This window comes from Modestobacter sp. VKM Ac-2983 (assembly GCF_026967885.1).
Taxonomy (GTDB): Bacteria; Actinomycetota; Actinomycetes; order Mycobacteriales; family Geodermatophilaceae; genus Modestobacter.
In genome coordinates, this window is sequence record NZ_JAPVBK010000001.1 from 1,140,085 (window position 1) to 1,254,199 (window position 114,115).

General features: G+C 74.0%; 107 protein-coding genes, 3 tRNA genes and 1 pseudogene (2 of these 111 running past the window's edge). 57 read left to right on the forward strand and 54 right to left on the reverse strand.

Going from position 1 to position 114,115, the window contains the following annotated elements; translation table 11 throughout:
- The 6 genes from O2W18_RS05505 to O2W18_RS05530 form a co-directional block, all read left to right on the forward strand.
- Positions 1 to 253 carry the 3' portion of a methylenetetrahydrofolate reductase C-terminal domain-containing protein gene (locus O2W18_RS05505; RefSeq protein ID WP_269186544.1) on the forward strand. It extends 785 nt beyond the left edge of the window, so only the last 253 of its 1,038 coding nucleotides appear in the window; its start codon lies beyond the left edge, outside the window; its stop codon occupies positions 251 to 253.
- Positions 250 to 1,014 (forward strand): class I SAM-dependent methyltransferase, encoded by a 765-nt coding sequence (locus O2W18_RS05510; RefSeq protein ID WP_269186545.1) that lies wholly within the window; start codon positions 250 to 252, stop codon positions 1,012 to 1,014. Before O2W18_RS05505 ends, O2W18_RS05510 begins: the two co-directional genes overlap by 4 nt.
- 44 nt (positions 1,015 to 1,058) lie before the next feature.
- Positions 1,059 to 2,108, forward strand: coding sequence for an FAD-dependent oxidoreductase (locus O2W18_RS05515; protein WP_269186546.1), 1,050 nt, complete (start codon positions 1,059 to 1,061; stop codon positions 2,106 to 2,108).
- 177 nt (positions 2,109 to 2,285) lie between these two features.
- Positions 2,286 to 3,257 carry an ice-binding family protein gene (locus O2W18_RS05520; protein ID WP_269186547.1) on the forward strand — a complete coding sequence of 324 codons (972 nt, stop codon included), beginning with the start codon at positions 2,286 to 2,288 and terminating at the stop codon, positions 3,255 to 3,257.
- Positions 3,254 to 3,886, forward strand: a complete 633-nt coding sequence (locus tag O2W18_RS05525) for a class F sortase (protein ID WP_269186548.1) — start codon at positions 3,254 to 3,256, stop codon at positions 3,884 to 3,886. The genes O2W18_RS05520 and O2W18_RS05525 overlap by 4 nt, the downstream gene beginning before the upstream one ends.
- 47 nt (positions 3,887 to 3,933) lie before the next feature.
- Positions 3,934 to 4,197 carry a hypothetical protein gene (locus O2W18_RS05530; RefSeq protein ID WP_269186549.1) on the forward strand — a complete coding sequence of 88 codons (264 nt, stop codon included), beginning with the start codon at positions 3,934 to 3,936 and terminating at the stop codon, positions 4,195 to 4,197.
- Between the two features lie 10 nt (positions 4,198 to 4,207).
- Here O2W18_RS05530 and O2W18_RS05535 read toward each other — a convergent pair whose 3' ends face one another.
- Positions 4,208 to 6,595: a SpoIIE family protein phosphatase gene (locus O2W18_RS05535; RefSeq protein WP_269186550.1), complete on the reverse strand. Its 2,388-nt coding sequence runs from the start codon at positions 6,593 to 6,595 to the stop codon at positions 4,208 to 4,210.
- Between the two features lie 166 nt (positions 6,596 to 6,761).
- Entirely contained in the window at positions 6,762 to 7,958 is a 1,197-nt protein-coding gene (locus tag O2W18_RS05540) for a PucR family transcriptional regulator (protein ID WP_269186551.1), read from the reverse strand.
- Between the two features lie 146 nt (positions 7,959 to 8,104).
- Here O2W18_RS05540 and O2W18_RS05545 point away from each other — a divergent pair, with 146 nt between their 5' ends.
- Complete coding sequence (locus O2W18_RS05545; RefSeq protein ID WP_269186552.1) at positions 8,105 to 9,037, forward strand: proline dehydrogenase family protein; 933 nt, start codon at positions 8,105 to 8,107, stop codon at positions 9,035 to 9,037.
- Positions 9,038 to 9,092: 55 nt separating this feature from the next.
- Complete coding sequence (gene pruA, locus O2W18_RS05550) at positions 9,093 to 10,718, forward strand: L-glutamate gamma-semialdehyde dehydrogenase (RefSeq protein ID WP_269186553.1); 1,626 nt, start codon at positions 9,093 to 9,095, stop codon at positions 10,716 to 10,718.
- Positions 10,719 to 10,827: 109 nt separating this feature from the next.
- On the opposite strand, the gene O2W18_RS05555 is transcribed toward pruA, so the two are convergent.
- Positions 10,828 to 11,376: a gluconokinase gene (locus O2W18_RS05555; RefSeq protein ID WP_269186554.1), complete on the reverse strand. Its 549-nt coding sequence runs from the start codon at positions 11,374 to 11,376 to the stop codon at positions 10,828 to 10,830.
- A gap of 58 nt (positions 11,377 to 11,434) precedes the next feature.
- On the opposite strand from O2W18_RS05555, the gene O2W18_RS05560 reads away from it, so the two are divergent.
- Complete coding sequence (locus O2W18_RS05560; RefSeq protein WP_269186555.1) at positions 11,435 to 12,610, forward strand: MFS transporter; 1,176 nt, start codon at positions 11,435 to 11,437, stop codon at positions 12,608 to 12,610.
- Between the two features lie 3 nt (positions 12,611 to 12,613).
- On the opposite strand, the gene O2W18_RS05565 is transcribed toward O2W18_RS05560, so the two are convergent.
- Genes O2W18_RS05565 through O2W18_RS05575 form a run of 3 tightly spaced genes read right to left on the reverse strand, consistent with a single transcriptional unit; the run spans position 12,614 to position 14,558 of the window.
- Entirely contained in the window at positions 12,614 to 12,985 is a 372-nt protein-coding gene (locus O2W18_RS05565) for a hypothetical protein (RefSeq protein ID WP_269186556.1), read from the reverse strand.
- Between the two features lie 20 nt (positions 12,986 to 13,005).
- On the reverse strand, positions 13,006 to 13,800 hold the full coding sequence (locus O2W18_RS05570; RefSeq protein WP_269186557.1) for an enoyl-CoA hydratase/isomerase family protein: 795 nt from the start codon (positions 13,798 to 13,800) through the stop codon (positions 13,006 to 13,008).
- Between the two features lie 32 nt (positions 13,801 to 13,832).
- Complete coding sequence (locus tag O2W18_RS05575; RefSeq protein ID WP_269186558.1) at positions 13,833 to 14,558, reverse strand: GAF and ANTAR domain-containing protein; 726 nt, start codon at positions 14,556 to 14,558, stop codon at positions 13,833 to 13,835.
- A 327-nt stretch (positions 14,559 to 14,885) separates the two neighbouring features.
- On the opposite strand from O2W18_RS05575, the gene O2W18_RS05580 reads away from it, so the two are divergent.
- The gene (locus O2W18_RS05580) at positions 14,886 to 15,623 is read left to right on the forward strand and encodes a GAF and ANTAR domain-containing protein (RefSeq protein WP_331254055.1); all 738 of its coding nucleotides are present in this window, start codon (positions 14,886 to 14,888) and stop codon (positions 15,621 to 15,623) included.
- A 298-nt stretch (positions 15,624 to 15,921) separates the two neighbouring features.
- On the opposite strand, the gene O2W18_RS05585 is transcribed toward O2W18_RS05580, so the two are convergent.
- Positions 15,922 to 15,997: transfer RNA gene (locus O2W18_RS05585), tRNA-Lys, on the reverse strand.
- 200 nt (positions 15,998 to 16,197) lie between these two features.
- Between O2W18_RS05585 and O2W18_RS05590 the strand changes: the two genes are divergently transcribed.
- Positions 16,198 to 17,400 carry a L,D-transpeptidase gene (locus O2W18_RS05590; RefSeq protein ID WP_269186559.1) on the forward strand — a complete coding sequence of 401 codons (1,203 nt, stop codon included), beginning with the start codon at positions 16,198 to 16,200 and terminating at the stop codon, positions 17,398 to 17,400.
- A gap of 10 nt (positions 17,401 to 17,410) precedes the next feature.
- Here O2W18_RS05590 and O2W18_RS05595 read toward each other — a convergent pair whose 3' ends face one another.
- On the reverse strand, positions 17,411 to 17,953 hold the full coding sequence (locus O2W18_RS05595) for a DUF1353 domain-containing protein (protein WP_269186560.1): 543 nt from the start codon (positions 17,951 to 17,953) through the stop codon (positions 17,411 to 17,413).
- Between the two features lie 137 nt (positions 17,954 to 18,090).
- Here O2W18_RS05595 and O2W18_RS05600 point away from each other — a divergent pair, with 137 nt between their 5' ends.
- Genes O2W18_RS05600 through O2W18_RS05615 form a run of 4 tightly spaced genes read left to right on the forward strand, consistent with a single transcriptional unit; the run spans position 18,091 to position 19,856 of the window.
- Positions 18,091 to 18,447, forward strand: coding sequence for a DMT family transporter (locus O2W18_RS05600; RefSeq protein ID WP_269186561.1), 357 nt, complete (start codon positions 18,091 to 18,093; stop codon positions 18,445 to 18,447).
- Complete coding sequence (locus tag O2W18_RS05605; protein ID WP_269186562.1) at positions 18,444 to 18,764, forward strand: DMT family transporter; 321 nt, start codon at positions 18,444 to 18,446, stop codon at positions 18,762 to 18,764. The genes O2W18_RS05600 and O2W18_RS05605 overlap by 4 nt, the downstream gene beginning before the upstream one ends.
- 43 nt (positions 18,765 to 18,807) lie before the next feature.
- Positions 18,808 to 19,206, forward strand: a complete 399-nt coding sequence (locus tag O2W18_RS05610; RefSeq protein WP_269186563.1) for an ArsR/SmtB family transcription factor — start codon at positions 18,808 to 18,810, stop codon at positions 19,204 to 19,206.
- The gene (locus O2W18_RS05615) at positions 19,203 to 19,856 is read left to right on the forward strand and encodes a cation diffusion facilitator family transporter (RefSeq protein ID WP_269186564.1); all 654 of its coding nucleotides are present in this window, start codon (positions 19,203 to 19,205) and stop codon (positions 19,854 to 19,856) included. The genes O2W18_RS05610 and O2W18_RS05615 overlap by 4 nt, the downstream gene beginning before the upstream one ends.
- 81 nt (positions 19,857 to 19,937) lie before the next feature.
- Here O2W18_RS05615 and O2W18_RS05620 read toward each other — a convergent pair whose 3' ends face one another.
- The 3 genes from O2W18_RS05620 to O2W18_RS05630 are packed head-to-tail and all read right to left on the reverse strand — an operon-like array spanning position 19,938 to position 23,199.
- Positions 19,938 to 20,699, reverse strand: a complete 762-nt coding sequence (locus O2W18_RS05620) for an energy-coupling factor transporter transmembrane component T (protein WP_269186565.1) — start codon at positions 20,697 to 20,699, stop codon at positions 19,938 to 19,940.
- Positions 20,699 to 22,453, reverse strand: coding sequence for an ABC transporter ATP-binding protein (locus O2W18_RS05625; protein WP_269186566.1), 1,755 nt, complete (start codon positions 22,451 to 22,453; stop codon positions 20,699 to 20,701). Before O2W18_RS05625 ends, O2W18_RS05620 begins: the two co-directional genes overlap by 1 nt.
- Positions 22,450 to 23,199 carry a hypothetical protein gene (locus O2W18_RS05630; RefSeq protein WP_269186567.1) on the reverse strand — a complete coding sequence of 250 codons (750 nt, stop codon included), beginning with the start codon at positions 23,197 to 23,199 and terminating at the stop codon, positions 22,450 to 22,452. Before O2W18_RS05630 ends, O2W18_RS05625 begins: the two co-directional genes overlap by 4 nt.
- 212 nt (positions 23,200 to 23,411) lie before the next feature.
- Here O2W18_RS05630 and O2W18_RS05635 point away from each other — a divergent pair, with 212 nt between their 5' ends.
- The 3 genes and pseudogenes from O2W18_RS05635 to O2W18_RS05645 all read left to right on the forward strand — a co-directional run.
- Positions 23,412 to 24,182: a TVP38/TMEM64 family protein gene (locus O2W18_RS05635; protein WP_269186568.1), complete on the forward strand. Its 771-nt coding sequence runs from the start codon at positions 23,412 to 23,414 to the stop codon at positions 24,180 to 24,182.
- A gap of 111 nt (positions 24,183 to 24,293) precedes the next feature.
- Entirely contained in the window at positions 24,294 to 24,494 is a 201-nt protein-coding gene (locus O2W18_RS05640; RefSeq protein ID WP_269157332.1) for a hypothetical protein, read from the forward strand.
- Between the two features lie 21 nt (positions 24,495 to 24,515).
- Positions 24,516 to 24,749 (forward strand): annotated as a pseudogene (locus tag O2W18_RS05645) (OsmC family protein); the annotation flags it as partial.
- A 6-nt stretch (positions 24,750 to 24,755) separates the two neighbouring features.
- Here the strand turns inward: O2W18_RS05645 and O2W18_RS05650 are convergent.
- From O2W18_RS05650 to orn, 6 genes are all read right to left on the reverse strand, one after another.
- On the reverse strand, positions 24,756 to 25,427 hold the full coding sequence (locus tag O2W18_RS05650) for a haloacid dehalogenase type II (protein ID WP_269186569.1): 672 nt from the start codon (positions 25,425 to 25,427) through the stop codon (positions 24,756 to 24,758).
- Positions 25,428 to 25,491: 64 nt separating this feature from the next.
- On the reverse strand, positions 25,492 to 26,265 hold the full coding sequence (locus tag O2W18_RS05655; RefSeq protein ID WP_269186570.1) for a hypothetical protein: 774 nt from the start codon (positions 26,263 to 26,265) through the stop codon (positions 25,492 to 25,494).
- The gene (locus tag O2W18_RS05660) at positions 26,255 to 27,100 is read right to left on the reverse strand and encodes an alpha/beta fold hydrolase (RefSeq protein ID WP_269186571.1); all 846 of its coding nucleotides are present in this window, start codon (positions 27,098 to 27,100) and stop codon (positions 26,255 to 26,257) included. The genes O2W18_RS05655 and O2W18_RS05660 overlap by 11 nt, the downstream gene beginning before the upstream one ends.
- Entirely contained in the window at positions 27,097 to 27,585 is a 489-nt protein-coding gene (locus O2W18_RS05665) for a vitamin K epoxide reductase family protein (protein ID WP_269186572.1), read from the reverse strand. Before O2W18_RS05665 ends, O2W18_RS05660 begins: the two co-directional genes overlap by 4 nt.
- 243 nt (positions 27,586 to 27,828) lie before the next feature.
- A tRNA-His gene (locus O2W18_RS05670) sits at positions 27,829 to 27,904 on the reverse strand.
- Positions 27,905 to 27,966: 62 nt separating this feature from the next.
- Positions 27,967 to 28,647, reverse strand: a complete 681-nt coding sequence (gene orn, locus O2W18_RS05675; protein ID WP_269186573.1) for an oligoribonuclease — start codon at positions 28,645 to 28,647, stop codon at positions 27,967 to 27,969.
- A gap of 139 nt (positions 28,648 to 28,786) precedes the next feature.
- On the opposite strand from orn, the gene O2W18_RS05680 reads away from it, so the two are divergent.
- The gene (locus O2W18_RS05680) at positions 28,787 to 30,010 is read left to right on the forward strand and encodes a hypothetical protein (protein WP_269186574.1); all 1,224 of its coding nucleotides are present in this window, start codon (positions 28,787 to 28,789) and stop codon (positions 30,008 to 30,010) included.
- Positions 30,011 to 30,127: 117 nt separating this feature from the next.
- Complete coding sequence (locus O2W18_RS05685) at positions 30,128 to 31,888, forward strand: hypothetical protein (RefSeq protein WP_269186575.1); 1,761 nt, start codon at positions 30,128 to 30,130, stop codon at positions 31,886 to 31,888.
- 72 nt (positions 31,889 to 31,960) lie between these two features.
- Here O2W18_RS05685 and O2W18_RS05690 read toward each other — a convergent pair whose 3' ends face one another.
- A complete protein-coding gene (locus O2W18_RS05690; RefSeq protein WP_269186576.1) occupies positions 31,961 to 32,557 on the reverse strand; it encodes an SACE_7040 family transcriptional regulator in 597 nt (198 codons plus the stop codon).
- 63 nt (positions 32,558 to 32,620) lie between these two features.
- Between O2W18_RS05690 and O2W18_RS05695 the strand changes: the two genes are divergently transcribed.
- Complete coding sequence (locus O2W18_RS05695) at positions 32,621 to 34,222, forward strand: carboxyl transferase domain-containing protein (RefSeq protein WP_269186577.1); 1,602 nt, start codon at positions 32,621 to 32,623, stop codon at positions 34,220 to 34,222.
- 43 nt (positions 34,223 to 34,265) lie between these two features.
- Here O2W18_RS05695 and O2W18_RS05700 read toward each other — a convergent pair whose 3' ends face one another.
- A complete protein-coding gene (locus tag O2W18_RS05700) occupies positions 34,266 to 34,796 on the reverse strand; it encodes a ferritin (RefSeq protein WP_269186578.1) in 531 nt (176 codons plus the stop codon).
- Between the two features lie 98 nt (positions 34,797 to 34,894).
- Between O2W18_RS05700 and O2W18_RS05705 the strand changes: the two genes are divergently transcribed.
- From O2W18_RS05705 to O2W18_RS05730, 6 genes are all read left to right on the forward strand, one after another.
- Positions 34,895 to 35,080, forward strand: a complete 186-nt coding sequence (locus O2W18_RS05705; RefSeq protein ID WP_269186579.1) for a hypothetical protein — start codon at positions 34,895 to 34,897, stop codon at positions 35,078 to 35,080.
- A 34-nt stretch (positions 35,081 to 35,114) separates the two neighbouring features.
- Complete coding sequence (locus O2W18_RS05710) at positions 35,115 to 37,109, forward strand: ATP-binding protein (protein WP_269186580.1); 1,995 nt, start codon at positions 35,115 to 35,117, stop codon at positions 37,107 to 37,109.
- The gene (locus O2W18_RS05715) at positions 37,106 to 38,266 is read left to right on the forward strand and encodes an acyl-CoA dehydrogenase family protein (protein ID WP_269186581.1); all 1,161 of its coding nucleotides are present in this window, start codon (positions 37,106 to 37,108) and stop codon (positions 38,264 to 38,266) included. Before O2W18_RS05710 ends, O2W18_RS05715 begins: the two co-directional genes overlap by 4 nt.
- Before the next feature lie 39 nt (positions 38,267 to 38,305).
- The gene (locus tag O2W18_RS05720) at positions 38,306 to 38,551 is read left to right on the forward strand and encodes a type II toxin-antitoxin system Phd/YefM family antitoxin (protein WP_269171313.1); all 246 of its coding nucleotides are present in this window, start codon (positions 38,306 to 38,308) and stop codon (positions 38,549 to 38,551) included.
- The gene (locus O2W18_RS05725; RefSeq protein ID WP_269186582.1) at positions 38,548 to 38,799 is read left to right on the forward strand and encodes a Txe/YoeB family addiction module toxin; all 252 of its coding nucleotides are present in this window, start codon (positions 38,548 to 38,550) and stop codon (positions 38,797 to 38,799) included. The genes O2W18_RS05720 and O2W18_RS05725 overlap by 4 nt, the downstream gene beginning before the upstream one ends.
- 186 nt (positions 38,800 to 38,985) lie before the next feature.
- On the forward strand, positions 38,986 to 41,316 hold the full coding sequence (locus O2W18_RS05730) for a LamG-like jellyroll fold domain-containing protein (protein WP_269186583.1): 2,331 nt from the start codon (positions 38,986 to 38,988) through the stop codon (positions 41,314 to 41,316).
- 95 nt (positions 41,317 to 41,411) lie between these two features.
- On the opposite strand, the gene codB is transcribed toward O2W18_RS05730, so the two are convergent.
- Positions 41,412 to 42,707, reverse strand: a complete 1,296-nt coding sequence (gene codB / locus O2W18_RS05735) for a cytosine permease (RefSeq protein WP_269186584.1) — start codon at positions 42,705 to 42,707, stop codon at positions 41,412 to 41,414.
- The gene (locus tag O2W18_RS05740) at positions 42,704 to 43,192 is read right to left on the reverse strand and encodes a nucleoside deaminase (protein ID WP_269186585.1); all 489 of its coding nucleotides are present in this window, start codon (positions 43,190 to 43,192) and stop codon (positions 42,704 to 42,706) included. Before O2W18_RS05740 ends, codB begins: the two co-directional genes overlap by 4 nt.
- Before the next feature lie 144 nt (positions 43,193 to 43,336).
- Here O2W18_RS05740 and O2W18_RS05745 point away from each other — a divergent pair, with 144 nt between their 5' ends.
- The gene (locus O2W18_RS05745; protein WP_269186586.1) at positions 43,337 to 44,872 is read left to right on the forward strand and encodes a helix-turn-helix domain-containing protein; all 1,536 of its coding nucleotides are present in this window, start codon (positions 43,337 to 43,339) and stop codon (positions 44,870 to 44,872) included.
- Here O2W18_RS05745 and O2W18_RS05750 read toward each other — a convergent pair.
- The 4 genes from O2W18_RS05750 to O2W18_RS05765 all read right to left on the reverse strand — a co-directional run bounded on the left by O2W18_RS05750 (position 44,869) and on the right by O2W18_RS05765 (position 48,749).
- On the reverse strand, positions 44,869 to 45,882 hold the full coding sequence (locus O2W18_RS05750; protein WP_269186587.1) for an NADPH:quinone reductase: 1,014 nt from the start codon (positions 45,880 to 45,882) through the stop codon (positions 44,869 to 44,871). The two genes, O2W18_RS05745 and O2W18_RS05750, sit on opposite strands and share 4 nt — an antisense overlap.
- A gap of 39 nt (positions 45,883 to 45,921) precedes the next feature.
- A complete protein-coding gene (locus O2W18_RS05755; RefSeq protein WP_269171920.1) occupies positions 45,922 to 46,185 on the reverse strand; it encodes a WhiB family transcriptional regulator in 264 nt (87 codons plus the stop codon).
- 392 nt (positions 46,186 to 46,577) lie between these two features.
- The gene (locus O2W18_RS05760) at positions 46,578 to 48,257 is read right to left on the reverse strand and encodes a DUF885 domain-containing protein (RefSeq protein WP_269186588.1); all 1,680 of its coding nucleotides are present in this window, start codon (positions 48,255 to 48,257) and stop codon (positions 46,578 to 46,580) included.
- Between the two features lie 42 nt (positions 48,258 to 48,299).
- Positions 48,300 to 48,749 (reverse strand): cupin domain-containing protein, encoded by a 450-nt coding sequence (locus O2W18_RS05765; protein ID WP_269186589.1) that lies wholly within the window; start codon positions 48,747 to 48,749, stop codon positions 48,300 to 48,302.
- Between the two features lie 134 nt (positions 48,750 to 48,883).
- Here O2W18_RS05765 and O2W18_RS05770 point away from each other — a divergent pair, with 134 nt between their 5' ends.
- Together O2W18_RS05770 and O2W18_RS05775 are read left to right on the forward strand one after the other, a co-directional pair.
- Positions 48,884 to 49,729 carry an SRPBCC family protein gene (locus O2W18_RS05770; RefSeq protein WP_269186590.1) on the forward strand — a complete coding sequence of 282 codons (846 nt, stop codon included), beginning with the start codon at positions 48,884 to 48,886 and terminating at the stop codon, positions 49,727 to 49,729.
- A gap of 156 nt (positions 49,730 to 49,885) precedes the next feature.
- The gene (locus O2W18_RS05775; RefSeq protein ID WP_269186591.1) at positions 49,886 to 51,814 is read left to right on the forward strand and encodes a glycosyl hydrolase family 28-related protein; all 1,929 of its coding nucleotides are present in this window, start codon (positions 49,886 to 49,888) and stop codon (positions 51,812 to 51,814) included.
- Positions 51,815 to 51,856: 42 nt separating this feature from the next.
- On the opposite strand, the gene O2W18_RS05780 is transcribed toward O2W18_RS05775, so the two are convergent.
- From O2W18_RS05780 to yczE, 3 genes are all read right to left on the reverse strand, one after another.
- Positions 51,857 to 52,828 (reverse strand): LacI family DNA-binding transcriptional regulator, encoded by a 972-nt coding sequence (locus O2W18_RS05780; protein ID WP_269186592.1) that lies wholly within the window; start codon positions 52,826 to 52,828, stop codon positions 51,857 to 51,859.
- 274 nt (positions 52,829 to 53,102) lie between these two features.
- Entirely contained in the window at positions 53,103 to 54,290 is a 1,188-nt protein-coding gene (locus O2W18_RS05785) for a hypothetical protein (RefSeq protein WP_269186593.1), read from the reverse strand.
- Between the two features lie 211 nt (positions 54,291 to 54,501).
- Complete coding sequence (gene yczE / locus O2W18_RS05790; RefSeq protein WP_269186594.1) at positions 54,502 to 55,155, reverse strand: membrane protein YczE; 654 nt, start codon at positions 55,153 to 55,155, stop codon at positions 54,502 to 54,504.
- Positions 55,156 to 55,215: 60 nt separating this feature from the next.
- On the opposite strand from yczE, the gene yczR reads away from it, so the two are divergent.
- Positions 55,216 to 56,598, forward strand: a complete 1,383-nt coding sequence (yczR, locus tag O2W18_RS05795) for an aminotransferase-like domain-containing protein (RefSeq protein ID WP_269186595.1) — start codon at positions 55,216 to 55,218, stop codon at positions 56,596 to 56,598.
- 47 nt (positions 56,599 to 56,645) lie between these two features.
- On the opposite strand, the gene O2W18_RS05800 is transcribed toward yczR, so the two are convergent.
- From O2W18_RS05800 to O2W18_RS05810, 3 genes are all read right to left on the reverse strand, one after another.
- Positions 56,646 to 57,266 carry a hypothetical protein gene (locus tag O2W18_RS05800; RefSeq protein WP_269186596.1) on the reverse strand — a complete coding sequence of 207 codons (621 nt, stop codon included), beginning with the start codon at positions 57,264 to 57,266 and terminating at the stop codon, positions 56,646 to 56,648.
- A gap of 49 nt (positions 57,267 to 57,315) precedes the next feature.
- Entirely contained in the window at positions 57,316 to 59,916 is a 2,601-nt protein-coding gene (locus O2W18_RS05805) for a bifunctional FO biosynthesis protein CofGH (RefSeq protein ID WP_269186597.1), read from the reverse strand.
- Between the two features lie 229 nt (positions 59,917 to 60,145).
- Positions 60,146 to 60,655: a flavin reductase family protein gene (locus tag O2W18_RS05810; RefSeq protein ID WP_269186598.1), complete on the reverse strand. Its 510-nt coding sequence runs from the start codon at positions 60,653 to 60,655 to the stop codon at positions 60,146 to 60,148.
- Positions 60,656 to 60,681: 26 nt separating this feature from the next.
- On the opposite strand from O2W18_RS05810, the gene O2W18_RS05815 reads away from it, so the two are divergent.
- Positions 60,682 to 62,106, forward strand: coding sequence for a dihydrolipoyl dehydrogenase family protein (locus O2W18_RS05815; protein WP_269186599.1), 1,425 nt, complete (start codon positions 60,682 to 60,684; stop codon positions 62,104 to 62,106).
- 3 nt (positions 62,107 to 62,109) lie between these two features.
- Positions 62,110 to 63,096, forward strand: a complete 987-nt coding sequence (locus O2W18_RS05820; RefSeq protein WP_269186600.1) for an NAD(+)/NADH kinase — start codon at positions 62,110 to 62,112, stop codon at positions 63,094 to 63,096.
- A 12-nt stretch (positions 63,097 to 63,108) separates the two neighbouring features.
- Here O2W18_RS05820 and O2W18_RS05825 read toward each other — a convergent pair whose 3' ends face one another.
- Positions 63,109 to 63,894: a transglutaminase-like domain-containing protein gene (locus O2W18_RS05825; protein WP_269186601.1), complete on the reverse strand. Its 786-nt coding sequence runs from the start codon at positions 63,892 to 63,894 to the stop codon at positions 63,109 to 63,111.
- Between the two features lie 108 nt (positions 63,895 to 64,002).
- Here O2W18_RS05825 and O2W18_RS05830 point away from each other — a divergent pair, with 108 nt between their 5' ends.
- Positions 64,003 to 64,833, forward strand: coding sequence for an SGNH/GDSL hydrolase family protein (locus O2W18_RS05830; protein WP_269186602.1), 831 nt, complete (start codon positions 64,003 to 64,005; stop codon positions 64,831 to 64,833).
- Between the two features lie 55 nt (positions 64,834 to 64,888).
- On the opposite strand, the gene O2W18_RS05835 is transcribed toward O2W18_RS05830, so the two are convergent.
- Both O2W18_RS05835 and O2W18_RS05840 read right to left on the reverse strand, forming a co-directional pair.
- Complete coding sequence (locus tag O2W18_RS05835) at positions 64,889 to 67,246, reverse strand: EAL domain-containing protein (protein WP_269186603.1); 2,358 nt, start codon at positions 67,244 to 67,246, stop codon at positions 64,889 to 64,891.
- A 96-nt stretch (positions 67,247 to 67,342) separates the two neighbouring features.
- The gene (locus O2W18_RS05840) at positions 67,343 to 67,744 is read right to left on the reverse strand and encodes an STAS domain-containing protein (RefSeq protein WP_269186604.1); all 402 of its coding nucleotides are present in this window, start codon (positions 67,742 to 67,744) and stop codon (positions 67,343 to 67,345) included.
- Positions 67,745 to 68,004: 260 nt separating this feature from the next.
- On the opposite strand from O2W18_RS05840, the gene O2W18_RS05845 reads away from it, so the two are divergent.
- The gene (locus O2W18_RS05845; protein WP_269186605.1) at positions 68,005 to 69,048 is read left to right on the forward strand and encodes an LLM class flavin-dependent oxidoreductase; all 1,044 of its coding nucleotides are present in this window, start codon (positions 68,005 to 68,007) and stop codon (positions 69,046 to 69,048) included.
- A 7-nt stretch (positions 69,049 to 69,055) separates the two neighbouring features.
- On the opposite strand, the gene O2W18_RS05850 is transcribed toward O2W18_RS05845, so the two are convergent.
- A complete protein-coding gene (locus tag O2W18_RS05850) occupies positions 69,056 to 69,739 on the reverse strand; it encodes a GAF and ANTAR domain-containing protein (protein WP_269186606.1) in 684 nt (227 codons plus the stop codon).
- Between the two features lie 518 nt (positions 69,740 to 70,257).
- On the opposite strand from O2W18_RS05850, the gene O2W18_RS05855 reads away from it, so the two are divergent.
- Positions 70,258 to 71,376: a hypothetical protein gene (locus O2W18_RS05855; RefSeq protein ID WP_269186607.1), complete on the forward strand. Its 1,119-nt coding sequence runs from the start codon at positions 70,258 to 70,260 to the stop codon at positions 71,374 to 71,376.
- Between the two features lie 147 nt (positions 71,377 to 71,523).
- Here O2W18_RS05855 and O2W18_RS05860 read toward each other — a convergent pair whose 3' ends face one another.
- Positions 71,524 to 71,757: a winged helix-turn-helix domain-containing protein gene (locus tag O2W18_RS05860; protein WP_269186608.1), complete on the reverse strand. Its 234-nt coding sequence runs from the start codon at positions 71,755 to 71,757 to the stop codon at positions 71,524 to 71,526.
- A 21-nt stretch (positions 71,758 to 71,778) separates the two neighbouring features.
- Here O2W18_RS05860 and O2W18_RS05865 point away from each other — a divergent pair, with 21 nt between their 5' ends.
- A complete protein-coding gene (locus O2W18_RS05865; RefSeq protein ID WP_269186609.1) occupies positions 71,779 to 71,925 on the forward strand; it encodes a hypothetical protein in 147 nt (48 codons plus the stop codon).
- A 50-nt stretch (positions 71,926 to 71,975) separates the two neighbouring features.
- Here the strand turns inward: O2W18_RS05865 and O2W18_RS05870 are convergent, their stop codons facing one another.
- Positions 71,976 to 72,755: a formate/nitrite transporter family protein gene (locus O2W18_RS05870; protein ID WP_269186610.1), complete on the reverse strand. Its 780-nt coding sequence runs from the start codon at positions 72,753 to 72,755 to the stop codon at positions 71,976 to 71,978.
- Between the two features lie 389 nt (positions 72,756 to 73,144).
- Here O2W18_RS05870 and O2W18_RS05875 point away from each other — a divergent pair, with 389 nt between their 5' ends.
- The gene (locus tag O2W18_RS05875; RefSeq protein ID WP_269186611.1) at positions 73,145 to 73,318 is read left to right on the forward strand and encodes a hypothetical protein; all 174 of its coding nucleotides are present in this window, start codon (positions 73,145 to 73,147) and stop codon (positions 73,316 to 73,318) included.
- Between the two features lie 150 nt (positions 73,319 to 73,468).
- On the opposite strand, the gene O2W18_RS05880 is transcribed toward O2W18_RS05875, so the two are convergent.
- Positions 73,469 to 73,544 (reverse strand) — tRNA-Arg (locus O2W18_RS05880).
- Between the two features lie 200 nt (positions 73,545 to 73,744).
- Between O2W18_RS05880 and O2W18_RS05885 the strand changes: the two genes are divergently transcribed.
- Positions 73,745 to 74,272 (forward strand): single-stranded DNA-binding protein, encoded by a 528-nt coding sequence (locus O2W18_RS05885; protein WP_269186612.1) that lies wholly within the window; start codon positions 73,745 to 73,747, stop codon positions 74,270 to 74,272.
- A gap of 114 nt (positions 74,273 to 74,386) precedes the next feature.
- A complete protein-coding gene (gene ettA, locus O2W18_RS05890) occupies positions 74,387 to 76,057 on the forward strand; it encodes an energy-dependent translational throttle protein EttA (protein ID WP_269186613.1) in 1,671 nt (556 codons plus the stop codon).
- Positions 76,058 to 76,102: 45 nt separating this feature from the next.
- Here the strand turns inward: ettA and O2W18_RS05895 are convergent, their stop codons facing one another.
- The gene (locus O2W18_RS05895; protein WP_269186614.1) at positions 76,103 to 76,534 is read right to left on the reverse strand and encodes a protein-tyrosine phosphatase family protein; all 432 of its coding nucleotides are present in this window, start codon (positions 76,532 to 76,534) and stop codon (positions 76,103 to 76,105) included.
- Positions 76,535 to 76,615: 81 nt separating this feature from the next.
- Here O2W18_RS05895 and O2W18_RS05900 point away from each other — a divergent pair, with 81 nt between their 5' ends.
- Complete coding sequence (locus O2W18_RS05900) at positions 76,616 to 77,029, forward strand: acyl-CoA thioesterase (protein WP_269186615.1); 414 nt, start codon at positions 76,616 to 76,618, stop codon at positions 77,027 to 77,029.
- 101 nt (positions 77,030 to 77,130) lie between these two features.
- Here the strand turns inward: O2W18_RS05900 and O2W18_RS05905 are convergent, their stop codons facing one another.
- From O2W18_RS05905 to O2W18_RS05920, 4 genes are all read right to left on the reverse strand, one after another.
- Positions 77,131 to 77,730, reverse strand: a complete 600-nt coding sequence (locus O2W18_RS05905; protein ID WP_269186616.1) for a biotin transporter BioY — start codon at positions 77,728 to 77,730, stop codon at positions 77,131 to 77,133.
- A gap of 95 nt (positions 77,731 to 77,825) precedes the next feature.
- The gene (locus O2W18_RS05910; protein ID WP_269186617.1) at positions 77,826 to 79,508 is read right to left on the reverse strand and encodes a glycoside hydrolase family 13 protein; all 1,683 of its coding nucleotides are present in this window, start codon (positions 79,506 to 79,508) and stop codon (positions 77,826 to 77,828) included.
- The gene (locus O2W18_RS05915; RefSeq protein ID WP_269171352.1) at positions 79,463 to 79,861 is read right to left on the reverse strand and encodes a globin; all 399 of its coding nucleotides are present in this window, start codon (positions 79,859 to 79,861) and stop codon (positions 79,463 to 79,465) included. Before O2W18_RS05915 ends, O2W18_RS05910 begins: the two co-directional genes overlap by 46 nt.
- The gene (locus tag O2W18_RS05920; RefSeq protein ID WP_331254062.1) at positions 79,858 to 81,183 is read right to left on the reverse strand and encodes an MFS transporter; all 1,326 of its coding nucleotides are present in this window, start codon (positions 81,181 to 81,183) and stop codon (positions 79,858 to 79,860) included. Before O2W18_RS05920 ends, O2W18_RS05915 begins: the two co-directional genes overlap by 4 nt.
- 285 nt (positions 81,184 to 81,468) lie before the next feature.
- Between O2W18_RS05920 and O2W18_RS05925 the strand changes: the two genes are divergently transcribed.
- Complete coding sequence (locus tag O2W18_RS05925) at positions 81,469 to 82,464, forward strand: ABC transporter substrate-binding protein (protein WP_269186618.1); 996 nt, start codon at positions 81,469 to 81,471, stop codon at positions 82,462 to 82,464.
- A 22-nt stretch (positions 82,465 to 82,486) separates the two neighbouring features.
- Here the strand turns inward: O2W18_RS05925 and O2W18_RS05930 are convergent, their stop codons facing one another.
- The gene (locus O2W18_RS05930; RefSeq protein WP_269186619.1) at positions 82,487 to 84,565 is read right to left on the reverse strand and encodes a prolyl oligopeptidase family serine peptidase; all 2,079 of its coding nucleotides are present in this window, start codon (positions 84,563 to 84,565) and stop codon (positions 82,487 to 82,489) included.
- Between the two features lie 132 nt (positions 84,566 to 84,697).
- Between O2W18_RS05930 and O2W18_RS05935 the strand changes: the two genes are divergently transcribed.
- Together O2W18_RS05935 and O2W18_RS05940 are read left to right on the forward strand one after the other, a co-directional pair.
- Positions 84,698 to 85,309 carry an HNH endonuclease gene (locus O2W18_RS05935; RefSeq protein WP_331254056.1) on the forward strand — a complete coding sequence of 204 codons (612 nt, stop codon included), beginning with the start codon at positions 84,698 to 84,700 and terminating at the stop codon, positions 85,307 to 85,309.
- A 23-nt stretch (positions 85,310 to 85,332) separates the two neighbouring features.
- Positions 85,333 to 86,187: an SCO6745 family protein gene (locus O2W18_RS05940; protein ID WP_269186620.1), complete on the forward strand. Its 855-nt coding sequence runs from the start codon at positions 85,333 to 85,335 to the stop codon at positions 86,185 to 86,187.
- A gap of 10 nt (positions 86,188 to 86,197) precedes the next feature.
- Here O2W18_RS05940 and kynU read toward each other — a convergent pair whose 3' ends face one another.
- The gene (gene kynU, locus O2W18_RS05945) at positions 86,198 to 87,463 is read right to left on the reverse strand and encodes a kynureninase (RefSeq protein ID WP_269186621.1); all 1,266 of its coding nucleotides are present in this window, start codon (positions 87,461 to 87,463) and stop codon (positions 86,198 to 86,200) included.
- 37 nt (positions 87,464 to 87,500) lie between these two features.
- Between kynU and O2W18_RS05950 the strand changes: the two genes are divergently transcribed.
- From O2W18_RS05950 to O2W18_RS05960, 3 genes are read left to right on the forward strand one after another with little or no spacing between them, the layout of a single operon-like run.
- Positions 87,501 to 88,937: an amidase gene (locus O2W18_RS05950; RefSeq protein ID WP_269186622.1), complete on the forward strand. Its 1,437-nt coding sequence runs from the start codon at positions 87,501 to 87,503 to the stop codon at positions 88,935 to 88,937.
- 46 nt (positions 88,938 to 88,983) lie between these two features.
- A complete protein-coding gene (gene ctaJ / locus O2W18_RS05955) occupies positions 88,984 to 89,316 on the forward strand; it encodes an aa3-type cytochrome oxidase subunit CtaJ (protein ID WP_269186623.1) in 333 nt (110 codons plus the stop codon).
- A gap of 58 nt (positions 89,317 to 89,374) precedes the next feature.
- Entirely contained in the window at positions 89,375 to 89,845 is a 471-nt protein-coding gene (locus tag O2W18_RS05960) for a DUF5130 family protein (RefSeq protein WP_269186624.1), read from the forward strand.
- A 119-nt stretch (positions 89,846 to 89,964) separates the two neighbouring features.
- On the opposite strand, the gene pepN is transcribed toward O2W18_RS05960, so the two are convergent.
- Entirely contained in the window at positions 89,965 to 92,514 is a 2,550-nt protein-coding gene (pepN, locus tag O2W18_RS05965; protein WP_269186625.1) for an aminopeptidase N, read from the reverse strand.
- A 157-nt stretch (positions 92,515 to 92,671) separates the two neighbouring features.
- On the opposite strand from pepN, the gene O2W18_RS05970 reads away from it, so the two are divergent.
- A complete protein-coding gene (locus tag O2W18_RS05970; RefSeq protein ID WP_269182397.1) occupies positions 92,672 to 93,337 on the forward strand; it encodes a DsbA family oxidoreductase in 666 nt (221 codons plus the stop codon).
- A gap of 83 nt (positions 93,338 to 93,420) precedes the next feature.
- Positions 93,421 to 94,188, forward strand: coding sequence for an SDR family oxidoreductase (locus O2W18_RS05975; RefSeq protein WP_269186626.1), 768 nt, complete (start codon positions 93,421 to 93,423; stop codon positions 94,186 to 94,188).
- A 6-nt stretch (positions 94,189 to 94,194) separates the two neighbouring features.
- Here O2W18_RS05975 and O2W18_RS05980 read toward each other — a convergent pair whose 3' ends face one another.
- The 3 genes from O2W18_RS05980 to O2W18_RS05990 all read right to left on the reverse strand — a co-directional run bounded on the left by O2W18_RS05980 (position 94,195) and on the right by O2W18_RS05990 (position 97,514).
- A complete protein-coding gene (locus O2W18_RS05980) occupies positions 94,195 to 95,973 on the reverse strand; it encodes a SpoIIE family protein phosphatase (protein WP_269186627.1) in 1,779 nt (592 codons plus the stop codon).
- Between the two features lie 117 nt (positions 95,974 to 96,090).
- On the reverse strand, positions 96,091 to 96,846 hold the full coding sequence (locus O2W18_RS05985; protein WP_269186628.1) for an MBL fold metallo-hydrolase: 756 nt from the start codon (positions 96,844 to 96,846) through the stop codon (positions 96,091 to 96,093).
- Positions 96,843 to 97,514: a DUF429 domain-containing protein gene (locus O2W18_RS05990; protein ID WP_269186629.1), complete on the reverse strand. Its 672-nt coding sequence runs from the start codon at positions 97,512 to 97,514 to the stop codon at positions 96,843 to 96,845. Before O2W18_RS05990 ends, O2W18_RS05985 begins: the two co-directional genes overlap by 4 nt.
- Before the next feature lie 37 nt (positions 97,515 to 97,551).
- Here O2W18_RS05990 and O2W18_RS05995 point away from each other — a divergent pair, with 37 nt between their 5' ends.
- Entirely contained in the window at positions 97,552 to 98,037 is a 486-nt protein-coding gene (locus O2W18_RS05995) for a ribose-5-phosphate isomerase (protein ID WP_269157265.1), read from the forward strand.
- Positions 98,038 to 98,047: 10 nt separating this feature from the next.
- Positions 98,048 to 98,638, forward strand: a complete 591-nt coding sequence (locus tag O2W18_RS06000) for a hypothetical protein (protein WP_269186630.1) — start codon at positions 98,048 to 98,050, stop codon at positions 98,636 to 98,638.
- Between the two features lie 63 nt (positions 98,639 to 98,701).
- Here O2W18_RS06000 and O2W18_RS06005 read toward each other — a convergent pair whose 3' ends face one another.
- Both O2W18_RS06005 and O2W18_RS06010 read right to left on the reverse strand, forming a co-directional pair.
- A complete protein-coding gene (locus tag O2W18_RS06005; protein WP_269186631.1) occupies positions 98,702 to 99,943 on the reverse strand; it encodes a GNAT family N-acetyltransferase in 1,242 nt (413 codons plus the stop codon).
- A 71-nt stretch (positions 99,944 to 100,014) separates the two neighbouring features.
- On the reverse strand, positions 100,015 to 102,228 hold the full coding sequence (locus O2W18_RS06010) for an MMPL family transporter (protein WP_269186632.1): 2,214 nt from the start codon (positions 102,226 to 102,228) through the stop codon (positions 100,015 to 100,017).
- Between the two features lie 179 nt (positions 102,229 to 102,407).
- Between O2W18_RS06010 and O2W18_RS06015 the strand changes: the two genes are divergently transcribed.
- Entirely contained in the window at positions 102,408 to 102,758 is a 351-nt protein-coding gene (locus O2W18_RS06015) for an MmcQ/YjbR family DNA-binding protein (protein WP_269186633.1), read from the forward strand.
- Between the two features lie 21 nt (positions 102,759 to 102,779).
- Here O2W18_RS06015 and O2W18_RS06020 read toward each other — a convergent pair whose 3' ends face one another.
- Both O2W18_RS06020 and O2W18_RS06025 read right to left on the reverse strand, forming a co-directional pair.
- Positions 102,780 to 103,424: a response regulator gene (locus O2W18_RS06020; RefSeq protein WP_269157259.1), complete on the reverse strand. Its 645-nt coding sequence runs from the start codon at positions 103,422 to 103,424 to the stop codon at positions 102,780 to 102,782.
- Between the two features lie 17 nt (positions 103,425 to 103,441).
- Complete coding sequence (locus tag O2W18_RS06025; RefSeq protein WP_269186634.1) at positions 103,442 to 104,764, reverse strand: sensor histidine kinase; 1,323 nt, start codon at positions 104,762 to 104,764, stop codon at positions 103,442 to 103,444.
- Between the two features lie 262 nt (positions 104,765 to 105,026).
- On the opposite strand from O2W18_RS06025, the gene O2W18_RS06030 reads away from it, so the two are divergent.
- The 5 genes from O2W18_RS06030 to O2W18_RS06050 all read left to right on the forward strand — a co-directional run bounded on the left by O2W18_RS06030 (position 105,027) and on the right by O2W18_RS06050 (position 113,431).
- Positions 105,027 to 106,823 (forward strand): hypothetical protein, encoded by a 1,797-nt coding sequence (locus O2W18_RS06030; RefSeq protein ID WP_269186635.1) that lies wholly within the window; start codon positions 105,027 to 105,029, stop codon positions 106,821 to 106,823.
- A 229-nt stretch (positions 106,824 to 107,052) separates the two neighbouring features.
- Positions 107,053 to 108,558, forward strand: a complete 1,506-nt coding sequence (locus O2W18_RS06035; protein WP_269186636.1) for an aldehyde dehydrogenase family protein — start codon at positions 107,053 to 107,055, stop codon at positions 108,556 to 108,558.
- On the forward strand, positions 108,555 to 110,261 hold the full coding sequence (gene betA, locus O2W18_RS06040) for a choline dehydrogenase (protein WP_269186637.1): 1,707 nt from the start codon (positions 108,555 to 108,557) through the stop codon (positions 110,259 to 110,261). Before O2W18_RS06035 ends, betA begins: the two co-directional genes overlap by 4 nt.
- Entirely contained in the window at positions 110,258 to 112,306 is a 2,049-nt protein-coding gene (betT, locus tag O2W18_RS06045; protein WP_269186638.1) for a choline BCCT transporter BetT, read from the forward strand. The genes betA and betT overlap by 4 nt, the downstream gene beginning before the upstream one ends.
- 114 nt (positions 112,307 to 112,420) lie before the next feature.
- Positions 112,421 to 113,431 carry a sigma-70 family RNA polymerase sigma factor gene (locus O2W18_RS06050; RefSeq protein WP_269186639.1) on the forward strand — a complete coding sequence of 337 codons (1,011 nt, stop codon included), beginning with the start codon at positions 112,421 to 112,423 and terminating at the stop codon, positions 113,429 to 113,431.
- Positions 113,432 to 113,578: 147 nt separating this feature from the next.
- On the opposite strand, the gene O2W18_RS06055 is transcribed toward O2W18_RS06050, so the two are convergent.
- Positions 113,579 to 114,115, reverse strand: the 3' portion of a protein-coding gene (locus O2W18_RS06055) for a response regulator (RefSeq protein ID WP_269186640.1). 141 nt of this gene lie beyond the right edge of the window; only the last 537 of its 678 coding nucleotides appear in the window; its start codon lies beyond the right edge, outside the window; it ends in the stop codon at positions 113,579 to 113,581.

The following is a 114,115-nucleotide window of genomic DNA, read 5'->3' on the forward strand; positions in this document are numbered from 1 at the left end:
CGACGAGCGGTCGGCGCGCGTGCTGCAGGCCTTCCCCGGCCTGCACCTCGACGACGCGGCGGTCGAGCGGGTGCTCGCCGCGCCCGACCCGGTGGCCGCCGGCATCGAGACCGCGGTCCGGGAGGCCCGCACCCTGCTCGCCGTGCCGGGGGTGGTGGGGGTGAACCTGTCCGGGCTGGCATCGGCCGGTGGGCCGGCCGCTGCCGCCGCAGTCAAGGCCGAGGTGGCCACCAGGATCCGGGAGGGCACGTGAGCGAGATCGCCAGCGAGGCGATGGAGTCGGAGTTCGGCACGGTGGCCGGCTGGACCGAGGAGGCCGTGCGGGCCTTCGGCCCGGAGCACGCCGTGCCGGCCGGTTGCCGGGGCAGCGGCAGCGCGGGAGCGCTGCGCTGGCTGGCCGACTCGCTGGCCCTCCGCCCCGAGGACCGGGTGCTGGACGCCGGTGCCGGGGTCGGCGGCCCGGCCGGCTGGCTGGCCGCCGACCGGGCGGTGCGGGCGGTCTGCGCCGAGCCGATGGCCGAGGCGGTGCACGCCAGCCGCACGCTGTTCGGACTGCCCTCGGTGGTGGCCCTGTCGCAGGGGCTGCCGTTCGCCGATGACTCCTTCGACGCCGCCTGGACCCTCGGCGTGCTGTGCACCACGGAGGAGAAGCCGGCGATGCTCGCCGAGTTGGCCCGGGTGCTGGCGCCCGGCGGCCGGCTCGGGTTGCTGGTGTTCGTGGCCGAGGCGCCGCTGCCGCCGCCCCTGCCCGAGGGCAACAGCTTTCCGAGCCCGGCAGAGGTGGACGCGCTCCTGAGCCAGGCCGGCTTCTCGGTCACCGGCCGCGCCGACGCCGACCTCGCCGACAGCCCACCGGAGTGGCAGCAGCGGGCCGATGCGGTCGACGCCGAGGTCCAGCGCCGGCACGGGGAGGACCCGGCGTGGGCGCAGGCGCAGGAGCAGTCCCGCCGGGTGGGCCGGCTGCTGGGTTCGGGGGCACTGCGCCCCCGGCTGCTCACCGCCGTCCGCGCCTGATCGCCGCCGGGCACAGCCGCGGGGATCGTGGTGTTGCAGGGGGCGTGCACAGCGACGTCGTGGTGATCGGAGCCGGTCAGGCCGGGTTGTCGGCGGCGTACGCGCTGCAGCGGGCAGGCGCGGACTCAGCCGTCCTGGACGGGGACGCCGGGCCGGGCGGCGCCTGGCAGCACCGCTGGCCCTCGCTGCGGCTGGACGCCGCCCACCGGATCCACCCGCTGCCCGGACTGGGGCTGCCCGACGCCGACCCGGCGGCACCGGCCAGCCAGGTGGTCGCCGACTACTTCGCCGACTACGAACGGCGCTTCGCCCTGCCGGTGCACCGGCCGGTCGGCGTCCGTTCCGTCCGGCGCACCCCCGGCGGTTTCGCCCTGGACACCAGCGTGGGCGAGTGGACGGCGCGGGGTCTGGTCAACGCCACCGGCACCTGGACCCGGCCGTTCTGGCCGGCCTACCCCGGCCGGGAGCTCTTCGGCGGCCGGCAGCTGCACGCCGCCGAGTACCGGGACGCCGAGGAGTTCCGCGGCCGGCACGTGGTCGTCGTCGGCGGCGGGACGTCCGCGGTGCAGCAGCTGATCGAGATCAGTGCGGTCACCAGCACCACCTGGGTCACCCGGCGGGAGCCGGTCTGGCGCACTGGTGGGTTCGACGAGGACGCCGGCCGGGCGGCGGTGGCGCTGGTCGAGGAACGGGTGCGCGCCGGTCTGCCCCCGGGCAGCGTGGTCGGTGTGACGGGGCTGGTCGAGACCCCGGCGGTGCTCGCTGCGCGGGCCCGGGGCGTGCTGGACCGGCTGCCGGTGTTCGACCGGCTCACCGCGGACGGGGTGGTCTGGGACGGTGACCCGGGCCGCTTCGTGCCGGCGGACGTCGTCCTGTGGGCGACCGGGTTCCGGCCGGCGCTGGAGCACCTGACGCCGCTGCAGCTGCGCGCACCCGGTGGCGGCATCGCGATGGACGGCACCCGCGTGGTCGCCGAACCGCGGCTGCACCTGGTGGGCTACGGGCCCTCGGCGAGCACGATCGGGGCCAACCGGGCCGGCCCGCGCGCCGTACGGGAGCTGCTCCGGACGCTGCGGGACGACGTCGCGGCCTGAACAGTTCTTGCCGAAGCGGGCGGGCGGATCCGTCACCCATTGGGGCTACAGAAAGTAGTTCCTCGATCACGCCTCGGTACTGTCGGGGTGAGGGCACTTCGAGCGTCGGCATCCACGTCGACGACGTCTTCAGCGCACCGCGAGCCCGACGCCCGCGTCGGAGACAGGAGCGCCGACGTGGCGTCGGTCCCCAGCACCATCCCCAGCCCCACCCGCCGGACACGTCGTCTCGGCGTCGCGGCGACCAGCCTGGTCGCGGTCTCCACCTTCGGCATGCTCGCCGGGTTGACCGGTACCGCACAAGCGGCCACCGCTGTGCCGCTCGGCGCCGCGGAGAGCTTCGCCGTCCTGGCCGGTGCCGGCATCACCAACACCGGAGCGACCACGGTCAGCGGCGACATCGGCAGCTACGCCACGACGACCATCGACGGCGGGATCACCCTGGCCCCGGGCAGCACCGACCACGGTGGCGACTCCGTCACCCAGGACGCCAAGACCGCGTTGACGAACGCGATCACCATCGCGGCCGGTGCCACGCCCCAGACGAAGGTCACCGACGGCACGCTGGGCGGGCTGGACCTGCCCGCCGGCGTCTACAACTCCACCGGCTTCTCGTTCGACCTCACCGGGACGCTGACCCTCGACGGCGGGGGCAGCTACGACTCGGTGTTCATCTTCCAGGCGACCAGTGACCTGATCACGGCCGGCAACAGCACCGTGGCGCTCACCAACGGCGCGCAGGCGTGCAACGTCTTCTGGCAGGTGACCAGCTCGGCCACGCTCGGCGGCAACTCCGACTTCGTCGGCACCGTCCTGGCCGACACCGCGATCACGCTGGGCACACTCGCCCGGGTGGAGGGGCGGGTCCTGGCCAGCACCGCGTCGGTCTCCCTGGACACGAACGTGATCACCCGGCCGGACACCTGCCTGACCGGACCGGTCGTGCCGGTGGCGAACCCGACGCCGACGAGCACTCCCGCACCCACCGCGACGCCGGCACCGACCGCCACGCCGACGGACACCCCCGCACCCACCGGCACGACGGCTCCGCCCACGTCGTACGGCCAGGTGGGCCGGGTGCCGGTCGGCTCGGTCGACACCGGTGACGGCAGCACCGCAGACGTCCCGCTGGCGCGGCCGACCCGGTGACGGCTCCCGGACGGCGCCGCTCCTGGTCGACCCGGGCGCTGCTCGCCGTCGTCCTGACCGTCCTGGCGGTCACCACCAGCGGCTGTGCCGGCTCCGCGCCGGGCGCCGCGCCGGCACCGACGAGCACGGTGGCGCCGGACACCGTCGCGCCGGCCGCCGCCCTGCCCGCCGTGCTGGCCGCGTCCGTGCCGGTCCGGGTGCAGATCCCGGCCATCGGCGTCGACTCGGAGCTGATGGACCTGGGGCTGCAGCCCGACGGCACGCTCGAGGTGCCGCCGTCCGGCTTCCCGGCCGGCTGGTTCACCGACGCGCCCACCCCGGGTGAGCGCGGGCCGGCCGTCATCGCCGGGCACGTCGACTGGGCAGGCTCCCCGGGGGTCTTCGCCGAGCTGGGCGACATGGTGGTCGGAGACGAGATCGCCGTGCAGCGGGAGGACGGCAGCACCGCGCTGTTCCGGGTGACCGAGGTCGGGCAGTACCCGAAGGACGAGTTCCCGACCGCTGCCGTCTACTCGGACCTGGACCACGCAGGGCTGCGCCTCATCACCTGCAGCGGCGAGTTCGATCCCGCCGCGCACAGCTACCTGGACAACACCGTCGTCTTCGCCGACCTGGTGCCGCCGGCCTGACCCGTGCCGGACGGTTGCCGGGTCTCCGGACCAGGTAGGAGCAGGGCATGAGCGAGAACCCAGACCCGGCCCTGCCGGACTCCGGCATGGCCACCGGCAACGACGAGGGCGAACCGGGGGAGCAGAGCCGGGCGCCCCTGACGCCGGAGGAGCAGCAGCAGCTCGCAGCCCTCCAACAGCCGGCCGACGGCGAGGCCGAGCCCGCCGTGGAGGACGGCCCCGAGGTCGCCGCCGCCGTCGCCGACGACGCGCCCCTCCCCGGCACCGGCGGCCCGCCGGACGGGCTGACCCCGGAGTTCACCGACCGCTGACGCCCGGGTCTCAGGCGGGCTGGTCCTGCGGCTTGAGCCGCACGGTGACCAGCGCGACATCGTCCTCCGCGCGGTCGGGCAGCATCCGGGCCAGCAACTGGTCGGCCAGCTCGTCGACCGGCTCCTGCCAGACCCGGCCGAACTCCTCCCGGAGCCGTTCCACCCCGGCGTCGAAGAGCTGGTCGCGCCGCTCGACCAGCCCGTCGGTGTAGAGCAGCACGGTCGACCCGCGGGGGACGGTCAGCACGTGGTCGCGACGCGCGGCCGTGGCGTCGACGCCCAGCAGCAGGTCGGCACGCGCCCCGTCCAGGACCTCGACCTGCCCGTCCGGGCCGGCGACCACCGGCGGCAGGTGACCGGCGTTGGCCCAGCGCAGCCGGGTGACCCCGCGCCGGCGCTCCTCCGCCGTCTGCTCCAGGCGGGCGACGAGCACCGACGCCATCGTCTTCAGCTCGAGACCGGCCATGGCCCGGTCCAGCCGGTGGAGCACCCCGGCGGGGCTGTCGTCGCTGTCGTAGGAGATGCCGCGCAGGAGCCCGCGCAGCTGGCCCATGCAGGCCGCGGCCTCCGTGTCGTGCCCGACGACGTCCCCGATGACCAGCATGGTCGCGCCGTCGGGCTGCTGGAAGACGTCGTACCAGTCGCCCCCGACCTGGGCCTCCCGCGCCGCCGGCACGTAGCGCACCGCGAAGTCCAGGTCGTCGCGCTCCGGCGGCGCGGACAGCAGGCTGCGCTGCAGGGTCAGGGCGGTGCGGGCCACCCGCCGGGAGCGGGCGTAGAGCGCCTCGAGCAGGTTGTTGCGCAGCTCGCCGGCCTCGGCCAGCTCCGCCGGGCTCCACGCCTCCGAGCGGTCGCGCACCGTCTCCCGCCACCGGTCGAAGGACTTGCGCGGGGAGAGCCGGATGGAGTCGCCCTCTCGCTCGGCGATCGCCTTGTTGTGCGGGTCGCCGCCCCAGTCGACCGAGTGCACCTGCTCGCTGCGGGTCCAGATCACGTACTGCCCCTCGGGCAGCGGCAGCGCCAGCACGCCGCAGGCCAGCTCCGCGGGGACGTCCAGCTGGGGTGCGACCAGCGGCAACCGATCGGTGCTCACGACGTCGCCGGACTGCTGCCCGGCCCAGCGCGCCAGCGCGCCGGCCACCTCGGGGGACAGGGGGACGCCGGCGCCGCCGGTGTGCCCCTGCAGGCTCACCACCACGGAGGAGGCCGGGACGACGTCGAGCAGGCCCGGGCGGCCGAGCACCGTCTCCGACAGCGGCCGGTCCTCGTCCAGCGCCGCAGCGGTCAGCCACGCCATCGTCGACCGGACCCGCAGTGCCCGGCGGTGCTCCTCGTCCTCGGCGCGGTCGACCAGCCGCAGCGACAGCGTCGAGCCGAGGAACTCCGCTGCCGCGCGGGTCGCGTACGGCGGGGCGTGCGTGCCGGTGTAGTGGTGGCAGGCGATGAGGCCCCAGAGCTTCTCGCCCCGGAGCAGCGAGATCGACATCGAGGACCGGACGCCCATGTTCTGCAGGTACTCGCAGTGGATGGGCGAGACGCTGCGCAGCGTGGAGTAGGTGAGGTCCAGGGGCCGGCCGGTCGACGGCAGGTCGACCGGCTCCAGCGGCGACGGCGTGTAGCTGACGTCGGAGATCAGCCGGACCCAGTTCTTCTCGTACAGCGCCCGGGCCTGGGCGGGGACGTCCGAGGCCGGGTAGTGCAGCCCGAGGAAGGAGTTCAGCTCGGGCAGCTTCGCCTCGGCGACGACCTCACCGTTGTAGTCGGCGTCGTACCGGTAGACCATCACCCGGTCGAAGCCGGTGAGCGCCCGCACCGCCTCGGCGGTGATGTCGTAGAGCTCCTGCAGCGAACCGGCCCGGTTGAGGTCGGCGATCGTCCCGCGCACCGCCTGGTAGGTGTTCGGGAAGGAGAACGGCCGCGGCCCGTAGGCGGGCTCGAGCTCGACGACCAGCGTGCTGGCCGAGGCGGTCACGACCTGGCCGTCGACCGACGAGGCGGCCGCCGGGCTGGGGAGCGTGCTGCCGTCGGGGCTGTGGATCGCCCGGTGCAGGATCGCGTCGACCGGGCACGGCGTGCCGTCGCAGTCCAGGACCAGCTCGACCGGGTTGCGCTCGCGGAGGTCGCCGAAGGCGCTGGCCGACCGGGCGATCGCCCCCGCCGGACCCACCCCGATCACGTCGGCGAGCGGGCGGCCCAGCGCGTCGTCCCAGGCCGTGCCGACGACGTCGGCGAGGTTGCGGGACACCTGGCGGACCACCATGTCCGGCTCGCTGACCGCCAGCAGCACGCCCCGCGGCTGGATGCTGCCGGGCACGTGGATGGGCTCGCGCTCGCAGTTGCTGAGGTCGACCGGCTCGCCGGGCGCCAGCCAGGGGCCCGCCTGCAGTTGGTCCGTCACGCAGTGGCCCCGTTCGTCGCCGGAGTGGAGGCCCGCCGCTCTTTGACGGGGTGGTGACCGGCCGTCCCGGAGGGCGGGCGACGGAACACGTCGGCGTTCGCGGCCGCCCGGTCCCCGTCGGTCGTGGCGTCGCTCCCGGCCCGGGCAGACGCTCGTCGTGCAGAGTTCATGAGTCAGCCGAGCTTAGGTCACCGGTGCGGCCGGGGGGTTCCGGAACTGGGTTCGCCGACGTGAGCCGCGCCGCACGGACACCCAGGTGCAGCAGCAGCCGGTCGGCCCCGTCGGCGAGGTCCAGCCCGGTGAGCTCGGCGATCCGGCCGAGCCGGTAGTAGAGCGTCTGCCGGTGGATGCACAGCTGTGCCGCCGCCCGCTGCGGGCTGCCGGCGCAGTCCAGCCAGACCTCGGCGGTGCCGGTGAGCACCGGGTCGGTGAGCAGCCGCGCCAGCGAGGGGTCCGGACCCGGCAGCGCGGCCACCTGCCGCCACGCGCCGAGCTCGGACCAGGACGCCGCCGGGGCCAGCCGGGGGTCGACGGCGGCGACCCGGGCCGCGGTCCGCGCCTCGTGCCACTGGGCGGGGAGCTCCAGGCAGCCGCGCCGGGGGGTGGCGACACCGGCTGTGCTGCCCGCCGGGAGCCGGGCGAGGGCGGCGGCGCTCAGCGCCCCGGCCGGCCGGGTGTCGGCGTCCCGGGACAGGGGCAGCAGCACGGCCACCGCGACGCCGTCGGTGCCTGCGGGGAGCGCGGCGGTGACCGCGCCGGCGCCGGGCGGCGTCCAGCCGGTGGGCAGGCCCGCGGCGGCCGGGCGCAGGGCCACCAGCGTCACCGTCGTCCGGTCGCCCCCGAGGGCGTCGGTCAGCTCCCGCACCGCCCGTCCGGGTGCCGTACCGGTGAGCACGGCGCGCAGCGCGGCGGACAGGTCTGCGGTGCCGGGGCGGCCCTCCGCGAGCAGCCGGCCCGCCTCGGCGGCCAGCGCCACCGCCTCGGCCAGGCCGGGGGCGGCCGGGTCGCCGACGTCGGTGCGGCCCCCGTCGAGCAACCAGAGGTAGCCCTGCAGCCGCCCGCTGGCGCGCACCGGCAGGCACAGCCGGGTGAGGATGCCGGCCGCCGGGTCGGCCGGTACCCGCAGCGGGTCGGTGGCGTCGGCGATGCCGAACTCCTCGAACCGGCGGCGCACCTCCGGCGTCGAGCCCCGGCCCAGGATGGAGCGCGCCCGGACGGCGTCCATCGTGGTGCCGGGGTCCCCGCCCCCCGGCTCGCCGTGCGCGCAGAACGCGAGCATCGTGAAGTCGCGGTCCTCCAGCGTCGCCGGGGCGGCGAGCAGCCGGGAGACCTCGTCCACCAGGTCCTGCAGGTCGTCACGCACCGGGAGTTCCTCTCGCCGTCTCAGACGATCGTACGAGGGTGTCCCGGCGAGTCCCGACATCTGTCGATGGTGCGCAGCGGGTCGGCGTCCCTAGCGTTCGGGGCACCCCACCACCACGCTGAACACCGCCCCGTCGGAGGCGCCCCGTGCTCACCCAGAAGGCACTCCTCGCCGCCGCCCGCCGCCCGGGGCTGCGCAAGGTGGTCACCGGCACGCCCGTCACCCGCCGGGTGGTCGAGCGCTTCGTCGCCGGGGAGACCCTGCCCGAGGCGATCGAGGTCGTGCAGTCGCTGGCCGCGGACGGCCTCGCGGTCACCCTCGACCACCTGGGCGAGGACGTGACCGACCGCAGCGAGGCCCAGCGCACCCGGGACGCCTACCTCGCCGCGCTCGAGGCCCTGGCGCCACTGGACCTGGGCCGGGCCGCCGAGGTCTCGGTGAAGCTGTCCGCGTTCGGCCAGGCGCTCCCCGTCGGCGGCGAGGACCTGGCGCTGGAGCTGGTGCGCCCGGTGGTGGAGCTGGCGACCTCGCTGGGCACGACCGTCACCCTGGACATGGAGGAGTCGCACACCGTCGACTCGACCCTCGGCGTCCTGGCCGAGCTGCGCCGCGACCACCCCCGCACCGGTGCGGTGCTCCAGGCGATGCTGCGCCGCACCGAGGACGACGCCCGCGCCCTCGCCGTCCCCGGGTCGCGGGTGCGCCTGGTCAAGGGCGCCTACCACGAGCCCGCGTCCGTCGCCCACCAGGACAGGGCCGCCGTCGACGACGCCTACGGCCGCTGCCTGGAGACGCTGGTCCGCGGGCCCGGGTACCCGATGGCCGGCACGCACGACCCGCGGTTCGTCCAGCAGACGCTCGACCTGGTCGCCGAGACCGGCCGCAGCACCGACAGCTACGAGTTCCAGATGCTCTACGGCATCCGCCCCGACGAGCAGACCCGGTTGGCCGCCGAGGGGCACACCGTCCGGGCCTACGTGCCCTACGGCGCCGACTGGTACGGCTACTTCATGCGCCGGCTGGCCGAGCGCCCGGCCAACCTCCAGTTCTTCCTCCGCTCACTCGCCACCAAGTCCTGACCCGCTTCCACCAAAATGGCCATTTTGGTGCCACCCGTCTCCTGAGGAGCACCCCATGGACGCCGTCACCCAGGTCCCCGCGCCGCACAACGAGCCGGTGCGCGACTACGCCCCCGGATCCCCTGAGCGGGCCGCGCTGCAGCAGCGGCTCACCGAGCTCGCCGCCTCGCCGGTCGAGCTGACCGCCACCGTCGGCGGGCAGCAGCGGATGGCCGGGGGAGCCGCGTTCGACGTCGTCGCCCCGCACCGGCACGCCCAGGTGCTCGGCACCTCGGCCGCCGCCACCGCCGCCGACGCCCAGGAGGCGGTGCGCTGCGCCAAGGACGCCGCCCCCGGCTGGTCGGAGCTGTCCTTCGACGACCGGGCCGCGGTCTTCCTCCGGGCCGCCGACCTGCTGGCCGGGCCGTGGCGGCAGACGCTCAACGCCGCGACGATGCTCGGGCAGAGCAAGACCGCCTACCAGGCCGAGATCGACTCCGCCTGCGAGCTGATCGACTTCTGGCGCTACAACGTGCACTTCGCCCGGGAGATCCTCGCCGAGCAGCCGGTGTCCGGTCCCGGGGTGTGGAACCGCGTCGACCACCGCCCGCTGGAGGGCTTCGTCTACGCGGTCACGCCGTTCAACTTCACCGCCATCGCCGGCAACCTGCCCACCGCGCCGGCCCTGATGGGCAACACGGTCATCTGGAAGCCCGCCCCCACCCAGCAGTTCGCCGCGCACTTCCTCATGCGGCTGCTCGAGGCCGCCGGCCTGCCGCCGGGCGTGATCAACATGCTGCCGGGCGACGGGGTCGCCGTCTCCGACGTCCTGCTCGCCGACCGCAACCTGGCCGGCATCCACTTCACCGGCTCGACCCCGGTGTTCCAGCACCTGTGGCGCACCGTGGGGGAGAACATCGCCGGCTACCGCGGCTACCCGCGGCTGGTGGGGGAGACCGGCGGCAAGGACTTCATCGTCGCCCACCCCTCCGCCGACCCCGACGTGCTGCGCACCGCGATGATCCGCGGCTCCTTCGAGTACCAGGGGCAGAAGTGCTCGGCGGCCTCACGGGCCTACGTGCCGCGCAGCCTCTGGGGCCAGATCCGCGACGACCTGATCGGCACCGTCGAGGAGCTCCCGATGGGCGACGTCACCGACTTCTCGAACTTCATGGGCGCGGTCATCGACCGGAAGTCCTTCACCAAGCTGTCGACGGTGCTCGAGTCGGCGAAGGACGACGACGCGCTCACCGTGGTCGCCGGTGGCACCGCCGACGACAGCGAGGGCTTCTTCGTCCGGCCCACGGTCATCGAGGGCACCGACCCCGGACACGAGGTCTTCACCACCGAGTACTTCGGCCCGGTGCTGGCCGTGCACGTGTACGACGACGCCGACTACGACCGGGTGCTGACCCAGATGGAGTCCGCGGCGCCCTACGCGCTGACCGGCGCCGTCATCGCCCAGGACCGGACGGCGATCGACCACGCGCGCCGCTTCCTCCGGCACGCCGCCGGCAACTTCTACGTCAACGACAAGCCGACCGGCGCCGTCGTCGGCCAGCAGCCCTTCGGCGGCGGCCGCGGCTCGGGCACGAACGACAAGGCCGGCGCGAAGCAGAACCTGCAGCGCTGGACCAGCACCCGCGCGCTGAAGGAGACGTTCGTCCCGGCGACCGACCACCGCTACCCGCACATGGGCTGAAGGACCCCCTTGCCCCCCACCGCTCGCAAGCTCGCGGCGGGACCCTGCAAGGGGGCCGACGAGCCGACCTCGGTGAGTGGCTGCCGGCCACTCACCGAGGGCGCGGTGCTCAGCTGGGGAGCTGGATCTTGCGCTCGTCGCACAGCTCGGCGAGGAAGTCGCGCACGGTCTCCTCGACCGAGCCCTCGCCGGGTACGACCGCACCCGGCTCGTCCTCGCCCAGCGGCTCCAGGGTGTCCAGCTGGCTGCGCAGCAGGGACGGCGGCATGTAGTGCCCCTGGCGATTGGCCAGCCGCTCGGTGAGGGTCTCCTCCGAGGTGTTCGCGTGCGCGAACCAGACCGAGGGGTGCCCGTCGCAGAGCAGGTCGCGGTAGCTGCGCTTGAGCGCGGAGCAGGTGAGGATGAACGACGTCCCGGCGGCCTCGTGCTCGCCGATCAGCTCGGCCATGCGGCGCAGCCACGGCCAGCGGTCCTCGTCGTCCAGCGGCGTGCCACCGCGCATCTTCTCGACGTTCTCCGGCGGGTGCAGGTCGTCGCCCTCGATGAACTCCCACTGCAGGCGGCGGGCGAGCTCGTTCGCGATGGTCGACTTGCCGGAGCCGGAGACCCCCATGACGACGATCGAGGTGGTCGCCGGGATGCTGTCCGTGGTTTCCATGCCCCTGACCGTAGGGAGTCGGGGGACCAGTTGGTAACCGGGGACGGGGGCAGACCACGTGACGACGACGGAGCGGCGGAGTTCGCTGTGGCGGCTCCCGGCCGTCCGGTCCCTGTTCGCGCTCAACGCGCTCGGGTTCCTGAGCTACTCGCTGCTGCTGTCCGCGCTGCCCGCGCACGCCGCCGGACTGGGTGCCGGGCTCACCGCTGCCGGGGCGGTGACCACGGTGTTCCTGGTGGCGACGGTGCTCGCCCAGATGGTGGTGCCGGCGCTGGTCGCCCGGTTGGGCATCGGCCCGGTGCTCGCCGGGGGGCTGGTCGCCCTGGGGGCACCGTCCCCGCTGTACCTGCTGGCCGACGACGTGCGCTGGTTCGCCGTCGTCTCGGTGGTGCGCGGTCTGGGGTTCGCGGTGCTCACCGTGCTCGGCTCGACCATCGCGGCCCAGGCGGTGCCGCCCGCGCGGCGCGGTGAGTCGATCGGCATCTACGGGCTGGCGATCTCGGTGCCGACGCTCGCCGCGGTGCCGGGCGGGACGGCGCTCACCCTGGCCGGCCACTTCCCGTGGGTCGCGGCGATGGCGGCGGCACCGGTGCTCGCGCTGGTGTTCGTGCCGGGGCTGGTGCGGGCGCTCGGCCCGCCGGAGGTGCCCACCCCGGGTGGGTCGCGGGCGGCGGTGTGGGCCGCGGCCGCGCCGTCGCTGATGCTCTTGGTGGTGACCCTGGCCGGCGGTGGGCTGGTGACCTTCCTGCCGATCGAGCTGCCCGACGGTGCGTTGGCGGTGGTGGCGCTGCTGGTGTTCGGGGTGAGCACCGCCCTGTGCCGGTGGGGTGCCGGGCTGCTCGTCGACCGGCTGGGTGCGCGGGTCCTGCTGCCGGCCACGCTGGCCAGCGGGGTCGCCGGGATGCTGCTGGTCGCGCTGGGGCTCCGGGTGGCGGGCGCCGGTGGGGCCACGGCCGTGCTGACCGGGGCCTTCGCGCTGGGCGTCGCCTACGGCGCGGTGCAGAACCTGACCCTGGTGATCGCGCTGGCCCGGGCCGGCGCCGGGCAGACCACGACGGTCAGCGCCGTGTGGAACGCCTGCTACGACACCGGCACCGCGATCGGGGCGCTGGCCGTCGGGGCGGTCGCGACCCAGGTCGGCCTGCCGCTCAGCTACGTGTTCGTGGCGGTGCTGCTCGCCCTGGCGCTCCCGCTGGCGGTCACGCTGCCCCGGGCGCTGCGCGCCGCACGCTGAGTCTCAGCCGGTGGAGGCCTGGCCGCCCAGTCGCTGCCGGGCCGCCTCGGCCAGCTGCTCCACGGTCTGCACCTCCGCGGCGGCCTCACGCAGCCAGGTGCGCAGCCCGTCGACGTCGAACCGGTTGCGGTCGCGCAGCTGGCCGAGCAGCACCTGCCGGGCGCTGGCCTGGGCGCGCATCGCCGTGGGCAGCGTGCGCCCGGTACGGCGGGCCCGGGTGGTGAGGCTCGCGCCCAGGAAGACCAGTTCGCGGACGTCGGTCAGGCCGGCCAGGAGCGCCTCGGCGTCCTCGGGCCGGTCGTCGGCCAGCAGCTGGAGGTACTCGTCGGCACGGCGGGCGCCGGTGTCGGCGGGGGACTCGGACGGTGCGGTCACCCCTCCACTGTCCCTGGGCGTCACCGCCCTGACCACTGCGGGGGGCGCTTCTCCAGGTAGGCGGCGATCCCCTCGCGCCGGTCCTCGCTCAGGTAGGGGTTCGGGCCGACGTCCAGCCGCAGCGCCGCAGCCAGCGGCAGCTCGAGCCCCTTGACCGCGGTCTCCTTCATCCGGCGCACCGACAGGGGCGCGTTGGCGGCGATCCGCTCGGCGAGGGTCAGGGCTGCGGGCAGCACCTCCTCGGCCGGGACGACGTGGTTGACCAGCCCCCAGCGGGCGGCGTCCTCGCTGGTCACGTACTCGCCGGTGAACAGCATCTCCAGCGCGATGCCGGTCGGGATCCGCTTGGGCAGCACCACGGACCCGTAGTTGGCACCCATCCCGATCGTCGCCTCCGGCAGGCCGAGCTTGATGCCGGGGGCGGCGATCCGGATGTCACAGGCCAGCGCGAGCTCGAACCCGCCGGCGACCGCGTGCCCGCTGAGCGCGGCGATCACCGGTACGTAGGTCTCGCCCAGCACCTCGAACAGGGTGCGGCCGGGGCGGTTCATCGGCGGCCGGAAGGGCTCACCGCGCTCGTCGCGCTCGCGGATCTCCTTGAGGTCGAAGCCGGCGCAGAACGCCGGGCCGTTGCCGGTGAGCACGACGGCGCGGACGGCGGCGTCCTCGGCGCAGGCGAGCAGTTCGTCCACCAGGTCGGCCTGCAGCGCCGTGGACAGCGCGTTGCGCCGCTCGGGGCGGTCCAGGGTCAGCACGCGGACGTGCCCCCGGGTCTCGGTCACCAGTCCGGACTCGCGGCGCTGCGGTTCGCTCATGGCCGCGATCCTCCCGCGCCGGGCCCGGCGGGTCAGGCGGAGGGCAGCTCGCCGGTCTGCACCAGGTGATCGGCGATGTCGCGGACCTTCGTGTTGCTCTCCATCGACAGCTTGGCCAGCGCGGAGAACGCCCGGTCGGCCGGCCACTTGTACCGCTCCATCAGGATGCCCTTGGCCTGGTCGATGACCGCCCGCGAGTCCAGGGCGGCGCGGAGGTGCTCGGCTCGTTCGATGGCGGTCTCGTAGAGGTACATGTTCGACACCGGGACGACGGCGTAGGCGGCGAACCGAGCGGCCAGCTCCCGGGACCGCTGGTCCAGGGGTGCGGCAGTACGGGCGTAGACGTTCAACCCGCCGCTGATCAGCTCCTGCGGGGGCAACGGGAAGGAGAGCAGGCTCCGGCAGCCGCGCTGGGCGGCCAGCTTCGGGAAGGCACCCCAGCGCTCGTCGGTGCCGGTGTCGACGACCTCGACGAGCCGGCCGGTGGTGGCGGCCTCCAGGCAGGGACCCGCGTCCTGCGCGTACTGGGCCTGGTCCAGCTGGCGGGCGAGGGGGTGGCTCGCGGCGGGGGTGGCGGGCCTGCCGTCCCCGATGATGGTCACCGAGGTGACCGGTTCGCCGGGGAGGACCTGCGCGGCCAGGTCGGTGACCTTCTGCAGCACCGACTCCAGCGAGTGCTCGGCGAAGGACATGCGACCCAACTCGTCGAAGGCGCGCTGGACGACGTCGGCGTCGGGATCGGGGGTGGGGCGAGTCACGGTCGTACTCCGGCGTCAGATGTGCACCGGACGTCGCTCGTGCCGGCGGTGAAGGGCCCCGGGTTTCTCGGGGCTCAGCTGTCGTGGGGTGCGAGACCCCGTGCCGCACGCCGGCTGTGTGACGGTGTGGCCCGACGAGCATAGCCAGCCGCAACAACGGCCCAGGTGGAGCGCCCTGACCGGGCTCCACGGCAGGTACGGTGAACAGCGGTGCCCGGGTGAGCCTGGGCGTCAGTGCGTCAGACAGCGGCGTGCACGCGAGCGGGGCCTCAGTGCGGGGCCCTCGCCGAGGTTGTCACCCCGGTGCTCTAAAGACCGGAGTCTGACGTGTCCATCTCTGACCGGCCTCTGACCCGTGACGCCACCGAGGCGCTCGAGCGCCTGGGCAGCCTGGCTCTGCGTGACCACTCGATGGAGTCGGTGCTGCAGACCGTCGCCGACCTGGTCAAGCAGGTGCTGCCCGGCGAGATCGAGGCCTCGATCTCGCTCCTGGTCAACGACAAGGCGACGACCACCGTGTACACCGGCAAGCTCGCCCTGGACCTCGACGAGAGCCAGTACGGCCGCGGCCACGGCCCCTGCCTGCACGCTGCCGCGACCGGCGAGCTGGTCGAGATCCACGATGCGCGCATCGAGGACCGCTGGCCCGATTACGCCCGGGCCGCCTGGGAGCGGGGCAGCGGCAGCTCGCTGTCGGTGCCGCTGCCGATCCAGGAACAGATGGCCGGCGCGCTGAACATCTACGCCCGGGAGGTGCACGGCTTCGGCGAGGAAGCGCGGTCGGCCGCCGTGCGGTTCGCGCCGTACGCAGCCGTCGCCGTGTCGAACATGCACGCCTACGAGAGCGCCCGGCACATGGCGGAGAACCTGCAGGTCGCGCTGGAGTCCCGGGCGGTGATCGACCAGGCCAAGGGCATCCTGATGGAGCGGCACAAGCTGACCGCCGACCAGGCCTTCCAGGCGATGGCGGCGGTCTCCATGCGGCGCAACCGCAAGGTGCGCGACATCGCCGAGACGCTGGTCCGGACCGGGGAGTTCCACCCCGACGGGCCGCTGGCCGGCTGAGCGACCGCTCTCGTCATTCCGGTTGGGCTGGGACGAGGGCGGGCAGAACGGAGCAGGGTCGTCTGCGTGCCGGCACACAGAGGACCTCAGGTTCGGTGGTCGAGACCACGGCCACCGAGCCGCCCCATCCGCGGACGGCGCCCGGCCCGAACACCTCGTGGCTGCGTCGTCCCCCTGACCCCGGGCCGGCGTGGCCGCCTGCCCGGCCGGACGGCGAGGCACATCCCGAACACCGCGTCGTCTGCCCAGCAACGACGAAGCGGCCCCGTCCCGGAGGACGGAGCCGCTTCGTCGATCGTGGTGCGCCATCAGGGACTCGAACCCCGAACCCGCTGATTAAGAGTCAGCTGCTCTGCCAATTGAGCTAATGGCGCGTGTCGCTCGACGTGGTCGGGCAACAGGAGAGGACTCTACACGCCGATCGGCATCCACCGTCCGGTGGGGCAGGGTCATCCACGTCACGTGTTGTGGCAGACAACGAACTGTCAGCAGACGCGTGGACACTGGGCGACGGTGCACGACGCCCGCCGGGAGGGTCCCGGTCGGCGCGCACCGGAACAGGGGACAGGTCTTCGTGGGTTCGCAGCAGGCGAGACGGATCGCGGCACTGCTGATCGCGGCGTTGCTCGCCGTGCTGGCGGGTTGCTCGGGGTCGTCGTCCGAGAGCCTCCCGGACGAGGAGGCAGCGGTACCGACCGTGGCTGCCGCTTCGGTGTCGGTGAACCTGGTCGACGGCGCCGTCGACGTCGCGCCGACCGCCCCGCTGCAGGTCACGGTCACCGGCGGCGAGCTGGGGGAGGTCACGGTCGCCGACGACGCCGGTGCCGAGGTCGCGGGCAGCGTCGAGCCCGATCCGGCCGACCCGTCGACCGTCGTCTGGACGCCGGAGAGCGAGCTGGACTACGGCACGAGCTACACGCTGACCGCGACGGCCGCCAACGCCTCCGCCGAGGAGACCACCGCGACGTCGTCCTTCACGACGGTGACCCCGGAGACGCTGTCCACCCCGGGCATCGGCCCGCTGGACGGCACCACCGTGGGGGTCGGCATGCCGATCCGGGTGTTCTTCGACGAGCCGGTCGCCGACCAGGCCGAGGTGGAGCGCCACCTGCTGGTGACCAGCAGCACGCCGACCGACGGGGTGTGGAACTGGGTGCGCGACGACGAGGTGCACTTCCGGCCCTCCACCTACTGGCCGGCCGACAGCGAGGTGACCCTGGAGGCCGACCTCTACGGGGTCGACTTCGGCGAGGGCATCTGGGGTGAGAAGGACCGCACCATCTCCTTCAGCGTGGGTGAGCGGCACGTCTCCGTCGCCGACGCCGCGGCCCACACCCTGACCGTCCACGACGGCGACCAGCTGGTGCGGACCTTCCCGATGAGCGCCGGCGACGCGGAGAACCCGACGCACAACGGTGCGCACGTCGTCCTGGAGAAGTTCGCCGACATCACCATGGACTCCTCCACGTTCGGCCTGGCCGTCGATGCACCCGGCGGCTACCGCACCGACGTCCAGTACGCGACGCGCATCTCCAACAACGGCGAGTTCGTGCACGCCGCCCCGTGGTCGCTGGCCGACCAGGGCTCGCGGAACGTGAGCCACGGCTGCATCAACCTGGCCACCGAGAACGCGAAGTGGTTCTACGACTTCTCCCAGCCCGGAGACGTCGTCGAGGTCGTCAACTCGATCGGCGGCACCCTCACCGCCGCCGACGGCGACATCTACGACTGGGCCATCCCGTGGGCGGAGTGGACGGCCGGCAGCGCCCTGTCCTGACCTGGGCCGGTCAGCGCCACACGTCGTGCTCCGGCTCCTCGTCCCGACCTGCCACCACGGCCGTGACCACGGATTCGGCGGCCCGGTAGAGCGTCAACGCGGCCGCGATCACCGCCGCCGGCGGGACGACGATCGGTGTGGCCAGCACCGACAGGGCCAGCACCCGCGGGGCGTCGAGCCACCAGCCCGCCCGGCGCACCGGGTTGGCCAGGGCACCCCAGCGGACGCCGCACCACATCAGCCACCGGCGCAGCGGGGGTACGCCCAGCTCGCGCATCACCCGCCGGAAGACCCCGTCGGCGTCCCGGGCCGAGAGCACCCCGGTGGGCACCCCGACGTCGGTCAGCCAGTCGTGCAGGACGGCGGCCGGGGTGTACCGACCCGAGCGTGGGAAGAGCCACACCACGATGCGGGGCACCGAGGCGAAGTCGGTCCGGAAGCCGGGCGGGACGACGAAGGTGTCCCGGTCACCGCGGTAGACCAGGGGCGCCAGGACCTCCCACGAGGTGTCGGTGGCCCGGCGCACGGTGAGGGCGAGGGAGTCGAAGGGCACCGCCGCAGGATCCCCCGCGTCGCCGTCCCCGGCACCCGCCCACGCCGATCGCCGGCCCGGGCGGGATGGTGGAGTGAGCGGGTGACACCCGGGTGGGGTCCGGCGGACCGTCCGGCGATCGCGACAGGAGGACCTACGTGAACCGGTGGCTGTGGCTGGCCGGGGCGATCGTCGTCGAGGTCGCCGCCACGCTGTCCCTGCGGGCAGCCGTCGAGCAGGCGGCCTGGTACCTGCCCGTGGTCGTCGGCTACGTCGCCTCGTTCCTCCTCCTGGCCGGCACGCTGCGCCGGGGGATGGCCATCGGGGTCGCCTACGGCATCTGGGCTGCCAGCGGGGTGATGCTCACGGCCGTCGCCGCGGCCTTCCTGTTCGGTGAGGCGCTGACCCCGCTGATGGGTCTCGGCTTCGTGGTCATCGTCGCCGGGGTCCTGCTGGTCGAGCTCGGTTCGCACCGTGCCGAGCGCGCCCTCGCAACGCCGGGAGACGGCCGGTGACCTGGGCGTTCCTCGCCGCCGCGATCGCGTGCGAGGTGGGTGCCACCATGTCGCTGCGCGCCTCGGACGGGTTGCGTGACAGGCGTTGGGCCCCGTTGATCGTCCTGGGCTACCTGGCCTGCTTCACCTTCCTCACCCTCGCGCTGCGGGAGGGGCTGGCCATCGGGGTCGCCTACGGCATCTGGGCCGCGAGCGGCGTCGCCCTGACCGCGGTGATCGCGCACCTGCTGTTCCGTGACCCGCTCACTCGGACGATGGGCGCCGGGATCGTGCTCATCGCGGTCGGCGTCCTGCTCGTGGAGCTGGGTGCGCACTGACCGGCAACCAGCTCCCGCCGAAGATGATCGCTATCATCGCCGGATGACGATGATCGACGTGGGAGCCGAGGCGCGGCCGTTGCACCGGGATGGGACCCCACCGGTCGACGAGTCCGCCGCGCTGAGTGCGGCGGCGTGCATGTTCCGCAGCCTGGGCGACCCGGCCCGGCTGGCGATCGTGCGGCACCTGACCCTCGGCGAGCACAAGGTCGTGGAGCTGACCGAGCACCTGGGTCTGGCGCAGTCGACGGTGTCGGCGCACCTGTCCTGCCTGCGCGACTGCGGGCTGGTCGCCTCCCGGCCGCAGGGGCGGGCCTCGATGTGGTCGCTGACGACCGCCCCGGAGCTGCTGGCGCTGCTGGCCGCCGCCGAGCAGCTGCTCGCCGCCACCGGCGATGCGGTCGCGCTGTGCCCCACCTACGGCGAGAGCGGTGGGGCGTGACCAGCCGGTCGCCGGCCCTGACCGACGCGGAGACCGAACGGCTGACCCGCCGCGGGTTGCGCCTGGCGCAGTTCACCGTCGTCTACAACATCGCCGAGGGCGCCGTCGCGATCACCGCCGGTCTGCTCGCCGGGCTGGTGTCCCTGGTCGGGTTCGGTGTCGACTCCGGCATCGAGTCCTTCGCCGCGGTCCTCGTCGGGCTGCGGCTGTCGGCCCGGCTGCGGCACGGCGGCACCGACGAGCGCAAGGAGCGTCGTGCGCTGAAGGCCGTGGCGGTCACCTTCTTCGTGCTGGCCGCCTACGTGGTGATCGAGGGCGTCCGCAGCCTGCTGGGCGGCGAGGAGCCGGACACCTCCAGGGTCGGACTGGTGCTGCTGGCCGCTTCCATCGTGGTCATGCCGCTCCTGGCCCGGGCGAAGCGCCGGGTCGGCCTGGCGCTCGGCGGTGACCCGCTGGTCCTCGCCGACGCGGCCGAGACCCGGATCTGCGTGCTGCTGAGCATCTCCACCCTCATCGGGCTGGGGCTCTACGCCGTGACCGGTGCCGCCTGGCTCGATCCGGTCGCCGGGTTCGTCATCGCGGCCTTCGCCGTCCACGAGGGGTGGGAGGCGTGGGAGGGGGAGCTCGTCGAAGAGGAGGACGACGACTGACGAGATGCCCGTCGGCTGACCTCCGACCCGGTTCCCCGGGCACGGGCGCCTCCCGTCCGTCGCCGGGTCGCCCCGGGGCGGTCAGATGAGCGTCGTCGGCAGCGGGCCCCAGCGGGCGACCGCAGAACCTGCGACGACGGCCACGCCGATCCCGAGGACGGCGACGTCGGCGACGTGCAGTCGGCCCAGCTGGGCGTCCCGGGAGTAGCCGCGGAGCTGCATGGTCGACATCAGCATGGGGCCGCGCCGGACCACGTTGAAGAGCACGGGCAGGGAGACCTGGACCGACTCCGCGATGAACCGGATCGGCCGCCGCCACTCCAGCCGGAGCCCACGCAGCCGCATCGTCTCGGCGATCGAGGCGGTCTCGGTCAGGGTGGTGTAGAGCAGGCGATAGGCCAGCCCGAGCCCGAAGGCCGCCGCGGCCGGCAGCCCCACCCCCCGGAGGCCCCGGGACAGGTCGTCGGGGTCGATGGTGGAGAAGAGGCTGACGCTGACCAGGATCGCCCCCGTCCAGGCCAGGACGAGCCGAAGGTGGGCGCCACCGGCGTCGACCACCCCGGCCCAGTCGCCGGAGGTCACCGATCCCCACCCGCCGATCAGGATGAGCGCCACGAACGTGGGGATGTGGATCGCCCACAGCACGGCCAGCCAGCGCCACGGCGTGCGCGCGAGGACGGCCAGGAGCAGCCCCCCCAGGACCGCGAGGGACATCCACTGTGCGCTGGGCGCCACGAAGATGAAGACGAACAGCAGGCCGAGGAGCAGGACCTTGACCCGAGGGTCGCGCCGGTGGACGACCGTGTCGTGGTCGCGGTAGAGGACGGGGACGCGAGACGGCATCAGGCACCTCCGCCGATCGGTGCAGGCGCCGTCAGAGGTGCGACGGCTGGTGAGGGTTCGGTCGAGGGCGGCCCGGCGCGGTCGGGCGGTGACGCCGCGGACAGCGCCGCCACCAGGTCGTCGAGCGTGCAGGCGTCCACGCCGACGGCATCGGCGAGGACCCCGGCCGTGGGGAGGCCGATGCGACGGGCGGCGAGTTCGGCCCGGCGGGTCGAGCGCAGCAGTTCGCGCACCGGGCCCTGCGCTGCGACCGTGCCGCGGTCCAGGACGGTCACCGTGTCGGCGACCTCCACGACGACGTCGGTGTCGTGCTCGGTGATCAGCACGGCGACCCCGCGGGAGCGCAGGTCGGCCAGGGCAGCCGCGAGGCGCAGCCTGCCCCCGTGGCTCAGCCCGGTCGTCGGGGAGTCCAGCACGACCACGGCCGGCTCGACCACCAGCGCAGCGGCGAGGGCGACGAGCACCCGGTGCGCCCGGGGCAGCAGGAGGGGATCGGCCGGGAGCACGTCCTCGGGCAGGCCCACGAGCCGGCGTACCCGGTCGACGCGATCGTCGAGGCCGTCGGTGCGCCGACGTCGGCGCAGGCTCAGCGCGATCTCGTCGCGCACGGTGCGCTGGGAGAGGGTCCGGTCGGCGTCCTGGAGCACGGTCGCCACTCGCAGGGCCAGGTCCGTGGGGTGCACCGTCGCGGTGTCCTGGTCGTCGACGACGACGGAGCCGCGTACCGGCCGCAGCAGGCCGCAGAGCAGCCGGACGAGGGTGCTCTTGCCCGCGCCGGTGTGGCCGAGCACCGCGTGCACCTCGCCGGGGCGGACCTCCAGGTCCAGGCCGCGCAGGGCAGGGGACCGGTCGGGATAGCCGAAGTCGACGTCCCGCACCTGGATGCGCGGCCGGTCCTCGCGCCACGGGGGCGCCGCCCGGTCGCCGTGGTGGCCGTTCGGTCGGGCGGTCCCCCCGGTGGGCAGGCGGCCGACGTCGCACACGGCGACGCGGAAGGCCTCGGTGGTCAAGGGGCGGGAGGGCAGACGCAGCCGCCGGGCGGCGGCCAGGGTCCCCGGGGTGCCGAGGTCTGCGGCGGCCCGGACGGCGTCGTCGTCGAGCAGCTCCGCGGGTGTGCCGACGGCCCGCACCCTGCCCTCCTCCAGCACGACCAGCCGATCGGCGACCTCGCCGAGCAGCGTGGCGTCCTGCTCCACCAGCACGACGGTGCGGGCGCCCGCACCGTCGCGGAGCAGCCGGAGGACCCCGGCGCGGTGGGTGGCGTCCAGCGACCCCATCACCGTGTCGAGGACCAGGACGTCGGGCTGCGTCGCCAGGGTGGCGGCCAGGGCGAGGAGGACCTGCTGGCCCTCCGACAGCTCCCAGACCCACCGGCCGGCGAGGTCCTCCCCGCCCAGGCCGACGCGTTCCAGGAGACGGTGGGCCTCCCGGACGGCGTCGTCCCGGCTCGCGCCGCGGGTGCGGAGCGGATCGGTCACCTCGGAGAGGGCGCGCAGCTGGGTGAGCTGTCCGTCGGGGTCCTCGAAGACGATGCCCACCGCTCCCTCGACGCGGACCGAGCCGGAGAGCTCACCCCCGGTGATGCCCGGGACCAGCCCGGCCACCGCCATGCACAAGGTCGTCTTGCCCGCCCCCGGCGGACCGACGAGGCCGAGCAGTTCGCCCTCGTAGACCTGGAAGGACACGCCGTCGAGGACCAGGTGCTCGGTGGCGGGATAGCGGAAGGACACGTCGTCGACCTCGATGCAGTTCACGGTCGTCCTCCTCCGGGTGCACTGGATGTCGCACCGGCACCGGCACCGGCCGGGCGGGCGTCGGGTCCACCGCGCGCGCCGGGTGGCTCTCCTCCGGTGCCCCGGTCGTCGGACGAGGGCCCCGGCGAAGACTCCGGTGACGACTCCGACGACGACTCCGACGACGACTCCGGTGCGGGCTCCGGCAGCGGCTCCAAGCGGGGGCGCGGGACCGCCGGTTTCCGGGATCCGTAGTGCTCGTACCCGCGCGGCTCGTAGCCGAGATAGCGGTCGATGCGGCCGTACAGCAGCGGCACCACCGGCAGCAGCGGCAGCGCGCCGAGCAGGATGCCGTCACCGACCACGTTGCCGGCGGCGCTGTAGACGGCGATGGACAGCAGCTCGCCGTCGAAGAGCACGAGGGCGCAGGCCTCGATGACCGCGTGCAGCACCGCGGCGACGAGGGCGGCGGCGACCAGCCGCACCTTGCTCAGCGGCCGCTGCCCCACCAGGTAGCCGGCCGCGGCGAAGCCGACGACGTAGCCGACGGCGCCGAGCGCGTCGTCGGGCTCGTACCCCTCGAGCATGTCCCGGAGGAACTCCCCGGCCATGCCGCCGATCGCCACGGCCAGCACCGGCTTCCCCCACGGCACCAGCACGGCGAGGGCCACCGGGATGAAGAAGGGCTTGACGTCGATGTCGACCGGGATCTCCGGGATGACCTCCACCAGGGTCAGCCCCAGGAAGAAGGCCGTGGTCGTCAGCACCGCGACGATCGTGAGCCGAGAGGACTCTGCCGATTGCATGTGACCACCCACCGTGGGGTCCGAGGGTCTCGTGCCGGGCAGGGACCACGGTTCCCCCGGTGGGTGACGCGAGGGTGAACGACGGCGGGTGCCCCGGTGACGATGCGACGAGGGCCAGTCGGCGTGGCCGCGCAGCGGGCCCCTCGCCTCCCAGGAGCGTCCGGTCGTGTCTGATGGTCCACGTGTCCGCCGGTCAGCGCCCCCTGCGAGCCGGGCATCGCCGGGTGATCCGGGCACGGGTGTGTGCCCGGTGGTCGACGTGGCTGCGGCTGACCGTGCTGGTGCTGCTGATCGCGGGCGCCGTGGTCGTCGCGGCCCTGGTCGGGGTGCCGGACGCGCAGCAGGTGCGGGCCGACGTCGCCGCGGTGGGGCCGGCCGCTCCTGTCCTCTTCCTGCTGGTCTATGCGGTGGCCAGCCTTGCCCCGGTGCCCAAGAACGTGTTCAGCGTGGCGGCCGGCCTGCTGTTCGGCCTCGTCCAGGGCACCGGCATCGTCCTGCTGGCCGCACTGCTGGGAGCGCTCGCCGCCTTCGCGCTGGGGCGTGCCCTCGGTCGGGAGGCGGTCGAACGGATGACCGGCGGCCGGGTGGCCCGCGTCGATGCGCTGCTCGGCCGGCACGGGTTCCTGGCCGTCCTGGGCGTGCGGCTGGTGCCGGTGCTGCCCTTCACCGCGATCAACTACGCGGCCGGGCTGACCGCCGTCCGCCTCCGCGACTACGTCCTCGGGACCGCGGTCGGCATCCTCCCGGGCACCGTCGCCCACGTCGCTCTCGGCGCGTACGGGACGTCCCCGGGGTCGTGGCCCTTCGTGGCCGCCGTGCTGGGACTCATCGCGCTGACGGCCGGAGGCGCAGCCGCCGTCCACCGCCACCGCCACCGCCACAAGGGGACGACGCCGGGGGCCCAGCGGGCGACCGCGGGGTCGGCGCAGTCAGGAGAGGGCTGACCGCGGTGGGCCGAGAGTGGCCCGAGCCCCTGATCTCGTCCCGCCTCGCGGCGACCCGCGCCGAGCGGGATGGTGGAGGCGGCATCGCCGCCGAGCAGCAGGGAGGAACCCATGGGTGACATCGCGTACGTGTCCGAGGTGAGGGTCGAGCGCATGGGTGGCTCCCTGCGGGCGGCCCACCTGCCGGGTGAGGAGCAGCCGACGATCTACGGCATGCACGGTGCGATCGCCGAGCACTACGGCGCCGAGCCCGGGCAGTTCGAGAGCCACGCGTCGACGATCGACCACCTGGTCGGCGCCGCGCTCGGTTAGCTCACCGGGACGTTCGCCGGAGCCCTGGCGGCTCGGCGGATCGACCCCACCGGTCTGGTGGGGCACGCCCGGGGCGAGGTCGAGCTGGACGGCAAGGTGCTCGTGGTCAAGCGGATCGCGGTCACCTACCGCGGGCTGTCCTTCGCGGACGAGGACGCGGAGAAGGTCGAGCGAGTGCTGGCGGTCCACGCCAAGAGCTGCCCGGTCGCGCGGAGCCTCGAGGGGGCGATCGAGATCACGACGCAGCTGGGCTGAGCTGGGTCAGCCCAGCTGGTCGGCGAGGTCGGCCAGGCCGGTGGCGCGCAGCGACGGCGGGGTGAAGACGTGCGGGTACGGCGTCCCGGCGCGGTCGAGCCACGCGGTGCGCAGCCCGGCACGGGCGGCGCCGTCGATGTCCCAGGGATGGACGGCCACCAGCAGCATGTCGGCCGGATCGGTCCCGCAGGCCTGCGCCGCGTACTCGTAGGCGCCGCGGGCCGGCTTCCAGATGCCGGCGTCCTCCACCGACAGCAGTGCCTCGAACTGGTCCCGGATGCCGGCGGAGGTGAACAGCTGCTCGGAGACCTGGGCGGATCCGTTGGTCAGGGTGACCAGCCGCCGCCCCGATGCGCGCAGGGCTCGCACGCCGTCGGGGACGTCGGGGTGCACCGACAGCTGCATGAAGCCGCTGAGGACGTGCTCGACGGCCGCGTCGACGTCCCGGTCGAGGTCGATGCCGTGCAGCACCGAGCGCAGTGCGTCGGCACCGAGTTCGGCGAAGGGGCGGGAGGCGCCGACGGCGGTCAGGGCGAACCCGTCGCGCAGCAGCGAGGCGAACCACAGCTTCGCCAGGTGCGCCGGTGCACCGACGTCGCTGAACCGCTGGGCCATCGGGCTCATGTCGGACAGGGTCTCGTTGACGTCGAAGACGATCACGGACGGCGAGGTGCTCAACGCGGGGCTCCTGGGGATCGGTACAGCGGGGGACGGACGGCGGATCGGGGTCGGAGGCCGGCGCTCATCCGGCGTCCGCGCTGGAGGCCACCAGGACGAGGACCCGCGGGAGGGTCGCGCGGTAGGCGTCCAGGACGGCGGCCATGCCGGGGCGGGCATCGGTCACCCCGGCCTGCTCGAGGGCGGCCGGTGAGGCGGCTACCCGCCACGGGAGGCCGCGCGCGACCTCGGACGCCCTCGCCTGCAGGTGGTCGGCGGCCGGTCGGCTGGCCTCCACCTGGGGGCGGAGTGCTGCCCAGGCCGGTTCCAGCAGACCCCGTGCGGCCAGCGAGCGCCAGACGGTGTTGACGATCGGCGTCTCCAGCGCGGCGCAGATCTCGCCGTACGAGCGCGGGGCCGGGGCGTCCGCGGGGGAGGGGGCAGGCTGCCGTGGCTGCACCGGCCGGGGCGCGTGGGCGTGCCCCGGCGCGGACGGCAGGTCGAGCTCGCCGTCCAGTGCCAGCCGCAGACCGGCGGCGAGCAGCAGCATCCGGCTGAGTGGGCCGGCGAAGCCGGCGAGCCCGGCTCGGACGTCGGCGTCGGCAGGCGGCTCTGCGACGTCCCGCACGGAGGTGACGAGCTGCTGGGCTGCCGACCCGAACTCGTCGGTGGACAGGACGGGAGCGGCCTGCGAGTGGGCCAGCACCAGGTAGCCCGGGCAGAGCGCCAGGGACTTGAACAGACTGGGCACGAACGGCATGCCCTCGAGGAGGTCGGCGTAGACGGCGGCGACGACGCCGGTGGCGTCGGCCTCCTCCACCATGGGATAGCTCGCGACCCCCGCCGCGTCAGCGCTCACGGTCATCCCCCGGTGTCCGGCCGAGGAGCTCGTCGACGGCAGCCGCGATGACCTCCGGGTGGTCCTCGGGGGTGAAGTGCTTGCCGCCGGGGATGGTCTGCAGGGTCGTCCCGAGGTCGGCGGCGAGGCGGCGGCCGTACTCCACCTTCTGGAACCGGTCGGCGTCCCCCCAGACCAGGCGGGCCGGCAGACCCAGCGAGGGCAGCCGGTCGGCGACGGCGATCGTGTCGGCCACGTCCAGCGCGCTGGCCTGGCGCATCAGACTGCGGGCGGCGCCGTGGGTGACGTAGTGCTGCCAGTGCACACCGATCGACTCCAGCGCCCGGGCCCGGTCGTCGTGCCCGCGGTGGACCAGCTGGACGAACGAGGGGTACAGCGCGAGCTCGGGCAGGTGCCGCAGCACCGGCGCGGCACGCTGCATCGCCTTGACGCTGGGGATGGGCCAGGAGTCGTAGCAGACGGCGTTGGTGAGCACGATGCCGGAGAACCGGCCCGGAGCCCGGACCGCCGCGATCTGGGCGACCCCGCCGCCGAGGTCGTGGCCGACGAGCACCGGTGACTCCAGGCCGACCAGGTCCAGCCAGCGCAGCAGCCGATCGGCCTGGGCGGCCAGTCCGAGGTCGCGGCCCTCGCCGTCGGGGATGGAGCTGCCGTAGCCGACCATCTCGAGGGCCAGCGACCGGCCGCTGACCAGAGGCATGACGTGCCGCCACAGCCGGGGCGAGGTCGGGATGCCGTGGACGAGGACGACGGGCGGGCCCTCGCCGTGCTCGAGCCAGCGGACCGGCTCGCCGTCCAGGAGCTCCTCGTGCAGCTGTATGCCGACCCCGTTCACGACCGGCCCCGCAGGCGGCGGAGCGCCGCGCGCGCCTCGGGCAGGGCCAGCGGGAGGGTGGCGACCTGGGCCACCGCGGCCACGGTGCACCAGGAACAGACCTTGCGGTGCTTGGTGACCTGCTCGGCGAACAGGTAGATGCCACCGCCGGCGTCCGCGGCGGTCTTGGCGGCCAGCGCCAGCGGCACCCACGGCATGGTCCTGGCGCGGTCGCGGTCACCCATCCCGGCCAGGACCAGCGTGACCCCGGCACTCAGCAACCCCAGCGCGGCATCCGGCGTCCGCAGCTCCTGGTAGGCCTCACCGGAGGCGTCGACGGCGTCGGCGTCGAGGAACGGCAGCGACAGTTCGGGCACCCGGCGCAGCAGCCCGAACTGGTAGAGCCCGACCACGCCCAGCGCGGCCGACGCCAGCGAGGTCAGCCCCGCCACCCGGCGGCGCTGCTCCAGGAAGCTGCCGGTGCCGCGGCGCAGGTCGTCGCTCACCCGCTCCGCCGCCGGGGAGCTCGACCGGCCGATCCCCCCAGACCGTGGCCGCACGGAGGCGGCTTCCGGTCCGGCTGCCCGCTCTCGACTCGTCGTACTGCGCATGGGGTGCTCCTCCGGTCGGGTGCACTCGCCCATGCCCCCTGACGCGGCCGTGAACCACGGTGGACCAGACACGGACGGCACGGACTCGGCCGGCGCAACGGGAGAAGCCCTGGTCAGCGAACTGACCAGGGCCTCCGGTGGGGTGAGTGACGGGACTTGAACCCGCGACATCCAGGATCACAACCTGGCGCTCTACCAGCTGAGCTACACCCACCATGTACACCGGGCGGCTGGCGAGAGCCGGCCCGGTGGACGAGCACACGATACCGGAGGCGCTCAGCTCTCCGACGAGGCCGGGGTCGCGGCCGGCTCGGTGTCGTCGGCGCCGGCCGTCAGCAGCGGCGCGAACGCCGTCACGACGTCGGTGGCCGCCGCCTGGGCCTGGTCGCTGCTGGGGCCCGGCTCGGGCACGAAGAGGGTCTGCCGGTAGTACGCCAGCTCCCGGATCGACTCCAGGATGTCGGCCAGCGCCCGGTGGGCCAGGCCCTTGGGCGGCTGGGCGAAGTAGACCCGGGGGAACCAGCGGCGGCCGAGCTCCTTGATCGAGGAGACGTCGATCATCCGGTAGTGCAGGTGGTCGTCGAGCTCGGGCATGTCCCGGGCCAGGAAGCCGCGGTCGGTGCCGATCGAGTTGCCGCACAGCGGCGCGGTGCGGCGTTCGGGCACGAACCGCTTCACGTAGGCGAGCACGAGGGCCTGGGCCTCCTCGAGGGTGACCGTCGAGGCACGCACCTCCTCGGTGAGCCCGGACTTGGCGTGCATCTCGGTGACCACGTCGGCCATCCCGGCCAGGTCGGCGTCCTCGGCGTGGATGATCACGTCCAGCCCGGGGTCGAGCACGTTGAGCTGGGAGTCGGTCACCACCACCGCGACCTCGATGAGCTTGTCGCCGACCAGGTCGAGCCCGGTCATCTCACAGTCGATCCAGACCAGGTTGTTCGCTGCGCTGTCCGCCACGGCCGCGACCCTACGCACCGCTGCGGCAGCCCACCGGCCACACCCGCCCCAGGGCTCGCGGCCCGCCGTGGGAACGGGCCTCCCGGGCTTCTCCCGTGGCTACAGTCCGGGCTCCTGCACCGACCTCGCGGAGCCGCTCGTGTCCTCCAGCACCTCCCTCACGTCGCCGTCCCGGCCGTCGGTGCCCGCACCGGCCTCCCCGGGCGACGCGTTCCGGCACCCGGTCGCGCTCCTCCGCTGGCTCTGGCAGGCCTACATGACCCCGGGGCGTCCCGGCCGGCCCACCAGCCCTGACGAGCTGCGCTGGATCTACCTGGCCTGGCTGGGTGCCTTCGCGCTGAAGATGCTCGGCTCCTCCTGGGACGTCTCCTGGCACTTCAAGTGGCTGCGCGACGACCTGGCCCCGCCGCACCTGCTCAACTCGGCCGGCACCGCCCTCGTCGTCGCCCTCGTCGTCTTCCACAGCTACAGCGGTCGCGGCGTCGACCGGCGTGCGCTGCAGCTCATGCAGGCCGGCATCGGCACCTTCCTGGTCGCCATCCCGATCGACGTCGTCAACCACCGCGTCAACGGGCTGGACATCACCAGCTGGAGCCCCAGCCACGCACTGCTCTACCTGGGGACGGCGATCATGCTCGCCGGCGCCATCCGGGGCTGGTGGCTCTACGCAGCGCCCGGCCGGTTGCGCGACCTGGTGTCGCTGGGGCTGTGGCTGTTCTTCCTGGAGAACGTGATGTTCCCCAACCAGCACCAGGAGTACGGCGTGCTGTCCCTGGCCGCCTACCGGGCCGGCCGGACCACCGCCGAACCCCAGCTGCTGGACTTCGCCGCCTCGCAGGGGCAGACGCCCGTCCAGTTCATGCTGCCCGTGCCCGCCTGGGTGCACCCGGCCTGGCTGGTCTGCGCCGGGCTGCTCGCGCTCGTGGTGGCCCGCCGGGCCGTCGGGCTGCGCTGGACGGCCACGGTCCTGGCCGGCAGCTACCTCGCCTACCGGGCGGTGACCGGGTTGCTGCTGGACGCCACCGGCTTCCCGCCCTCGGTCCTGCCGCTGATGCTGCTCGCCGGTGCGGTCCTCATCGACCTCGCCGTGCTCGCCCGGGTGCCGGGCTGGCTGGCCGGCCTGGCCGTCACCGGGGGAGCAGCCGTCGGGGCGTTCGTCCAGTCGGCGCTCGACGTCATCCCGCCGTGGGACTGGTGGGCGCTGCCGGTGGTGGCGGTCGGCCTCGCCGTGCTCTGGGGCGGCCTGGACCTGGTCATCGGGAGCTGGCGGTTCGCCCGGTGGCAGGCGCCGGTGGCACCGGGCGGTCCTGCGGTCGGGGACACGCCGATCGCGGCAGGGGAGGGCGGCGCGTCCTTCCGCTGAGCCCGGAACGGGCCCGGCGATGACGTAACGTCGAACCGGTCCGCCGCCCAGCCGCCGCGGCCCCGCCGCGGTCGCTCCCGTCCTGCCGCGCCCACGCTGCCAGCCCCTGGAGAGTCCGTGCTGATCCTCACGCCGACGCCGCTGCAGACAGCGGCCGAGCGTGCGTTCTTCGCCGAGCTCGCGGGCTGGGAAACCGGCAGCGGCGTCCGGGGTGCCGTCATGGCCTCGCTGCCGGTCACCGAGGGCCCGATGCAGCGCCGGCAGTCCGACGCGGTGCTGTTCGTGCCCGAGGGCGTCGCCGTCGTCCGGGTCGTCGAGGTGGAGCGCCAGTCCGGCGTCGTCACCGCCGCAGCCGAGGGCGCCTGGACGATCGGGCCCGGCGACGGGCCCGGCGAGGTGCTCCAGCTGGCCGGTGGGGGCTCCAACCCGCTCGACGGCCTGATGCGGTCGGGGATGCACGCCGCGGTGACCCTGCGCAAGGCCGGGATCGAGCCCGGGCGGATCGCCCGGCTCACCGTCCTCACCGGATCGGTGACCGGGCTGCTGCCGGCGGACGGCGACCTGGGCGAGGGTGACCAGGTCGCCCTCCTGGAGCCCGGCTCGCTGCAGCTCGGCGTGGCCCGCGCGGCCCGGCACGCGGGCACGGACAACCCACGACTGTGGACGACGGCCGACGTCCGCGCCGGCATCGAGGCCCTCGGCATGGCCGGCCGGGTCCCCACGGTCGAGGAGCTCAACGGCGAGGGCTTCCCCTACTCGCCCTACGTGCTGCGCCGTCCGGACCTGCTGACCCCCGCCGCGCTCAACGCGGCACCCCGCCGGACCACCGCCGCAGCACCGGCACCCGCGCCGCAGGCCAGGCGCGCCGGCGGCGAGGGCGGGCCGCTGGTCGACCCGGCAGCCGCTGCCCGGATCGCCGCCGCCGCGGTCCAGGCGCAGGAGGCCGCCGAGCGGAGGGACGACGCGTACTCCTCCGCCGCCGTCCCCGCCGCGGAGGCAGCAGCTGCTCCCGACGCACCGCGGCCGCAGGCTCGCCCCGGCGACACCATGGCGCTGGTCCACGAGCCGGGCGGCCGCCCAGCCGAGGACACCGGCGGCCTGGGCGGGCTCTTCGGCACCCCCGAGGCCGGCGCAGGACCTGCTGAGCAGCGGCCGCGCGAGCTGCCACCGGAGCTCCGTCCCCGTCCGCAGGCCGGCCCCCTCCGGCCGGCGTCGGGCAGCAGCGCGACGACCCCCGGGGGCGGCTCCTCCCGCCGCCGCCAGGTCCTGCTCGTGGCGGCGGCGCTGGCGGTGGTGGCGCTGCTCACCGTCGTCGGTGTCCTGGCGCTGACCGAGGACGACGGCGACGCGGGGACGACGACAGTGGGTGCGACCGCCGGCGCCGCCCCCACCTCGTCGGCGCCCCCGGGCCCCGTCCTCGGCTCCACCGCGGTCGTCAACGGCACCACGTTCACGCTGCAGGCGGCCGAGGAGCACGGGACCTGCAACGGGCACGCCTACGACGCCGTCGCCGGGTTCTTCGCCAACAGCGACTGCACCGACCTGGACCGGGCGCTGTGGTCGGCGGAGGTCGACGGCCTGCCCGCGGTCGTCTCCGTGGCCCGGGTGACCATGCCCGACGCGGCCAGCGCCCAGGCGCTCCGGTCGCTGACCGACACCGACGGCAGCGGCAACGTCAGCGACCTGCTGCGCGAGGGGGTGCGGTACGACGGCGCGCCCGAGCGGCTGTCCAGCGCCCAGTACGCCAGCAGCCAGCAGGGCTCCACGGTCACCATCGTGGAGACCTCGTGGGCTGGGCCCCAGACGGGCGCCACCTCGGGCCTGGACGCGCTGGCCAGCGCCGGTCTCTCGCTCCCCGGCGAGGGCGTCACCAACTGACGGAGGAGCCCGCTGCCCCCCGCCCTCGGCCCCGTCCCGAGCTCGCAGGAATGAGGAGGACGGGGTCCTTCCTCAGCTCGTGGCGGCGGCCATGGCCATCCCGGCCAGCAGCTCGGCCATCGCCGGGCGGGCGACCCGGCCCGCGCTGTGCGGCGTGGAGTTGATCAGCCCGAACAGTGCGTGCGCCCGGGCCCGGCAGGCCGCGGTCGAGTCCCCGGGGTGGACCCGGGCGAGGACGGCGACCCACTCCTCGACGTAGCGCCGCTGCAGCTGCCGCACCTGGCGGGCGTCCCGGTCGGTCAGCGCGCCCAGGTCCCGGTCCTGAACCGTGATCAGCGCGGGGTTGTCCAGGGCGAAGTCGACCTGGAACTCCACCAGGGCGCGCAGCTGGTCGACCGGTGAGTCGCCGGCCGCCGCGATCCGCTCGGTGCCGCCGGCCAGCAGCCGCTCGCTGATCCGCAGCAGCATCTCGGCCAGCATGGCGTCCTTGCTGGCGAAGTGCCGGTAGATCGCTGGGCCGGTCACGCCCACGGCGGCACCGACGTCGTCGACGCCGACCGAGCGCGAGCCGCGCTCGGCGAACAGCTGGGCGGCCGCGCGCAGGATCTGTTCCCGGCGGGACGGGTTCGCCGCGTCGCTGTGCAGGGCGCTGTCCTGCTGGGACGTCACGGCGTCAGGTTAATCGCCGTTCACACTGGACCGGCACTGTGAACCGTGGTTAACCTCACTCCCGTGGACGCACCGGTGCTGCCCAGTGCCCCGTCGGCCGACCCGGCGGTGGCCGGCAACGCCGCGCACCACGCCGGCCTGGCCGCCGCGCTGGCCGCCCAGCTGGCCCGGGTGGCGCTCGGTGGTGGCGAACGGGCCCGGCAGCGGCACACCGACCGCGGCAAGCTGCTGCCCCGCGAGCGGGTCGACGCGCTGCTGGACCCGGGGAGCCCGTTCCTGGAGCTCTCGCCGCTGGCGGCGCACGGCCTGTACGACGACGAGGCGCCGGCCGCCGGGATCATCACCGGGGTCGGCCGGGTGGCCGGGCGCGAGGTCGTCGTCGTCGCCAACGACGCCACCGTCAAGGGCGGCACCTACTACCCGATGACGGTGAAGAAGCACCTGCGGGCGCAGGAGGTGGCGAAGGAGAACCGGCTGCCCTGCATCTACCTGGTCGACTCCGGCGGGGCCTTCCTGCCGTTGCAGGACGAGGTGTTCCCCGACCGCGAGCACTTCGGCCGGATCTTCTTCAACCAGGCGAACCTGTCGAAGGCGGGGATCCCGCAGATCGCCGCCGTCCTCGGCTCGTGCACCGCCGGCGGTGCCTACGTGCCGGCGATGAGCGACGAGGCGGTCATCGTCCGCGGCCAGGGCACGATCTTCCTGGGTGGGCCGCCGCTGGTGAAGGCGGCGACGGGGGAGGAGGTCAGCGCCGAGGACCTCGGCGGCGGGGACCTGCACTCCCGGGTCAGCGGCGTCACCGACCATCTCGCCGAGGACGACGCGCACGCGCTGCAGATCGTCCGGCAGATCGTCGGCACCCTCGGCCCGCGCGAGCCCCGGCCCTGGGACGTCGAGCCGGTCGAGGAGCCCGCCTACCCGGCGGAGAGCCTCTACGACGTCGTCCCGGTCGACACCCGCACGCCCTACGACGTCCGCGAGGTGATCGCCCGGCTGGTCGACGGCAGCCGGTTCGCCGAGTTCAAGCCGCTGTACGGGTCGACGCTGGTCACCGGCTTCGCCCGGCTGCACGGGCACCCGGTGGGGATCATCGCCAACAACGGCGTGCTGTTCGGTGAGTCCGCGCTCAAGGGCGCGCACTTCATCGAGCTCTGCGACCGGCGGAAGACCCCGCTGCTGTTCCTGCAGAACATCTCCGGCTTCATGGTCGGCCGGGACTACGAGGCCGGCGGCATCGCCAAGCACGGCGCGAAGATGGTGACCGCCGTGGCCTGCGCGCGGGTGCCCAAGCTGACCGTCGTCATCGGTGGCTCGTTCGGCGCCGGCAACTACTCGATGTGCGGCCGGGCGTACTCGCCGCGGTTCCTGTTCACCTGGCCCAACGCGCGCATCTCGGTGATGGGCGGGGAGCAGGCGGCGAGCGTGCTGGCGCAGGTCCGCCGGGACCGGCTGGGGGACGACTGGAGCGCCGAGGACGAGGAGGCGTTCAAGGCGCCGATCCGCGCCCGGTACGAGGAGCAGGGCCACCCGTACCACGCCACGGCCCGGCTCTGGGACGACGGCGTCATCGACCCCGCCCAGACCCGCACCGTGCTCGGGCTCGCGCTCTCCGCCTGCGCCAACGCCCCCCTCGAGGAGGTCGGCTATGGCGTCTTCCGCATGTGAGCCCCGGAGGGGCCAAAATCGCGACTTTGGCCCCCCGACGGGGTCAGCCGGCGGCGCCGGCGATCGCGGGGGCCGTCGGGTCGGCGCCCTCGGGCTTGACCTCGCGCAGCACGTAGTCCTCGATCTGCTCCACGTCCTTCGCCGAGCGGCGGACGACGGCGAGCAGGTCGCTCATCTTGCTGACCTCCTCGACCTGCTCCTTGATGAACCACTGCATGAACTGGTCGGAGGCGAAGTCGTTGTGCTGCCGGGCGACCGCGGTGAGCTGGTTGATCTGCTCGGTGACGCGCTTCTCCTGGTCCAGGGCCAGGGCGACCGGTGCGACGACGTCGGAGAAATCGGTGATCGGGGCGGCGATGCCGGGCATCTTGACCGGGGCGTCGGCGTCGAGCAGGTAGCGGACCATCATCATCGCGTGGTCGCGCTCTTCGCCGGCCTGGTCGAAGAACAGCTGCGCGGTCTGCGGCATGGTCTGCTCGTCGAAGTAGATGGCGCAGGCCACGTACTGCTGGTGGGCGGCGAACTCGTGGCCGATCTGGGCGTTGAGCAGGTCGATGAAGGCATCGGCGGCCATCGGGACTCCTGTAGGTCGCTGGGTGACGTTCGTGAAACGGTAGCGGGCGACACGCCGTACCCGTGGACGGGTCGGCAAGGCATGGCTAACCTCACCGCGTGGGGAAGTCGGCGAAGATGCCCAAGAAGAAGTGCTGCGTCGACAAGCCGCGGTGTGGCCGTTGCCCGCTGCGCGCGCTCGCCGAGGGCACGCTCCCTCCCGGCTACACCGTCAAGAAGCGCCGGCTGGTCAAGGCGGACAAGGCCGACGTCGTCCTCGCGAAGAGCACCCGCAAGGCAGCCTGACCGCAGCCGCGCCCTCGGCGGGGGGTGCTGAGCCGTGTTCGAGACCGTCCTGGTCGCCAACCGCGGGGAGATCGCCGTCCGGGTCATCCGGACACTGCGGGCGATGGGCATCCGCTCGGTCGCGGTGTACAGCGAGGCCGACGCCGGCGCGCTGCACACCCGGCTGGCCGACGTCGCCGTGCCGATCGGTCCCGCGCCCGCCACGCTGAGCTACCTGTCGATCGACCGGGTGCTGGACGCCGCCCGCCGCACCGGCGCGCAGGCCGTCCACCCCGGCTACGGCTTCCTGTCCGAGAACGTCGAGTTCGCCCGGGCCTGCGCGGCCGCCGGGATCGTCTTCATCGGCCCGCCGGTCGACGCGATCGAGGCGATGGGCGACAAGATCCGGGCCAAGCAGACCGTGTCCGCGGCCGGCGTCCCGGTCGTGCCCGGGCGCACCGAGCCGGGGATGGACGACGCCGCGGTCGCCCGGGCCGCTGTCGAGGTGGGCTTCCCGGTGCTGCTCAAGCCCAGCGCCGGCGGCGGCGGCAAGGGCATGCGGGTGGTGCGCGAGCCGGCCGACCTGGCCGAGCAGATCGCCGGTGCCCGCCGCGAGGCCCGCAGTTCCTTCGGCGACGACACGCTGCTCGTCGAGCGGTACCTCGGCCACTCCCGGCACATCGAGGTGCAGGTCTTCGGCGACACCCACGGCACGGTCGTCCACCTGGGCGAGCGGGAGTGCAGCCTGCAGCGCCGGCACCAGAAGGTGATCGAGGAGGCGCCGTCCCCACTGCTGTCGGGGGCCCAACGTGAGGCGATGGGTGCGGCGGCGGTCGAGGCGGCCCGGGCGGTCGGCTACACCGGCGCCGGCACGGTCGAGTTCATCGTGGACGCCGACGCCCCGCAGGACTTCTTCTTCCTGGAGATGAACACCCGGCTGCAGGTCGAGCACCCGGTCACCGAGTGCGTCACCGGGCTGGACCTGGTGGAGCTGCAGCTGCGGGTGGCGGCCGGCGAGCGGCTGCCGATCGGGCAGGACGACGTCCGGCTGACCGGCCACGCCATCGAGGCGCGGGTCTACGCCGAGGACCCCGCGCGTGGGTTCCTGCCGCAGGCCGGGGAGGTCGTCGGGCTGGTCGAGCCGGCCGGCGCCGGCATCCGGGTCGACAGCTCGCTGCGGGTCGGTGGCGTCATCGGCACCGACTACGACCCGATGCTGGCCAAGGTGATCGCCTGGGGCCCGGACCGGGAGACCGCCCGCGCCCGGCTGGTGACCGCGCTCGGCGACACCGCCGTCCTCGGGGTGGCCACCAACACCGGCTTCCTGCGCGACCTGCTGACCGACCCCGACGTCGTCGCCGGCCGGCTGGACACCGGGCTGATCGAGCGCCGCGGCGACGCGCTGACCGGTGCCCGCCCGACCCCGCCGCACGTCCACGCGGCAGCCGCCCTGGCGCTGCTGGCGGAGGCCGAGCCGCGCGGTGCGGTGGTCGACCCGTGGGCGGACACCTCCGGGTGGCGGCTCGGCGAGCCGGCCTGGACGGTCCGCCGGCTGCAGGCGCCCGGCGCGGACCCGGTGACCGTCCGGGTGCGCGGGCGCACCACGGCCGCGCAGGTGCGGGTGGGGGAGGGCGAGCCGATGGCCGCCCGGGTCGCCCGGGACGGCGACGAGCTCAGCGTGACCCTGGGCGACGTCACCACCCGCTACACGGTGGTGCACGCCGGGGGAACCGTCTGGCTCGCCGGCGACGGGCACACGGTCGGGCTGCGCGAGCACGAGCGGCTGGCGACGGCCGGGACGACGGCCGGGTCCGACGGTGCGGTGTCCGCGCCGATGCCCGGCACGGTCACGGTCGTACAGGTGTCCCTCGGGGACCAGGTGGAGGCGGGCACCCCGCTGCTGGTCGTCGAGGCGATGAAGATGGAGCACGTGCTGACCGCCCCCCTCGCGGGGACGGTCACCGAGCTCCCGGTGACGGCCGGCCAGTCGGTCCGGCTCGACGAGCGGGTGGCCGTGGTGACCCCACCGTCGCCCGGCGAGGAGGAGTGACCGTGCTGGACTACCGGCTCGACGAGGAGACCGAGGCGCTGCGGAATGTGGTCCGCGAGTTCGCCGTGGAGGTCATCGCACCGCAGATCGGCGGGTTCTACGAACGCGACGAGTTCCCCACCGACATCGTGCGGCAGATGGGCGAGTTGGGGCTGTTCGGCCTGCCGTTCCCCGAGGAGTACGGCGGCTCGGGCGGTGACTACTTCACCTTGTGCGTGGCGCTGGAAGAGCTGGCCCGGGTCGACAGCTCGGTGGCGATCACCCTGGAGGCCGGGGTGTCGCTGGGCGCGATGCCGATCTTCCGGTTCGGCACCGAGGAACAGAAGCAGCAGTGGCTGCCCCGGCTCTGTGCCGGTGAGGCGCTGGGCGCCTTCGGGCTCACCGAGGCCGGTGGGGGTTCCGATGCCGGGGCCACGAAGACCACCGCCCGGCTCGAGGACGGCGAGTGGGTGATCAACGGCTCGAAGGCGTTCATCACCAACTCCGGTACCGAGATCACCGACCTGGTCATCGTCACCGCGGTCACCGGCACCAAGCCCGACGGCGGCAAGGAGATCTCCGCGATCATCGTGCCGTCGGGCACCCCGGGCTTCGCCGTCGGGAAGCGGTACGCGAAGGTCGGCTGGAACGCCTCGGACACCCGCGAGCTCTCCTTCAGCGACTGCCGGGTGCCCGCGGAGAACCTGGTGGGGGAGCGGGGACGGGGGTACGCCCAGTTCCTGTCGATCCTGGACGAGGGGCGGATCGCGATCTCCGCGCTGGCCGTCGGGCTGGCTCAGGGATGCGTCGACGAGTCGGTCAAGTACGCCGGGGAGCGGGAGGCGTTCGGGCAGCCGATCGGCCGCAACCAGGCGGTGCAGTTCATGATCGCCGACATGGAGGTGCGGGCCTCGACCGCGCGGCTGGCCTACTACCGGGCGGCGGAGAAGATGCTGCGCGGGGAGCCGTTCAAGCGGGAGGCCTCGATCGCCAAGCTGTACAGCTCGGAGATGGCGATGGAGAACGCCCGCTACGCCACCCAGGTGCACGGCGGGTACGGGTTCATGACCGAGTTCCCGGTCGGCCGGTTCTACCGCGACGCCAAGATCCTGGAGATCGGCGAGGGGACGAGCGAGGTGCAGCGCATGCTCATCGCCCGCTCCCTCGGCCTCGGCTGAGTAGTACAGTTTCTCGTACCACTTGCCGATGGAGGTCTCGTGTCCGTCACCGCCAGCGAAGCCCGTCAACGACTGTTCCCGCTCATCGAAGAGGTGAACGACGACCAGGTCGCGGTGGAGATCGTGTCGAAGAAGGGGACGGCGTTCCTCGTCTCCGCGGATGAGTACCACTCGTTGAAGGAGACGGTGCACCTCCTCCAGTCGCCGGAGAACGCCCGGCGTCTCCGGGAGAGCCTCGCCGAGGCAGCCGTCGGCCGAGTGGAGCCGCACGAGCTCATCCCGTGAGGATCGTCTTCACCACCCACGGGTGGGATGACTACACCAGCTGGGTGGGAGACCGGAAGGTGCTCCTCCGCATCAACCGCCTCCTCGACGAGGCCACGCGTGATCCCGGTGCGGGGGCGGGCAAGCCCGAACGGCTCCGGGGAGACCTCTCCGGGTGCTGGTCGCGCCGGATCGATCAGCAGCACCGGCTCGTCTACACCGTGCAGGGCGACGACCTCGTCGTCCTCCAGGCCCGTTACCACTACTGACGCCGTGCGCCTGGACTGAGGGCGTCGCCGTTCCGGTACGTCCCGGGTCGGGAAGTTGATCTAGATGCTTCACGTCCGGCTGGTGCGGCGTACACAGCGCGGACACCAGTCGGCCACAGCCGCTCGACAGCGTGCCTGGGGCGGTGGGACCACCCACCGCCCCAGCACCGTCGAAGGGCACCTCCCATGCACCTGCTCAGATCACGGCCCGCACCCCGCGGCGCCAGCTCCACCCGGACGGCGTGCCTGCGCGCCGTCGCCGGTGTCGGGGTGGCGGCCACGGTCGCCGGTCTCGCCACCGCTGGTGGCCTGGTCACCGCCGGCCCGGCGGCGGCCGCACCCGCCGAGGTCGCGCCCGGGGCCGCGGCGGCCACCGAGCCGGCCTCCCGGTTCACCCTGGCCGTCCTGCCGGACACCCAGTTCTACTCCCGCTACGCCGAGTCGGAGTTCGAGCGGCCCGACCGCTACGGCGACGGCAACAACCCCTTCGCCGTCCAGACCGAGTGGCTGGCCGAGCACGCCGACGAGCTGCGCATCCCGTTCGTCGCGCACCTCGGTGACGTCGTGGACCAGGTCAACCAGGAGGGTGAGTGGCGCACCGCCGACGCCGCCATGCAGACGCTGGACGACGCCGACCTGCCGTACTCGGTCCTCGCCGGCAACCACGACGTCCGGAACTCGGCGAGCAACTGGTTCGACGACCAGTACGACCTGGCCGCTGAGCCCTTCCTGCGCTGGTTCGGCCCCGACCGCGCCGCCGAGCAGTCGACCTACGGCGGCAGCGACCCGACGGGGATGAACCAGTACCACGTCTTCGAGGCCGAGGGGCAGCAGTTCATGGTGCTGGCGCTGTCCTGGCGCGCCTCGGACGCCACCCTCCGCTGGGCCGACGAGGTGATGGCGCAGCACCCGACGGTGCCGGTCATCCTCACCTCGCACGACATCATCGGCATCCAGGACGACGGGGTCTCCCCGCAGGAGACCGGCTACGGCCTGCGACTGTGGGACCAGCTCATCAGGAGCAACGACCAGATCTTCATGACCCTCAACGGGCACTTCCACGGTGCGACGCAGCTGGTCAAGCAGAACGACGCCGGGCACCCGGTGACCCAGGTGCTGATGGACTACCAGATGGCCTACGAGGGCGGGAACGGCTACCTCGGGCTGTTCGAGTTCGACCTCACCAACGACACGATCTCGGTGCAGACCGGCTCGCCGTGGGTGGTCGCCAAGCCGCAGGAGAAGCTGACCTCCTACGACCAGGCGTTCCTGGAGGGCCCGAACCAGCAGTTCACCCTCGACATCGACTTCGAGCAGCGGTTCGCCGGCTTCAACCCGGCCTTCACCGCCGGCTCCGCGGACGAGCCCTCGCTGACCCAGGCGGCCCGCGACATCCTGCTCGACGGCTTCGTCGCCCCGGACCCGATCACCACCTCGCTGCCCGGCTCGACGACCGACTACCCGGTCGTCGAGGGCACCCTGGCGCACTGGCGGATGAACGGGCGCAACGGCGTGGTCGCCCAGGGCGGGGTCATCCGCGACGTCGCCGGCAACAACCGGAACAACCTGATGCGCGTCCCGATCGCGCAGTCCGGGTCGCCGACGGCGCAGCTGGGCGACGTCCGGTTCACCGACGACGCGAACCCGTTCTCCTCCGACGGTGCGGCCGTCTGCTTCGCCAACTCGAGCAAGCAGACCGACCGGTACAGCTACCTGACGACCCGGTCGGACGCCCCGGTGAACACCGCTGCCCTGGCCGACGGGTACACGATCGAGACGTTCCTGAAGATCGACGAGAGCTGGACCCAGAGCGACAACGCCTGGATGAAGGCGATCGTGCGGTCGGGCAACCGCTCGGAGATCGGCGTGCCGCGCACCCGCTGGGACTGGACGGCATCCCCGGTGGCCCTGGGCCTGTCGAACCTGAAGGAGTTCCAGTGGACCGAGGTGCCGATCGACACCGCCAAGGGTGACCGCACCGCGTGGTCGGGCGAGATCATGGTCGACACGTGGGTGCACGTCGCGGTCGTCAACGACCCGGCGACGGCCACCACGACCATGTACGTCGACGGCGCGCCGGTGCTGCGGAACGCCTCGAACACCGTGGGCCACGGCCTGGACGGCGCGATGCCGTGGCTGTTCGGTGCCGACTGGGTCGACGACCAGGCCACCAACGGCTGGAACGGCTGCATCGGGGAGACCCGGGTCGTCGACCACCCGATCGGCCAGGACGAGTGGCTCACCGCGCGGGTGGACCTCGACGGGCTGACCGTCACCACCCCGGCGCCGGACGCGACCCTGTCGCGGACGGTCACGGCCAGCGGCACCGGTACGCCCGGGGCGACCGTCACGGTGGAGGCGAACATCGACCGCAGGGTCACCGTCGGCGCGGACGGCGTCTGGCGGGCGAACCTCGGGACGCTGCGCCCGGGCACGCACGAGCTGGTCGCCCGGCAGTCCATGGGCGACCGGTCGGCCGATCCGGTGACCGTCTCCTTCACCGTCAGCGGGCGGTGACCCCCCGGCGGTCGGCTCGGCACCGGGCCGGCCGCTGAACGCAGCGGGGGGTGCGGACCGTGGTCCGCACCCCCCGCTGTCGTCCTGCCCCCGGCTCAGCCGACCGGGGCCGGGCGCCGGCCGCGCTGCACGGCCAGCACCCCGACCACCGCCACGACCACGCCGATCACCGGCGGGATGCCCCAGCCGGCCTCGTTGCTCGCCCAGGCGGCGAGCGAGGCCACCACGTAGACGGCCAGGTTGCGCCACTCGACGCCGGGCAGCAGCGCCGTTGCCCCGGTCATCCCACCCCGCCACCGGGCCAGGAAGTCACCGATCACCACGCCGCCGAGCGGGGGGACGAGGATGCCGAGCCAGACCAGGTAGTCGATGAGGTTGTCGTAGATGCCGGTGACGGCCAGCAGCGTGCCCAGCACGACGCCCCCGACCACGAACGGCTTCTTCGACCGCGAGTTCGCGATCTCGGCGCCGGCGACGCCGAAGTTGTAGGCCGTGTTGTCGTTGGTCGTCCAGAGGTTCGCCACCAGGAACACCAGCCCCCAGCCGACCAGGCCGAGCTGGTAGAGCACCAGTACGAAGTCGCCCTCGCCGAACGCCACGGCGCCGATCGCCCCGAAGCCGAGCATCAGCAACTGGCCGAGCAGGAAGGCGATCAGGCAGGCCCAGAAGCCCGCCGACGGGGTGCGCGCGAAGCGGGTCCAGTTCGGTGCCTGCGTGCCCCCGGAGGCGAAGGTGCCCACGACGATCGTCACCGCGACGGCGACGGTCATCGTCTCGGCCGGCACGATCGCGGTCAGCCCGCTCCAGCCGCCCACCTCCTCCAGCGACCGCCAGGTCACCCACCCGGCCAGCGCGAGCAGCAGCGGGACCGAGACCAGCGACAGGGCGTACATGCCCTTGTAGCCGAAGTAGGCCGTCGCGCCCATCACCGCACCGCCGACCACCATCAGCGCCACCTCCGGCCCGCGGCCCTCCCAGCCGAGTGCGCTGGCGGTGAGCTGGGCGAGGGTGGCGACGGTGACGCCGTACCAGCCGACCTGGGTGCCGCCGAGCAGCAGCGAGGCGAGCTTCGCCCCCCGCGTGCCGAGCGTGTAACGGCACATCATCACCGTGGTCAGCCCGGTGCGGGCGCCGATCCCGCCGATGACACCGACGTAGACGCCCAGGACGGCGCTGCCCAGCAACAGCACCCAGATCAGGCTGGTGGCCGGGAAGGCCGCCCCGATCTGCGCACCGGCCAGCATGGTCGGGGTGAAGAAGGTGAACCCGAGCAGCACGATGGACAGCGAGAACAGCGACCGGCGCGCCGATGTCGGCACCGGGTCGATCGGGTAGTCCGGGTCGACGGCGTCGGCCGGGGACTCCGCCCGGCGGCTGGTGCTGGCGCTCATCGGGCCGCCTCCGCGGTGGTGTCCTCGCCGATGTCCTCGTTCCAGAGCGCGGGCTGGGCGGCGATGAAGTCGGTCATCAGGTCGATGCACCCCGGGTCGTCGAGGACGACGACCTCCACGCCGTGCTCGGCGAGCCAGTCGTGGCCACCGGAGAACGTGCGGGCCTCACCGACGACGAGCCGGGTGATGCCGAACTGGCGCACCAGCCCGCTGCAGTACCAGCAGGGGGAGAGCGTGGTGACCATCGTGGTGCCGCGGTAGGAGGGCCGGCGGCCGGCCGCCCGGAACGCCGCCGTCTCGGCGTGGACGGACGGGTCGCCGTCCTGCACCCGTCGGTTGTGGCCGCGGCCCCACACCTCGCCGTCCGGACCGATCAGCGCGGCACCGATCGGCACCCCGCCGGTGGCCAGCCCGGCTCGGGCCTCCTCCAGCGCCACCGCCAGCCAGGCGCGGTCCTGGTCCTGCTCGTGCCGTGTGGGGGTCATCTGCGTGGTCCTCCTCGTGGTGCCGGCGCCGTGCGGTGGCGGGCTCGGCACGAGGGTCGCCCTGTCGACACCGCTGGGCAATGAGCAGACCGTCAGGGATCATCGCTCGGGTCCCTGACGATCTGTCCAACCCGGAGGCTGCTCGTGGCCCTGACCCTGGCCGAGTTCCTGCTGCTGCCGTCGGTGCGGCAGGCCAGGCCGGAGGTCGCCGTCCCGCCCGCCCAGCTCGGTGCGGCCGTCCGCTGGGTGCACTCCAGCGAGATCTACGAGATCGGGCCCCTGCTCTCGGCCGGGGACCTGTTGCTCACCACCGGCCTCGGCCTGGCCGGGGCGGACGCCGGTGCCCGACGGCACTGGGTCCGTGAGCTGGCCGCACGCGGGGTGGCGGCGGTGGCGATGGAGCTGGGCCGGTCGCTGCCCGACCTGCCGGGCGAGATCCTGGACGAGGCCGCCCGGCAGGGTCTGCCGCTGTACCTGCTGCGCCAGGTCGTCCCCTTCATCCGCATCTCCGAGGAGGCCAACGGCGCGATCCTGCACGCCGACGCACCCCGGCTGCGGATGGCCGACCAGGTGGTGCACCAGGTCCACGCCGAGCTGGCCGCCGGCGGCGGCACCCCGGCGGTGGTCGGCTGTGCGGCCGCCGCGACCGGTGGCCCGGCTGCCCTGGTCACCCGGTCGGGCCAGGTGGTCGCCGCAGCAGGCGTGCGGGACCAGCGGGCCACCGAGCGGCTGCTCCGCCGGCCCGCGGCGAGCTCGCCGGTGCGCCTCTGGGACGTCGACTGGGGGTCGGTGCTGCTGGGGCCGGGGCCCGGCACCGACCTGCCCGGGCTGCGGGTGCTGGCCGCCCGGCTGGCGAGCGTGGCGGCGGTGGCGGTCGGGCAGTCGGGCACCGGGTCGCCGGGGGACCTGGCGGCGCCGCTGCTGGCCGACCTGCTCGCCGACGCCGTCCCCGGGGTGCGTGAGCTGCTGGTCCGCGCCGGGCTGGCGCGCTTCCACCCCTCGCCGGACGCGCGGGTGCTCGGCATCGCCGCGTCCGCGCCCGATCCCCGGCAGGTGCTGGCCACCTGGACCCGCGTGGCGGTGACGCACGACCTGGAACTGCTCGCCGACCGGGTCCGGGGCGAGGCCGTGGGGCTCGTCGCGGTGCCGCCCGCCCCGGACCGGCCCGACCCGGCCGGGTGGCTCGCGGGCGCCCTGCCGTCGGCCGGTGCGGTCACCACCGTCGGGCCGGAGGTGCCGGTCGCCGACGCCGGCCGGTCGCTGCGGGAGGCGCACGACGCCCTGCCGGTGGCCACGCTGCTCGGCCGGGGCACCGCGGTGACCCGCGACCTGGCCCTGTTCCGGCTGCTGGGGAGGTTGGACGACCGGGCGCTGACCCTGCTGGTGGACGACGCGTTGGCGCCGCTGCTGAGCTGGGATGCCGCGCACGGCAGCGACCTGGTGGAGACGCTCGCCGTCCACCTCCGGCACGGTGGCCGCAAGACCCGGACCGCCGAGGCGCTGCACGTGCAGCGGCAGTCGCTCTACCAGCGGCTGGCCCGGATCGAGGTGCTCCTGGGGCGCCCCGTCGACGACCCGACGTCGCACGAGCACCTCGTCCTCGCCACCAGCGCCCGCGCGCTGCTGGACGCACGGATCGCCCAGCAGCACCCGCGACGTCGCCGGCCGGGGTCCGGCTAGGCGGTGACGTCGATGAGCACCTTGCCGACGGCGCCGTCCTGGACCGCCTGGTGGGCGGCCGCCGTCTCGGCGAGCGGGTGGACGTGCAGCGGCAGCCCGGCGTCCTCGCCGACCCGGACCGCGCCGTCGAGCACCGCGGCGTTGACGTCCTCGACGGCGATGTCCTTGGCCCGGGTGGGCTCGGTGTAGACGAGCACGAACTGCCAGCGGGCGTTGGGCACCATCTGGGAGCGCACCGGGACGGTCACCTCGGTGCCGCCGTCGTCGGCGTACATGGCGACCGCGCCGTGCATCGCGACCAGCTGGGCGTCGATGGCCGCGTTCTGCGCGGCGGAGACCTCCACGATCGAGTCGACGCCGTTCGGCGCGATCTTCCGGACCTCGGCGACGACGTCCTGAGACGTGTAGTCGATGACGTGGTCGGCACCGGCCCTCGCGGCCAGCTGGGCCTTCATCGGGGAGCTCACCGTGGCGATGACGGTGGCCTCGGCCCAGCGGGCCAGCTGGACAGCCGCGTTGCCGACGGCGCCGGCGCCACCCTGCACCAGCACGGTGCGGCCGTTCAGCGAGCCGGGGGAGAGCCGGTCGGGCAGCGACTCGGCGACGGTGAGACAGCGGTGCGCGGTCAGGAAGGGGATGCCGAGCGCGGCGCCCAGTTCGAAGGAGGGGTCGGCGCCCAGGAGCACGGTCTGCCGGGCCGGGACGACGGTGTACTCGGCCGCCGTGCCGTGCGGCCGCTGCCAGGCGGCCTCCCAGATCCACACCCGTTCGCCGACGAGCACGGGGTCGACGCCCTCGCCGACCGCGTCGATCGTGCCGGCGCCGTCCTGGTTGGGCACCTGGCCGTCGGGGCCGGGCTGGGCGGTGCTGCGGGACTTCCAGTCGGTGGGGTTCACGCCGGAGAAGGCCAGGCGCACCCGCACCTCACCGGGGCCGGGGTCGGGGGTGGGGCGGTCGACGAGCTGCAGGACGTCGGGGCCGCCGGGCTGGGTGTAGGTGATGGCTCGCACGAGCCGCTCCTACCCGTCGGACGGGCTGCGATGCGCCGTTCAGCTGGCGCGGCGGCGGAGGCGGCGACGCTCGCGCTCGGAGAGCCCGCCCCAGATGCCGAAGCGCTCGTCCATGGTCAGGGCGTACTCCAGGCACTCGGCGCGGACGTCGCAGCCGGTGCAGATCTTCTTGGCCTCGCGGGTGGAGCCGCCCTTCTCCGGGAAGAACGCCTCCGGGTCGGTCTCGGCGCACAGGGCGCGCTCCTGCCAGCTCTGGTCCTCGGTGTCCATGCCCGGGAAGCCGGCGTCGAAGACGTCGGCCATGCCCAGCACGTCCTGGCCGTAGGTGACCGGCGCCGCCTCGGCAGCAGCAGTCCGGTAGTCGCTCATCCACGTCACGTCAGCCATCACGATGCGTCCCCCTGCGTCTCGTTCCGGCGTCCCGCGGTCGCGGTTGCCGTTTCGTCACCGTCGGTGACGTCGAGGGGAATTACACGGGGGTGGTTCCCCAGGCGTCAAATGTCGGGCAGATGACGCCGGACCCCGTCCGTCACTGCTGTCCCACCGACCTCAGGAGGATGTGGAGATCGGCACGACACGCCGTGTCCAGGGTCAGGTTCTGCCCACCGGGGGGATCCGGTTCGTCCAGATCCAGATCGGCCGGGACCGCAGGATCTGGACGAACCGGGCCTCGTTCGTCCACCCTCCCGGCGAGGTCAGAACCGGGCCAGCTCGGCGGCGAGCGGCCCCAGCCCCAGCGGACCCAGGTCCAGGACGTCGCGGTGCCAGGCCTTGAGGTCGAAGGCCGCGCCGGCGCGCTGCTCGGCCTGTGCGCGGCAGGTCAGGAACACCCGCTCGCCGACCTTGTAGGACGGTGCCTGGCCGGGCCAGCCCAGGTAGCGGTGCAGCTCGTCCACCCGCATGGCGTCCGCCATGTCCACGTGCGTGCGGAGGAAGTCCAGGGCGACGTCGTAGGTCCAGCGGTCACCGGCGGCCCGGCCCGGCGGGATCGGCAGGTCCAGGTGCACGCCGATGTCCAGGACGACCCGCGCGGCCCGCAGTTCCTGGGCGTCGAGCATGCCCAGTCGGTCACCCGGGTCGTCCAGGAAGCCCAGCTCGCCCATCAGCCGCTCTGCGTACAGCGCCCAGCCCTCGCCGTGCCCGGAGCACCAGCACAGCAGCCGCTGCCAGCGGTTGAGCAGGGCGGCGTTGTGGACGGTCTGCCCGATCTGCAGGTGGTGGCCGGGCACGCCCTCGTGGAACACCGTGGTGGTCTCCCGCCAGGTGGTCATGTCGGTGACGCCGTCGGGCAGCGACCACCACATCCGGCCCGGCCGGCTGAAGTCCTCGGTCGGGCCGGTGTAGTAGACGCCCTCGCCGGAGGTGGGCGTGAGCCGGCCCTCGATCCGCTGCACCGGGCCGGGGACGTCGAAGTGCACGCCGTCCAGCGCGGCGATCGCCCGGTCGGCCGTGTCCTGCAGCCAGGCCTGCAGCGCCTCCCGCCCGCGCACCTGCCGGGCCGGGTCGGCGTCCAGCACGGCGATCGCCGCCGCGATGCCCTGCCCGGGGGCTATCTGCTCGGCGACCGCACGCTTCTCCGCGACGACCCGGGCCAGCTCGGCCCACCCCCACGCGTAGGTCTCCTCCAGGTCCAGGTCCACGCCGGTGAAGAGCCGGGACTCCAGGGCGTACCGCTCGCGCCCGACGCCGTCGGCCTCCGGTGCGCGGGGGAGGAGCTCGCGCTCGACGGTGTCGGCGAAGCCCAGGAGCGCCGCCTCCACCCCCGCCACGGCCCGGTCGAGGTCGGTCCGCAGCGCATCACCGACCTGGGCCCGGCCGGTGAACTCCGCGTAGAAGCCGGGCCGCCCGGCGGCACCGGCCCAGCGGCGGGCGATGCCGGCGGCCAGCCGCACCTGACGGGCCGCGGAGACCCGGCCGTGGTGGGCGGCATCGGTCAGCCCGGCCACGTACCCGGCCACGGCCTCGGGGAGGGCGGTCAGCCGGCGGGCGACGGTGGCCCAGTCGTCCTCGGTCTCGGTCGGCATCAGGTCGAACGGCGTGCGGAAGTCCTGCAGCGGGCTCTCCATGCTGTTGAGCGCGGCCTGCGTCCAGCCGGCGTCGCGCAGCGCCAGCTCGGCGCCGAGCCGCTCGAGCATCGCGCTGCGGGCGACGGCGTCCCGCCGGTCGACCGGCTCGATCCGCTCCACCTCGGCGATCGTGCGGCGCAGCAGCTCGGCGCTGGCCGCCTGCCCGCCGGGGGTGAGATCGGGCCAGCGGTCGTCGTGCCCGGGCACGCCGATGTACGTGGCCACGGTGGGCTGGTCGGCGGCGTAGGCGTCGACGAAGCGGTCGGCCAGCTGGTCGAGGGGGGACGGCGGTCGCACGGGCTCGCTCACGCCGGGGACGCTAGCTGCGCCCCCGCTCCCGTGCAGCCGAGCTCAGTCGTCGGCCCCGCTGCTCTGCGGCAGCAGCGAGGGCAGGTTCACCACGATCGCCCCCTGGCTGCTGCGGGCGATCAGCACCACGGCCTCCTCGTCGCTGAGGTTCTCCTCGCGGTGCGGCGTGTACGGGGGCACGAAGACGTAGTCGCCGGGCCCGGTCTGCAGCCGCACCTCCTCGCCGTGCGCGGCGAAGACGAACACCGGATGGCCGCGCAGCACGTGGATCGCGGTCTCCGAGTCGCCGTGGTGGTGGTCGCCGGAGCCGGTGTGCGGAGGCACGTGGGTCTCGCCCATCCAGAGCCGCTGTGCCCCGACCGTCACCGCCGAGATCGCCTCCCGCCGCGCCATGCCGGAGGTCTGCGCGGTCTCCTCGGACAGCTCGCCGGCGCGGACGCGCCGCAGTGGCTGGTGCCAGTCATCGGGGGGGTCCTGCTGCGATCGGGTCACGGTGCTCCTCCAGCGGATCGGGACGTCGTCCCCCATCTTCACCGAATCGGCCTCCCGGTGGACGCAACGTGCATCCACGGCGTGACCGGGTAGGGGGTGGGCCAGAGCACGTCCTGCTACGAGGAGGAACGACGATGAGCACGAAGGTCGAAGAGTCGATCCAGGTCGACGTCCCGGTGCGCACCGCCTACGACCAGTGGACGCAGTTCGAGGACTTCCCGCACTTCATGGGCGGGGTCAAGGAGGTCCAGCAGCACGGTGACCAGCGGCTGCACTGGGTCGCCGAGATCGCCGGGGTGAAGCGCGAGTGGGACGCCGCGATCCTGGAGCAGGTCCCGGACCAGAAGGTCGCCTGGGCCGCCACGGGGGGCGCGACCAACGCCGGTGCCGTCCGGTTCGAGCCGGCCGGTCCCGCGTCCACGATCGTCCACCTGAGCCTGGAGTACGAGCCCGAGGGGCTGGTGGAGCAGGCCGGCGACAAGCTCGGCATCGTGAGCCGGCAGGTGAAGTCCGACCTGCAGAAGTTCAAGTCCCTGATCGAGGACGAGGGCTACGCGAGTGGTGCCTGGCGCGGGTCGATCCGACCGGGCATGGGGGCCGGCACCCCCGGCGTCGAGGAGGCGGCGTCCTCTCGGGGGGACAGCGGCAAGGCCGGGGTCTCGGCGAAGAGCGTCGCCGCCGGCGCGGCCGCCGTCGCCGCTGCCGGCGCGGCCGTGGCCGCAGCGAAGAGCGGTTCGAACAGCGGCTCGGAGACCGAGCAGCCGCGTGAGGTGCCGGCCTCGCCGCCGGTGACCGCCACGCAGCCGGCGGCCGTCCCGCCGCCGGTGACCGCCACACCGCCGGTCGAAGAGGTGCAGGCCGAGGTGGTGGTCGAGAAGCCCGAAGGCGAGGCCCGGGTCACCCCGGCCGAGGAGGGCGGCACGACGACCGGGCGCGACGACGGCGAGGAGCCGATGATCGCCGGCGGCCACCCCCGCTGACCCGTGCGGCGGGAGGAGGGGCCGCCCGGCCCCTCCTCCCGCACCTGCGTCGTGGCGCGGACCGGCGCGCCGACGACCTCTTGACAGCGCTGTGGGGCTCCTCGAACCTTCGAGTCACGTGACACGTGTCACCCACTCAACGACGAGGACCTCCGCATGGCATCTCGCAGCGTCCCTGCCCGCCCGCCGTCTCCATCCCGCCGGCGATCACCCGCCGGTGGACGGAACCGCCTCGGTCGCCTGCTGGCCCTGGCCCTGCCCCTGGGCCTGGCGTTCACCGCCGTCCCGACGACCGCGAGCGCCGCTCCGCCCGGCGACCGACCGGGTGGTGGAGGCGCGGTCGACCTCGGCCCGAACGTCACCGTCTTCGACCCGAGCATGCCGGTCGACCAGATCCAGGCCACCCTCGACGCCACCTATGCCCAGCAGGTCGACAACGAGATGGGCACCGAGCGCTACGCCTACCTCTTCGAGCCGGGCACCTACGGCACCGACACCGACCCGCTGCAGATCAAGGTGGGCTACTACACGGAGATCTCCGGGCTCGGGGCCTCGCCGTCCGACGTGGTGATCAACGGCAAGGTCGAGACCTACAACCGCTGCCTCGCACCGGACAACTGCATCGCGTTGAACAACTTCTGGCGCACCGTCTCCAACCTGACAATCCAGGTCAACGGCACCGGGCAGGACGGCTGCCGGGCGCCGACGAACTTCTGGGCCGTCTCCCAGGCGGTGTCCATGCGCCGGGTCCAGGTGCAGGGTGGCGACCTCTCGCTGATGGACTACTGCACCGCGGGGCCGCAGTACGCCAGCGGCGGCTTCATCGCCGACTCGACCGCCGGGACCGTCATCAACGGCTCGCAGCAGCAGTGGTTCACCCGCAACAGCGTGATCGCTGAGTGGACCAACGGCGTCTGGAACCAGGTCTTCGCCGGCGTCGAGGGCGCGCCGGACGACGCCGCCTTCCCGACCCCGCCGTACACCACCCTGGAGACCACCCCGGTGAGCCGGGAGAAGCCCTACCTGTTCCTGGACGAGCGCGGCCGCTACGCCGTCCGGGTGCCGGACGCCCAGCGCGACACCCGCGGCGTGAGCTGGGACGGGGGCATGACGGCGGGGCGCACGATCCCGCTGTCGCAGTTCCTGGTGGTGACCCCGGACACCGGGTTCGGGCGGATCAACTCCCAGCTCGCCCGGGGCGGGCACCTGCTGTTCACCCCGGGGGTCTACGACGTCGCGCACAGCCTCAAGGTCAAGCGGGCGGACACCGTCGTCCTGGGCATCGGGCACGCGACGCTCACCGCCACCCGTGGGGTGACCCCGCTGGAGGTCGAGGACGTGCCGGGCGTGGTCGTCGCCGGGCTGACCATCGACGCCGGGAGCCAGCTGTCCCCGGTCCTGCTACAGGTGGGGGACGGCAAGGGCCGGTCCCGGTCCGACGCCGCCGACCCGACGACGCTGTCCGACGTGTACTTCCGGGTCGGCGGGCCGCACGTCGGGAAGGCCGACGTCGCCCTGGAGGTGAACAGCGACCACGTGCTCATCGACCACACCTGGGTGTGGCGCGCCGACCACGGGGTGGAGGACTTCACCGCCGGCGTCAACGGCGACACCGACCGGTGGCGGACCAACGTGGGGCGCAACGGCGTGGTCGTCAACGGCGACGACGTCACCGCGACCGGCCTCTTCGTCGAGCACTTCCAGCAGCACAACACCATCTGGAACGGCGAGCGCGGCCGGGTCGTGCTGTACCAGAACGAGATCCCCTACGACCCGCCGTCGCAGGCCGACTGGCAGGAGCCGGACGGCACGCTCGGCTGGGCCGGCTACAAGGTCGGTGACCAGGTCCGGGAGCACCGGCTGGACGGTGGTGGGGTCTACGGCTACCAGCGCAACGCCGAGCCCGGCATCACCACCGAGACCGGGTTCGAGGTGCCGGTCACACCGGGCGTGCAGCTGCACCACGTCATGACCGTCCACCTGGACGGGATCGGCGTGATCGAGAACGTGGTCAACGACGTGGGGGGCCGGTCGGACGCCAGCACCCAGGGGACGCCGCAGTACGTCGTGGACTACCCGGGCTGACCCGTCGCCGGCGGGCCGGGGCGCCATGCCCCGGCCCGCCGGTCACGCCGAGCCGCGCACGACGAGCCGCAGCACCCGGGCCGGGTCGGGAGACGGCGGCGGCGTGCTGCCGTCCAGGGCAGCGGCGACGGCGGCGGCGATGGCCCGGGCCTGTATTCGCGCGTCCTGGGCCACGGTGGTCAGCGCGGGGTCGCTCAGCCGCGCGGCGGGGACGTCGTCGACGCCGACCACCGCGATGTCGCCCGGCACTGTGAGCCCGCAGGCGCGAACGCCGGCCAGGACGGCCAGCGCCACCTCGTCGTTGTAGGCGGCCACGGCGGTGACCCCGGTGCCGCGCCAGGTACGGATGGCGTCGGTGGCCGAGCCGACGGCCAGGTCGACGTCCTGCACCACCGGGGCGGCCAGCCCGCGCCGCCCGCACTCGGCGCGGACCCCGCTCAGCCGCCGCTCGGCGAAGTCGGCCAGCCGGGGCTCGGTGGGAGCGGCCCAACCGAGCCGGACGTGCCCGGTGTCGGCCAGGTGCCGCACCTGCAGCTGCCCGACCCGGGTCTGCGGCACGGCGAACACCGCGTGCGGGTCGTCGTCGAGGGACGTGGTGAGCACCTGGATGCCGGCCCCGCGCATCGCGTCGGCGTCCTCGGCCCCGAAGTCGGTGAAGCCGACGACGGCGCGCGGGGTGACCGCCCGCCACAGCTCCGCGAGCGGGCGTGGTCCCCGGCCGTGGTGCACCAGCACCGACAGCTGCCGGTCGGCCAGCTCCCGGGTGAGCTCGTCGAGGACGGTGTCCAGGACCGGGCCCACCGTCCAGTTCGGCAACACGCAGAGCACCAGGTCGCTGCGACCGCTGCGCAGCGTCCGGGCCGCGGCCGAGGGGGAGTAGCCCAGCCGGGCCGCCGCGGCCAGCACCCGTTCCCGGGTGTCCGCGGAGATCATCGCGCCGTGCTTGTCGTTGAGCACGTAGCTCACCGTCGTCCGGGAGACGCCGCTCTCCCGGGCGACGTCGGCGCTGGTCACCCGTGGCACGTCTGTCCTCCCGCCCGGCGTGCGTGCTGGCCTGGACGGTGATGGTGCCGCACCGGTCACCCGGGGGCGATGGGCGCGCGTGCCAGTCGGGTCCAGCTGCCCAGCCGCACGCGTGGGCACGGGTCAGCAGGGTGGTGCTGCTCGCGCCCGCCGGGAGCTGTCCCCTGACGCCTGGCCCTCGATCCGCCGTCGGCAGCGCCGAACGCTCCAGCGGATCCCGGTGTCCCCGCCACCCGAGGAGACCGGTGGGGTGGTGGATCCGCGATCACGGGGTCGCAGGGTGGACGAGGGCGCCGGCCGCAGCGAGGAGGCCCAGCGTGACGGTGACGGCGCCCAGCGCGGCCAGGAACCTGCGCACCTTGCCGGTCCGCTCCCGGCCCGGCAGGTAGGCGGCGATGACCGCCGCAACGAGGCCGGCGAACGCCAGCGGCAGGAGGACGACGTAGTTCGACGTGCTCAGCGGGAGCACTGACGAGGCGCCGTACAGGGTGAGCACCAACGCCGGTAGTCCGAGCATGATCCCGCCGACGCTGGCCACCAGGTTGAACGTCTCCGACGACCGTGCATCCCGGGTGACCGACATCGTCGACGTGGCGTTCAGCAGGCCACGCAGCGAGGCCGTCTCGTCGCCGAGCTGGCGTTCCATGGCCTGGCAGTGGCGGACCGCCGCGTCGTGCAGGTGGAGCCAGGTCCGCCGTACGGGCTTCGCCGGCTCCGGCCGCGGTGCGAGCGTCGGGTCCTGCAGCCGTCGCTGGGCATGGTAGGCATCATCGTCGGTGCGCCAGGCCCACAGCCCGCCACGAGCACACTCGCGCGCCTCGTCGCGTGCACGGCTCGCCAGGGTGGACAACTCCAACAGATCTGCCAGCAACCGCTCCAGGGTCCGCGTCGAGGCCTTGCGCAGCTCACTGGACAGCAGCGTCTCCAGCTCGTAGCGCAGGTTCCGCAGATCGGCGACGGCGTCCCGAGAGCGCTCCGCGAGGTCCTTGGCGATCCGGGTGACCCGTTCCTCCACGTCCTCATCCGTCCGCCACCGGAGCCCGTGCACGGCAGTACGGACGACCGACTCGATCTCGTCACCGGCATCGACGCGTTGCCAGTTCTCCAGCGACGCCCACGGGGTGTGGTGACTGCGGCCGGACGCCTCCGGTCCCAGCCGCGCCGCCAGCTCACCGGTCGCCCAGGCGGCCGTCAGGTGCACCTCGATGTCCGGGAACCCCGCGGAGGGGACGGTGACCCGGATCTGGCCGAGGACGATCAGGTGGCCGTCTGTGGCACTGACCACGTGCAGCAGGGGGGCGACCCGGAAGGCACAGTCGGCGGGAAGAGCCACGTGGTCGGCGGACCCCGACCGGTCCCGGCCGGTGGCGAAGCGGACGAGCTCCTCCCCGACGTCCCCGAAGGTCTGCGGCACCGGCTGGTGGGAACTGGGGACAGGGGAGGGCGGCAGCACGTGCCGACCTTAGGAGCGGATCCGGCCGGCCCCGGGCACCTGTGCCGGACCCCGGGGCGGGTGAGGCGGGCGTGGCCGGTGGGACCGGAGTCGGGGTCGCTCGTGATCTCGGTGGCCGGACGCCAACTGCCCCAGCTGTCCTCCCGCCCCTGGCGGTGCGGTGATCGTGCCGCACCGCTAGCGACGGGTGCGGCGCTCGGGCGCCGGCCGGTCAGTCGGGGGCGACGGCCGAGATCGGCGGCGCGACCGCAGCGGCCTGTCCGTCGCGGAGCCGGAACACCGGCAGCATGCTGTGCATCAGTAGCCCGATCGCGGCGGCGTACACCACCGTCCCGGCGCCGACGGTGCCGCCGAGCAGCCAGCCGGCGCCCAGCACCAGGAGCTCGATCGTCGTCCGCACCACCCGTACGGAGTGGCCGCGGGCGGCGATGCCGGTGGTCAGCCCGTCGCGTGGCCCGGCACCGAGCCCGGCGCCGATGTAGGCGCAGGTGGCCACCGCGTTGAGCAGGACCCCGGCCAGCAGCAGCGGGACGCGTGCGCCGAGCGCCTCCGGTGCCGGCAGGAGCGCCAGCGTGGCGTTGATGGACAGCCCGATGAGGACGACGTTGCAGAGCGTCCCGAGGCCCGGGCGGCGGTGCAGCGGCACCCACAGCAGCAGCACCACCGCGCCGACGAGGATCGAGCCGGTGCCGACCTCGACGCCGAGCACGCCGGCCACCCCCTGGTCCAGCACGCCCCAGGGCATCTGCCCCAGCCCGGCCTGCAGCATCATCGCGACGCTGACGCCGTAGAGGGCCAGGCCGCCGAGCAGGAGCGCCAGCCGGGCGGGACGGCGGTCGGCGGGCACCGGGTCGATCAGTCGCATGAGGCCACCCTGGACGACTTGGCCCTGTCCGGACAGGGCCAAGTCCCGGACAATGGCCCGGTGCACACCGAGCGACTGGCCGACCTCCTGGGACCGTGGCTGGGCGACGGCCGCGCCTACGCCGGCGTCGCCGCCGGGATCCGTGGTCTCGCGCTCGACGGCCGGCTGTCGGTGGGCGCCCGGGTGCCCTCGGAACGGCAGTTGGCCCAGGCGCTGGGGCTCAGCCGCACCACCGTGAGCGCCGCCTACGACCTGCTCCGTGGCGAGGGGTACCTGCACAGCGCGGCCGGTGCCGGGAGCCGGGTGACCCTCCCGTCGCCTGCGCCGGTCCGCCCGGACGCCGACCCGGGGGAGCCGGCCGTCGTCCGGGACCTCACCATCGCGGCCGCACCGGCGCCCGCCCAGCTGCTCGACGCCGTCGCCGGGGCCACCACCGACCTGCGTCCGCTGCTGGCCGGTCACGGCCTGCACCCCTACGGCCTGCCCGCGTTGCGCACCGCGGTCGCCGGGCACCTGACCCGCCGGGGGCTGGCCACCGAGCCGGAGCAGGTGCTGGTCACCAACGGCGCGCTGGCGGGCTGGGACCTGCTGCTGCGCACCGTCACCCGGCCGGGGCAGCGGGCACTGGTCGAGCAGCCCACCTACCCCGCGGCGCTGGACTGTCTCGCGGCCCACCACCTGCGGCCGGTCGCGCTGCCGGTGAGCACCGAGGGCTGGGAGCTGCCGGCCGCCGCGGCCGACGTCGCGCTGGTCACCCCGGACGGGCAGAACCCGACCGGGCTGCTCGCCGACGACGGCCAGCGCCGGGCGCTGTTGTCCGCGCTCGACGCCCCGGTGGTCGCCACGGACGAGACCTTCGCCGAGCTGGTGCTCGACGGCGCCCGACCCACCGCGCTCGCCGCGCTCGACCGCCGGGTGGTGACGCTCGGCTCGATGAGCAAGGCGTACTGGTCAGGGCTCCGGGTGGGCTGGGTGCGCGCCGATCCGGGGCTGCTGGCCCGGCTTGCCCAGGCGCGCGGCACGGTCGACATCAGCAGCCCGGTGCTGGAGCAGCTGGTCGCCACCCGGCTGCTCGCCGTCGCCGACGACGTGCTCGCCGACCGGGTCGCCTGGCTGACCGCCGCCCGCGACGCGCTGCTCGCCGCGCTCGCCGCCCGGCTGCCGGACTGGCGCGTCGTCCGGCCGCGGGCCGGCTCGGTGCTCTGGGTGCAGCTGCCCGCGCAGAGCTCCACCCGGCTCGCCGCACACGCCCTCGACCTGGGCCTGCGGGTGACCCCGGGGCCGCGGTTCACCGTCGACGGCACCGCAGACCGGTGGCTGCGGCTGCCGCTGAGCGTGCCGCCGGAGCAGGCCGAGGAGGTGGCCGCCGTGCTGCAGGCGGCCTGGGCGCGCACGGCGAGCGGGGCGGACAGCCGCCGCACCCCGTCCCGCTGGACCGCCTGACCGGCGGTGCCGCCTGACCGATCCGCCGGAGGTCTGGGCGGGCCGGGTCAGGGGAGGCGTTCGGCGACCGCGTCGAGGTAGTCGTCGGCGGGGGTCAGCAGGGCGGGGTCGTCGCCGTCCGTCCGGGTCACCACCAGCAGGACGACGGCACCGTCGGCCACCAGCCGGCGGTCCACCTGCTCGGCCCCGGGGACGGTGCGGACGATCCGCGTCCCCGACCAGTCGTCGGTCGACCACTGCTCGACCTGCTGGGCGTGCGCCCCCGGCGTCTCGGTGACTCCGTCGCCGTCGAGATCGAGGTCCTGGGTGACCGTCCAGGTGCAGGCCGACGCGGCAACGGTGGCCTCGGAGACGAGGGTCCGGGCCGCGGCGGCGTCCTCGGCGGTCCAGAGGTACGCCTCGACGGTCGTGGGCGCCGACTGCAGGTACGCCGCCTCCGGGGCGCCGAGTCCGGCGGGCAGCCCCGGGGGCGTGCTGGCCGTGGCCGTGGGATCCGGGTCGCACAGCGTCGCGGGCGTCGGCCGTTCCGCGGCCGCCACGAAGCCGTCGAGGGACACGTCGAGCACGTCCCCCGAGTCCGTGCCTCCGGTGGCACAACCGGCCAGCACCCCGCCGGCCAGCACCCCGCCGGCCAGCAGGCGGCCGCTCAGCGCCGCTGCTCGTCGCATGCCGCCGCTCCCTCGTCGTCCCGGAGGGCGAGGCTACGGTCCCGAGCGGTCAGAGGAGCTTCAGGGTGAGGGCGCGTCGGCCCTCGTCGCTGCGGGCGGTGGCCATCCGCTCGGCGCTCGGGGTGCCGTAGTCCGTCGTCCGCTGGCGGGCCGGCCGGCCGATCGCCGCGGCCATCGCCTCCAGCTGGGCGATGGACTTCAGCGACCCGTTGCCCGAGCCGGCCATCCGGCTGATCGTCTCCTCCATCAACGTGCCGCCCAGGTCGTTGGCCCCGCCGTCGAGCATCGCCTGGGTGCCGGTGTCGCCGAGCTTCACCCACGAGGTCTGGACGTTGTCGATCCGCCCGTGCAGCAGCAGCCGGGCGACGGCGTGCACCGCCCGGTTCTCCCGGTTCGTCGGCCCCGGCCGGGCCACGCCGGCCAGGTAGATCGGCGAGTTGTGGTGCACGAAGGGCAGCAGCACGAACTCGCGGAACCCGCCGGTCCGGTCCTGCAGGGCGGCCAACGTGCGCAGGTGCGCGACCCAGTGGGCGGGGGTGTCGACGTGGCCGTACATCATCGTCGAGGTCGTCGGCAGGCCCACGCTGTGCGCCGTCTCGACGATCTCCAGCCAGGTCGCCGTCGGCAGCTTGCCCTTGGTGAGCACCCAGCGGACGTCGTCGTCGAGGATCTCCGCCGCGGTGCCGGGGAGGGAGTCGACGCCGGCCTCCTTCGCCGCGGTGAGGAAGTCGCGGAACGACAGCCCGGTGCGGGCGGCGCCGTTGACCACCTCCATCGGCGAGAACGCGTGCAGGTGGATGTCGGGACGGCGGGACTTCACCTCGCGCGCCAGGTCGAAGTAGGCGGTGCCGGGCAGGTCCGGGTGGATGCCGCCCTGCATGCAGATCTCGGTCGCCCCGCCGGCCCAGGCCTCGTCCACCCGGTCGCCGACCTGCTGCATCGACAGGGTGAACGCGTCGGCGTCGGTGCGCCGCTGGGCGAACGCGCAGAACCGGCAGCCGGTGTAGCAGACGTTGGTGAAGTTGACGTTCCGGTTCACCACGTAGGTGACGTCGTCGCCGTTGACGTCCCGGCGGACGGCGTCGGCCAGCGCACACAGGTGCTCCAGATCGGTGCCGTCGGCGCCGAGCAGGGTCAGGTACTCGGCGTCGCTCAGCCCGGCCGGGTCCTGCTCGGCGTGCAGCAGCGCGGCCAGCACCTCCCGGTCGCCGACGGTCAGCGCGGTCGAGGAGCCGTCGCGGGCGGCGACGGTGGCCTCGCGCAGCTCCGACCAGTCGCCGTAGACGGCGTCGAAGTCGCTGCGCCGGTCGCCGGTGCGGCCCACGGTGTCGATCTCGGTGTGCAGGTCGACCCGGCCGGAGGAGGTCCAGGCCTCGTCCGGCTCCTGCCACGGCAGGCCCACCGGGAGCCGGCCCTCGACCGCCAGCCCGTCGGGGCCGGCGAGGGCGGAGACGTGCGGGCGCACCCGCGGGTCCAGCCACGGCTCGGGCTGGGTGACGTAGCCGGGCTGGGCGGCCAGCCGCTCGCGCAGCGTGAACCCGGCCTCGGCGCTCAGCGCGGCCAGCTTGTCGATGTTCGGCCACGGGCGCTCGGGGTTGACGTGGTCGGGAGTGAGCGGGGAGACGCCGCCCCAGTCGTCGACGCCGGCGCGCAGCAGCAGCGCCAGCTCGGTGGAGTCGCTCAGGTTGGGCGGTGCCTGAACCCGGGCGGCCGGGCCGAGCATCAGCCGGCTGACCGCGACCGCGGCGACGTACTCCTGCAGGTCCAGGTCGTCGTGTGCGGCCATCGCGGTGCGCGGCTTGGCCCGGAAGTTCTGCACGATGACCTCTTGCACGTGCTGGTGCCGTCGGGCCGAGGCGCGGATCTCGGCGATCGCGTCGACCCGTTCCGCGTAGGTCTCCCCGATGCCCAGCAGCACGCCGGTGGTGAACGGGACGGCGGAGCGGCCGGCGTCCTCGAGCACCCGTAGCCGCACCCGCGGCTCCTTGTCCGGGCTGCCGAAGTGCGGGCCGCCCTTCTCCGACCAGAGCCGGGTCGCCGTCGTCTCCAGCATCATCCCCATCGACGCGGCGACCGGCTTCAGCCGCTGGATCTCCTCCCAGGACAGCACCCCGGGGTTGAGGTGCGGGAGCAGCCCGGTCTCCTCCAGCACCCGGATCGCCATCGCCCGCAGGTAGCCCAGCGTGGAGTCGAACCCGTGCGCCTCCAGCCACTCGGCGGCGACCGGCCAGCGCTCCTCCGGGCGGTCGCCCAGGGTGAACAACGCCTCCTTGCAGCCCAGGGCGGCCCCGGCCCGGGCGATGTCGAGCACCTCGTCCGGGGACAGGTAGGGCGCCTTCCCCTCGGCGCGGAGCTGGCCCGGCGTCGTCACGAAGGTGCAGTAGTGGCAGCGGTCGCGGCACAGGTGGGTCAGCGGGATGAACACCTTGCGGCTGTAGGTGACCACCCCGGGGCGGCCGGCCGAGGCCAGGCCGGCGTCCCGTACCCGGGAGGCGGCGGTCAGCAGCCGGTCCAGCGGTTCGCCCTCGCCCAGCCCGCGGGCGTGCAGCAGGGTCTCGGCCTCGGTGGCGTCCAGCGTCACCCCGCGCTCGGCGCGCACCAGGGCGCGGCGGAGGGCGGAGGGGGACGGGGCGGGCAGGGCGGTGCTCATCGGCGACGACGCTAACCCCGCGGCGCGATCACCGCGTTCCGTGGCCTCCGCGCCGGGCCCGGGCAGGCCGGGCCGGGCAGTCGATGAGCTGGGTCAAGCCGCGTGAGCTGGGGTTGAGCCGCGTCGTGGCGCGGCTCAACGCCAGCTTGCCCGGGTCAACCCGGACGGCGGGCGGCCCGGACGGCGGGCGGCCCGGACGGGGAAGCGGGTCGGGGCGGGGAGACGGGCATCACGGGCGGCGGAGGGGGGCGCCGACGCCGTCGGCCCAGCGGCCGCGGAGGCGCACCAGCGGGTCGCCGTCGCCGAGGACCGGGACGTTCTCCACCTGCAGCAGCACCACCACGTGGCTGCCGGCCTCCACGACCGAGGCGACCGTGCAGTCCAGCGCGGTGAGCGCCTCGTCCAGCACGATGGCGTCGCTGACCGGGGCGCGGTGCCAGGGCACCGACTCGAGCAGGTGCCGGGCACTGGGCCGCCCGGCCGAGGCGAACCGGCTGGCCAGGATCGCCTGCCCGGTGCTCAGCACGTTCACCGCGCCGCTGCCGATGGCCTGCAGCACCTCGGCCGGGTACCCGTCGGCGGCCAGCCCCACGGCGACCAGCGGGGGATCGGCGGAGACGCTCATCATCGAGGTGACCGTGGTCCCCACGTCGTCGATGTCGTCGCGCACGGTCAGCAGCACGACCCCGGCGGCGTACTGGCGCAGGGCGGCGGCGTGGTCGGCGGGATCGACAGGCACGGGGGTCAGTCGACCACAATGCCGAGGTGACCACTGCGGAGCAGACGTACGACGTCATCGTCCTGGGTGCCGGATCGACGGGCGAGAACGTCGCCGACGTCGCCACCCGCGGCGGGTTGAGCACGGTGCTGGTGGAGAGCGAGCTGGTCGGCGGCGAGTGCTCCTACTGGGCGTGCATGCCCAGCAAGGCGCTGCTGCGGGGCAGCGAGGCGCTCGCCCAGGCCCGCGCCGTGCCGGGCGCCGCCGCCGCGGTCACCGGGGAGCAGGACGTCGCCGCCACCCTCGCCCGCCGGGACGGCTTCACCAGCCACTGGGACGACGCCGGCCAGGCGCAGTGGGTCGAGAGTGCCGGGATCGCCCTGGTGCGCGGGCACGGCCGGCTGGCGGGGGAGAAGCGGGTCGTCGTGGCCCAGGACGACGGCACGGAGCTGGTGCTCACCGCCCGGCACGCCGTCGCGGTGTGCACCGGCTCCCGGGGCGCCGTCCCGCCGGTCGAGGGCCTGGCCGACGTGCAGCCGTGGACCCCGCGGGAGGCGACCAGCGCGAAGGAGGCACCGGGCCGGCTGCTCGTGCTCGGCGGCGGCTACGTGGGCAGCGAGATGGCCACCGCGTGGCAGCAGCTGGGCTCCTCGGTGACCCTGCTGCAGCGCGGGCACCGGCTGCTGCCGAACCTGGAGCCGGCCGCCGGGGAGGCGGTCGAGGCGTCCCTGCGGGAGATGGGCGTCGACGTCCGGCTGGGCAGCGAGGTGCGCTCGGCCCGCCGGGAGGACGGCGGCGACGTGGTGCTCAGCACCGCCGACGGCGAGTTCCGCGGCGACGAGGTGCTGGTGGCCACCGGCCGCGCCGCGAACACCGACGAGGTCGGGCTGGAGACCGTCGGCCTGGAGCCGGGCGGGTACCTGGACGTCGACGAGTCGCTGCAGGTGCCCGGGCTCCCGTGGCTCTACGGCGTCGGTGACGTGAACGGCCGCCAGCAGCTGACCCACATGGGCAAGTACCAGGCGCGCCAGGCCGGCGCCGCGATCGTCGCCCGGGCGCGCGGCGAGCAGGTGGACCTGGCCGACTGGTCGCCGTTCGTGGCCACCGCCGACCGCCGGGCGACGCCGAGCGTGGTGTTCACCGAGCCCCAGGTGGGGTCGGTCGGGATGACCGCGGCCCAGGCGGCCGACGCCGGCGTCCCGCACCGGGTCGTGGAGTACGCGATCGGCGGCGTCGCCGGTGCCGCGCTCTTCGCCGACGGCTACGACGGGACGGCGATCGCCGTGGTGGACACCGAGCGCGAGGTGCTGCTCGGGGTCACGTTCGTCGGCCCCGCGGTCGCCGAGCTGCTGCACTCGGCGACGATCGCGGTGGTCGGTGAGGTGCCGATCAGCCGGCTGTGGCACGCCGTCCCGTCCTACCCGACGATCAGCGAGGTCTGGCTGCGCCTGCTCGAGACCTACCGGGGCTGACGGGTGCACGACGGCAGCCGGATCGGCCTGGTGCTGCACCCGCACCGCGACTGCGTGGGCGCGGTGGCCCAGGTGCTCGCCTGGACCGCGACGCACGGCGTGGAGCTGGTCGCCGCGGCGGCGGACGTCGAGCGGCTGCACCTGCACGGCGTGACGCCGGTGGACGTCGCCGAGCTGGCCAGCAGCTGCGACGGGATCATCGCCCTCGGCGGCGACGGGACGCTGCTCGGCGCGATGCGGATGGTGGTCGCCAACCCCGTCCCGGTGCTGGGCGTCAACTTCGGCCGGCTGGGCTTCCTCACCGAGGTCGAGGGCCAGGAGCTGGACGGGGCGCTCACCGCGCTGGCCGAGGGCCGGTCGACGCTGGAGTCGCGCAGCTGCCTGGTGGTGCGCGGACCGGGCTGGGAGACCGTCGCCTTCAACGACGTCGTCCTGGCCCGGGTGCCGGGGGAGGGCATGGTCGACGCGACCCTGTCGGTGGCCGGCCGCCGTTACGGCCACTACCGCAGCGATGCGCTGATCATCGCCACCCCGATGGGGTCGACGGCCTACAACTTCGCCGCCGGCGGTCCGGTGATGTCCCCGGGGGCGGCGGGCGTGCTCGTCACCCCGTCGGCGCCGCTGAACGGCATCGACCGCACCGTGGTGCTGGGGCCGCACGAGCCATTGCACCTGGCGCTGCCGGAGACCGCCGGCCGCCCCGCCGTGGAGGTGGACGGCCTGGTCGTCGGTCGCCTGGGGCCGGGGGACGAGCTGCACGTGGAGGCCCGCGCGGACGCCGGGCTGCTGGTGCGGCTGGACGACTGGCTGGCCGCCGACCGCAGCCGGGTCAAGCTCTCGCTCCTGGACCTGCCGCTGCTGCCGGAGGAGCTGATGGAGCTGGTGCCCGAGGAGCTGCGCCGCCGGACACCGGGTGGGGTGCCGGCCCCGGGCACCGGCCCGGTCCGCGCCCCGCAGGGCGCCCGCGGGCCCGGCGGCGAGGTCGGCTGAACCGGGCCGGCCTCAGGGCAACGGGAACGGCTCGTCGGCCGGCGCGGGGAGGTCGCCGTCCACGGTGGCGGTGACCGTCATGCCCCCGAAGGCGGCCCGCCCGCCGAACAGCGAGAGGAAGGCGGTGTCCGCGGCGTCCCGGCCGGAGCAGATCCGGACGAGGGCGGAGGTCGGGGCGAGCCGGGTGGCGTCGACGGTGTGCCACACCCCGTCGACGTCGGCCTCGACGACCGCATGGAAGTCCATCGGCGACAGGCCCGGGGCGTAGACGGCGACGAGCCGGGCGGGGACCTCCAGCGCGCGGAGCAGCGTGATCGTCAGGTGCGCGTAGTCGCGGCAGACGCCCTGGCCGAGCAGGAGGGTGTCGACCGCGGTGTCCACCGGGCGGCTGGACCCGGAGGTGTAGACCAGCCGGCGGTGCACCCAGGCAGCGACGGCGGCGACCAGCTCGGCCCGCGGCAGCGACCGGTCGAACTCGGTGGCGGCGTAGCCCTCCAGCTGGTCGGCGGGGCAGTAACGACTGGGCCGGACGAACTCCGCCCAGTCGGCCGGGGTCACCGGTCGCGGGGCGCCACCGGAGGAGACCTGCGCGCTGTAGCTGATCGTCGTCTCGCCGGCGGGCAGCTGCAGGCGGTGCACCCGTGCGCCGGGGACGGCGATCTCCTCGGCGGGCACCGGCCGGCCGTCGGTGAGCACGGTCAGCTGTTCCTCGGCGGGCGCAGCGACGGCGACCTGCAGCAGCGCGGTCGCCGGTGCGGGGGAGGAGACGGTGAGCGAGCAGGCGACGTCGGTGCGCATGACCGCAGATCCTGGTCCACACGTGTCACCGGCAGGTGTCCAGCGGATGTGGTCTCCGGACGGGACCCTTCGCCGCGGCGGCGGGAGGGGCGTGGTGCAGTAGGGGACGTGCAACCGGGCAGTGATCGTCGGACGTGGCAGCGCTACATCGCGCTGGGGGACTCCTTCACCGAGGGCCTCAGCGACTCCGAACCGGGGACGCCGGACTCCTTCCGGGGCTGGGCCGACCGGCTCGCCGAGCACCTGGCCGCGGCGTCGCCCGCGGGCAGCGTCGAGTACGCCAACCTCGCCGTCCGCGGCCGGCTGCTGCCGCAGGTGCTGGCCGAGCAGGTGCCGGTCGCGCTCGCCTCCCGGCCCGACCTGGTGAGCCTGGTCGCCGGCGGCAACGACCTGCTCCGGCCGGGCGCCGACCCCGACCGGCTGGCCGCGGACCTGGAGGCCGCCGTCGTCTCCCTCCGCGAGGCCGGGGCCGACGTGCTGCTGGCCACCGGCGTGGACCCGCGGCAGACGCCGATCATCCGCCGCACCCGGGGCCGGGTCGCGGTCTTCAACACCCACCTGTGGTCGATCGCCGCGCGGCAGGGAGCCGTCGTGCTCGACCAGTGGGGTGCCGCCTGGGTCCAGGACGCCCGGATGTGGGACCCGGGTGACCGCATCCACCTGACCGCCGAGGGACACCGGCGGACGGCGCTGGCCGCCGCAGCCGCGCTCGGCGTCCCGGTGGCCGGCGACGGCACGGACTGGCGCACGCCGCTGGACCCGGCGCCGCCGCTGCCGGTGCGGCAGGTGGTCGGGCAGGAGCTGGCCTGGGTGCGCGGGTTCGTCCTGCCCTGGATCGGCCGCCGGCTGCGCGGTGAGTCCTCGGGCGACGGGCGCGCGGCGAAGCGACCCGAGGCGGTCCCGTTGCGCGCCGCCCTCACCGCCGTGCACGACTCCTGACCCGGGGGGCGGGCCGGCGGGCTCCCTGTCGGGAGCTCGACCGGCACCGCCCAGGTCAGCTGCGGCCGACCTCAGGGAGGTCGCCGGTGTCCAGCGAGCCCAGCCGCTCCTGGAAGGACTCCAGCCAGGGACGGAGCCCGGAGAGGTCGGTCGGGTCGGCGGTCAGCGCCCGCAGGTCACCGAGATCTGCCGGTCGCCGCGGCCCGGGGACGCCGGGCGTGTCGGGCGCGCCGTTGGCGGCCAGCAGCGCGCGCAGCTCGAGGAGCTCGCTGGAGGGCCGGAAGACCCCCGGGTCGAAGGAGTCGTCGCCCGCCGATCCTGCCGCTGGGTCGTCGGTGTCCGTCGGCGGCCCGGACGTCGGCGGCTCGGATGCCTGCAGCTCGGACGCCTGGGGCACGGCGGGCTCGGGCGTTGTCCCCGGCAGCTGGAAGGAGTCGAGCTGGGGGACGGCGGCGCTCGCCACCACCGGGCCGGGCCCCTCGAGGTCCTGCTCGGCGAGTGCGGCACCCAGGTCGAACCCGTGCCCGGGCTCCGGCTCGTCGTCGTCCCGTCCGGACCACTCGAGCTCGGGGGTGGCGGCGCCCGCACCGGCGGCAGGCCCGCTGTCCGGTTCGGTCGGTGGGTCGGTGGCCGGGTCGTCGAGGTCGTGCAGCCCCGTGGGCGCCGGGTACTGGTCGAGTTCGCGGCCCGGCAGCGGGGCGGGCCGGCCGAAGGCGTAGCCCTGGGCCATCGAGCAGCCGTGCTCGCGCAGCCAGGTGGCCTGCTCGACGTCCTCGATGCCCTCGGCGATCACCTGGAGGCCCATGCCCTGGCCGAGCTGGAGCAGGCCCTGCACCAGTGCCGCCGTGGCCGGCTGGGCGACGATGTCCGCGACGAAGGACCGGTCGATCTTCAGGGTGTGGATGGGCAGCCGGTGCAGCGCGGTGATCGCCGAGTAGCCGGTGCCGAAGTCGTCCAGCGCCAGGGTCACGCCGGTCTCGGTCACCGTGTCGACGGCGTGCAGCGTCGCGTCCGCGGCGAACAGGGCGGTCGACTCGGTGATCTCCAGCTCCAGCCGATCCGGGGCCAGGCCCGACTCGGCGAGAGCGTCGGCGACCAGCTCGCTGAAGCCCGGCTCGGCCAGGTGCCGGGCGGAGATGTTCACGTGCACCCGCAGCGCGGGGTCCCAGCCGGCGGCGTCCCAGCAGGCCTGGTGGAGCACCCAGGCGCCCAGGCGGGAGGTGAGCCGGTTGTCCTCGGCGGCGGACAGGAACGCCCCCGGCGGCAGCAGCCCCCGGGTCGGGTGCTGCCAGCGGATGAGCGCCTCGTAGCCGAGCAGGTGCTCGTCGGAGAGCGCGACGATCGGTTGGTAGAACAGCCGCAGCTCGCCGGCCTCCAGGGCGTGCCGCAGGTCGGTCTCCAGCTGGAGCTGGTCGACGTAGCCCTCGCTGAGCGCCCCGTCGTGCACCTCGACCCGGCCACGGCCGCCGCTGGCCTTGGCCCGGGCGAGCGCCGTGTGCGCCTGGCGCAGCAGCGCCTCGGGCGTGAGGTCGGTGCCCAGGGTCATGCCGATGCTGGCCGAGAGGGTGACCTCCCGGTCGAGCACGTGGAAGGGCTCGTCGAGCACCCCGAGCAGGCGGTCGGCCAGGGTGCGCAGCCCCTCGACGTCCTCGACGTCCTCGGCCAGGACGAGGAACTCGTCGGCCCCGAAGCGCACGGCGGTGTCCTCGACGCGGGTGCTCCAGCGGAGCCGGTCGGCGACCTGGCAGAGCAGCTGGTCACCGCCCTCGTGGCCGAGGGAGTCGTTCACGGCGGTGAAGCGGTCCAGGTCCAGGTGCAGCAGCCCGACCAGCGTCCCGCGCCGGCCGGACCCGGCCAGCGCCCGCTGCAGCCGCTCGGTGAGGGCCCGCCGGTTGGGCAGCCCGGTCAGCGGGTCGGTGAAGGTGCGGCGGACCAGGTCGTCCTCGACCCGGCGGCGGTCGGTGACGTCGACCAGGGTGAGGAGCACGAACTGCGGCTCGCCGTTGCTGCGGTGGATGAGCTCCTGGGTCTGCATCGCCCAGATGCTGCTGCCGTCCGCGCGGCGCAGCCGGCGCTCGCCGACGACCTGCAGCTGGGGGTCCAGCAGCGGCGTGCCGGGCAGGTGCTCGGCCGCGCGGTCCTCCAGGGGGACGTCGTCGGGGTGGGTGAGCAGGTCCAGGTGCCGGCCGACGAGCTCGCCGGACGTCCGCCCGGTCAGCTCGCACATCGCCGAGTTGACGACGAGCAGCCGCCCGCTGGGGTCGACGACGGCCTTGGCGACGGGGGCGGACAGGAAGAGGGCGCGGAAGAGCTGGCCGCGGTCGGCCAGCAGCACGTCGGCCGCAGCCAGACGTCGCCCGGCAGTGCCGGCGGGCACGGGAGCGGCCGGCGACTCGGGGGCGGAGGAGGTCACCGCGACAGCGTCGCGCATCGAGCCCGCTCAGCCGTGGAACCCGGCCGATCGAGATGTGTTCGTGCCGTCACTTTGGGTGATGGACGACCCCTCTCGTCACACCGCCCGCGGTGTGTCACACCCGACGCGCCGGAGCGGCGTGCGCACCCGCCGTCCGGTGTCGGCGATCAGCTGGTCGAGGCCGCTCATCCGGAGGAGCCGGTCGATGCAGCGGGGAGTCCCGGTCAGCCGGAGTTCTCGGCCCGAGTCCACGGCCAGCGCATGTGCCCTGGCCAGGCCCCGGAGCCCGCCGGCGTCACACCAGGTGACCCGGGCCGTGTCGATCACCCAGCAGGGGTGGCCGGTGGCGGTGAGGGCCTCCACCGCGCCGGTCAGGTGGTGAGCGGAGTCCCGGTCCAGCTCGCCGCGCAAGACGATGGTGGCGTGCACCCAGTCGACCGAGACGACGAGCTCCTCGGACCGATCCGGCCCGGTGGTCAGCAGTGGTTCGGTGGTCATCAGCAGCGACATGGCGAGTCCCAACCGGGGCCCGGGAGTCGAGGTTCCGACGCGCACGGCCCCACGAGCGGGCGGTACGGCCGGTGGTTCGACCAGGCACCCGACCGTACGCCCCTGTCGTCGACCATGCAGCCACGGTGATCCCGGCGGGCAGGCGACGTGGCCGGCGGGGTCCTGGCCGATCGCCGACGGGTCCGGACCCGGGAACACTCCCGGGCTGTTCGGCGCTGCTGCAGCGCAGACGACGAGAGGTGAGTGCAGTGGACAAGCGGATCGGTTTCCTCTCCTTCGGGCACTGGCAGCCCATCCCGGGCTCGCAGGTGCGGACCGGGCGGGACGCGCTCGTGCAGAGCGTCGAACTGGCGGTGGCCGCCGAGGAGCTGGGCCTGGACGGCGCCTACGTGCGGGTGCACCACTTCGCCCGGCAGCTGGCCTCGCCCTTCCCGCTGCTGACCGCGATGGCGATGCGCACCAGCCGGATCGAGCTGGGCACCGGCGTCATCGACATGCGTTACGAGAACCCGCTGTACATGGCCGAGGAGGCCGCGGCCGCCGACCTGCTGAGCGGAGGCCGCCTGGAGCTCGGCGTCAGCCGGGGATCACCGGAGACGGCGCTGCGCGGCTCGGAGGCCTTCGGCTACGTCCCGGCCGACGGCGGCAGCGACGCCGAGCTGGCCCGGGAGAAGACCGCCCTGTTCCTCGCTGCGATCAGTGGGGCCACCGTCGTGGACACCGACCCGCGGATGACCGGCGGGACGTCCGGCCGGCTCGCCGTCCAGCCGCAGTCCCCGGGGCTCCGGCAGCGGATCTGGTGGGGGTCGGGCACCCGGCAGACCGCGGTCTGGACCGCGGAGCAGGGGATGAACCTGATGAGCTCCACACTGCTGTCCGAGGACACCGGGGTGCCCTTCGACGAGTTGCAGGCGGAGCAGATCGCGCTGTACCGCGCCGCCTGGGCCGACGCCGGCTGGGCGCACGAGCCGCGGGTCTCGGTCAGCCGCAGCGTCCTGCCGATCACCACCGACACCGACCGGCAGTACTTCGGTTCCGGGCAGGGGGGCGACGACCAGGTCGGCCTCCTGGAGGGCGTGCGGGCCCGGTTCGGCAAGAGCTACGTCGGTGAACCCGACCAGTTGGCCGAGGAGCTGGCCAAGGACGCCGCCGTGCGGGACGCAGACACGCTGCTGCTCACCGTGCCGAACATGCTCGGCGTCGAGTACAACGCCCATCTGCTGGAGACGGTCGTGCGGTACGTCGCCCCGGCGATCGGCTGGGTGCCACCGGGGGAGCGCCGCTCCGCCTGAGCGGCGGTCAGTCGGTCGTCATGGCCCCGGTGCTGGTCAGCTCCGCGGCCACGTCGAGCAGTTTGCGGTTGGTGTGCGACGACGCCCGCACCAGCAGTTCGAAGGCCTGCTCGGCGGTCAGCCGGTGCCGTTCCATCAGGATGCCCTTGGCCTGGCCGATCAGGTCGCGGCTGTCCAAGGCGGAACGCAGGTTCGACTCCTGCCGGGCCGCGGACAGCGCGATGGCGGCGTGCGAGGCGAAGATCTGCCCCACGGACTCCGACTCGCCGTCGAAGGAGTGCGGCCGCCGGGCGTAGAGGTTGAGGGCGCCCAGGTTGTCGCCCTCGGTGAACAGCTGGAAGCTCAGCATGCTCCCGGCTCCCCGTCGGGAGGCCCCGGCGGCGAAGCGCGGCCAGCGGGACTCGTCGGCGAGGTCATCGACCCGGACGGTCTGCTCCTCGCGGAGGGCGTCCAGGCAGGGCCCCTCGTCGAACTCGGACTGCAGGGCGTCGATCTGCTCGGCCTGCTCGCTGGTGGCGGCCTGCGGCTCGACGCGGCGGCGGACGACCAGGCTGACGCTGGCCATGTCCGCGCCCGGCACCGTGTCGACCGCCGCGGTGGTGATCGACTCCAGCGTGCGGTCCACGTCGCCGTGTTCCTCCTGCAACGTTCGGGCGATCCGGCCCATCACGTCCCCGAGGTCGTCCGACACCCGACTGGGTGATCCCGATCCGGCTTCGGCTGGAACCTGAGGTGCGGACATGCGGGCAGCCTAGGCCCCTGGTGGGCGGTCTGTGGTCCGCACTGTCGCCTCGCCGGCAGGGGGCGGGCGACGTCACTCCTGGGCGGTGGAGACCTCGCCGGTCAGCTCCTCCAGCACCGGGACACCGATGAGCTGGTCCAGGTCTCGTCGCGGTAGGTGAACGTCCCGAAGAGGCCCATGGCGGGGCAGGCTGGCGACCGGCGTACCGACCAGCGGACGCGCGCTGCGGCGGACCGGCCCAGCCGGTGCGGTCGGAGGCTCGTCGGCGGCCGACCCGCTCGCTCGCGGCCGGGCGCCGCAAGCAGCCGGCTGCTGAACGGTGAGAAGACTCTCTCGGTATCCCCGGGCGTGCCTCGCTCCGAGCCCGCAGGCTGTTACCGGCCTGTGACATCAGCCGCGAACGGACGGGTCGTCCACGCACCCCCGCCGGCGAGATGTCCGAACCCCTCAACGCGCTTGGAGCCCTCGTGCGCCCGTTCCGCATCGTGCTGGCAGCGCTGGTCGCGCTGCTCGCCACCGCCACGCCCGCTCTTGCCGCCCCGACCGGCGGATCAGGCGGCCCGCTCACCGACCGCACGTTCCAGACCTTCACCGGCGCCGGGTACACCGCCCAGCACCACCTGTACGCAGCCGGGATCGACCGTTCCCAGCCGGTCGGGCTGCTGGTCTACGCCGACGGCACCGGGGAGTACGGGTTCGAGAACCCGTCGGCCAACTACTCACTCGGCGGGGTCAACGGGGTCATCGCCGTGGCGAAGCGGAACAACATGGTCCTGCTGGTGCCCTCCAGCCCCAACCGTGCCTGTCAGTGCTGGGAGCGGGGGGATCCGACCGGGTACGCCGACCACCTCGCCGCGCTGATCGACTCCGTCTACGGCGAGTACGACATCGACCGGGATCGCGTGTGGCTGGGCGGGTACAGCACCGGCGCACAGCTGATGACCCGGTTCCTGTTCCCCCGGCACTCGGAGCTCCTGACCGGCGGCGGGATCATCGTGATCGGCGGGGGTGGCGCACCCGCGGTCGCTGCGGATTCGTTCCCCGCGTCGCTCAAGGCCAACGTGCACATGCACTGGGACACCGGCGAGCTGGACACCGACACCAACGGGTCCGCGCCTGGTGGCCTGAACTCGCTGAACGGTCCCTATGGAGCCAAGGTCGGCGAGGCCTGGTATGCCGACCGCGGCTTCCAGACGTCGCACGAGCACCCGGCCGGAGTCGGTCACGCCCGGAACGGTCAGTTCGGGACCATCATCGAGGGCGTCCTCGACCGGTACGCCACCCCGATTGCCGGATCGGTGGCCGCGGCCGGCCCGCAGCCGTGGGAGCACACCGTCACCCCCAGCCGCATCGGCGTGACCGTGCCCGTGTACGTCCCCCCGAACACGACGCAGACGACCCTTCGGGTCTCCGCCTCACCGTTCGGCTCGCAGACCGGCTTCTACACCTACCGCACGACCAGCAACGACGTCGTCCCGCTGTCCATCACCAGCAGCCTCGCCCCGAACAGGTCCTACCACTATCAGCTGGAGACCGGGACCGACCGGACGGTGGTCGCCTCGGGCACCTTCCGGACGCTTCCCTGATTCGGACGGGCCGTGTCGACCCAGGAGGCGGTCGAAGGCGGGTGATCCGGCGCATCACGTCCCCGAGGTCGTCCGGCATCCGGCTGGAGCGATCCGGTCCGGCTTCGGCTGGGATCATCACCTCGCCGGCAGGGGAAGCGGGCGATGTCACTCCTCGGCGCGGGGTCGCGGGTCAGCCGGGAAGGCGGTGTCCCAGACCCGCTCCATCAGCTCCTCCCGGCTGACCGCCCGCCCGCGTTCGGTGGCGAGCTCGCTGAGCAGCTGGAACTCCGTCCGGGTGAGCGCAACCGGGTGGTCCTGTGCGCCGGGCGTGCGGTCGACCTCACCCGGACGGAGTTCTGCATCGTGCGGGACGGCGACCGTGGGCTGCTCCACACGCACGTGCGCAGGCTCCGGTTGCAGGTGGAGTCCCATCCGGCACAGCCGCAGCTGGTCACGACGGTGCGCGGGCGCGGCTACCCGCTCGCCGGGCCGGGTGTCGGGACACCGTCCGGACGTCGGGTCCTCGCGGTGGTGGAGCGGCGGCAGCAGGAGGCGTGCCAGGTCTGAGTCCGCCGCGTTCGCGGTCGACACCGGGATCCGGCCCTCATCGGGTGGCCTCACCGGGAGCCCTTGACCTGCGCCGTGTGCGTCAAGGTGATCAGGAGCAGGCCACCGACGACGTTGCCCACCGTGGCCAACCCGACGTTGCGGAGCAGGTCGAGGTAGGTGACGGCATCGGACAACCAGACGCCGAAGAGGATCTGCAGGCCCGAGACGGCGGCGTGGTCGAAGGGGCCGAGGGCGAGGAAGAAGCCCACCATCGCGCTGACCAGGATGCGGGCGCTGACCGACTCGACCGCCTTCAGCATGTAGGAGAGCAGGGTCACCAGCGCCCCGGCGAGAACGGCCCGGGCGAGGGTCGGGGCCCAGCCGAGCGCCGCCGTGCCCTCGGCGAGGTGCAGCAGGACCTGATCGGCGTCGCCGGGCAGCGCACCCTCCACCGTCATGACCCCCACCAGGACGGCGCCGCCGATGAGGTTGAGCAGCAGGATGGTGCCCCACAGCCGCACCATGCGGACCCAGACGCGGACTCCCCCCTCCTCGATGGCGGCCGCCACCGGGTCGAAGAAGTTCTCGCTGAACAGCTCGGTCCGCCCCACGATGAGGAAGACCACCCCGAACGAGAAGCCGATGGCGCCCACCACCTCGGCGGGGCGGTCGCCCATCGCCGAGTCCAGCAGCGCGACGATCACGCCCAGCGCGACGATCCCGAACACGATGGTGACCCCCGCGATGAAGCCGGTGCTCACCTGCTCCAGCGGAGGCATGTAGAGCCGCCGGTGCCCTTCCTTGCGCGCGCGGGCGTAGATCTCCTCGGGATCCGGTGCCACAGCCATGGCACCTGAGCTACCACGGGGGCGCCGGTGGGACACCTGTTCCCCGGCCCCGCTGTCGTTCGCGTGACGGGAGCCGCAGGACGAGCTGTCGGAGATCGGAGTACACCGGCGGTGACGCCGCCCGAGGAGCAGAGCGACGAGGCCGACGGGGACGGCGGCCTGGTCTGGCGGGGAGGCGCCGGAGGCGGCCCGACCTCGGGTCCAACGCGACGGTGCCCGGCGAGGGACCGTTCCCGGTCGGCGTGCACATCGAGCCGCCGGGTGGATGCGATGCGACCCCCGGAACGGCAAGCGGTACGCCGGCCCGGGATTGCGGCCACCGGGCGCCGGGCATGTCGGTCGTGCGTACATCCGACGTCGGCCATGGCCGACCGACCACGAGGAGAACGATGACCAGCAACTCACTGCCTGCACGCCGCAACCGGTGGCGCTCCGCGGCCGCCGGCGTCGCCATCGCCGCCGCGTCGTTCACCATGACCGCTTGCGGTGGTGATGAGGAGGGCGTCGAGGACACCGGCGTGGTCGAGGACGGCGGCATGGTCGACGAGGAGGAGGACGAGTAGGACTCGTCCAGTAGCGACAGCTGGGTCGGTCGGCGGGATGCGCGGTCTGCGCCCCGCCGACCGACTGCGTTCCGGCGGCTGGAGACGAGTGCGCCTGGACGGTGGCACCACGGCCGAGGCGCTCCGGGCCGCCTGAGGTGAGGGAACCAGTGGCGCGCCCGGCAGGGATCGAACCTGCGACCAAGTGCTTAGAAGGCACCTGCTCTATCCACTGAGCTACGGGCGCTCGCGGCCAGATCATCGCATCGGAGCGGGGCGCCGTGCCGGAACCGGGGACCTAGCGGTCGGCACCGACCGCTCGGCGTTGCTCGTCCACAGTGAGCGGTCGTGTCCACAGTCCGTGCGGATGCCTGTCCTGGCCTGCGGCTGCGCTCCACGGTGGTCCCAGCCCGGCAGGTCGCCGGGGACCGCACCCTGAGGAGCACCGTGAACGACACCCCTCTGCACGTCGTCGGCAACGTGGTCGACGTCCCGCGCCAGAACCGGACCAGCAACGGGTCGGTGACCAACTTCCGGATGGCCTCCACCTCCCGCCGCTGGGACGAGGAGACCAAGGGCTTCATCGACGGTGCCACGCTGTGGATCGACGTGGCCTGCTGGAACGAGCTGGGCGGCAACGTGGCCCGCAGCGTGACCAAGGGCGACCCGGTGGTCGTCGTCGGCAACCTGCTGACCGAGTCCTGGGAGAGCGAGACGGGGCGCCGCAGCGCCAACCGGATCAAGGCGATCGCCGTGGGGTTGAACCTCGCCCGTGGCTGGTCGGACTTCACGCGGCCGCCGCGCGTCGACCGGTCCGCCGGGCTCGCCTCCCCGCAGGAGCCGGGCGAGGACGCGGCGTCGGCCGAGGACCGGTACGCCCACCGGCCGACGGACTACACCGGGGGGTCGGAGACGTTGCACGACACAGACTCCGAGGTCACGTCCGAGGAGCCGGCGGTCCCGGCGCTGACGTGAGCCTCCCCGGCTGGGAGGATCGGAGCTGAGAACGCAGGGGGCGGGGCCGGTGCCAGCCGAGCATGGCCATCCGCCCCGCCCCCCACTCGCGACCCGACGGAAGGCTCCCACTCAGTGGCCCAGTACATCTACTCGATGGTCCGTGCGCGCAAGGCGCACGGCGACAAGGTCATCCTCGACGACGTGACGCTGGCGTTCCTGCCCGGCGCCAAGATCGGTGTCGTCGGCCCGAACGGTGCCGGCAAGTCGACCGTCCTGAAGATCATGGCCGGCATGGAGACGGCGTCCAACGGGGACACCGTCCTCGCCCCCGGCGCCTCGGTCGGCATCCTGGAGCAGGAGCCGCCGCTGAACGAGGACCTCGACGTCCGCGGCAACGTCGAGGAGGCGGTGAAGGACCTCCGCGCGGCGCTCACCCGCTTCGAGGAGGTCAGCGCCGCCATGGGCGAGCCCGACGCCGACTTCGACGCGCTGATGGCCGAGCAGGGCGAGCTCATGGAGGTCATCGAGAACGCCGACGGCTGGGAGCTCGACAACCGCATCGAGCAGGCGATGGACGCGCTGCGCTGCCCGCCCGGCGACGCCGACGTCCGCGTGCTCTCCGGTGGTGAGCGCCGCCGGGTGGCGCTGTGCAAGCTGCTGCTGGAGGCCCCCGACCTGCTCCTGCTCGACGAGCCCACCAACCACCTGGACGCGGAGAGCGTCGCGTGGCTGGAGCAGCACCTCGAGAAGTACGCCGGCACCGTCGTCGCCGTCACCCACGACCGGTACTTCCTGGACAACGTCGCCCAGTGGATCCTCGAGCTCGACCGTGGCCGGGCCTACCCCTACGAGGGCAACTACTCCACCTACCTGGAGACCAAGGCCACCCGGCTCAAGGTCGAGGGGGCCAAGGACGCCAAGCGCGCCAAGCGGCTGAAGGACGAGCTGGAGTGGGTGCGCTCCGGCGCCAAGGCCCGCCAGGCCAAGAGCAAGGCGCGGCTGGCCCGCTACGAGGAGATGGCCACCGAGGCGGACAAGTTCCGCAAGCTGGACTTCGAGGAGATCCAGATCCCGCCGGGCCCGCGGCTGGGCAGCGTGGTCATCGAGACCAAGGACCTCACCAAGGGCTTCGGCGACCGGGTGCTGATCGACGACCTCTCCTTCACGCTGCCGCGCAACGGCATCGTCGGCGTGGTGGGGCCCAACGGCGTCGGCAAGACCACGCTGTTCAAGATGCTGGTCGGCGAGGACAAGCCCGACGACGGCGACATCAAGATCGGCGAGACGGTCAAGGTCGCCTACGTCGCGCAGGACCGCAGCGGCATCGACCCGGCCAAGAGCCTGTGGGAGGTCGTCTCCGACGGCCTGGACCACATCAAGGTCGGCAACGTCGAGATGCCCTCCCGCGCCTACGTCTCGGCGTTCGGCTTCAAGGGCCCGGACCAGCAGAAGAAGGCGGGGGTGCTCTCCGGCGGTGAGCGCAACCGGCTGAACCTGGCGCTGACCCTCAAGCAGGGCGGCAACCTGCTGCTGCTCGACGAGCCCACCAACGACCTGGACACCGAGACGCTGACCAGCCTGGAGGGGGCGCTGCTGGAGTTCCCCGGCTGCGCCGTGGTCGTCAGCCACGACCGGTGGTTCCTCGACCGGGTGGCGACGCACATCCTGGCCTACGAGGGCGACTCGAAGTGGTTCTGGTTCGAGGGCAACTTCGACGACTACGAGAAGAACAAGGTCGAGCGGCTCGGCCCGGACGCCGGCCGCCCGCACCGCGCCACCTACCGCAAGCTCGCCCGGGACTGACGAAGGACTCCGCTGCCCCGACCCTGCCATGTCGGGGCAGCGGAGTCAGGCGCCGAACCTGGCGACGAAGCGCACCTGGCCGCGGGTCTCGACCGCGTGCCGGCGGTAGTGCCCCCGCACGAAGGCGACCGCCCGGGCCGGGGGGAGTCCGTCCAGGACGGCCAGGCAGGCCAGCGCCGTCCCGGTGCGACCGGTGCCGCCCGCGCAGGCGACCTCGATCCGCTCGGTCTCCGACCGCTGCCACAGCTCACACAGCGCCTCGTGCAGGTCGCCGGGGGCGGTGGGCAACCGGAAGTCCGGCCAGCGCACCCAGCGGGTCGTCCACGGGACGGGACACGGGGGCCGGCCCAGCAGGTACAGCCCGTACGTGGGCGTCGCACCGCCCTCGGGCAACGGCCGGCGCAGGCCACGGCCGCGGACCCGCCGTCCCGACGGCAGCACCAGCACGCCTGGCTCGGTCTCCGCCCACGGGTCCACGAGCGCACCGTAGGCCTGCCCGCGCTGCGGGGGAACAGGGCCGGTGCGGACGGCGGCGGGCCATGAGGCAGGGTGACCGGTGTGAGGCACACCGTCGCCGTCCCGATGCGCTGGTCGGACATGGACGCCTATCAGCACATCAACAACGTGGCCTTCCTCGGCTACTTCGAGATGGCGCGGGTCGACCTGTTCTTCGACCAGCCCACCCACGACGAGAAGACCGGCCTGCGCCGGGGCATCGTGGTGGCGACGCACGAGATCGCGTACAAGCGACCGGTGCTCTACGACGCCGACCCGCTGCAGGTGCAGATCTGGGTCTCCGACGTCCGGGCTGCCGCCTTCACCTGCCACTACGAGGTCTTCGACCACGGCCAGCTGGCCGTCACCGGCAGCACCCTGCTGGTGACGTTCGACTTCGCGCTGAACCGGCCGCGCCGGCTCACCCCGGAGGAGAAGACCTTCCTGGCCCGCCACCTGGACGAGCCCCGCGACTGATCGACCGGCGACTGATCGACCGCAACGACGAGAACCGCCCCGCTGCGGCATCCGCGGGGGCGGACACCGCAGCGGGGCGGTCCTGGTGAGGTGCCGGGAGGTCAGCGGCGGCGGCGGACCAGCGCCCAGGCGCCGCTGAGCACACCGGCGGCCACGACCGCCTTGACGAGGCCACCGAGGATGAACGGGTAGAAGCCCGCCTCCAGCGCCGCAGCGGCCGAGAGTCCGGCGCTGACGGCCAGCCAGGGCACCCCGACCGCGAAGATGACCGCCTGGCCGGCGACGAACAGCGGCGCGGCCTTCAGCGGCTGCCGGTCCATCCCGCGACGGGCGGCCAGGCCGATCAGGAAGGCGGCGGGGATGAAGCCGACGACGTACCCGCCGGTGGCACCGAAGACGACCTCGACGCCGCCGCTGGCCTCCGAGTAGAACGGCAGCCCGACCAGCGCCGCCATGATGTAGACGGCCTGAACCGCCACTCCGCGGACCGGACCGAGGCTGGCCGCGGTCAGCACGACCGCCAGCGTCTGGCCGGTGATCGGCACCGGCGAGCCGGGGACCGGGATGGACACCTGGGCCAGCAGTGCGGTGAACAGCACGCCGAGGCCGACCAGCGCGACGTTGCGCGCCCGGACGGCCGGCACGAGGTCGGCGAGAACGAGCGGGCGCGCCGGGAGCGCGGGCAGCGAGGCAGTGGCCACGGGTCCTCCTGAGGTGCAGGTCGGCGCGGTGCGCCGTGGGTCGGCTGAGAGTCTGCCCTACCCGGACCTGGACCCGAAGCGCTGGTGCGCCCAGCTCACGGGCGCAGCCACACCGCCCCGTCGACCGGCACCGCGCCGTCGGCGACCGGCGCGCTCGCCAGGAGGACCTGCCCCTCCGGCAGCGGGACCGGCGCGGCCGAGAGGTTGAGCAGGCAGACCAGCCCACCGGGTCGCCGGAACACCACGCAGCCCTCCGGTGCGGGCAGCCACTCCACGCCGTCACCGGCGAAGGCGGGGGAGCTGCGGCGCAGCGCCAGCGCTGCCCGGTACAGCGACAGCATCGAGTCCGCGTCGTCCGTCTGGGCCTCGGCGGTGAGCGGCGCCCAGCCGGGGGGCATCGGCAGCCAGGTGTCGGCGGTCGTGGAGAACCCGTACGGCGGCTGGTCGCCGGACCAGGGCAGCGGCACCCGGCAGCTGTCCCGGCCCCGCTCGGTGCGCCCGGAGCGCTCCCAGATCGGGTCCTGCAGCACCTCGTCGGGCAGGTCGACGTCGGGCATGCCGAGCTCATCGCCGTTGTAGACGTAGGCGACCCCGGGCAGCGCCAGCTGCAGCAGCGCCGCGGCCCGCGCCCGCCGGGTGCCGACCTCACCGCCGCCGTAGCGGGAGACGTGCCGGGGCCGGTCGTGGTTGGACAGCACCCAGCAGGCCGGCGCCGGGGTGGCGGCGACGGTGGCCAGCGAGTGCTCCACCGCCGAACGCAGCTCCTCGGGCTCCCACTCGGCGGTCAGCAGCCGGAAGTTGAAGGCAAGGTGCAGCTCGTCCGGGCGCAGGTACTGGGCCAGCCGCTCGTCGTCGAAGACCCAGACCTCGCCCACCGCCATCCGGTCGGGGTACTGGTCCAGCACCGCACGCACCCGCTGGTGCAACGCGTGCACGTGGTCCTGGTCGAAGCGGAGGTCGCCGGGGCCGTCGTCGGCGAACAGGCCGGTGTCCTCGGCAGGGACCATGTCCGGTAGTCCGGCGGGCTTGGCCATCCCGTGCGCCACGTCGATCCGGAAGCCGTCCACCCCGCGGTCCAGCCAGAAGTGCAGGGTCTCCTCGAGGTCGGTGACCACCTCGGGGTTGCTGTAGTCCAGGTCGGGCTGCTCGGGGGCGAACAGGTGCAGGTACCACTGGCCGTCGGGCACCCGGGTCCAGGCCGGCCCGCCGAACACCGAGGGCCAGTTGTTCGGCGGCCGTGCGCCGTCCGGGCCGGCCCCGTCGCGGAAGAAGTACCGGTCCCGGGCCGGGGAGCCGGCCGGGGCGGTCAGCGCCTCGGCGAACCACTCGTGGTCGTGGGAGCTGTGGTTGGGCACCAGGTCGATGGTCACCCGCAGGCCCAGCTCGTGGGCGTCGTGCAACAGCGCGTCGAAGCCGGCCAGGTCGCCGAAGACCGGCTCCACGTCGCGGGGGTCGGCGACGTCGTAGCCGTGGTCGTGCATCGGCGAGGGGTAGAACGGCGTGATCCACAGCGCGTCGACGCCGAGCTCGGCGAGGTACGGCAGGTGCGCGCGGATGCCGGCCAGGTCACCGACGCCGTCGCCGGTGGCGTCGGCGAAGCTGCGCACGTAGACCTGGTAGAAGACCGCGTCCCGCCACCAGTCGGCGGTCGTGGGGGAGACGGGCGTCGGGTGCTGGCTCAGCGGGGGCTCCTCGGGAGGTCGGTGCAGGTGCGGCCGCGGCGCAGGGTCGGTCAGCGGTTCTGCATGCTGTGCGCCGCCATCTCCAGGTAACCCCACAACGTCGCGTCCTGCTCGGCGGTCAGCTCGAGGGAGTCGACGGCGGCCCGCATGTGGGTGAGCCACGCGTCGCGCGCCTTCTCGTCGACGGCGAAGGGCGCGTGCCGCATGCGCAGCCGCGGGTGCCCACGCTCCTCCGAGTAGGTGCGCGGGCCGCCCCAGTACTGCTCCAGGAACATCCGCAGTCGGGTCTCGGCTCCCTCCCAGTCGTCCGCCGGGTACATCGGGCGCAGGATCGGGTCCTCCCGGACCGCGCCGTAGAAGTGCGCGACCAGGGTGCGGAAGGTCTGCTCGCCGCCGATCTCGTCGTAGAAGCTGCCCGCCGACGGCAGCGACCGGCTCGTCTCGCTCATGACTGCGATGGTCCTCCAGGGACGGGCGCCGGGTGCACGGGGGCCGTGGCCGCTGGGGGTCGGCTGCGCCGCAGGGCGATCAGCGGGACGACGACGACGACCAGGCCGAGGCCGCCCGACAGCGCCACCACCGTGCTCGGTGCCAGGGCCTCGGCCCCGAGCCCGGCCAGCACCACACCGAGGCCCTGGACGCCGGCGAGCCCCGCGGCCGCCACCCCGAACGCCCGCCCGCGGTAGGCGCTGGGCACCGCCTGCACGAAGGCGACGTTCAGCGGGATCGAGCAGGCGCCGCCGATCCCGGCGACGAAGAAGAGGGCCACCACGGCGGTGAACGCGGCGGTGCCGGTGCCCAGCCACACCGGCACCAGGCCGGCCAGCAGCACGCCGGTCAGCGACAGGACGACCAGTGGGGCCAGCAGTCGCTCGCGGACGTGTGGTGGGCAGAACCGGCCGACGACCAGACCGCCGAGGGCGGTGCCCGCCGGTGCAGCGGCCAGCAGCACGCCGGTGGCCGCGGTCGTGCCCTGCAGCTGCAGACCCAGCGGGGTGGCGATGCCCTCGGGGGCGTTGACGAACAGGGCGGCCACCCAGAGCACCCCGACGATGGACAGCAGTCGGGGTGTGGCGGCGACGAACCGCATGCCGCTGGCGGTCTCCCGCCACAGCGACCGGACCTCGGCCTCGGCGTCGGCCAGCCCCGGCGCCGGTCGGGGCTGCAGGCCGAGGGCCAGCCAGCCGGCGGAGACGGCGAAGGTGGCTGCGTTGAGCAGCAACGCCGCCGAGGGGGAGAAGTGCAGGAGCAGGGCGCCGCCGAGCAGGAAGCCGACCACCTGGGACACCTGGGCCGTGACGCCGGTCAGCGAGGTGGCCACGGCGTAGCGGTCGCCCTCCAGCACGTCGGCCATCAGCGCTGACCGGGCCGCCTCGAACGGTGGCGAGCACAGCGACACCAGCAGCAGCAGGCCCAGCAGCAGCGCCAGCGGCATGCCCGGGACGGCCATGCCGGCCACCAGGACCGCCCGGATCACGTCGCTGGTGATCAGCACCCGGTGCCGGGGGAGCCGGTCGGCCAGCGCGGCCAGCACCGGGCCACCGAGGACCCACGGCAGGTAGCTGATCCCGAAGGTGATCGCGGACAGCAGCGCCGACTGGGTGCGCTGGTAGACGAGCACGGTCAGCGCGACCCGGGCGAGCTCGTCGCCGATCGTGGAGAGCAGGTACGAGCCGAACAGCGGACGGAACTCGCCGACGGCGAAGACCTGCCCGAAGGTGGCCGGCCGGCTGGTCGCGCGCGCTGGACGCGAGCGGGGGCGGCTCAGCAGCGTCCCCTGCCCTCAGGGGTGGCGATCACCGTTCGTGCCCGTTCCATGACGCGGGAGTGTGGCAGGTCGGTGGCGGACCGTCGCTCACCGGCAGTGCCGCCGTTCGGTGTGCCGCCTCCGTTCCGGTACCGGAACGCCCGGCCTGCCGCGGGGACAGGTGGCTGCCACGTGACAGAAGCTCCCGTTGACGTGACGGGCATCACGACCTAGCGTCCGCCGCCACTCACCCGAACGTCGTCCCGCTGTCTCGTGTGCGGCGGCCGCCGAGATCCACTGGAGGAACGCGTGCTCAGGACGTCCAAGAGCTCGATCGTGCTGGGCTCGATGGTGATCGGCGCCCTGGTGCTCGCCGGTTGTGGCGGCGGGGACGACGAGGCGGTCGAGCCCGCGGCCGGTGCGGCGACCGATGAGCTGACCACCGTGCGGGTGGGGGCGATCCCGATCGTGGACGTGGCGCCGCTGTACCTGGCCCAGGAGGTCGGGATCTTCGCCGACCACGGCCTGGAGGTGGAGCCCTTCCTCGCCCAGGGCGGCGCCGCCATCGTGCCGGCGGTGCTCTCCGGGGAGGCGGAGTTCGGCTTCTCCAACATCACCAGCCTGCTGCAGGCCGAGTCGCGCGGGGTGCCGCTGGCACTGGTCGCGCCGGGTCCCGGAGCCACCGGCAACGCGGAGGAGGACTTCGCCGCGGTGATCGTCCCCGACGACTCCGACGTGCAGGAGCCGGCCGACCTGGCCGGGAAGAGGATCGCCATCAACTCGATCAACAACATCAGCGACACCGTCGTCCGGGAGACCGTCCGGCAGGACGGCGGCGACCCCTCGTCGATCGAGTTCGTGGAGCTGGCCTTCCCCAACATGGTCGCCGCGGTCGCCGACGGCTCGGTGGACGCGGCCTTCGCCGTGGAGCCGTTCGCCACCGTCGGGGTGAGCCAGGGCATGCGCGTGGTCGCCGCCCCGTACACCCAGACCGACGAGGCGCTGACCGTCGCCGGGTACTTCACCTCCGACCAGTACGCCGCCGAGAACCCCGAGACCGTGCAGGCCTTCGCCGATGCGATGGAGGAGGCGCAGCAGTACGCCACCGAGCACCCCGACGAGGTGCGCGAGGTGCTGGGCAGCTACACGAACATCGACCCGGCGATCGCCCAGGAACTGACGCTGCCCACCTACCAGACCGAGATCAACCGCGACTCGGTCGAACGGCTGCTCGAGCTCGGCGTCGAGGACGGGATCATCCCCGAGGGCGTGGACCTGGAGAACGTCTTCGCCGACCTGGAGTGAGCGGGCCGGCCGGCGCCCGCCCTCAGCTCTGGGCGGGCGCCAGCCCGGTGTGCGCCGCCAGGAAGGCCAGCTGGTCGGCGGCCAGGCCGACCGTGCGGCTGACCGCCCGGGCCCCGTGCCCGACCGACAGCTCCCGGCGCAGCACGATCGGAGCCGCCGCCGTCGTCGCGTGCTGCAGCGCGGCGGCGAGCTTGCGGGCGTGCAGCGGGTCCACCCGGGTGTCGGACTCGAAGGTCGTGAACAGCACCGCCGGGTAGGCCGTGCCCTGGACCACCCGGTGGTAGGGCGAGTAGCCCAGCAGCCAGCCGAGCTCGACCGGGTCGGCGGCGGTCCCGTACTCGTCGTTCCAGGTGCGGCCCAGCCCGAACAGCTCGTACCGCACCATGTCCAGCAGCGGTGCGCTGCAGACGACGGCGGCCACCAGGTCGGGGTGCTGGGTGGCCATGGCGCCCACCAGGAGCCCGCCGTTCGAGCCGCCCATCACCGCGAGCTGCGCCGGCGTCGTCCAGCCCTCGGCGATCAGGTGACCGGCCGCCGCGGCGAAGTCGTCGAACACGTTCTGCTTGCGCTCCCGCATCCCGGCCCGGTGCCACTCCTCGCCGTGCTCGGAGCCGCCGCGCAGGTTCGCCACCACCCACACCCCGCCGGCGGCCACCCAGGCCAGCGCCTGCGCGCTGTAGGCCGGGGTGAGCGAGACGTTGAAGCCGCCGTAGCCGTAGAGCACGGTCGGGCGCGGGGTGTCGGGGGCGCCGGTGGCGGAGAGCACGAACAGGTGCACCGGCGTCCCGTCCGCCGACGTCGCGTGGGCCTCGACCACCTGGACGTCGGGCACGCTGCCGGCCACCGGCGCCTGCTCGTGGGGGGTGAGCGCAGTGGGGTGAGCGGCGTCCCAACGCAGCACCGACGGGGGCGTCGCGTAGTCGGTGAAGCCGACCCAGGCGGTCGTGCCGCCCTCCGGCGGCGCGCTGACGCCGGCGACGCTGCCCGGAGGGAGGCCGGTCACCTGGGCGAGCCTGCCGGAACCGTCGGCGGCCCACACCGAGAGCCGGTCGGTCGCGTCGACCGCGTGGACGGCGAGCACCCGCAGGTCGCCGTCCGGGCCGTCGACCAGGGCGACGTCGCCGAGCACGCCGTCCTCGGACTGCGGGACCACCTCCTGCCAGGCCGACGGCGCCCAGCTGGCCGGGTCTGCCGGGTCGGCCACCGCCAGCCGGCTGCGGGGGGCGTCCCGGTCGGTGTGCAGCCACAGCCGGCCGTCCCGGGCCACCCACGCCGAGGTCTGCGCGTCCACGCCGACCTGCAGCTCGCGGAGGACGCCGTCCCCGGCCAGGTCGGCCAGCCACACGTCGTCACGGGGCGCGGTGCCGACCGAGGCGGAGACGACCAGCCAGCGGCCGTCGGCGCTGGTGCGGGCGCCGAAGTAGGTCGCGGGGTCGCTGCCCTCCCCGTGCACCAGGACGTCGTCGGCGGGGTCGGCGCCCACCCGGTGCCGCCACACCCGGCGGTGGAACTGCTCCTCGCCGGCCGGGACGAGCTCGGGGGCCAGCCGCCGCACGTAGAAGAGCTCCGCACCGCCGGGCAGCCAGCCGACGGGGGAGTAGCGGCAGCGGTCGATCGGGCCCTCGACCAGCTCGCCGGTGCCGACGTCCAGCACGAACAGCTGGGACTCCTCGTCGCCGCCGACCGAGACCTGGTAGGCCAGCCGGTCGCCCTCCCACGAGGGCGACCAGGCGTCCAGCGTGGTGGTGCCGGCCGGGTCCAGCGCCGTCGGGTCGACCAGCACCCGCACGCTGCCGTCGGGCTCGGTGACCCGCAGCACGGCGTGCTCCTGGCCGGGGTCACGGCGGGTGGAGAAGGCGCGGCCGTTGCGCCACACCGGGATGCCCACGGCACCGGCGTGCACCAGTTCGGCCATCCGCTCGGCGAACGCCGGACGGCCGGGGAGGCCGGCGAGGAGATCGGCGGCCAGCTCGTCCTGCGCGGCGGCCCAGGCCACGGTGCGCGGGTCCCCGGCGTCCTCCAGCCAGCGGTAGGGGTCGGCGACCGGGTGACCGTGCAGGTCGTCGACCAGGTCCAGGCGGGGGGCATCGGGGTAGCGCACGCGCCGACCGTAATCCGGGCACGGTCGGCCGTCGGCGGGGGTCGCTCCCGTTATCACACCGGGGCAGTGCAGGATGAAGGTGCCCGTGGGCTGTCGAAGCCGTCGGTGGCCGGGGGCACTCGGAGGTGTCCCGTGTCGATCACCGCACTCGGGTCGTCGTCCGGGCCGGGTACCACCGGCTCCCGACGCGACGCCCTGGCCAGTCCGCACGCGCCTGCCCCGGCGGCGTCCACCACCGGCGCGACGCTCCTGCTGAACGCCACGTACGAGCCGTTGTGCGTGGTCTCCAGCCGCCGCGCGATCGTGCTCGTCCTCGCCGCCAAGGCCGAGGCCGTCGACGTCACCGACGACGAGGTGCACGCCGAACGGGTGACCGTGGCCGTGCCCGTCGTCGTGCGGCTGACCCGGTACGTGCGGGTCCCCTACCCGGTGTCGGTGCCGCTGTCCCGCCGGGCGGTGTTCACCCGGGACGGGCAGACCTGCGTGTACTGCGGGGGGTCGGCGACCAGCATCGACCATGTGGTGCCGCGCAGCCGGGGCGGCACCCACACCTGGGACAACGTCGTCGCGGCCTGCCGGCGCTGCAACCACACCAAGGCCGACCGGTCGCTGGCCGAGATGGGGTGGTCGTTGCCGCACCCGCCGGGCGCGCCCAGCGGTGCCGCCTGGCGGCTGCTCGGGCACCGGACGGTCGACCCCCGCTGGCGGGAGTGGCTGGGCATGCCCGACTCGGTGAGCGCCTGACGGACTTGGCAGGATCCCCGGACGTGAACGACGGAGCACGGCGACTGTGGTCCCTCGGTGAGCCGTTCCACGCGCTCACCTACTTCGCCGACGAGGCGCGCACCGCCTACGCCGAGGCCGGGGTCCGCGGTTTCTGGGCGGGGTACTTCGCCGGCCGCGCCGCGCCCCTGGGGCCGGTGGGGCCGGCGCTGGTGACGGCGACCTTCGGGTCCTTCGCCCCGGAGTTCGTCGCCCGCCGGGTGCCGGACGTGTGGACGGCGACGTCCCCGGCCGCTGCCCTCGCCGCTCGGCTGGCCGGGGTGGACGCCGCGGTCCACCGGTCGCTGCCGGAGTGGCTCGGTTCCCTCGAGGCGGAGGAGGCGGCGAGCCTGGCCCGCCGCGCCGCCGAGGCCGTCGACGTCCTCGGCCGGCCACTGGCGGCGGCCAACGCGGACGTGCCCTGGCCGGTCGAACCGCACCTGGTGCTGTGGCAGGCGCTGACCACGCTGCGCGAGCACCGGGGCGACGGCCACCTGGCCGTCCTGCTGCAGCACGAGCTGTTGGGGCTGCCGGCACTGGTGCTCACCGCAGCGGCCGGGACGTCGTCGGCCGACTGGCTGCAGAAGGCCCGCGGCTGGTCACCGGAGCAGTGGGCGACCTGCGCCGAGGAGCTCACCGGACGGGGCCTGCTGGCCGACGGGGAGCTCACTCCCGGAGGTGTCGCGCTCCGGGAGGCGGTCGAGGCCGACACCGACCGCCTGGCGCAGGGCCCGTGGACGGCGCTCGGACAGGACGGCTGCGATCGGCTGGCCGAGCTGCTGACGTCGGTGCGCCGGGCGATCGTGGCGGCGGGGGACTGGCCGCCGCAGAACCCGATCGGCGTCCCCGAGCCGGCGTGAGGCCCTGCTGTCAGGTGACCCGGGCGCGCTGGGTCGGGTAGCCCTCGTGGGCCCGGTCGGCGAACACGGCGCGCAGCCGGTCCATCGCGTCCCAGACATCGACGAACCGCGTGTAGAGGGGCGCGGGGCCCAGTCGCAGCCGGTCCGGGGTCCGGAAGTCCGGCACGACGCCGCGGTCGATCAGCGCCTGGGTCAGCTGCCAGGCCTGCGGGTGCGCCAGGCTGACATGCGACCCGCGCCGGGCCGCCTCCCGCGGTGAGGCGACGGTGACCCCGTGTCCGGCCAGCCACTCGTCGGCCAGTGCGATCACCAGCTCGGTCAGGGCCTGGCCCTTGGTCGCCAGCCGGTCGATGCCGGCCTCCGCGGACAGCCGGGCGCCGACCTCCACCGCGGCCATGGCCAGCACCGGGGGAGTGCCGACGGCGAACCGGTCCACGCCGTCGGCCGGGTCGTACGCCGTCCCCATCGCGAACTGGTCGCGTTGGCCGAACCAGCCCCAGATCGGCTGGCGCAGCTGCTCCTGGAGCTCCCGGCGCACGTAGAGGAACGCCGGGGCGCCCGGGCCGCCGTTGAGGTACTTGTAGGTGCAGCCCACCGCCAGGTCGGCCCCGGCCGCCGTGAGCTCGGCGGGCACCGCGCCGGCGGCGTGGCTGAGGTCCCACACGACGAGCGCCCCGGTCTCGCGGGCCAGCCGGGTCACCTCGGCGATGTCGACCAGCGCGCCCGAGCGGTAGGCGACCTGCGAGAGGACGACGACGGCGACCCGCTCGTCCAGCGCGCCGGCCAGCACGTCCAGGTCGAGGCCGGTGTCGATGTGCGCCGCCACCTCGCGCACCGTCATCCCGCGCGCCCGGGCCACCCCCGCCACGATGTACCGGTCGGTGGGGAAGTCGTCGGCGCAGCAGACCAGCACGTCCCGGCCGGGGCGGGCGTCGGCCGCGGCGACCAGCAGCTTGTACAGGTCGACGCTGGTCGTGTCGCCGACCAGCACCTCGCCGGGCCGCGCCCCCAGCACCCCCTCGGCGAGCACGTCGCCGATCCGTCCGGACTGCTGCACCCAGTTCCGCCAGGAGCCGACGAGCCCCTGTCCCCACTCCTGCTCGACGACCCGGGCCACCGCGGCGGGAGTCTCCTTCGGCAGCCGGCCGAGGGAGTTGCCGTCCAGGTAGAGCAGCCGGTCGGGGCCGTCGTCGTCGGTGCCGGTGAAGCGGGCGCGGAACCCGGCCAGCGGGTCGACGGCGTCGGCGGCTTCGGCGGCTGCGCGGGAGAGGTCCACACCGGAGATCCTCCCCGCGACGGCTAGCGTCCGGGAGGTGACCTCCTCGCCCGGCACCCAGCTGCACGACCTCACCGCCCTGGAGCAGGCGGCGGCGGTCCGCGCGAAGGAGGTGAGCCCGACCGAGCTCGTCGAGCACTCCCTCGCCCGCATCGAGGCGCTGGACGCCGCCGTCGGGGCGTTCCTGACCGTCACCCCCGAGCGGGCGCGCGCGGCCGCGGCCGTCGCCGACGGGGCGGTGCTGGCCGGCGGGGAGCTTCCGCCGCTGCACGGCGTCCCGACCGCGATCAAGGACCTGGCCAACACCGCCGGCGTGCGCACCACCTTCGGCTCGGCGGTGCTGGCCGACTTCGTGCCCACCGTGGACGACGCCGTGGTCACCGCGCTGGCCGCCGCCGGCACGATCAGCCTGGGCAAGACGAACACCCCCGAGTTCGGCTTCCCCTGCTACACCGACAACGACCTCGCCGGCCCGGCCCGCTGCCCGTGGGAGCCCTCGCTCCTGGCCGGCGGTTCCAGCGGTGGTGCAGCTGCTGCGGTGGCCGCCGGGTTGCTGCCGTTCGCCCACGGGTCCGACGGCGGCGGCTCCATCCGCATCCCCGCGGGGATCAACGGGCTGTTCGGCATCAAGCCCAGCCGCGGCCGGGTGAGCAACGCCCCGCTGGGCAGCGAGACCACCGGCCTGGGCGTCCAGGGGCCGCTGGCCCGCACCGTGCGGGACGCCGCGGCGATGCTCGACGCGATGGCCGGGCCGGTGCTGGGTGACCCGTTCTGGGCGCCGCCGCCGCCGGCCGGGGACACCTTCCTCGGCTACGCCGACCGCCCGCCGGGCCGGTTGCGGATCGGCCGGTACCTCGACTCCGGCATGCCCGGTGCCGACCTGGACCCGGAGGTCCGGGCGGCGTTCGAGGACGCCTCCACGCTGCTGTCCGACCTGGGCCACGAGGTCGAGGACCTGCCGGCCGCGCCGCTCACGCCGGAGGTCTTCCCGGCCTTCGAGGTGGTCTGGGCGCTGTCGGCCACGACGCTGCCCGTGCCACCGTCCCAGCTGGACCGGCTGCGGCCACTGACCCGGTTCCTCCGCGACCGAGGGCTGGCCCTCAGTGCGAGGGACGCCATGCAGGCGATGTTCACGTTGCGGGTCTTCGCCCGTCGGTTCATCCAAGCCACCTCCCGGTACGACGTGCTGCTCGCCCCCATCTGCACGCTGCCGCCACGGCCGGTCGGCTGGTTCGACGGGGACGGCGACGGGGCCGCCGACTTCGAACGGCAGAAGCGGTACGCGGCCTTCCCGGCGGTCTACAACGTCACCGGCCAGCCCGCGGTCAGCGTGCCGCTGTGGTGGACGGCGGGTGGGCTGCCCATCGGGACCATGCTCGTGGGCCGCCCGGCCGACGAGGCCACCCTCATCTCGCTGTCCGCACAGCTGGAGGAGGCGCGACCGTGGGCGCACCGACACCCCGCGCTCTGGTGACCCGTCCTGCCGGGCCGGTGGTCGGTGGTCCCGGTAGATTGCCACCATGTCCGTGCTCGAGACCGTGCTCATCTACGGCGTCGTCCCCCTGGTGATCGTCCTGCTGTTCGCCGCGGCGACGTTGTTCCCCGGCCGCAGCAAGGACCGCACCAAGTACCGCCCCGGGCAGTCCTGGGACTACGCACCGCTCTGGTACGAGCCGCACCCCGACGTCCCCGGCGTGGTCGGCGGCCATGCCGAGGACGCTCCCGGGGCGGGGCACGCGGCCCCGCGGCTGGGCGCCACCGCCTCGGCGCTGGCCATCGGCCAGCGGCCGTACGTGCCCGAGGCCGACACCGTCCGGCGCACCGCCGCCGGCGGCGCCCGTGGGACCTGGTGACCGGGCCATGAGCACCTCTGCCGCCCAGCTCCCTCCTTCCTCCGGAGACACCCCCCCGATGACCCAGCAGCTCAACCGGCAGCCCGCCGCCGACCAGCACGGGCCCAGCGCGACGGACAAGACCGGGAACAGCTCCGTCATGGAGCCCGGTTCCGGGCCGTTCAGCTACCGCGACCTCGCCCGGCTCGACGAGGCGCTGACGATGTCGGCCAAGGAGACCGGGCTGCGGTTCACCCTCTACGTCGGCGAGCTGGGCAGGGACACCCGGGCCACCGCGGAGGACCTGCACGCGCGGTCCGGCGGCGATACCACGAACAGCGTCCTGGTCGCCCTCTCGCCCGGGCAGCGGGTACTGGAGATCGTCACCGGCACGGCTGCCGCTCGCCGGCTGCCCGACCGGGCCTGCGCCCTCGCCGTGCTGTCGATGACCAGCCGGCTGGGCGCCGGCGACCTGGTCGGGGCGATCATCAACGGGCTGCGGCAGCTGTCCGACGCCGCCGGTCACCCCGCGCGCCGCAAGGCCGACTGAGGAAACACCCCCGGCCCCCACCACTCGCAAGCTCGCGGCGGGCCCCTGCAGGGGGCGCCGAACGCCAGCGGCCCAGGACTCGACGAGTCCTGGGCCGCTGACGTTCGACGCCTTCGCCCTCAGCCGGCGGCGGCGTCCCGCTTGCGCGCCCACAGGGCGCGGGCGACGCCGTCGCGGCCCTCGCTCACCAGCCGGCGCAGCGGTGCCGGCGCGGACTGATCGGCCAGCCAGGCATCGGCCGCCGCGAGCGTCCGCTCGTCGATGACCTTCGGGAACAGGTACTCCACGGCGTTCTTGGCGATCTCGCCGGGACGCCGCTCCCACAGCCCGCGGATGTCGGCGAAGTACCGGTCCACGTACGGGGCGGTGAGCTCCTGCTGCGCCGGGTGCCAGAAGCCCGCGACCATCGCCTCGTGCACGGCGTTGGCGATCGACTCGTCGGTGAACGCCCGCTCCCAGGTCTCCGCCTTCGACTCCGGCGTCGGCCGCAGCGCCCGGGCGGTCGCGGCCCGCCGGGCGCCGGTGGCGGTGGCGTCCCGCTCGGCCTCCGCGTCGATCTCCGCATCACCAGCGGCACCCACGGCGACCAGGCCGTGCAGGAACGCCCAGCGGGCGTCGGTGTCGACCGTGAGGCCCTCGACGGCCAGGGACCCGTCGAGCAGCCCCCGCAGTGCCGCCACGTGCTCGTCGCCGCGGGCTGCGGCGGCCAGGGTGCGCGACCACTGCAGCTGGGCGTCGTTGCCGGGCGCCGCGCTGTGCAGTGCGGCCAGCGCCTTGTCGGCCAGCATCTCCCAGCCGGTCGGCGCCCAGGCCGGGTCGGCGTAGGACGCCAGCGCCGACTGCACCCGGGCGAGCAGCGACTGGACGACGCTGATCTCGGTCTCCGCGTCGACCCCGGCGAGCACCAGCTGGACCCAGTCACGGGCCGCCAGCTCACCGTCGCGGGTCATGTCCCAGGCCGCCGACCAGCACAGCGCCCGCGGCAGCGAGTCCGGGATCGTGCCGATCTGGCTGCGCAGCGTGGCCAGCGACCGCTCGTCGAGCCGCAGCTTGGCGTAGGTCAGGTCGTCGTCGTTGACCAGCACCAGGTCCGCGGCCGGGTGGCCGACCAGCTCGGCCACCTCGGTGCGGGCGCCGTCGACGTCGAGCTCCACCCGGTGCGACCGGGTCAGCCCGTCGGGGCCGGAGCTGTAGAGGCCGACCGCCAGCCGGTGCCGCCGCAGCACGGGGTGTGCGGCGACGGCGGTCTGCTCGATCGCGAACGAGGCGTACCGACCGGAGTCGTCGAGCTCGTACACCGGGCGCAGGGTGTTCACCTGGCTGGTCTGCAGCCACTGCGCCGACCAGTCCGACAGGTCCCGGCCCGATGCCTCGGAGAGCTCGCTGAGCAGGTCGTCGAGGGTGGTGTTGCCGTACTCGTGCTTGCGGAAGTACTTGCGCACCCCGGCCAGGAAGTCGTCCTGCCCGACGTAGGCGACCAGCTGCTTGAGCACCGAGGCGCCCTTGGCGTAGGTGATCCCGTCGAAGTTCACCTCGACCGCCGCGACGTCGACCATGTCGGCCGCGATCGGGTGGGTCGAGGGCAGCTGGTCCTGCGCGTAGGCCCAGGACTTCTCCGTGTTGGCGAACGTCGTCCAGGCGGTCGTGTACTCGGTGGCCTCCGCCTGGCAGAGCGTGGAGATGTAGGTCGCGAAGGACTCGTTGAGCCACAGGTCGTCCCACCAGCGCATGGTCACCAGGTCGCCGAACCACATGTGCGCCAGCTCGTGCAGGATCGTCTCCGCACGCCGCTCGTAGCGCGCCCGGCTGGTCTTGGACCGGAAGACGTAGTCCTCCAGGAACGTCACGCAGCCGGCGTTCTCCATCGCCCCGGCGTTGAACTCGGGGACGAACAGCTGGTCGTACTTGTCGAACGGGTACGGGTAGTCGAACACCCGGTGGTAGAAGTCGAACCCGGCCTTGGTGACCGCGAAGATCTCGTCCGGGTCCAGGTGCTGGGCCAGCGACGCCCGGCAGTAGATGCCCAGCGGGATGCCGTCGTGCAGGTCGGTGACCCGCGCGTAGGGCCCGGCGACGAGCGCCACCAGGTAGGTGGAGATCCGCTTGGTGGGGGTGAAGTGCACCAGCTGCGAGCCGGCCTCGCCGGCCTCGATCGTGCGGTCACCGGTGTTGCTGACGACCTGCCAGTCGAACGGCGCGGTGACGTGCACGGTGAACGTCGCCTTGAGGTCGGGCTGGTCGAAGCAGGCGAACATCCGCTTCGCCTCGGCCGGCTCGAAGTGCGTGTAGAGGTAGACCTGGGCGTCCTCCGGGTCCTCGAAGCGGTGCAGGCCCTCGCCGGTGCGGGAGTACCTGCAGTCGGCGTCGACGACCAGCTCGTTGGTGTCGGCCAGCCCGGGGAGGGCCAGGCCGCCCTCGGCGGTGTACCCGCTGACGTCGAGCTCGACGCCGTTCAGGGTCGCCCACCGCACCCGGTCGGCCACCAGGTCGACGAAGGTGTCGGTGCCGGGCGTGCGGGCGTCGAACCGGATGGTGGTGACCGAACGGAACGTCTCCTCGCCGGGATGGCCCTGGCCGTCGGTCACGTCCAGGAAGAGGTCGTAGCTGGAGACGGTCAGCAGCGCGGCGCGGGCCGCGGCGTCGTCACGAGTCAGGTTGGGAACTGCCACGCCCCGGAGCCTCCCATGCGGGGACGACGGTCTCCTCCTGTGTGCCCCCGGAGAGGGCGGGGAACAAGCCGGGGACGGCCCGACTTGGTTGGGCGCAGACGACCGGGTGCCGCTGCAGCGACCGCCCGGAGCACCGACGACAGACTGAGGAGCACCCATGACCGAGGCAGTGCAGAGCTCTCCCGTGAAGGCCCGTGTCGACTTCTGGTTCGACCCGCTGTGCCCGTGGGCGTGGCTCACCAGCCGCTGGGTGCTGGAGGCGGCGAAGGTCCGCGACATCGACCTGCACTGGCACGTGATGTCGCTGTCGGTGCTCAACCGGGGCCGCGACCTGTCACCGGACTACCAGGAGATGATGGCGAAGGCGATCGGCCCGGTGCGGGTCGCGGTCGCCGCCGCCCAGCAGCACGGCGACGCGGTGCTCGGCGACCTCTACACCGCGATGGGCACGCTGCGCCACCACGAGGGCCGGGAGATCGAGGAGATCATCGCCCCGGCCCTGGAGCGCGTGGGCCTGCCCGCCGAGCTGGCCGAGGCCGCCGGCTCCACCGAGTACGACGAGGCCCTGGAGAAGAGCCACCACGAGGGCATGGACCCGGTGGGCGACGACGTCGGCACCCCGGTCATGCACATCGACGGCGTGGCGTTCTTCGGTCCGGTGATCAGCAAGGTGCCGACCGGTGAGGACGCCGGCAAGGCCTTCGACGGCGCCGTCCTGCTGGCCAACCTCCCCGACTTCTGGGAGCTCAAGCGCACCCGACTCTCCGGCCCGGACATGTCCTCGGTCCCGGCCGACGCCCTGGAGCTGACCGGCACCCGCTGAAGAAGGACCCCGCGGCCCCCCGCCACTCGCAGGCTCGCGGCGGGCCCCTGCCGCGGGGCCTGAGGGTGCGGCATCCTGGGTGGATGCCGCACCCTGTTCGTCAGCGCATCTTCATCACCGGCGCCAGCGCCGGGCTGGGTCAGGGCATGGCCCGCCAGTTCGCCGCCCGGGGCCGCGACCTCGCGCTCGTCGCCCGCCGCACCGAGCTGCTCGACGAGCTCCGGGACGAGCTCCTGGCCGCCCACCCCGGCATCCGGGTGGTCACCGGCGGGCTCGACGTCGACGACCCCGACGAGGTGGCCGACGTCGTCCCGCGGCTGGCCGGTGAACTGGGCGGGATCGACCGGTTCATCGCCAACGCGGGCCTCGGCAAGGGCGCCCCGGTGGGCACGGGCAAGGGGCGACCGAACCGGCAGGTGCTGGTCACCAACGTGCTGGGCACGCACGCCTGCTGCGAGGCCGCCGTCGAGCTGTTCCGCGCCCAGGGCAGCGGCCACCTGGTGGTCATCTCCTCGGTCGCCGGGGTGCGCGGCATGGGCGGCACCCGGACGGCGTACGCCACCTCCAAGGCCGCGGACGCCGTGCTCGCCGAGGGCATCCGCGCCGACCTGCTGGGGGACCGGCGCACCCGCGGGATCCGGGTCAGCACCATCCACCCGGGCTTCATCGAGACCGACATCAACACCGGCCGCCGCGGTCCGTTCACCGTCGACCTGGAGACCGGTGTCACCGCACTGACCGCGGCGATCGAGCGGGAGCCGGTGCGCGCCTACGTCCCGGAGTGGCCGTGGCGCCCGGTCGCCGGGCTGCTGAGGGTCCTGCCGCTGCCGCTGGTCCGTCGGCTCGCCTGAGGGCCCTCAGGCTCCCGGCGGTGCGGGGACGGCGTCCGGCACGTGGCCGGAGCCGGCCTCCGCCGGGCGGGGCCGGTCCTGCCGGTGCAGGCGCACCGCCACCAGCGCGACGTCGTCGTCGGGGCGGCCGTGCACCAGCCGCTCGACGACGGCGTCGCACAGGTCCCCCAACGGCAGCTGGGCGAGGTCGGCCAGCGCCTCCCGCAACCGGTCCAGGCCCGCGTCCAGCCCGAGTGGTCCCTCGGGCCCACGCTGCTCGATCAGCCCGTCGGTGTAGAGGAACACCGTCGTGCCGCGGTCGAGCTCCGTCACCTGCTCGGCGCGCGTGGTGGCCGGGTCGACGCCCAGCAGCAGGTCGGCCCGCCGGGAGCCCAGGGTGGTCACCCCGCCCCCGGCGCCCAGCAGGAGCGGCGGCGGGTGCCCGGCGCTGGACCAGCGCATCCGGGTGACGCCGCGCCCACGTTCGTCGTCGGTCTGCTCGAAGCGGGCGATCGCGGCGGTGGCGATGGTGCCGACGGCCAGCACGTCCATCGCCCGGTCCAGCCCGGAGAGCACCTCCGCGGGTCCCGCGTCGCTGTAGACGGCGATGCCCCGCAGCAGGCTCCTCAGCTGGCCCATCGCGGCCGCCGCCTCGATGTCGTGCCCGGCCACGTCGCCGATGACGACCATGGTGGTGCGCCCGGGCTGGATGAACGCGTCGTACCAGTCACCGCCCACCCGCGCGGCCTGCACGGCGGGCAGGTACCGGACGACGACCTCCGCGTGGTCGGGTTCCGGTGGGTCGGTGAGCAGGCTGCGCTGCAGGGCCTCGGCGACCTGGCGCTGCTGGGTGAACAGGCGCGCGTTGTCCAGGGCCGTGCCGGCCCGGGCCGCGACGTCGGTGGCGGCGCGCAGCTCGCGGTCGGTCCATGGTGCGGAGCCGGCGTCCCGGAACAGGCTGAGCAGACCCACGGTGCGGCCACCGGCGAGCAGCGGGACGCCGGCGACGCAGCCCGGCCGCAGGGCGGCCAGCCGCTGCTGCGCCTGCGGGGTGACCACCAGCGCTGCGGTGAAGGAGTCGAGGTCCTCGGCCCGGCCGTCGCCGACGACCGCCGGCCGCCCGCTGCGGATCGCCCGCCGCGCCGGTGAGTCCGCGGCCAGGGCGCCGGTCCGGGACTCGGCGTAGGCGTCGGCGGCGTGCTGCAGCTCGGGATCGCGGTGCACCACGGCGACGTCGGCCAGAGCGCCGCTGGTCGCGTCGTACGTGCTGACGATGACCCAGTCGGCGAGGCGGGGGACGACCAGCCGGGCCAGCCGGCGGACACCCTCGTCGACCTCGAGGGTGGTGCTCAGCGCGGCCGAGGTCTCGGTGAGCAGGTCCAGCAGGTCCAGCGCCGCGGGGTCCTCGACCGTCGCCGGCGACGTCGCGGGTGCGACGGCCCGGCGCCGTTCGGCGGTGATGTCGTGGAACTCGACGTCCATGCCGCCGGCCGCCGGACGCACCGACATCCGGTACCACCGGTCGTGCGGGGGGTAGTACTGCTCGAAGTCCACCGGCTCCCGGGTGTCCATCGTGTGCCGGTAGGCCCGCTCGACGTCGGTGCCCAGGGTCAGCGGGTGGATCTCCCACTGGGTGCGGCCCAGCAGGTCCTCCCGCCGCTCCTGCAGCAGCGCCTCGGCGGCCCGGTTGACGTACACCCAGCGGAAGTCGCCGTCCATGCAGACGAGCGGGATCGCGGCCGACTCCACCCAGGCACCGGCCCGGTGTGGGTCGGGGAGCGGGTGGGCAGGGGCCCGGTCCGGCACGGGTCTCCTCCGGATCGGCGGTGGCTGCCCGCCGCTGCTCGGATCAGGCGCCACGGATCTCATCACACGCAACCGACCACGGTGAGGGACCTTGGTCCCTGGTCCCCGTGGTGCTGCTCATGCTCGGCCGCGGGCGGTCACCCGGGTCGCCTCGTCGAAGGCCAAGGGTGCGCCCGGGTCGGTCAACCAGGTCGCCAGCTGGGCCAGTTCGTCCCGCTGGGCGGCCACGAAGGCGGCGTCCACCACCCCGCCGTGGCCGGGGACGACGGGCCCGCGCACCAGCTCCAGCAGCGCCGTGACCGTCGTCGCCCACTCCAGCGGGTAGGCGTCCTCCATCGCCGGTGGCGAGCCGTCCTCGACCAGGTCCCCGGCGAAGACGACGTCGTCCACGGCGACCACCAGGTCGGCGACGGTGTGCCCGCGCCCGAGGTGGCGCAGCGTGACGGTGCGGCCGCCCACGTCGAGCCGGGCGAGGTCGTCGACCAGGTGGTCCGGCGGGTCGATCGGCGCGGTGGCGACCAGCTCGGCCGCGGGGTCGCCGTCCTCCCGGAGGGCGGTGACCACCGAGGCCCGCTGGTGCTCGCCCGTCGCCTCGAGCTCGTCGGCGCACCGGCGGTGCCCCCAGATGTCGGCGGGGCGGAAGGCGGCGTTGCCGAAGCAGTGGTCGAAGTGCGCGTGCGTGTTCACCACCGTCCACGGGTGCGGGGTCACCACCCGGACCGCCTCGGCCAGCGCGCGGCCCTCGCCCAGGTGGCAGCGGGTGTCGATCACCAGGCAGCCGCCGTCGCCGACCACCAGGCCGCAGTTCAGGTCGAGCTCCCGGTGCCGGCGGACGAACACCCGGTCGCCGATCTCCTCCCACCCGGCGGTCACCAGCAGATCCGCATCGGCCGGCCGCGGGAGTCGGTCGTCCCGTCGCCCACCCGGTCGGCGGTGCCGGCGGCCAGCCGCCGGGCCGACCAGGCGGCGGCACAGGCGTCGAGCGCGTCGACCAGCGGGACGCCGGCCGGCGCGTCGGTGAGCGCCTCCTCCACGTCCGTGCGCAGTGCGCGCAGCCGTTGCACCGAGCCGCGGGCGGTGCCCTTGCGGTCGGTGACCCCGCCGAGGCCGAGCCGGAACGCCAGCTCGGGGTGCACCTCGACCACCCGGTCGGTCGGGGGGTCGCCGAGGACGTCGTCCAGAGCACGGATGGAGCGGACGAGCATGAAGGCCTGTGCCGACGGCGCGCGCGGCGGCACGGTCACCGCGCGGGAGATCACCCGGGCCTCGGCGTAGTCGTCGGTGGCCAGCACCGCCCGCACCGGCGTGGGGGACACCGAACTGGCTGCGCCGGTCGGCCGCAGGAGCCCGGCAGCCGCGACGTCACAGGCTCGGACCCCGTCCTCGGAGAGCCCGATCGGCATGTCGACGGCGACCACCTCGACGTCCGGCACCGCCAGCACGGCGGCTGCGTCGGCCAGCACCACCAGCCGCACGGACCGCCCGTCGAGCAGCGCGCCGACCCACGCGCCGCGCCAGCCGTCCACCCCGAGCACCGCCACCGGGCCAGCTTGCCAGGAGTGCTGCGAAGATCGGCACATGCGCGTCTTCCTCGGCACCGACCACGCCGGCCTCGAACTGAAGTCCCACCTGATGCAGGTGCTCGCCGACGAGGGCTTCGAGCCGGTCGACTGCGGGGCCTTCGACTACGACCCGCAGGACGACTACCCGCCGTTCTGCTTCGAGGTGGGGGAGCGGGTCGTCACCGAGCCGGGCAGCCTCGGCATCGTCATCGGGGGCTCGGGCAACGGTGAGCAGATCGCCGCGAACAAGGTCCCCGGCGTCCGGGCCGCGCTGATCTGGAACGAGAGCACCGCCCAGCTGGCCCGCCAGCACAACGACGCGAACGTCGCCGCGGTGGGCAACCGCCAGCACAGCGTGGAGGAGGCCACCGCACTGGTGCTGACCTACCTGCGCGAGCCGTTCAGCGGCGAGGAGCGGCACTCCCGCCGGATCGGTCTGCTCAGCGAGTACGAGCAGAACCGTCAGCGCCCGGCCGGCGGGCTGCCCACCCGCAACCCGTGAGCAGGCGCCGGTGACCGGGGACGACCTGCGCGCCGCCGGCGCCGCGGTCCAGCGGGTGTTCGCCCGGGTGCCCGACGGGGCGGCGGCGGTGCCGACGCTGGGCACCGATGTCGTCGGCGTCGCCGCGCACGTCACCTCCTGCCTGACCTGGTACGCCCAGGACCTGGTCGCCGGGCCGGTGGAGGTGAGCGCCTTCGACGTGGTCCGCCGGCCCGACGCCGACCTCGCCGAGACCTGCCTGCAGCTGCGTGCGGCGACCGAGGTGCTGGCCCGGGTGGTCGACGCCGCCGGCCCGGCCGAGCGCGGCGCCCACGACTGGGGGCTGGCCGACGCCTCGGGCTTCGCCGGGATGGGGTGTGCGGAGCTGCTGCTGCACACCGGCGACGTCGCCGTGGACCGTCAGCTGGACTGGACGCCGCCGGCCCGGCTGGCCGAGGTCACCCGGGCCCGGCTCTTCCCGTGGGCCCCGGCCGACGCCGACCCGTGGGCCGCCCTGCTGTGGGCCACCGGACGCGGCGAGCTCCCCGGCCGGGAGCCGGTCACCTCCTGGCGCTGGCACTGCGCCCCACTGTCGGAGTGGGACGGCACCCAGCCCCGGTGAGCAGAAGGACCCCACTGCCCCCCACCACTCGCGAGCTCGCGGCGGGACCCTGCAGCGGGGCCGTCAGAAGTCGTCGGGGCACCAGGGGGCGACCGGCCAGCCGAAGGCCGTGGACGCCTGGGTCACCGCGCCCGGGCTGATCTCGGTCACCCGGCCGGCGGCCTGCAGGGCGGCCAGGGAGACGCCGCCGAGATAGGCCGATGCCAGCGCGTCGACGTCCAGGACCAGGTCCGGGTCGCGGTCGGTGCGGTCACTGTAAGCACCGGACGGATGTCCCCAGACGTGCCAGCGCCCGTCGTTCCAGTCACAGAACCGATCGCGCACCTCGAACACCATGTCCAGCCGGGCCGGGTACCGGCGGGCGGACAGGGCCGCCCCCACGTCGACCAGCCGCACCCAGAGCGTGTCCACCGGTCGGGCGTGCCACGCCCGCCCGTCCACCAGCAGGTGCGGCAGGGGGTCGTCGGCGGAGCCGGACGGGTACTCGATCGTGCGCATGAGGTCCTGCCCGAGCAGGAAGCGCCACAGGGCGGCGTGGCCGGCCGGGGTGGTCGCCCGGACCTCCTCGACGGTCAGCGTGCCGTCGGGCTCGCTGGTGTCCGTCCAGGCAGCCCGCACCCGGTAGCTCGCGAAGCCGGTGACCGTGCCGTCGGCCTCGGTGTGCAGCGCCAGCTGGCGGGGCGGGCCACCGGCGACGGACTCGGCGGAGTCGTGCAGCCGCCGCTCCCACCACCGCTCGTCGCGGGCCATGTTGCCCGGGACCGAACGCCGCACCTGCTCGTGCAGCGCCGCGGCCGCCGGTCGGAACTCCTCGACCCCGACCAGCCGCACGGTGCCGGTGCCGCAGTCGACGTCCGGCCGCAGGCGCAGCCGCTCGGTCAGCCCGGTCCAGCCGCCGCGCCGGGCGGCCGGGGCGTACCCGAACCGGCCGTAGATCGGCCACTCGGCGGCCCACAGCGCAGCCACCGGCTCGCGCCCGGCCGCGTGCACCTCGGCCAGCTGGCGCCGCATGATCGCCGTCAGCACCCCGCGCCGCCGGTGGGTGGGGGAGACGGTCACCCAGGTGATGCCGGCCGTCGGCACCACCGCGCCCGGCACGGACATCTCCAGGCTGTAGATCCCGGAGGTGGCCGCCACCCGCTCGCCGTCGAACAGGGCGAGCGAGCGGTCCAGCTCGGCCGTCGGGGACGGGGAGTCCATGTAGGGGCCGGAGTGGTCGTGGCCGAAGGTGGTGCGCATGCCGCGGACGAAGCGCGGCCACTCCTCGGCGGTGATCGGGCGGAGCTGGTCGGCGATGTCGGTCACGGGAGGTGTCTACCCGGCGCGGACGACGGTCGGCCAACCAGTTCCGCCCGTGCGCTCCGTGCACCAGGACCTCAGTGGCTGGCGGCCGGCAGCCAGCCCAGCCACCGCGGCAGCCACCAGGTCCGCTCGCCCAGCACCGCCATCGCCGCCGGCAGCAGCACCCCGCGGACCAGGGTGGCGTCGATCAGCACCGCGACCGCCAGGCCCACCCCCAGCTGCTTGAACTCCAGCATCGACAGCGTCGCGAAGATGCTGAACACCGCCACCATGACCACCGCGGCGCTGGTCACCACCCCGGCCGAGCGGGAGACCCCGGTGGTCACCGCCAGCCGGATCGGGATGCCGGCCCGGGCCGCCTCGCGGACCCGGGAGACCACGAACACGTGGTAGTCCATCGACAGCCCGAAGAGCACCACGAACAGGAACAGTGGGATCCAGGAGACGATCGCGCCGGTGGAGGTGAAGCCGAGCAGGCCCTCGGCCCAGGTCGACTGGAAGACCAGCACCAGCACGCCGTACGCGGCCCCCACCGACAGCAGGGTGAGGACGGCGGCGATCAGCGCGACCGCCAGGGACCGGAACGCCACGGTCAGAACGACGACCGTCAGCGCGAGCACGAACCCGATCACGATCGGCAGCCGCTGCGCCATCGTGTCGCTGAAGTCGGCGTCCCCGGCGGTGGCCCCGGTGACGGCCGTGGCCGTGCCGGGCACGGAACCGAGCGTGGCCGGCAGGAGGTCCTCGCGCAGCTGGGTGAGCCCGGCCCGGGCCTCGTCGCTGCCGGCCGCACGGTCGCCCGCCACCGACAGCCGGGCGACCGTGCCGTCGGGGCTGACCTCGAGCTCGCCGGCGGTCGTGGCGTCCGGCAGCCGGGCGACCAGCTCGTCGGCCGCGTCCTGGACGGCGGGCACGTCCAGCCGCTGCCCGTCGGTGCGCCAGACGACGACCTGGTCGGCGCTGCCCTCCTGCGGGAAGGCCGTGGCGATGGCGTCGTAGGCCCGGACCACCTCGCTGTCCCGGGAGAGCGCGTCGATGCCGGGGTTCGAGGTGGCCATGCCGATCGCCGGGGCGGCCACCGCCAGCAGCGTGGCCACGCCCACCGCCAGCGACGTGCGCGGCCGGGACACCACCCGCCGGACGACGGCCGACCAGACCCGGCTGTCGTCCGAGCGGCCCACCAGCCGGCCCAGCAGCGGGACCCGCGGCCGCTCGATGCCCCGCCCCAGCAGCGCGAGCGTCGCCGGCAGCACGGTCAGCGAGCCGATCACCGACACGAGCACCACGAGGATCGTGCCGGTCGCGAACGAGGTGAACACCGGGCTCCCGGCCAGGTACATGCCGGCCATCGCGACCGCGACGGCGAGGCCGGAGGTGAGCACGGCCCGCCCGGAGGTGGCGGCGGCCAGCTCGACGGCCAGCGCGGTGGGTGCCCCGTGCCGCCGTTCCTCCCGGGCCCGCCGGACGTAGAACAGCGCGTAGTCCACCCCGACGGCCATGCCGATCAGCAGGACCACGCTGGAAGTGCTGGCGTCGACCGGGGTCAGCTGGGAGACCAGGGACACCAGCCCCAGGGCGCCACCGACGGCGGTGAGCCCGAGCAGGAGGGGGACCCCGGCCGCGAACAGGGCACCGAAGGCCACCAGCAGCACCACCAGCGTCACCGGCAGGCTCAGCAGCTCCGCCCGCAGGAAGTCCTCCTCCAGCTGCTCGCCGACGACGGCGTCCAGCGAGCTGCCGCCGGACTCGACGACCCACAGCTCCGGGTGCTCGGCCTGCTCGCCGGCGACGGCGTCCAGCACCGGCTGCACCGCGTCGGCGGCGGCATCGGCGGCGGCCGAGCCGGTGCGGTCCCCGACGTCGAGGGTGACCGGAACCAGCAGCGCCGTCCCGTCGGCCGAGGCGACCGGGTCGCCGACGGCGGCCACCTCGTCCAGCCCGCGGACGGCGGCGGTCACGTCAGCGGCGGCCGCGGCGCCCTCGGCACCGATCGCCGAGCCGTCGCGGGTCTGCACGAGCACCTGCTCGGTCGGCGGGTCGGGGAACCCGGCGCCGTCCAGGACGACGTCGGCGCGGCCGGACTCCCCGCTGCCGCTCTGCGCAGCGGTGAGCGTCTGGGTGCCGGTGATGCCGCCGAGCACGACGGCCAGTGCGACCGCGAGCACCCAGAGCCCGACGACGGTCCAGCGGTGGGTGGCGCTCCACCGGGCCACCCGGACGGCGACCCCGTCCCGCGTGGGTGGAGGAGGCGCGGTGTCGGGCAGGGCGGTCATCACGGGGACGCTCACGGCGGGGCCTTCCGGCTGGGGCGCCGCGGGTGCGGCGTCGCTGCACCGAGCCTCGCGGGCCGAGATGATCACGTCGTTGCCGCTGACCCCCCGAACGAGGTCGGGCTGGCACCATCTCGGGGTGCCGGTCAGCCCGACGAGGGGTGCGTCCTGTCGGTGGCCGGTGGCACCCTGCCGCCATGCCAGCCACCGCCGACGACGTGCGGGCGATCGCCCTGGCCCTGCCCGAGGCCACCGAGCGACCAGCCTGGGACATGGCGTGCCTGCGGGTGCGCGACAAGGTGTTCGCGTCGATGCCCCCGGCGGAGGAGTGGGTGGCGATCCGGCTGGCGCCCGGGGAGAACGCCGAGCTGGCCGCGGAACGCCCGGCGGTGTTCTCGGTGCCGCACCACTACCGCAACAGCAGCATGGTCGTCGTCCAGCTCGCGGCCGTCGACCGGGCTGAGCTGGCCGAGCTGCTCACCGAGGCCTGGCGGCTGCGGGCGCCGGCCCGGCTGCGGGCGGCCTTCGACGCCGCAGCCGGCGGCTGAACCCGGGCCGGCGCCCGGTGGTCAGCTGCGCAGGTAGGCCAGGGTGGCCATCACCCGGCGGTGCTGGTCCTCGTCCTGGGCCAGGCCCAGCTTGGCGAAGATGTGCTGGGTGTGCTTCTCCACCGCGCCCAGGGTGACGACGAGCTCCCGGGCGATCGCGGCGTTGGAGTGCCCCTCGGCGATCAGCCCCAGCACCTCCCGCTCCCGCGGGGACAGGGCGCGCACCGGGTCGTCGCGCCGGCGCCGGGCGAACAGCTGCGCGACCACCTGCGGGTCGAGCACGGTGCCGCCGGCCACGACGTCGTCCAGGGCGGTCAGGAACTGGTCGACCTGCGCGACCCGGTCCTTGAGCAGGTACCCGACGCCCCCGGCGCCGTCGGCGAGCAGCTCGTCGGCGTAGGCGACCTCCACGTACTGGGACAGCACGAGCACCGCGGTGCTCGGGACGGCCCGGCGCGCCTCGACCGCGGCCCGCAGGCCCTCGTCGGTGTGCGTCGGGGGCATCCGGACGTCGACGACGGCGACGTCCGGCCGGTGTTCGACCACCGCACGGACCAGCGACGGCCCGTCGGCGACGGCGGCCACCACCTCGGTCCCCGCCTCGCCGAGCAGCCGCACCAGGCCCTCCCGCAGCAGCACCGAGTCCTCGGCCAGCACGACCCGCATGCGGGGCCCTCCCTCGGTCACCGGCACGGCAGCTCGCCGATCAGCCGGGTCGGCCCGCCGCGCGGGCTGTCCACGGTCAGCACCCCGTCGACCGCGCGCAGCCGGTCGGTGAGCCCGGCCAGTCCGTGACCGGGGGCCAGCACCGCGCCGCCGCGGCCGTCGTCCTCGACCACGACCCGCAGCCGGTCGTGCTCGCAGACCACCGTCACCCGGCTCACGGTCGCCTCGCTGTGCTTGGCGACGTTCGCCAGCGCCTCGCTGACCAGGAAGTACGCGGAGTTCTCCACGGCGGGCGTCAGCCGTTGCCCAGGCGGCAGGGCGCAGGCGAGCTCCACGGGGACGGGGGAGCGGGCCGCGAGTGCAGCGAGCGCTGCGGCCAGGCCGCGGTCGGCCAGCACCGGGGGCGCGATGCCGCGAGACAGCGCCCGCAGTTCCTCCAGCGTCTCGCGGGTCTGCACCGCCGCCTCGTCCAGCGTCGCGCGGGCGCCGTCGGGGTCGCTGTCGACCATCCGGCGGGCCCGGTGCAGGTCCATGCTCAGCCGGACCAGCCGCTGCTGGGGGCCGTCGTGGATGTCCCGCTCCAGCCGGCGAAGGGCCACCGCCTCGGCCGCGACCGCGGCGTCCCGGCCCTCCGACAGCCGGCCGATCTCGGCCTGGGTGGCGGCCCGGGAGGTCAGCAGCACCCGGCCGAGCTGCGCCTCGGCGAGGGCGCACCCCCGGACCACCGCGGGCAGCGTCAGCGCGAACAGGATCCCGATCGCGGTGTAGAGCAGCACCCGGTTGGTGGAGCTGTCGGCCAGCCCGATGAGCTCGGGGAACGTGTAGTTCGCCGCCTGCCCCGACTCGTCGTAGGGGATCGACCAGTCCCACGTCATGGAGGTCAGACCGGCCAGTGCCATCGCCCACCAGACCACCGTCACGACGAAGACGGGGATCGACACGGTCATGTGCAGCACGGCGTGCAGGACGTCGAGCCAGGACTGGGGGTCGCGCAGCGGGGTGACCAGCCGGCGCAGCAGCGGGGCATCCGGCTGTGTGCGCCGGTAGATGGGCCGGGGCAGTTCCCTCCGCAGGACGTCGGGCAGTTGCCTCCGCTCCAACGTCGCGAACCCGCGGGCGACCAGCAGGGCCAGCACCAGGACCAGCACCCCGACCCAGATGCCCAGGGTGACCACCCCGACGGTCAGGAGGGTCACCACCAGGACGAACGCGAGGATCGACAACCAGAAGTTGACCAGCACGTACCCGGTGTCCATGCCGAGCTGGCGCCACCAGCTGCGCCGGGGCTCGTGCGCCACGGGCTGGCCGGCCTGGGCGGGCCGTTCGGCGGTCATCGTCATGCGGACCAGCCTGGCCTGCGGCGATGCGCCGCCCCAGCCCGCTGGCTGGCCGGTGCGGACTCGGGTTGACCCGACCAGTGCGCGCTCATCTCGGGGGCAGATGCTCCCGGCCCGCACCCGGCGTGTCCAGGACGCCGGGCCGTCGAGCGGGTTTCGCCTCACCGCCGGACGCATCTACTGTCGGGGAGCCCCCGATCACGTTCGTGTCCGTCCGCCCCGGAGCCCCGGCTCCCTGGTGGCTGGCAGCACAGGAAAGCAGCCCATGCGCCGCACCGCAGTCCTGCCCCGTCCCGCCCGCGGCCCCGCCGCCCCGGCGCTCGCCCTGGTCACCGCGCTGGTGCTCGCCGGGTGCACCGGCTCCGACGACGACGGCGCTGCCGGCGGGTCCGGCGACTCCGACGAGCCGGTCGTGGCCGAGGTCGTCGCCACGGCTCCGGACGCGGCGCGCACGCTCGTCCCCGACTCCGACCCGGTGGCCGCCGCGGTCTCGACCAGCCGGGCGCTGTACGGCAGCTCGGACGTGGCGGTCGTCGCCGGCAGCGGCGATGCCGACGCCGAACTGCTGGGCGCGGTGGCGGCGGTCGGTCTCGGCGTGCCCCTGCTGCTGGGCTCCGACGACCCGGCCGACGTCCTCGGGGAAGAGCTGGACCGCCTCGGTGTGCAGACCGTCCTCACCGTCGGCGGCGACGCCGACGACCTGCTCCCCGGTGGCGCGGATGACGTGGACGTCGTGACCGTCCCGGCAGAGGCCGAGGCGCTGGAGCAGGCGACCGGTCTGGACCTGGCCGAGGCGACCACCGTGCCCGACGCGGAGCGGGCCGCTGCGGTGGCCGGGCTCTCGCCTGACGCGCTCCCGGCCCTCACGGCCGAGGTCCCGCCGGCGCCGGCCAGCCCGTCCGGGACCGAGGCGTCGGAGCCGTCCGAGACGGAGGCGTCGGAGCCGTCCGAGACGGAGGCGACCGAGTCAGCGGCGTCGGAGTCCGAGCCCGTGGAGGCGACGGGGGAGCTGCCCGAGGTGCAGCGCGCCGAGCCGCTGGAGGACGTCGTCGTCCTGGCGAGCGGGGGCGCCCAGTCGCTGGCCGGGATCGCGACGGCCCGGGCCGCCGGTGCCGAGGTGCTGCTCACCGGTGGGGTGACCGACCCGCGTGGCTCGGCGGCGGTCGTCGAGCGCCTCGCGACCGAGCCCACGGTCGTCGTCCTCGGTGCCGACCTGGCCGGTGCGCCGGGGATCGACTGGAAGCTGGACACCGCGGCGACCGGCACCCAGCTGCCCGGCGGCGGGCAGCTGCTCTTCCCCGGCCGGCTGATGGTGGCCCTGTACGGCACCCCCGGCACCGGTGCGCTCGGGCTGCTCGGGGAGCAGGACCTCCCGGGGGCCATCCAGCGCGCCCAGGAGTACGCCGCCCAGTACGACCCCCTCGTCGAGACGCCCGTCGTCCCGGCGTTCGAGATCATCGCGACGGTGGCCTCGGCCGAGGCCGGTCCGGACGGGAACTACTCGACCGAGATCGACCCGGAGACCTTCCGTCCCTGGATCGAGGCCGCTGCGGAGGCCGGCGTCTACGTCGTCCTGGACCTGCAGCCGGGGCGGACGGACTTCCTGACCCAGGCCAAGCAGTACCAGTCCCTGCTGGAGTACCCCCACGTGGGGCTGGCGCTGGACCCGGAGTGGCGGCTGGAGCCGGGGGAGGTCCACCTGCGCCAGATCGGCCAGGTCGGGGTGGACGAGGTCAACCAGGTGGTCACCTGGCTCGCCGACCTCACCCGGGAGAACGACCTGCCGCAGAAGCTCCTCATCCTGCACCAGTTCCAGGTGCGGATGATCATCGACCGGGAGCGGCTGGACACCTCCCGTGACGAGCTGGCGATCATGGTCCACGTCGACGGGCAGGGCAGCCAGCCGGCCAAGCAGGACACCTGGGCGGTGCTGCACCGGGACGCCCCGGCGCCGCTGTACTGGGGGTGGAAGAACTTCATCGACGAGGACGTCCCGATGATCTCGCCCGAGGAGACCATCCGGACGGTGCAGCCCACGCCGGAGCTCATCACCTACCAGTAACGGGACGAGCAAGTCCCCTTTCCGCGGAGGCGTGTTCGGTAGGGTTCCGCGGCGCCCACTCGGCGTCCGAACCCGCGGACGCCGTCGAAGGAGCAGGCTCTCTCGCACCGACGGGGCAGGCGCCGGTCGTCCAGATGCACATGTCGGATCACCCCCGTTCCACGGGGGCAGCGATCGCGTTCCGCGCCCCGTCCAGCGGCAGAGCTCCTGCGGCGGACGAGAGGAACCCATGCCCGACCTGTTCATCGATGGAACGTGGCAAGACGCCGCTGAGGGTGGGACCCGGGAGATCCGGTGCCCGGCGGACGGGACCCTGGTCGCCACCGTCTCGGAGGGGACTGCCGAGGACGCGGTGCGCGCGGTGCGGGCGGCTCGTCGGGCCTTCGACAGCGGCCCGTGGCGCGACACCACCGGCACCGAGCGCGGGCGGGTCCTCCACCGGGTCGCCGACCTGCTGGAGGAGCAGAAGGACGAGGTCGCCCGGCTGGAGTCGCTGGACACCGGCAAGCGGCTGGTGGAGTCCGAGCTGGACGTGGACGACATCGCCGCGGTGTTCCGGCACTACGCGGGGCTGGCCGGCGCGGACGCCGGGCGGGTCGTCGACCCGGGGATGCCGGACGTCTCCAGCCGGATCGTCCACGAGCCCATCGGGGTGTGCTCGCTGATCACGCCGTGGAACTACCCGCTGCTGCAGACCTCGTGGAAGGTGGCCCCGGCGCTGGCCGCGGGGAACACCTTCGTGCTCAAGCCGAGCGAGCTGACCCCCTCGACCTCGATCTGGCTGATGCGGGCGCTCACCGAGGCGGGCGTGCCGGACGGCGTCGCCAACCTGGTGCTCGGCACCGGCGCGAACGTGGGTGCGCCGCTCACCGAGGCGCCCGAGGTGGACCTGGTCTCCTTCACCGGTGGCCTGGAGACCGGCCGGAAGATCATGGCCGCCGCCTCGGCGACGGTGAAGAAGGTCGCCCTGGAGCTGGGGGGCAAGAACCCGAACATCGTCTTCGCCGACGCCGATCTCGACGTGGCGCTCGACTTCGCGCTCACCGCCGTCTTCCTCGACTCCGGGCAGGTGTGCTCGGGAGGCGCCCGGCTCGTCGTCGAGGAGTCCATCCACGACGACTTCGTCGACGAGCTGGTTCGGCGCGCGGAGAAGATCCGGCTGGGCGGGCCCTTCGACGAGGAGGCGGAGACCGGGCCGCTGATCAGCGCGGCCCACCGGCAGAAGATCGAGGACTACGTCGCCGCCGGGCTCGCCGAGGGCGCGGTGCTCCGCGTCGGCGGCGGACGGCCGGAGGCCCCGGAGCTCGCCGACGGGTTCTTCTTCCTCCCGACCATCCTCGACGGGTGCCGCACCGACATGCGTGTGGTCCAGGAGGAGTCGTTCGGCCCGGTGCTCACCGTGGAGACGTTCAGCGGCTCGAGCTCCGACGAGCTCGAGGACGCGGCCGTGGGGATCGCCAACGACACGATCTACGGCCTCGCCGGCGCCGTCTGGACTCAGAACGCCGGCCGCGCCGAGCGCATGGCGCGTCGGCTGCGACACGGCACGGTCTGGATCAACGACTACCACCCGTACGTGCCGCAGGCCGAGTGGGGCGGGTTCAAGCAGTCGGGGACCGGTCGGGAGCTCGGCCTCGCCGGCCTCGACGAGTACCGGGAGACCAAGCACATCTGGCACAACACCAGGCCGGCCGCGCAGTACTGGTTCGGCGAGCCCGCAGGGAGGGACGCATGAGCAAGTCCTACGACTACGTCATCGTCGGAGGCGGATCCGCCGGATCCGCCCTGGCCAACCGCCTGAGTGCGGACCCGGCCACGACGGTCCTCGTCCTCGAGGCGGGGCGCAGTGACTTCAAGGTCGACCCGTTCATCCACATGCCGGCGGCGCTCCCGTACCCGATCGGCAACCGGCTCTACGACTGGAAGTACGAGTCCGAGCCGGAGCCGCACATGAACGGCCGCCGGGTGTTCCACGCCCGGGGCAAGGTCCTCGGTGGCTCCAGCAGCATCAACGGGATGATCTTCCAGCGCGGCAACCCGCTGGACTACGAGCGCTGGGCCCGGGAGCCGGGCATGGAGCAGTGGGGCTATGCCGAGTGCCTGCCCTACTTCAAGCGCATGGAGACGTGCCTGGCCGGCTCGGACCAGTGGCGCGGTGGTTCCGGCCCGCTGGTCATGGAGCGCGGGCCGGCGACGAGCCCGCTGTTCGGTGCCTTCTTCGAGGCCACCCAGCAGGCCGGGCACCCGTTGACCGACGACGTCAACGGCTACCGCCAGGAGGGCTTCGCGCCCTTCGACCGCAACGTGTACCGGGGCCGTCGGCTCAGCGCCTCCCGCGCCTACCTGCACCCCGTGCTGAGCCGGCCCAACCTCACCGTGCACACGCTCTCCCACGTGACCGGGGTGCGGATGAGCGGTGGCCGGGCCGTCGGCGTCGACTACCTGCGCGGGGGCAAGTTCAAGCGCAGTGTCGACGCCGGTGAGGTGATCCTGTGCGGAGGGGCGTTCAACTCCCCGCAGCTGCTCCAGCTGGCGGGGATCGGCAACGCCGCGGAGCTGGAGCAGCTGGGCATCGAGTGCGTCGCGGACCTGCCGGGCGTGGGGGAGAACCTCCAGGACCACCTCGAGGTCTACATCCAGTACGCCAGCAAGCAGCCGGTCTCCATCGCGCCCTGGCTCAAGCACCGGCACAAGCCGCGCATCGGCGCGGAGTGGTTGTTCCTGCGCCGGGGCGTCGGTGCCTCGAACCACTTCGAGGCCGGTGGGTTCATCCGCAGCAACGACCAGGTCGACTACCCGAACCTGATGTTCCACTTCCTGCCGATCGCCATCCGGTACGACGGGACCCGCCCGGCCAGCGAACACGGGTACCAGGTGCACATCGGCCCCATGTACTCCGACGTCCGCGGCACCGTCAAGATCAAGTCCACGGACCCCCTGGAGCACCCCGCGCTGCGGTTCAACTACCTCTCGACGGAGAACGACCGCCGCGAGTGGATCGAGATGGTGCGCGCGGCGCGCGACATCCTCGAGCAGCCGGCGTTCGCGCCCTTCAACGCCGGGGAGATCTCGCCCGGCCCGTCGGTCGAGACGGACGAGGAGATCCTCGACTGGGTCGCCCGCGACGCCGAGACGGCGCTGCACCCGTCCTGCACCGCCAAGATGGGCACCGACGACATGAGCGTGGTGGACCCCTCGAGCATGCGGGTGCACGGTGTCGAGGGGCTGCGCGTCGTGGACGCCTCGGTGATGCCCTTCGTGCCCAACGGCAACATCTACGCCCCGGTCATGATGCTGGCGGAGAAGGCCGCGGACCTGATCATGGGCAACGAGCCGGCGCCGCCGCTGCACGTGCCGTACTACCGGCACCGTGAGGGGATGCCCCTCTACCCGCCGGGCGACCCCCGGAACACGGTCCCCGCCGGGCAGACGTCGTGAGCGAGCAGACCATCGCGGCCGAGGGTTCGACGACGGCCGGGCCGTCGGCGCGGATCAAGAAGCCGGTGTTCTACGGCTCGGCGGTCGGCGTCCTGATCGTGGCGGGGTGGGCCATCGCCGCCCCGATGGCGGCGGCGGACGCGATCGGCACCCTCGTCGGGTGGACCTCGGAGTGGTTCGGCTGGTTCTACATCCTGCTGGCGACCGCCGTCCTGGTCTTCGTCATCTTCCTCGGGGTGTCCCGGTACGGGCGGACGAAGCTCGGCCCGGAGCACTCGACGCCGCAGTACAGCACCTTCGCCTGGGCCTCGATGCTCTTCGCCGCGGGCATCGGCACCGACCTGATGTTCTTCGCGGTGGCCGAGCCGGTGACGCAGTACCTGGCGCCGCCGGTCGGGGAACCGGAGACGGTCGAGGCAGCGCGTGAGGCGACGGTCTGGACGCTGTTCCACTACGGGATCACCGGGTGGGGGATGTACGCGCTGATGGGGATGGCGCTGGCCTACTTCTCCTACCGGATGAACCTGCCGCTGGCGATCCGGTCGGCGTTGTACCCGATCTTCGGCAAGCGGATCAACGGCGCCCTGGGCCACACCGTCGACATGGCCGCCGTGCTCGGCACGATCTTCGGTGTCGCCACCTCGCTCGGCATCGGCGTCGTCCAGCTCAACTACGGGCTCGACGTGCTGGTCGGGATCCCCGAGGGCCGCGCGGCCCAGGTCGGGCTGATCGCGCTGGCCGTCGGCATCGCCACCATCTCGGCGGTCAGCGGGATCGACAAGGGGATCAAGCTCCTCTCCCAGCTCAACGTCCTGCTCGCCATCGGTCTGGCGGCCTTCGTGCTGATCGCCGGCAACACCGTGTTCCTGCTCAACGCCCTGGTGCTGAACATCGGCGACTTCGTCAGCACGTTCGGCGACCTCACCCTGCAGACCTTCGCCTTCGACCGGCCGGTCGACTGGCTGAACGGCTGGACGCTGTTCTTCTGGGCCTGGTGGATCGCCTGGGCGTCGTTCGTCGGGTTGTTCCTCGCCCGCATCTCCCGCGGCCGCACCATCCGGCAGTTCGTGGCCGGCACGATGATCATCCCGTTCACCTACATCCTGATGTGGGTGTCGATCTTCGGGAACAGTGCGCTGGACCGGGTGCGCGGCGGCGACGAGGCCTTCGGTGAGCTGGCGATGAACACCCCCGAGCGCGGGTTCTACACCCTGCTCATGGACTACCCGGTGTTCCCGCTGACCGCGGCGGTCGCCACCTTCGTGGGCCTGCTCTTCTACGTGACCTCGGCCGACTCCGGTGCGCTGGTCATGGCCAACCTGTCCTCGGAGCTGAGGACGCCGCAGGACGACGCCGGCACGAGCGTGCGGATCTTCTGGGCCGTGGCCACCGGCCTGCTCACCGCCGGGATGCTCATCGTCGGTGGGGTGCCCGCCCTGCAGAACGCCACGATCATCATGGGGTTGCCGTTCGCCTTCGTGATGGTGCTGGTCATGGTGTCGCTGTACAAGGCGCTGCGGGTGGAGGCCAACCGCACCGCCAGCCATGCCCAGAGCCTGCCGGGGCGGCTGTCGGGACGGACCCCGGTCGCCGGGGACCGGCGCGGTGGACGGACCTGGCGCACCCGGCTGAGCCGGGCCATGTCCTTCCCCGACAAGGCCCGGATCGACCAGTTCCTCGACGAGGTGGCGGAGCCGGCGCTGGAGGAGGTGGCGACGGAGCTGCGCGCCGAGGGGGTCGAGACCGAGGTGCGCCGGGGAACCGACGAGCTCGGGCAGACCCACGTCCAGCTGGTCGCCGACCTGCGCGGCGACTACCCGTTCGACTACCGGGTCCAGCCGGCGGAGGTGCCCATGCCGGTCTACGGACCGGCCTCACCCCGCGGCGACGACACCTACTTCCGCCTCGAGGTCCACATGCGGGAGGGCGGTCAGGGCTACGACATCATGGGGTACACCCACACGCAGATCATCGACGACGTGCTCGACCAGTACGAACGGCACCTGGAGTTCCTGCGCCTCCAGTCGTCCGGCACCACGTCCTGACGGGGTGCGGTCGCCGCACGACCCCGTGCGGCGACCGCACCCGTGCGTCTTACTTCTGTCGGTCCCCTCGGGCAGGATCCTCCCCGGAACAGCCCAGCCCGGGAGGAGCCCGTGATGACCGGTGCGATCGTCGAACGGCCGGACGTCGGTCAGGTCGCTGAGCTCGAGCCGCGGCTGGCCGAGCACCGGCGTGAGCTGACCGGGTACTGCTACCGGATGCTCGGGTCCTCCTTCGACGCGGAGGACGCGGTCCAGGAGACGATGGTCCGGGCCTGGCGGTCGCTGGACCGGCTGCAGGGCGCCGGGGCGCTGCGCTCGTGGCTGTACCGGATCGCCACCAACGTCTGCCTCGACGCCCTCGACGGCCGCAAGCGCCGGGCGCTCCCGGTCGACCTCTCCGACGAGTCCTCGGCCCCGGTGCCGGCCTCGTTGGCCGGCGTGCTGGCCGATGGTGCTTGGGTCGAGCCGGCGCTGGACCGCAGCGTCCTGCCGGTGGGGGGCGACCCGGCCGACCTCGCCGTGCAGAAGGAGTCGGTGCGGCTCGCCTTCGTCGCCGCACTGCAGCTCCTGCCCCCGCGCCAGCGCGCCGTGCTGATCCTGCGTGACGTGCTGCGCTGGAAGGCCGACGAGGTGGCCGCGCTGCTCGACACCTCCGTCGCCGCCGCGAACAGCGCGCTGCAGCGGGCCCGGGCCACGCTCGCCACCCACCAGGCGCAGGAGAAGGCCCCCGACCGGGACGTCGCCGCTCCGGACGCCGAGCTGCTGGCCCGCTACCTGGACGCCTTCCTCCGCTACGACATCGAGGCGCTGGTCGCGCTGCTGCACGAGGACGCCGTGATGGACATGCCGCCCTATGCGATGTGGCTGCGCAGCGCCGCCGACATCGGCACCTGGTTCGCCGGCCCGGGCGCGGAGTGCCGTGGCTCGCACGTGGTGCCGCTGGAGCTCAACGGCTACCCGGCGTTCGCCCAGTGGCGGCCGAACGGCCCGGACGGCGCCCACCGGCCGTGGGCCGTGCACGCGCTGACCACGGCCGACGGGCGGATCACCCGGATGACGGCGTTCCTGGACACCCGCCTGTTCGACCTCTTCGGTCTGCCGCACGACCCGGCGGCGGGGGGCTGACCCGGTTCAGGGCCGCCTCCTGGTCAGGGTCGCCACCGGGGCACCTCAGCCGTGGTCAGCCCGCCGTCGGGCGGCACGACCGCCTGGATCCTGCTCGGCCTGTCCGGGTCGTCGGCACCGCGTCCTCGGCGGTCCTCCGCCACCGGCTCAGCGGTCGGCGTCTCCGGGTCGGACCAGCCCGTTCTCGTAGCCGTAGACCACTGCCTGCGCACGGTCGCGCAGGTGCAGTTTCTGCAGCACCCGGCTCACGTGGCTCTTGGTCGTCTGCTCGGCGATGAACAGCTCCGCGGCGATCTCGGCGTTGGAACGCCCGCCCGCCATCAGGGTCAGGACCTCCCGCTCCCGCTCGGTCAGCCCGTTCATCGCCGGGTCGGGCGGTCGGGCGGTGGTGCGGGCGTCGACGAACTGCTCGATCAGCCGGCGGGTCACCCCCGGCGCCAGGAGGGCCTCACCGCCGGCGACCACGCGGATCGCGCGCAGCACCTCCTCGGGCTCGCTGTCCTTGAGCAGGAAGCCGCTGGCGCCGGCCTGCAGCGCGGCGTAGACGTAGTCGTCCAGGTCGAAGGTGGTCAGCACCACGACCCGCGGCCGGTGGCTGTTCGGCTGGTCTGCGGCGAGCATGCGCCGCGTCGCCTCGAGCCCGTCGAGGACGGGCATCCGCACGTCCATCAGCACGACGTCCGG

Coding starts and splice junctions, on each gene's coding strand:
- O2W18_RS05530 (WP_269186549.1), top strand. CDS start 3,934: ATGAGCGAGAACCCAGACCCGGCCCTGCCGGACTCCGGCATGGCCACC.
- pruA (WP_269186553.1), top strand. CDS start 9,093: ATGGACGCCGTCACCCAGGTCCCCGCGCCGCACAACGAGCCGGTGCGC.
- O2W18_RS05555 (WP_269186554.1), bottom strand. CDS start 11,376: ATGGAAACCACGGACAGCATCCCGGCGACCACCTCGATCGTCGTCATG.
- O2W18_RS05570 (WP_269186557.1), bottom strand. CDS start 13,800: ATGAGCGAACCGCAGCGCCGCGAGTCCGGACTGGTGACCGAGACCCGG.
- O2W18_RS05610 (WP_269186563.1), top strand. CDS start 18,808: ATGACGATGATCGACGTGGGAGCCGAGGCGCGGCCGTTGCACCGGGAT.
- O2W18_RS05620 (WP_269186565.1), bottom strand. CDS start 20,699: ATGCCGTCTCGCGTCCCCGTCCTCTACCGCGACCACGACACGGTCGTC.
- O2W18_RS05635 (WP_269186568.1), top strand. CDS start 23,412: ATGGTCCACGTGTCCGCCGGTCAGCGCCCCCTGCGAGCCGGGCATCGC.
- O2W18_RS05640 (WP_269157332.1), top strand. CDS start 24,294: ATGGGTGACATCGCGTACGTGTCCGAGGTGAGGGTCGAGCGCATGGGT.
- O2W18_RS05700 (WP_269186578.1), bottom strand. CDS start 34,796: ATGGCCGCCGATGCCTTCATCGACCTGCTCAACGCCCAGATCGGCCAC.
- O2W18_RS05730 (WP_269186583.1), top strand. CDS start 38,986: ATGCACCTGCTCAGATCACGGCCCGCACCCCGCGGCGCCAGCTCCACC.
- codB (WP_269186584.1), bottom strand. CDS start 42,707: ATGAGCGCCAGCACCAGCCGCCGGGCGGAGTCCCCGGCCGACGCCGTC.
- O2W18_RS05740 (WP_269186585.1), bottom strand. CDS start 43,192: ATGACCCCCACACGGCACGAGCAGGACCAGGACCGCGCCTGGCTGGCG.
- O2W18_RS05755 (WP_269171920.1), bottom strand. CDS start 46,185: ATGGCCGACGTCTTCGACGCCGGCTTCCCGGGCATGGACACCGAGGAC.
- O2W18_RS05770 (WP_269186590.1), top strand. CDS start 48,884: ATGAGCACGAAGGTCGAAGAGTCGATCCAGGTCGACGTCCCGGTGCGC.
- O2W18_RS05775 (WP_269186591.1), top strand. CDS start 49,886: ATGGCATCTCGCAGCGTCCCTGCCCGCCCGCCGTCTCCATCCCGCCGG.
- yczE (WP_269186594.1), bottom strand. CDS start 55,155: ATGCGACTGATCGACCCGGTGCCCGCCGACCGCCGTCCCGCCCGGCTG.
- O2W18_RS05800 (WP_269186596.1), bottom strand. CDS start 57,266: ATGCGACGAGCAGCGGCGCTGAGCGGCCGCCTGCTGGCCGGCGGGGTG.
- O2W18_RS05805 (WP_269186597.1), bottom strand. CDS start 59,916: ATGAGCACCGCCCTGCCCGCCCCGTCCCCCTCCGCCCTCCGCCGCGCC.
- O2W18_RS05825 (WP_269186601.1), bottom strand. CDS start 63,894: ATGCGCACCGACGTCGCCTGCTCGCTCACCGTCTCCTCCCCCGCACCG.
- O2W18_RS05840 (WP_269186604.1), bottom strand. CDS start 67,744: ATGACCACCGAACCACTGCTGACCACCGGGCCGGATCGGTCCGAGGAG.
- O2W18_RS05870 (WP_269186610.1), bottom strand. CDS start 72,755: ATGGCTGTGGCACCGGATCCCGAGGAGATCTACGCCCGCGCGCGCAAG.
- O2W18_RS05875 (WP_269186611.1), top strand. CDS start 73,145: ATGACCAGCAACTCACTGCCTGCACGCCGCAACCGGTGGCGCTCCGCG.
- O2W18_RS05915 (WP_269171352.1), bottom strand. CDS start 79,861: ATGAGCGAGACGAGCCGGTCGCTGCCGTCGGCGGGCAGCTTCTACGAC.
- ctaJ (WP_269186623.1), top strand. CDS start 88,984: ATGTCCGTGCTCGAGACCGTGCTCATCTACGGCGTCGTCCCCCTGGTG.
- O2W18_RS05960 (WP_269186624.1), top strand. CDS start 89,375: ATGACCCAGCAGCTCAACCGGCAGCCCGCCGCCGACCAGCACGGGCCC.
- O2W18_RS05970 (WP_269182397.1), top strand. CDS start 92,672: ATGACCGAGGCAGTGCAGAGCTCTCCCGTGAAGGCCCGTGTCGACTTC.
- O2W18_RS05975 (WP_269186626.1), top strand. CDS start 93,421: ATGCCGCACCCTGTTCGTCAGCGCATCTTCATCACCGGCGCCAGCGCC.
- O2W18_RS05995 (WP_269157265.1), top strand. CDS start 97,552: ATGCGCGTCTTCCTCGGCACCGACCACGCCGGCCTCGAACTGAAGTCC.
- O2W18_RS06015 (WP_269186633.1), top strand. CDS start 102,408: ATGCCAGCCACCGCCGACGACGTGCGGGCGATCGCCCTGGCCCTGCCC.
- O2W18_RS06020 (WP_269157259.1), bottom strand. CDS start 103,424: ATGCGGGTCGTGCTGGCCGAGGACTCGGTGCTGCTGCGGGAGGGCCTG.
- O2W18_RS06025 (WP_269186634.1), bottom strand. CDS start 104,764: ATGACGATGACCGCCGAACGGCCCGCCCAGGCCGGCCAGCCCGTGGCG.
- O2W18_RS06030 (WP_269186635.1), top strand. CDS start 105,027: ATGCGCCGCACCGCAGTCCTGCCCCGTCCCGCCCGCGGCCCCGCCGCC.
- O2W18_RS06035 (WP_269186636.1), top strand. CDS start 107,053: ATGCCCGACCTGTTCATCGATGGAACGTGGCAAGACGCCGCTGAGGGT.
- betA (WP_269186637.1), top strand. CDS start 108,555: ATGAGCAAGTCCTACGACTACGTCATCGTCGGAGGCGGATCCGCCGGA.
- O2W18_RS06050 (WP_269186639.1), top strand. CDS start 112,421: ATGACCGGTGCGATCGTCGAACGGCCGGACGTCGGTCAGGTCGCTGAG.